102 protein-coding genes, 1 tRNA gene and 1 pseudogene (1 of these 104 running past the window's edge) are annotated in these 113,339 nt (G+C 62.6%); 32 read left to right on the top strand and 72 right to left on the bottom strand.

Going from position 1 to position 113,339, the window contains the following annotated elements:
* Window positions 1–185: 185 nt before the first annotated feature.
* From C8D77_RS15665 to C8D77_RS15625, 9 genes are all read right to left on the bottom strand, one after another.
* Window positions 186–1,304: a branched-chain amino acid ABC transporter substrate-binding protein gene (locus C8D77_RS15665; protein ID WP_109664608.1), complete on the bottom strand. Its 1,119-nt coding sequence runs from the start codon at window positions 1,302–1,304 to the stop codon at window positions 186–188.
* A gap of 137 nt (window positions 1,305–1,441) precedes the next feature.
* Entirely contained in the window at window positions 1,442–1,789 is a 348-nt protein-coding gene (locus tag C8D77_RS15660; RefSeq protein WP_109664604.1) for a DUF6867 family protein, read from the bottom strand.
* A gap of 112 nt (window positions 1,790–1,901) precedes the next feature.
* On the bottom strand, window positions 1,902–2,630 hold the full coding sequence (locus C8D77_RS15655) for an ABC transporter ATP-binding protein (protein ID WP_109664599.1): 729 nt from the start codon (window positions 2,628–2,630) through the stop codon (window positions 1,902–1,904).
* Window positions 2,630–4,198: an ATP-binding cassette domain-containing protein gene (locus C8D77_RS15650; protein WP_109664595.1), complete on the bottom strand. Its 1,569-nt coding sequence runs from the start codon at window positions 4,196–4,198 to the stop codon at window positions 2,630–2,632. The genes C8D77_RS15655 and C8D77_RS15650 overlap by 1 nt, the downstream gene beginning before the upstream one ends.
* Window positions 4,198–5,793, bottom strand: coding sequence for a high-affinity branched-chain amino acid ABC transporter permease LivM (livM, locus tag C8D77_RS15645; protein WP_109664591.1), 1,596 nt, complete (start codon window positions 5,791–5,793; stop codon window positions 4,198–4,200). The genes C8D77_RS15650 and livM overlap by 1 nt, the downstream gene beginning before the upstream one ends.
* Before the next feature lie 4 nt (window positions 5,794–5,797).
* On the bottom strand, window positions 5,798–6,700 hold the full coding sequence (locus tag C8D77_RS15640; protein ID WP_109664588.1) for a branched-chain amino acid ABC transporter permease: 903 nt from the start codon (window positions 6,698–6,700) through the stop codon (window positions 5,798–5,800).
* A gap of 334 nt (window positions 6,701–7,034) precedes the next feature.
* Window positions 7,035–8,036, bottom strand: coding sequence for a 4-hydroxyproline epimerase (locus C8D77_RS15635; protein WP_109664585.1), 1,002 nt, complete (start codon window positions 8,034–8,036; stop codon window positions 7,035–7,037).
* Window positions 8,037–8,066: 30 nt separating this feature from the next.
* A complete protein-coding gene (locus C8D77_RS15630) occupies window positions 8,067–9,317 on the bottom strand; it encodes an NAD(P)/FAD-dependent oxidoreductase (RefSeq protein ID WP_170136749.1) in 1,251 nt (416 codons plus the stop codon).
* A 169-nt stretch (window positions 9,318–9,486) separates the two neighbouring features.
* Entirely contained in the window at window positions 9,487–10,380 is an 894-nt protein-coding gene (locus C8D77_RS15625; protein ID WP_109665430.1) for a dihydrodipicolinate synthase family protein, read from the bottom strand.
* A 69-nt stretch (window positions 10,381–10,449) separates the two neighbouring features.
* On the opposite strand from C8D77_RS15625, the gene C8D77_RS15620 reads away from it, so the two are divergent.
* Window positions 10,450–11,142: a GntR family transcriptional regulator gene (locus tag C8D77_RS15620; protein WP_164548521.1), complete on the top strand. Its 693-nt coding sequence runs from the start codon at window positions 10,450–10,452 to the stop codon at window positions 11,140–11,142.
* A gap of 9 nt (window positions 11,143–11,151) precedes the next feature.
* Here the strand turns inward: C8D77_RS15620 and C8D77_RS15615 are convergent, their stop codons facing one another.
* Window positions 11,152–11,469 carry a hypothetical protein gene (locus C8D77_RS15615; protein ID WP_245462944.1) on the bottom strand — a complete coding sequence of 106 codons (318 nt, stop codon included), beginning with the start codon at window positions 11,467–11,469 and terminating at the stop codon, window positions 11,152–11,154.
* A gap of 218 nt (window positions 11,470–11,687) precedes the next feature.
* A complete protein-coding gene (locus C8D77_RS15610) occupies window positions 11,688–12,008 on the bottom strand; it encodes a winged helix-turn-helix transcriptional regulator (RefSeq protein ID WP_057145399.1) in 321 nt (106 codons plus the stop codon).
* A gap of 209 nt (window positions 12,009–12,217) precedes the next feature.
* Between C8D77_RS15610 and C8D77_RS15605 the strand changes: the two genes are divergently transcribed.
* Window positions 12,218–12,547, top strand: coding sequence for a nuclear transport factor 2 family protein (locus C8D77_RS15605; protein ID WP_109664577.1), 330 nt, complete (start codon window positions 12,218–12,220; stop codon window positions 12,545–12,547).
* A 125-nt stretch (window positions 12,548–12,672) separates the two neighbouring features.
* Here C8D77_RS15605 and C8D77_RS15600 read toward each other — a convergent pair whose 3' ends face one another.
* Window positions 12,673–14,169 carry a CoA-acylating methylmalonate-semialdehyde dehydrogenase gene (locus tag C8D77_RS15600; RefSeq protein WP_023811796.1) on the bottom strand — a complete coding sequence of 499 codons (1,497 nt, stop codon included), beginning with the start codon at window positions 14,167–14,169 and terminating at the stop codon, window positions 12,673–12,675.
* Window positions 14,170–14,386: 217 nt separating this feature from the next.
* Here C8D77_RS15600 and C8D77_RS15595 point away from each other — a divergent pair, with 217 nt between their 5' ends.
* The 3 genes from C8D77_RS15595 (at window position 14,387) to C8D77_RS15580 (ending at window position 18,083) form a co-directional block, all read left to right on the top strand.
* Entirely contained in the window at window positions 14,387–15,268 is an 882-nt protein-coding gene (locus tag C8D77_RS15595) for a LysR family transcriptional regulator (protein ID WP_109664573.1), read from the top strand.
* A 218-nt stretch (window positions 15,269–15,486) separates the two neighbouring features.
* Window positions 15,487–15,930, top strand: a complete 444-nt coding sequence (locus C8D77_RS15585; RefSeq protein WP_109664570.1) for a phospholipase A2 family protein — start codon at window positions 15,487–15,489, stop codon at window positions 15,928–15,930.
* Window positions 15,927–18,083: a phospholipase D-like domain-containing protein gene (locus tag C8D77_RS15580; RefSeq protein ID WP_109664565.1), complete on the top strand. Its 2,157-nt coding sequence runs from the start codon at window positions 15,927–15,929 to the stop codon at window positions 18,081–18,083. The genes C8D77_RS15585 and C8D77_RS15580 overlap by 4 nt, the downstream gene beginning before the upstream one ends.
* A 7-nt stretch (window positions 18,084–18,090) precedes the next feature.
* Here C8D77_RS15580 and C8D77_RS15575 read toward each other — a convergent pair whose 3' ends face one another.
* From C8D77_RS15575 to rsfS, 10 genes are all read right to left on the bottom strand, one after another.
* Window positions 18,091–19,347 (bottom strand): D-amino acid dehydrogenase, encoded by a 1,257-nt coding sequence (locus C8D77_RS15575; protein ID WP_109664561.1) that lies wholly within the window; start codon window positions 19,345–19,347, stop codon window positions 18,091–18,093.
* Between the two features lie 122 nt (window positions 19,348–19,469).
* Window positions 19,470–20,015, bottom strand: a complete 546-nt coding sequence (locus tag C8D77_RS15570; protein WP_170136748.1) for a GreA/GreB family elongation factor — start codon at window positions 20,013–20,015, stop codon at window positions 19,470–19,472.
* 14 nt (window positions 20,016–20,029) lie between these two features.
* Window positions 20,030–20,446, bottom strand: coding sequence for a nucleoside diphosphate kinase regulator (gene rnk / locus C8D77_RS15565; protein ID WP_109665418.1), 417 nt, complete (start codon window positions 20,444–20,446; stop codon window positions 20,030–20,032).
* Between the two features lie 275 nt (window positions 20,447–20,721).
* Window positions 20,722–21,861, bottom strand: coding sequence for an alanine racemase (alr, locus tag C8D77_RS15560; protein WP_109664554.1), 1,140 nt, complete (start codon window positions 21,859–21,861; stop codon window positions 20,722–20,724).
* Between the two features lie 169 nt (window positions 21,862–22,030).
* Window positions 22,031–22,552, bottom strand: a complete 522-nt coding sequence (locus tag C8D77_RS15550; RefSeq protein WP_109664551.1) for an RNA pyrophosphohydrolase — start codon at window positions 22,550–22,552, stop codon at window positions 22,031–22,033.
* 30 nt (window positions 22,553–22,582) lie between these two features.
* Window positions 22,583–23,764: a divergent polysaccharide deacetylase family protein gene (locus C8D77_RS15545; RefSeq protein WP_109664548.1), complete on the bottom strand. Its 1,182-nt coding sequence runs from the start codon at window positions 23,762–23,764 to the stop codon at window positions 22,583–22,585.
* 195 nt (window positions 23,765–23,959) lie between these two features.
* Window positions 23,960–25,291 carry a S41 family peptidase gene (locus tag C8D77_RS15540; protein WP_056586250.1) on the bottom strand — a complete coding sequence of 444 codons (1,332 nt, stop codon included), beginning with the start codon at window positions 25,289–25,291 and terminating at the stop codon, window positions 23,960–23,962.
* Window positions 25,292–26,647: a murein hydrolase activator EnvC family protein gene (locus C8D77_RS15535; protein WP_109664545.1), complete on the bottom strand. Its 1,356-nt coding sequence runs from the start codon at window positions 26,645–26,647 to the stop codon at window positions 25,292–25,294.
* 184 nt (window positions 26,648–26,831) lie between these two features.
* Window positions 26,832–27,314, bottom strand: coding sequence for a 23S rRNA (pseudouridine(1915)-N(3))-methyltransferase RlmH (gene rlmH, locus C8D77_RS15530; RefSeq protein WP_109664541.1), 483 nt, complete (start codon window positions 27,312–27,314; stop codon window positions 26,832–26,834).
* 83 nt (window positions 27,315–27,397) lie between these two features.
* The gene (gene rsfS, locus C8D77_RS15525; RefSeq protein WP_109664536.1) at window positions 27,398–27,775 is read right to left on the bottom strand and encodes a ribosome silencing factor; all 378 of its coding nucleotides are present in this window, start codon (window positions 27,773–27,775) and stop codon (window positions 27,398–27,400) included.
* A 242-nt stretch (window positions 27,776–28,017) separates the two neighbouring features.
* On the opposite strand from rsfS, the gene C8D77_RS15520 reads away from it, so the two are divergent.
* Window positions 28,018–28,869 carry a mechanosensitive ion channel family protein gene (locus C8D77_RS15520; protein ID WP_109664532.1) on the top strand — a complete coding sequence of 284 codons (852 nt, stop codon included), beginning with the start codon at window positions 28,018–28,020 and terminating at the stop codon, window positions 28,867–28,869.
* Here the strand turns inward: C8D77_RS15520 and C8D77_RS15515 are convergent, their stop codons facing one another.
* From C8D77_RS15515 to obgE, 5 genes are all read right to left on the bottom strand, one after another.
* Window positions 28,870–30,162, bottom strand: coding sequence for an MFS transporter (locus C8D77_RS15515; RefSeq protein WP_109664529.1), 1,293 nt, complete (start codon window positions 30,160–30,162; stop codon window positions 28,870–28,872).
* 68 nt (window positions 30,163–30,230) lie between these two features.
* On the bottom strand, window positions 30,231–30,818 hold the full coding sequence (locus C8D77_RS15510) for a nicotinate-nucleotide adenylyltransferase (protein WP_109665414.1): 588 nt from the start codon (window positions 30,816–30,818) through the stop codon (window positions 30,231–30,233).
* Window positions 30,819–30,890: 72 nt separating this feature from the next.
* A complete protein-coding gene (locus C8D77_RS15505) occupies window positions 30,891–32,177 on the bottom strand; it encodes a glutamate-5-semialdehyde dehydrogenase (protein WP_109664522.1) in 1,287 nt (428 codons plus the stop codon).
* 3 nt (window positions 32,178–32,180) lie between these two features.
* Window positions 32,181–33,353: a glutamate 5-kinase gene (proB, locus tag C8D77_RS15500; protein ID WP_109664519.1), complete on the bottom strand. Its 1,173-nt coding sequence runs from the start codon at window positions 33,351–33,353 to the stop codon at window positions 32,181–32,183.
* Between the two features lie 4 nt (window positions 33,354–33,357).
* Entirely contained in the window at window positions 33,358–34,389 is a 1,032-nt protein-coding gene (gene obgE, locus C8D77_RS15495; RefSeq protein WP_109664514.1) for a GTPase ObgE, read from the bottom strand.
* Between the two features lie 134 nt (window positions 34,390–34,523).
* Between obgE and C8D77_RS15490 the strand changes: the two genes are divergently transcribed.
* Window positions 34,524–35,393, top strand: coding sequence for an endonuclease/exonuclease/phosphatase family protein (locus C8D77_RS15490; RefSeq protein ID WP_109664510.1), 870 nt, complete (start codon window positions 34,524–34,526; stop codon window positions 35,391–35,393).
* A gap of 215 nt (window positions 35,394–35,608) precedes the next feature.
* On the opposite strand, the gene C8D77_RS15485 is transcribed toward C8D77_RS15490, so the two are convergent.
* From C8D77_RS15485 to C8D77_RS15475, 3 genes are all read right to left on the bottom strand, one after another.
* Entirely contained in the window at window positions 35,609–36,196 is a 588-nt protein-coding gene (locus C8D77_RS15485; protein WP_127264650.1) for a GNAT family N-acetyltransferase, read from the bottom strand.
* Between the two features lie 120 nt (window positions 36,197–36,316).
* Window positions 36,317–36,586: a 50S ribosomal protein L27 gene (rpmA, locus tag C8D77_RS15480; protein WP_027031700.1), complete on the bottom strand. Its 270-nt coding sequence runs from the start codon at window positions 36,584–36,586 to the stop codon at window positions 36,317–36,319.
* Between the two features lie 99 nt (window positions 36,587–36,685).
* A complete protein-coding gene (locus C8D77_RS15475) occupies window positions 36,686–37,354 on the bottom strand; it encodes a 50S ribosomal protein L21 (protein WP_109665411.1) in 669 nt (222 codons plus the stop codon).
* A gap of 402 nt (window positions 37,355–37,756) precedes the next feature.
* On the opposite strand from C8D77_RS15475, the gene C8D77_RS15470 reads away from it, so the two are divergent.
* A tRNA-Ser gene (locus tag C8D77_RS15470) sits at window positions 37,757–37,846 on the top strand.
* A gap of 89 nt (window positions 37,847–37,935) precedes the next feature.
* Here the strand turns inward: C8D77_RS15470 and C8D77_RS15465 are convergent.
* The 4 genes from C8D77_RS15465 to C8D77_RS15450 form a co-directional block, all read right to left on the bottom strand.
* The gene (locus C8D77_RS15465; protein WP_146211788.1) at window positions 37,936–38,892 is read right to left on the bottom strand and encodes a hypothetical protein; all 957 of its coding nucleotides are present in this window, start codon (window positions 38,890–38,892) and stop codon (window positions 37,936–37,938) included.
* Between the two features lie 2 nt (window positions 38,893–38,894).
* On the bottom strand, window positions 38,895–40,145 hold the full coding sequence (locus C8D77_RS15460; RefSeq protein ID WP_109664499.1) for a hypothetical protein: 1,251 nt from the start codon (window positions 40,143–40,145) through the stop codon (window positions 38,895–38,897).
* A 192-nt stretch (window positions 40,146–40,337) separates the two neighbouring features.
* Window positions 40,338–40,754, bottom strand: coding sequence for a hypothetical protein (locus C8D77_RS38335; protein WP_245951792.1), 417 nt, complete (start codon window positions 40,752–40,754; stop codon window positions 40,338–40,340).
* 343 nt (window positions 40,755–41,097) lie between these two features.
* Window positions 41,098–41,319, bottom strand: coding sequence for a hypothetical protein (locus C8D77_RS15450; protein WP_109664496.1), 222 nt, complete (start codon window positions 41,317–41,319; stop codon window positions 41,098–41,100).
* Window positions 41,320–42,333: 1,014 nt separating this feature from the next.
* On the opposite strand from C8D77_RS15450, the gene C8D77_RS15440 reads away from it, so the two are divergent.
* Entirely contained in the window at window positions 42,334–42,663 is a 330-nt protein-coding gene (locus tag C8D77_RS15440) for a hypothetical protein (RefSeq protein WP_146211787.1), read from the top strand.
* An 8-nt stretch (window positions 42,664–42,671) separates the two neighbouring features.
* Here the strand turns inward: C8D77_RS15440 and C8D77_RS15435 are convergent, their stop codons facing one another.
* Genes C8D77_RS15435 through C8D77_RS37620 form a run of 4 tightly spaced genes read right to left on the bottom strand, consistent with a single transcriptional unit; the run spans window position 42,672 to window position 43,660 of the window.
* Window positions 42,672–42,935: a hypothetical protein gene (locus C8D77_RS15435; RefSeq protein ID WP_109664489.1), complete on the bottom strand. Its 264-nt coding sequence runs from the start codon at window positions 42,933–42,935 to the stop codon at window positions 42,672–42,674.
* Entirely contained in the window at window positions 42,925–43,245 is a 321-nt protein-coding gene (locus C8D77_RS15430) for a hypothetical protein (protein WP_109665407.1), read from the bottom strand. The genes C8D77_RS15435 and C8D77_RS15430 overlap by 11 nt, the downstream gene beginning before the upstream one ends.
* Before the next feature lie 13 nt (window positions 43,246–43,258).
* Complete coding sequence (locus C8D77_RS15425) at window positions 43,259–43,468, bottom strand: hypothetical protein (protein ID WP_109664484.1); 210 nt, start codon at window positions 43,466–43,468, stop codon at window positions 43,259–43,261.
* A gap of 12 nt (window positions 43,469–43,480) precedes the next feature.
* The gene (locus tag C8D77_RS37620) at window positions 43,481–43,660 is read right to left on the bottom strand and encodes a hypothetical protein (RefSeq protein ID WP_164762616.1); all 180 of its coding nucleotides are present in this window, start codon (window positions 43,658–43,660) and stop codon (window positions 43,481–43,483) included.
* 453 nt (window positions 43,661–44,113) lie between these two features.
* Between C8D77_RS37620 and C8D77_RS15410 the strand changes: the two genes are divergently transcribed.
* Window positions 44,114–44,704, top strand: coding sequence for a hypothetical protein (locus tag C8D77_RS15410; RefSeq protein WP_109664476.1), 591 nt, complete (start codon window positions 44,114–44,116; stop codon window positions 44,702–44,704).
* On the opposite strand, the gene C8D77_RS15405 is transcribed toward C8D77_RS15410, so the two are convergent.
* From C8D77_RS15405 to C8D77_RS15395, 3 genes are all read right to left on the bottom strand, one after another.
* Window positions 44,701–45,405: an SOS response-associated peptidase gene (locus C8D77_RS15405; protein WP_109664472.1), complete on the bottom strand. Its 705-nt coding sequence runs from the start codon at window positions 45,403–45,405 to the stop codon at window positions 44,701–44,703. The two genes, C8D77_RS15410 and C8D77_RS15405, sit on opposite strands and share 4 nt — an antisense overlap.
* 5 nt (window positions 45,406–45,410) lie before the next feature.
* Window positions 45,411–46,133: a hypothetical protein gene (locus tag C8D77_RS15400; RefSeq protein ID WP_146211786.1), complete on the bottom strand. Its 723-nt coding sequence runs from the start codon at window positions 46,131–46,133 to the stop codon at window positions 45,411–45,413.
* Between the two features lie 97 nt (window positions 46,134–46,230).
* Window positions 46,231–46,809 carry a recombinase family protein gene (locus C8D77_RS15395; RefSeq protein WP_109664464.1) on the bottom strand — a complete coding sequence of 193 codons (579 nt, stop codon included), beginning with the start codon at window positions 46,807–46,809 and terminating at the stop codon, window positions 46,231–46,233.
* Window positions 46,810–46,984: 175 nt separating this feature from the next.
* Between C8D77_RS15395 and C8D77_RS15390 the strand changes: the two genes are divergently transcribed.
* The 3 genes from C8D77_RS15390 (at window position 46,985) to C8D77_RS15380 (ending at window position 49,368) form a co-directional block, all read left to right on the top strand.
* Window positions 46,985–47,635: a hypothetical protein gene (locus C8D77_RS15390; RefSeq protein WP_109664459.1), complete on the top strand. Its 651-nt coding sequence runs from the start codon at window positions 46,985–46,987 to the stop codon at window positions 47,633–47,635.
* Between the two features lie 120 nt (window positions 47,636–47,755).
* On the top strand, window positions 47,756–48,727 hold the full coding sequence (locus C8D77_RS15385; protein WP_109664455.1) for a S1 family peptidase: 972 nt from the start codon (window positions 47,756–47,758) through the stop codon (window positions 48,725–48,727).
* A 53-nt stretch (window positions 48,728–48,780) separates the two neighbouring features.
* Window positions 48,781–49,368, top strand: coding sequence for a hypothetical protein (locus C8D77_RS15380; protein WP_109664452.1), 588 nt, complete (start codon window positions 48,781–48,783; stop codon window positions 49,366–49,368).
* Window positions 49,369–49,375: 7 nt separating this feature from the next.
* On the opposite strand, the gene C8D77_RS15375 is transcribed toward C8D77_RS15380, so the two are convergent.
* From C8D77_RS15375 to C8D77_RS15360, 3 genes are all read right to left on the bottom strand, one after another.
* A complete protein-coding gene (locus C8D77_RS15375) occupies window positions 49,376–50,689 on the bottom strand; it encodes a DUF6538 domain-containing protein (protein WP_109664448.1) in 1,314 nt (437 codons plus the stop codon).
* Window positions 50,690–52,158: 1,469 nt separating this feature from the next.
* Window positions 52,159–54,006: a DNA helicase RecQ gene (recQ, locus tag C8D77_RS15365; RefSeq protein WP_109664443.1), complete on the bottom strand. Its 1,848-nt coding sequence runs from the start codon at window positions 54,004–54,006 to the stop codon at window positions 52,159–52,161.
* Entirely contained in the window at window positions 54,006–54,767 is a 762-nt protein-coding gene (locus tag C8D77_RS15360) for a sulfotransferase family protein (RefSeq protein WP_109664440.1), read from the bottom strand. Before C8D77_RS15360 ends, recQ begins: the two co-directional genes overlap by 1 nt.
* Before the next feature lie 298 nt (window positions 54,768–55,065).
* Between C8D77_RS15360 and C8D77_RS15355 the strand changes: the two genes are divergently transcribed.
* On the top strand, window positions 55,066–56,484 hold the full coding sequence (locus C8D77_RS15355) for a coniferyl aldehyde dehydrogenase (protein ID WP_109664437.1): 1,419 nt from the start codon (window positions 55,066–55,068) through the stop codon (window positions 56,482–56,484).
* A 181-nt stretch (window positions 56,485–56,665) separates the two neighbouring features.
* On the opposite strand, the pseudogene C8D77_RS15350 reads toward C8D77_RS15355, so the two are convergent.
* Window positions 56,666–56,830: pseudogene (locus tag C8D77_RS15350) on the bottom strand (cupin domain-containing protein); the annotation flags it as partial.
* The gene (locus C8D77_RS15345) at window positions 56,824–57,870 is read right to left on the bottom strand and encodes an AraC family transcriptional regulator (protein WP_109664434.1); all 1,047 of its coding nucleotides are present in this window, start codon (window positions 57,868–57,870) and stop codon (window positions 56,824–56,826) included. The gene C8D77_RS15345 and the pseudogene C8D77_RS15350, both read right to left, overlap by 7 nt.
* Before the next feature lie 144 nt (window positions 57,871–58,014).
* Here C8D77_RS15345 and C8D77_RS15340 point away from each other — a divergent pair, with 144 nt between their 5' ends.
* Complete coding sequence (locus tag C8D77_RS15340) at window positions 58,015–58,467, top strand: cupin domain-containing protein (protein ID WP_109664431.1); 453 nt, start codon at window positions 58,015–58,017, stop codon at window positions 58,465–58,467.
* 205 nt (window positions 58,468–58,672) lie between these two features.
* Here the strand turns inward: C8D77_RS15340 and C8D77_RS15335 are convergent, their stop codons facing one another.
* Window positions 58,673–59,008 carry a cupin domain-containing protein gene (locus tag C8D77_RS15335; RefSeq protein ID WP_109665404.1) on the bottom strand — a complete coding sequence of 112 codons (336 nt, stop codon included), beginning with the start codon at window positions 59,006–59,008 and terminating at the stop codon, window positions 58,673–58,675.
* 52 nt (window positions 59,009–59,060) lie between these two features.
* The gene (uxaC, locus tag C8D77_RS15330; protein WP_109665401.1) at window positions 59,061–60,470 is read right to left on the bottom strand and encodes a glucuronate isomerase; all 1,410 of its coding nucleotides are present in this window, start codon (window positions 60,468–60,470) and stop codon (window positions 59,061–59,063) included.
* 175 nt (window positions 60,471–60,645) lie between these two features.
* On the opposite strand from uxaC, the gene C8D77_RS15325 reads away from it, so the two are divergent.
* Window positions 60,646–62,154, top strand: coding sequence for a mannitol dehydrogenase family protein (locus C8D77_RS15325; protein ID WP_215732063.1), 1,509 nt, complete (start codon window positions 60,646–60,648; stop codon window positions 62,152–62,154).
* A 293-nt stretch (window positions 62,155–62,447) separates the two neighbouring features.
* On the opposite strand, the gene C8D77_RS15315 is transcribed toward C8D77_RS15325, so the two are convergent.
* From C8D77_RS15315 to C8D77_RS15280, 8 genes are all read right to left on the bottom strand, one after another.
* Window positions 62,448–62,855 (bottom strand): F0F1 ATP synthase subunit epsilon, encoded by a 408-nt coding sequence (locus tag C8D77_RS15315; RefSeq protein ID WP_010912151.1) that lies wholly within the window; start codon window positions 62,853–62,855, stop codon window positions 62,448–62,450.
* 61 nt (window positions 62,856–62,916) lie between these two features.
* Window positions 62,917–64,509, bottom strand: coding sequence for a F0F1 ATP synthase subunit beta (gene atpD / locus C8D77_RS15310; RefSeq protein WP_164548529.1), 1,593 nt, complete (start codon window positions 64,507–64,509; stop codon window positions 62,917–62,919).
* Between the two features lie 70 nt (window positions 64,510–64,579).
* Window positions 64,580–65,464, bottom strand: a complete 885-nt coding sequence (locus C8D77_RS15305) for a F0F1 ATP synthase subunit gamma (protein WP_109664425.1) — start codon at window positions 65,462–65,464, stop codon at window positions 64,580–64,582.
* Window positions 65,465–65,495: 31 nt separating this feature from the next.
* Window positions 65,496–67,025 (bottom strand): F0F1 ATP synthase subunit alpha, encoded by a 1,530-nt coding sequence (atpA, locus tag C8D77_RS15300; RefSeq protein ID WP_109664421.1) that lies wholly within the window; start codon window positions 67,023–67,025, stop codon window positions 65,496–65,498.
* Window positions 67,025–67,585 (bottom strand): F0F1 ATP synthase subunit delta, encoded by a 561-nt coding sequence (locus C8D77_RS15295; RefSeq protein ID WP_109664418.1) that lies wholly within the window; start codon window positions 67,583–67,585, stop codon window positions 67,025–67,027. The genes atpA and C8D77_RS15295 overlap by 1 nt, the downstream gene beginning before the upstream one ends.
* 246 nt (window positions 67,586–67,831) lie before the next feature.
* Window positions 67,832–68,227, bottom strand: a complete 396-nt coding sequence (locus C8D77_RS15290; RefSeq protein WP_109664413.1) for an AGROH133_08824 family phage infection protein — start codon at window positions 68,225–68,227, stop codon at window positions 67,832–67,834.
* A gap of 157 nt (window positions 68,228–68,384) precedes the next feature.
* Window positions 68,385–69,080 carry an aspartate/glutamate racemase family protein gene (locus C8D77_RS15285; protein ID WP_109665396.1) on the bottom strand — a complete coding sequence of 232 codons (696 nt, stop codon included), beginning with the start codon at window positions 69,078–69,080 and terminating at the stop codon, window positions 68,385–68,387.
* 54 nt (window positions 69,081–69,134) lie between these two features.
* The gene (locus C8D77_RS15280; RefSeq protein ID WP_109664408.1) at window positions 69,135–71,318 is read right to left on the bottom strand and encodes a primosomal protein N'; all 2,184 of its coding nucleotides are present in this window, start codon (window positions 71,316–71,318) and stop codon (window positions 69,135–69,137) included.
* A 90-nt stretch (window positions 71,319–71,408) separates the two neighbouring features.
* Here C8D77_RS15280 and fsa point away from each other — a divergent pair, with 90 nt between their 5' ends.
* Window positions 71,409–72,065: a fructose-6-phosphate aldolase gene (gene fsa, locus C8D77_RS15275; RefSeq protein WP_109664405.1), complete on the top strand. Its 657-nt coding sequence runs from the start codon at window positions 71,409–71,411 to the stop codon at window positions 72,063–72,065.
* Between the two features lie 85 nt (window positions 72,066–72,150).
* Here the strand turns inward: fsa and C8D77_RS15270 are convergent, their stop codons facing one another.
* The 3 genes from C8D77_RS15270 to leuS form a co-directional block, all read right to left on the bottom strand.
* Complete coding sequence (locus C8D77_RS15270) at window positions 72,151–74,859, bottom strand: DNA translocase FtsK (RefSeq protein ID WP_109664402.1); 2,709 nt, start codon at window positions 74,857–74,859, stop codon at window positions 72,151–72,153.
* Between the two features lie 296 nt (window positions 74,860–75,155).
* The gene (locus C8D77_RS15265; RefSeq protein ID WP_109664399.1) at window positions 75,156–75,737 is read right to left on the bottom strand and encodes an LPS assembly lipoprotein LptE; all 582 of its coding nucleotides are present in this window, start codon (window positions 75,735–75,737) and stop codon (window positions 75,156–75,158) included.
* A complete protein-coding gene (gene leuS / locus C8D77_RS15260; protein ID WP_109664395.1) occupies window positions 75,724–78,348 on the bottom strand; it encodes a leucine--tRNA ligase in 2,625 nt (874 codons plus the stop codon). Before leuS ends, C8D77_RS15265 begins: the two co-directional genes overlap by 14 nt.
* 155 nt (window positions 78,349–78,503) lie before the next feature.
* On the opposite strand from leuS, the gene C8D77_RS15255 reads away from it, so the two are divergent.
* Both C8D77_RS15255 and C8D77_RS15250 read left to right on the top strand, forming a co-directional pair.
* Window positions 78,504–79,166 (top strand): YggS family pyridoxal phosphate-dependent enzyme, encoded by a 663-nt coding sequence (locus C8D77_RS15255; RefSeq protein WP_109664393.1) that lies wholly within the window; start codon window positions 78,504–78,506, stop codon window positions 79,164–79,166.
* A gap of 110 nt (window positions 79,167–79,276) precedes the next feature.
* A complete protein-coding gene (locus tag C8D77_RS15250) occupies window positions 79,277–80,326 on the top strand; it encodes an aldo/keto reductase (protein ID WP_109664391.1) in 1,050 nt (349 codons plus the stop codon).
* A 43-nt stretch (window positions 80,327–80,369) separates the two neighbouring features.
* On the opposite strand, the gene C8D77_RS15245 is transcribed toward C8D77_RS15250, so the two are convergent.
* On the bottom strand, window positions 80,370–81,278 hold the full coding sequence (locus C8D77_RS15245) for a LysR family transcriptional regulator (RefSeq protein WP_109664387.1): 909 nt from the start codon (window positions 81,276–81,278) through the stop codon (window positions 80,370–80,372).
* 119 nt (window positions 81,279–81,397) lie between these two features.
* Between C8D77_RS15245 and C8D77_RS15240 the strand changes: the two genes are divergently transcribed.
* Together C8D77_RS15240 and C8D77_RS15235 are read left to right on the top strand one after the other, a co-directional pair.
* Complete coding sequence (locus tag C8D77_RS15240) at window positions 81,398–82,579, top strand: MFS transporter (protein WP_109664382.1); 1,182 nt, start codon at window positions 81,398–81,400, stop codon at window positions 82,577–82,579.
* A gap of 57 nt (window positions 82,580–82,636) precedes the next feature.
* Window positions 82,637–83,671, top strand: coding sequence for an aldo/keto reductase (locus tag C8D77_RS15235; protein WP_109664378.1), 1,035 nt, complete (start codon window positions 82,637–82,639; stop codon window positions 83,669–83,671).
* Between the two features lie 39 nt (window positions 83,672–83,710).
* Here C8D77_RS15235 and C8D77_RS15230 read toward each other — a convergent pair whose 3' ends face one another.
* Window positions 83,711–84,103, bottom strand: a complete 393-nt coding sequence (locus tag C8D77_RS15230; protein WP_109664374.1) for a DoxX family protein — start codon at window positions 84,101–84,103, stop codon at window positions 83,711–83,713.
* A 125-nt stretch (window positions 84,104–84,228) separates the two neighbouring features.
* Window positions 84,229–84,501, bottom strand: a complete 273-nt coding sequence (locus tag C8D77_RS15225; protein WP_109664371.1) for an usg protein — start codon at window positions 84,499–84,501, stop codon at window positions 84,229–84,231.
* Between the two features lie 314 nt (window positions 84,502–84,815).
* On the opposite strand from C8D77_RS15225, the gene acs reads away from it, so the two are divergent.
* Together acs and C8D77_RS15215 are read left to right on the top strand one after the other, a co-directional pair.
* The gene (gene acs / locus C8D77_RS15220) at window positions 84,816–86,771 is read left to right on the top strand and encodes an acetate--CoA ligase (protein WP_109664368.1); all 1,956 of its coding nucleotides are present in this window, start codon (window positions 84,816–84,818) and stop codon (window positions 86,769–86,771) included.
* Window positions 86,771–87,520, top strand: a complete 750-nt coding sequence (locus C8D77_RS15215) for an MOSC domain-containing protein (RefSeq protein ID WP_109664364.1) — start codon at window positions 86,771–86,773, stop codon at window positions 87,518–87,520. The genes acs and C8D77_RS15215 overlap by 1 nt, the downstream gene beginning before the upstream one ends.
* Here C8D77_RS15215 and C8D77_RS15210 read toward each other — a convergent pair whose 3' ends face one another.
* The 3 genes from C8D77_RS15210 to C8D77_RS15200 form a co-directional block, all read right to left on the bottom strand.
* Entirely contained in the window at window positions 87,521–88,789 is a 1,269-nt protein-coding gene (locus tag C8D77_RS15210; protein WP_109664359.1) for an SAM-dependent methyltransferase, read from the bottom strand.
* Between the two features lie 369 nt (window positions 88,790–89,158).
* The gene (locus C8D77_RS15205; protein ID WP_109664356.1) at window positions 89,159–90,634 is read right to left on the bottom strand and encodes a TadE/TadG family type IV pilus assembly protein; all 1,476 of its coding nucleotides are present in this window, start codon (window positions 90,632–90,634) and stop codon (window positions 89,159–89,161) included.
* Window positions 90,635–90,926: 292 nt separating this feature from the next.
* On the bottom strand, window positions 90,927–91,796 hold the full coding sequence (locus tag C8D77_RS15200) for a transglutaminase-like domain-containing protein (RefSeq protein WP_109664351.1): 870 nt from the start codon (window positions 91,794–91,796) through the stop codon (window positions 90,927–90,929).
* 166 nt (window positions 91,797–91,962) lie between these two features.
* Here C8D77_RS15200 and C8D77_RS15195 point away from each other — a divergent pair, with 166 nt between their 5' ends.
* Window positions 91,963–92,628, top strand: a complete 666-nt coding sequence (locus tag C8D77_RS15195; protein ID WP_109664347.1) for an HAD-IA family hydrolase — start codon at window positions 91,963–91,965, stop codon at window positions 92,626–92,628.
* A 172-nt stretch (window positions 92,629–92,800) separates the two neighbouring features.
* On the opposite strand, the gene C8D77_RS15190 is transcribed toward C8D77_RS15195, so the two are convergent.
* Window positions 92,801–93,022 carry a DUF1674 domain-containing protein gene (locus C8D77_RS15190; RefSeq protein WP_109664342.1) on the bottom strand — a complete coding sequence of 74 codons (222 nt, stop codon included), beginning with the start codon at window positions 93,020–93,022 and terminating at the stop codon, window positions 92,801–92,803.
* A gap of 105 nt (window positions 93,023–93,127) precedes the next feature.
* On the opposite strand from C8D77_RS15190, the gene htpX reads away from it, so the two are divergent.
* The 4 genes from htpX to purH all read left to right on the top strand — a co-directional run bounded on the left by htpX (window position 93,128) and on the right by purH (window position 99,306).
* Window positions 93,128–94,144, top strand: coding sequence for a zinc metalloprotease HtpX (gene htpX, locus C8D77_RS15185; protein ID WP_109664338.1), 1,017 nt, complete (start codon window positions 93,128–93,130; stop codon window positions 94,142–94,144).
* Window positions 94,141–95,529 (top strand): RsmB/NOP family class I SAM-dependent RNA methyltransferase, encoded by a 1,389-nt coding sequence (locus tag C8D77_RS15180; protein WP_170136747.1) that lies wholly within the window; start codon window positions 94,141–94,143, stop codon window positions 95,527–95,529. Before htpX ends, C8D77_RS15180 begins: the two co-directional genes overlap by 4 nt.
* Window positions 95,530–95,775: 246 nt before the next feature.
* On the top strand, window positions 95,776–97,500 hold the full coding sequence (locus C8D77_RS15175; RefSeq protein WP_109664328.1) for a heparinase II/III family protein: 1,725 nt from the start codon (window positions 95,776–95,778) through the stop codon (window positions 97,498–97,500).
* 189 nt (window positions 97,501–97,689) lie between these two features.
* Entirely contained in the window at window positions 97,690–99,306 is a 1,617-nt protein-coding gene (gene purH, locus C8D77_RS15165; protein ID WP_109664319.1) for a bifunctional phosphoribosylaminoimidazolecarboxamide formyltransferase/IMP cyclohydrolase, read from the top strand.
* A 134-nt stretch (window positions 99,307–99,440) separates the two neighbouring features.
* On the opposite strand, the gene C8D77_RS15160 is transcribed toward purH, so the two are convergent.
* Window positions 99,441–100,817 carry an MFS transporter gene (locus tag C8D77_RS15160; protein WP_109664316.1) on the bottom strand — a complete coding sequence of 459 codons (1,377 nt, stop codon included), beginning with the start codon at window positions 100,815–100,817 and terminating at the stop codon, window positions 99,441–99,443.
* A gap of 134 nt (window positions 100,818–100,951) precedes the next feature.
* On the bottom strand, window positions 100,952–105,766 hold the full coding sequence (locus tag C8D77_RS15155; protein WP_109664312.1) for an NAD-glutamate dehydrogenase: 4,815 nt from the start codon (window positions 105,764–105,766) through the stop codon (window positions 100,952–100,954).
* A 135-nt stretch (window positions 105,767–105,901) separates the two neighbouring features.
* Here C8D77_RS15155 and C8D77_RS15150 point away from each other — a divergent pair, with 135 nt between their 5' ends.
* Window positions 105,902–106,465 (top strand): peroxidase-related enzyme, encoded by a 564-nt coding sequence (locus C8D77_RS15150; protein ID WP_109664308.1) that lies wholly within the window; start codon window positions 105,902–105,904, stop codon window positions 106,463–106,465.
* A 136-nt stretch (window positions 106,466–106,601) separates the two neighbouring features.
* Window positions 106,602–106,928: a YciI family protein gene (locus C8D77_RS15145; RefSeq protein ID WP_109665394.1), complete on the top strand. Its 327-nt coding sequence runs from the start codon at window positions 106,602–106,604 to the stop codon at window positions 106,926–106,928.
* A gap of 9 nt (window positions 106,929–106,937) precedes the next feature.
* Here C8D77_RS15145 and C8D77_RS15140 read toward each other — a convergent pair whose 3' ends face one another.
* Window positions 106,938–107,552, bottom strand: a complete 615-nt coding sequence (locus tag C8D77_RS15140) for a LysE family translocator (protein ID WP_109664303.1) — start codon at window positions 107,550–107,552, stop codon at window positions 106,938–106,940.
* A 395-nt stretch (window positions 107,553–107,947) separates the two neighbouring features.
* Here C8D77_RS15140 and C8D77_RS15135 point away from each other — a divergent pair, with 395 nt between their 5' ends.
* Window positions 107,948–108,574, top strand: coding sequence for a DUF1062 domain-containing protein (locus C8D77_RS15135; RefSeq protein ID WP_109664300.1), 627 nt, complete (start codon window positions 107,948–107,950; stop codon window positions 108,572–108,574).
* A 61-nt stretch (window positions 108,575–108,635) separates the two neighbouring features.
* Here C8D77_RS15135 and typA read toward each other — a convergent pair whose 3' ends face one another.
* Window positions 108,636–110,465, bottom strand: a complete 1,830-nt coding sequence (gene typA, locus C8D77_RS15130; protein WP_109664297.1) for a translational GTPase TypA — start codon at window positions 110,463–110,465, stop codon at window positions 108,636–108,638.
* A gap of 197 nt (window positions 110,466–110,662) precedes the next feature.
* Here typA and C8D77_RS15125 point away from each other — a divergent pair, with 197 nt between their 5' ends.
* Window positions 110,663–110,944, top strand: coding sequence for a hypothetical protein (locus C8D77_RS15125; RefSeq protein ID WP_245468744.1), 282 nt, complete (start codon window positions 110,663–110,665; stop codon window positions 110,942–110,944).
* Window positions 110,945–110,992: 48 nt separating this feature from the next.
* Here the strand turns inward: C8D77_RS15125 and C8D77_RS15120 are convergent, their stop codons facing one another.
* The gene (locus C8D77_RS15120; RefSeq protein ID WP_425453736.1) at window positions 110,993–112,552 is read right to left on the bottom strand and encodes an alkaline phosphatase D family protein; all 1,560 of its coding nucleotides are present in this window, start codon (window positions 112,550–112,552) and stop codon (window positions 110,993–110,995) included.
* Between the two features lie 127 nt (window positions 112,553–112,679).
* Window positions 112,680–113,339: the 3' portion of an MFS transporter gene (locus C8D77_RS15115; RefSeq protein ID WP_109664290.1), read on the bottom strand. Its footprint extends 624 nt past the window's final position; the window shows 660 of its 1,284 coding nt (coding positions 625–1,284); its start codon lies beyond the right edge, outside the window; its stop codon occupies window positions 112,680–112,682.

Here is a 113,339-nt window from a genome sequence, read left to right as displayed (position 1 = left end):
CAAACCCCTTCGCATTCATCCCGACGCGCAAAGAGAAACGCTGGCATTGCGGTCAACGCACGATCATTCCCCGGCTAAAGGCCTGGCTGTATCGATCGCCCGCTCCTGCGGAAGCAAACGCGGCTCAAAAGAAAAATGCCCGGCGCGAGGCGCCGGGCATCTGTAAAATCTGGAGACTGACGAGCTTACATCTTCTGGATGTAGGTGTACTTGCCGTCGTCGCCCTTCTTCCATTCGTAGATGACGTAGCCGGGCAGCGTCGGGTCGCCCTTGGCGTCATAGGACAGGTCGCCGAGCACGGTCTTGAAGGGGCCGTTTTCATGCAGCGCCTTGGCAACTGCCTGCGGGTCGTTCGACTTGGCAGCGGTCGCTGCTTCCGAGATCGCCTGCACGGCGGCGTAAGCGTAGAGCGTATAGGCTTCCGGCTCGAAGCCCTGCGCGCGGAACTTCTCGACGAGTTCCTTGTTGGCGGGGATCAGGCGCGGATCCGGGCCGAACGTGTTGAGCGTGCCCGCAACCGCGTCGCCCGCGATCGAAGCCAGCTCGTTCGACACGATGCCGTCGCCGGAAACCAGCGTCGCCTTGAGGCCCTGGTCGGCCGCCTGACGAATGATCAGGCCGGCTTCGGTGTGCAGGCCGCCCCAATAGATGATGGTAACGCCGGCTTCCTTCATCTTGGCGATCAGTGCCGAGAAGTCCTTGTCGCCGACATTGATGCCTTCATACATGACTTCCGTCAGGCCCTTGGCGTTCATCGCCTTCTTGGTCTCGTCGGCAAGGCCCTGGCCGTAGGTGGTCTTGTCGTGAACGACGGCGATCTTGGCGTCCTTGAAGTTCGCGGCGAGATAAGCGCCGGCGATGCTGCCCTGCTGGTCATCGCGTCCGCAGGTGCGGAACACGTTCCACAGGCCACGTTCGGTGAACTGAGGGTTGGTCGCGGCCGGCGTCACTTCGACGATGCCGTTTTCCGCATAGACTTCCGATGCCGGGATCGAGACGCCCGAGTTGAAGTGGCCGACCACGAACTTGACGCCGTCGCCGACGAACTTGTTGGCGACCGAGATGCCCTGCTTCGGATCGGAGACGTCGTCGCCGACTTCGAGCTTGATCTGCTCGCCGTTGATGCCGCCCTTGGCATTGATGTCGGCGACAGCCGCTTCCGCACCCTTCTGAAGCTGTGCGCCGAAGGCGGCGTTCGGACCGGTGATCGGGCCGGCAACGCCGACCATGACGTCAGCCCACGCGGCGCCACCGAACGCGACAAGCGCGGTCAGGGCGACGGCGGACAAAAGTGACTTTTTCATTTAAACGCTCCCATTTACGGAGTGGGCGTGGATGAAGCTTTCATGCGATGCCCACCCTTATCGCAGAAAGCATAGTTTGCCGATTTTCAGGCACTTGTCACGCCGATTCAATTCCGAGGCGGCGTTAATGATGAACGTCAACCTTTCGGTTTCCAGCTCAAGATTGAAGCTCTTTCGTAGAGCCAATTATACTGTGTCACCATCTGGTTGGTGCGCGTGTATTGATAGCCGATGAAGCCGAGGATCATCAGCACGATGGTGTCGACGATGTAGTAGTGCAGCGAGAACATCGTGCCGCCGAACAGCGCGTGATGGATGAAGCGGATGCCGATGCCGAGACCCAGCATGTAGGCGAACAGGTGGATGAAGCTGCGCCATGTCTGGGCGCTGGCCTTGCCGGTCATCCAGGCCGCCCAGCCGCCGAGCAGACAGGTGACGAAGAAGAACTGCCAGATCGACGGCTCCTCGTAGAGAATGCCCTGCATGGTGAAGTCTCCTTAGCATGATCCCGAAAAGTTGCAGACTTTTCGGACAAAGATCATGCGACAAACAAACAACTTGGAACGGAATACCGCATGCACACATTCCGCTCCAAACTCAGTGATGTCCGCCTTCAAGATAGGCGGCGCGCACTTCCGGATTGGCGAGCAGCTCCTTGCCGGTGCCGCTCATCGTCACATTGCCGTTGACCATGACATAGCCGCGCGTGGCGAGCTTGAGCGCGCCGAAGGCGTTCTGCTCGACCAGGAACACGGTCAGCCCCTGCGTGCGGTTCAGTTCGCGGATGGCGTCGAAGATCTGCTTGACGATCAGCGGCGCCAGACCCAGCGACGGTTCGTCGAGCAAAAGCAGCTTCGGCCGCGCCATCAGCGCACGTCCGATCGACAGCATCTGCTGCTCGCCGCCCGACAGCGTGCCGCCGCGCTGGGCGATACGCTCCTTCAGCCGCGGAAACAGCGTGAACACCTTCTCGACGTCCTCGTCATAGTGCTTGAGATTGTCGAGGCTGGCGCCCATCTGCAGGTTTTCCATCACCGTCATGCGCGGAAAGATGCGCCGGCCCTCAGGCGACTGGGCAATGCGCATGCGGGCGATCTCGTGCGTCGGCATCTGGGTGATGTCGGTGCCGGCAAAGGTGATGGTGCCGGCTCGAGCGCGCGGCGCGCCGAAAATGGTCATCATCAGCGTCGACTTGCCGGCGCCATTGGCGCCGATCAGCGCCACGATCTCACCCTGCTTGACCGTGACATCGACACCGTTCAACGCCCGGATGTTGCCGTAGTAGGTCTGCACGCCCTTGATATCGAGCAGCGTTGTCGCGGCCATCACTTGCCCCCTCCACGCTTGCCCGCCACAGGCTTGGCGGCAGCAGTCTTTCCCGAAGCCGCATTTGCAGTCTTTCCGGAAGTATGGCTGGTCGCCACTTTGCCCGCATCGACCCGGCGCGAGAATTCCGTGTCCTTGCCCTGACCGAGCAGCTTGGCCTGCTTGACCCATTCCTCGCGCGCGATGCGTCCGTCAAAGGCGAGATAGGCTTCGGCGGCCTCGACGTCGGCCTTTTTCCAGGCGCCAATCTGGTCGAAGTGGAAGATGCCGTGATCGTTAAGCTTCTTCTCGTTGACCGTACCGATACCCTTGATGCGGGTCAGGTTGTCAGCCTTGCCGCCGCGAGGCGCCGCCAGACGGTTGGAGATTCCGCCAGCCGTCGCCGCAGGGGCCTTCGCCACAGGGGCCTTGGCTGCCGGCTTGGCCGGCGCAGTCGACTTCGCCGCCGTCCCGGTGGTGGCCTTTGACGCCGCTTTCGGAGCAGGCTTTGCCTTCGCCGCCGGAGCAGACTTCTCGGCCGCCAGCGAGGTAGCCTTGTTTGCTGCGGCGAGCGATCTCGCGTCGACCTGACCGGCCTTTGACGCACCCCTCGCCACCGTAACCCGCTCGCCTGAACTGTGACCGACCGTGTCGGTCACAGGCCCGGCGAGATACGAAGACGACGTCCCCGGACCATGCGCGGCATCTGGCCCCGTATCGAGCTGTTCGATGACGTCTTCGTCGCCGACTTCGGTAAGGACCGCCTCGACTTCCTCGTCGTCGACGCCAAGATAGGCGGCGATGACGCGCGGGTCGGTGCGTACCGATTGCGGACTGCCGTCGGAGATCTTGCGGCCATATTCCAGCACCACGACATGGTCGGAGATCTGCATGACCACCGACATGTCATGCTCGATCAACAGGATCGAGGTGCCTGATGTCTTCTTGATATCGATCAGCAGTTCGTTGAGCGCCGCCGATTCCTTCGGGTTGAGGCCGGCCGCCGGCTCGTCGAGGCACAGAAGCTCCGGCCCCGTGCACATGGCGCGGGCGATCTCGAGACGCCGCTGCGCGCCATAGGGCAGATCGCCGGCCGGATCGTCGGCTCGATCGACGAGGTCGGCCTTCTCCAGCCAGTGCTTGGCAAGCTCTACCGATTCGGCCGAGGCCTTGCGGTAACCGCTGAAGCCGAACAGGCCCAGGATCGTATAGCCCGATGCCTTCATCAACTTGTTGTGCTGGGCAACCAGCAGGTTCTCCAGCAGCGTCATGCCCGAGAACAGGCGAATGTTCTGGAAGGTGCGCGCTACCTTGGCGCGCGCCGGGATCTCATGGTTGGGCAGACGTTCGAGCAAATAGCTCGTACCGTCGTTCCGGTTGAGCGTGATCATGCCTTCCGACGGCTTGTAGAAGCCGGTGATGCAGTTGAACACGGTGGTCTTGCCGGCACCGTTGGGGCCGATCAGCGCGGTGATCTCGCCGCGCCTGGCGGCGAAGGACAGGTCGCCGATGGCCACCAGGCCGCCGAACTTCATCGACAGATGATCGACCTGCAGGATGGCCTCGCTCATGGGTGTGCTCGCATTCATCAGCCGTGGCCCTCCTTGGTGAAGGAACCTGAGACAGCCCTTCGTTCCTTGAGAAAGGCGGTCGGTTCACGACTGCCGACGAAGCCGCGCGGCTTCCACAGCATGACGATTACCATGGCCATGCCGAACAGAAGCATGCGGTAGAGTTCCGGCGTGAAGTCTGGCCCAAAGATCTGCTTGAGGAAGTCGAGTTCGCGCAGCGCCTCGGTGCCGCCGATCATCACCATCGCGGCAACGGCGATACCGACCAGCGAACCCATGCCGCCGAGCACGACGATCGCCAGGATGATGGCCGATTCCAGGAAGACGAAGGATTCCGGGCTGACGAAGCCTTGCCGCGCGGCAAAGAAAGAGCCGGCGAAGCCGCCGAACATGGCGCCTGTGGCAAAAGCCGTGAGCTTGGTCGTCGTCGTATTGATGCCCAGCGACCGGCAGGCGATCTCATCCTCACGCAACGCTTCCCAGGCACGGCCGACCGGCAGACGCCGCAGCCTGATGGTGACGAAGGCGGTGAGCAGGCACAGGCCTAGGATCAGATAATAGAGGAAAATCTTGTAGTAGGCGCCCGACTGGGCGATGTGCAGCACCTTGGCGATGTAGTTCGGGTCTGACACGTTGAACGACATCAGTCCGAAGAAGCTGACCTTGGGAATGCCGGAAATGCCGGCCGATCCGTTGGTGACCTCGCGCCAGTTGATGAGGACCAGGCGGATGATCTCGCCGAAAGCCAGCGTCACGATCGCCAGATAGTCGCCGCGCAGGCGCAGCACCGGGAAGCCAAGCAGCACCCCCCAGAGGGCGGCCATGGCGCCGGCGGCCGGCAACAGGATCCAGAACGACAGACCAAAGTGCGTGGCGAGAAGCGCATAGGCATAGGCGCCAAGTGCATAAAAGGCGACATAGCCGAGGTCGAGCAGGCCGGCGAGGCCGACGACGATGTTCAGGCCCCAGGCCAGCATCACATAGATCAGGATCTGGATGCCGAAATTGTCGACCCATTTCAGCGAACCCTGCAGCCCGCTGGCGATCGACCAGGCGTTCAGCGACAGCACCGCGACCACGAGGATCGGGTATAGCACCAGCGCTGTGACGCCCAATTTGGTGAAGTTGGCATGGATGAAGGCGCGGAAGTAGTAGATCACGCAAGCCAGCACATAGATGATCGCCAGGGCGCGCAGGAATTGCAGATAGCCGGCTGGCTCTGCTCCCACCCATCCGGCGAGAGAGTTGTTCAACACGAACAGCAGCACCGCCGCGACAACGGCCGCGATGAACCACGGCAGCTGGAAGAACCGTGACGCCACGCTGGCCGGCAATAGGCCGGTGGCAACGTTGGTTATCTTCTGGCTGGCCATGAAGGGCTGGCCGTAGGCGACATAGAGGAAGCGCCCGACAGCCGTGGCGATCACCACCGCGGCGAGCAGGCCCCAGCGCGTCGTCACGACCAATTCATTGGAGATGTTCTGGCCGGTCTTCAGGCCGATGAACAGCACGAACAGGCCAAGCGAAATGGCGCCGGCATAGAACGCTTCCTTGAGGGCCCGTTGGATAGGGGTGGCGACGATGTCGCTCTCGGGAGATACGGTGACGGCCATGGTCTCAGACCTTTTCGACTTCTGGCCGGCCCAGAATGCCGGAAGGCAGGAAGATCAGCACGATCGCCAGGATCGAGAACGCCGCGACATCCTTGTAGTCGATCGAGAAATAGGCCGACCACATGCTCTCGATGAAGCCGATCAGAAGCCCGCCGAGCACCGCACCCGGCAGTGAGCCGATGCCGCCAAGCACCGCCGCGGTAAAGGCCTTCACGCCAGGCGTGAAGCCGTCCGAGAAGGCAATGACGCCGTAATACATCAGGAACAGCGTACCGGCGACAGCAGCAAGGGCGGCCCCCATGATGAAGGTGATCGAGATGGTGCGGTCGACATCGATGCCGAGCAGAGCCGCCATCTTGCGGTCCTGCTCGCAGGCGCGTTGCGCCCGACCGAGCGAAGTCCTGTTGACCAGATACCAGAACAGCGCCAGCAGCAGCGCGGTGACAACGACGATGATGATCTGCTTCAGCGACACGCTGATGCCGTTGATGTTGTAAACCTGCGAAACCATTGGAGGGATCGGCTTGTTGCGTGGCCCTTGCGTCACTTGGACGAAGTTCGACAGCGCGATCGACATGCCGATGGCGGTGATCAACGGCGCCAGCCGGAACGAACCGCGCAGCGGCCGGTAGGCCACCTTCTCGATCGTCCAGTTGTAGAGGCTGGTGAGCAGCATCGCCACGATCATCATGACCAGCAGCGCGATGACCACGGGCACCGAATAGAACAGCGCGCCGAGGACGAGGAAGACGATCAGCGCCGTGAAGGCGCCCACCATGAAGATGTCGCCATGGGCGAAGTTGATCATGCCGATGATGCCGTAGACCATCGTGTAGCCGATCGCGATCAGCCCATAGATCGATCCCAGCGTCAGCCCGTTGATAAGCTGCTGGACAAAGTACTGCATGTGTACATGGCTCCCCTGGAATGTCGCCCATGCAGACGCATTCCTTTTCGTATTTCCCCTAGTCGTAAAGTTTCGAGCCCGGATTGCAACGTCATTTTTCAATCGTCATGCGTGTTTTCGAGGCACGCCTTTCCGATCGCCCGTTTTTCACACCCGACCCCTGGACTATCGCGGACCCTAGCATTGGCATAACGCAATGTCTTTGACGATTCGGCTGCATCATGCGCCCCGTTTCGAAGAAATCGCCGTCAAAATTAGGTGATGAGAGGAATCGTTGCGTTGCTGACACGATCCGTTTTTCGTTCAGTCTCTTTCCCCTGGGTCAGGTTTCCCTTCACTTGACCACAAAACCATGCGCGAACGGATCGCGGTCATCGATGAAGATGGTGTTCAATCCGGTCATCCGTGCCCAGCCGCCGATCGAGGGTATGATGGCCGGTTTGCCAGCGACGGTGACGTCCTTTTCGATCTTGCCCTTGAACAGCGAACCGATGATCGATTCATGGACGAAGCTGTCGCCGGCCTTGAGTTTGCCCTTGGCATGAAGCTGCGCCATGCGCGCCGAGGTGCCAGTGCCGCATGGCGAGCGGTCGATCGCCTTGTCGCCGTAGAACACGGCATTGCGGGCATCGGCCCCGGCCACGGTCGGCTTGCCAGTCCACAGCATGTGTGACAGCCGGTTGATGCCCGGGTTCTCGGGATGCACGAAGGAATATTTCTCATTGAGCCGCTGCCGCACCACCGGACTCCAGGCGATGAAGTCGCCCGCCGAATAGTCGGCCATGTCGCGGTAGTTTGCCTGCGGCTCGACGATGGCGTAGAAATTGCCGCCATAGGCGACGTCGACGGTGATTTCGCCGAGCTGCGGGCATTCGACCGTCAGCCCCTCGGCGTAGAGGAAGGAGGGCACGTTGGTGATGCGCACCTCCTCGACATAGTCGCCGACCTGCTTGTACTCGGCAATGACCAGACCGGCCGGAGTGTCGAGCCTGAGCACGCCCGGCGTCTTCGGTTTGATCAGCCCGTGTTCGATCGCCATCGTCACCGTGCCGATGGTGCCGTGGCCGCACATCGGCAGGCAGCCGGAGGTTTCGATGAACAGGATGGCGATGTCGCAATCCTCGCGCGTCGGCGGATAGAGGATGGAGCCGGACATCACGTCATGGCCGCGCGGCTCGAACATCAGCCCGGTGCGAATCCAGTCATACTCGGCCAGAAAATGCGCCCGCCGCTCCATCATCGTCGAGCCCTCAAGCAGCGGGCCGCCGCCGGCGACCAGCCGCACCGGATTGCCGCAGGTGTGGCCGTCTATGCAGAAGAAGGATTTCTTGGCCATGACGCTCCTCGAAAAACAAAACCCGAAAAATCAGAATCGTTGCGGACTGAAGGGGGCCAGATCGATCGGCGGAGTCTGCCCCAGGACAAGATCGCGGATCAACCGTCCGGTGGCCGCCGCCTGGGTCAGGCCGAGATGGCCGTGGCCGAAGGCATAAACCACCGACCGCTTTCCTGGCGCGCCGCCGATGACGGGCACTGAATCCGGCAGCGAGGGACGGAACCCCATCCATTCGCGTCCGCCCGAGGGATCGAGCCCCGGCAGGAATTTTTGCGCCTTCTGCAGCAGCGCCTTCGACCTGTTATAATTGGGCGGCCGTTCGATGCCGCCGAGTTCGACGGCGCCGCCGACGCGCAGGCCCGTTTCGAGCGGCGTGACGACGAAGCCATGGCCGGAGAAGATCAGCATCCGCTTCACGTCGAAGGCACTCGTCGGCAACGTCGTGTTGTAGCCGCGCTCGGTCTCCAGCGGAATGCGATCGCCGAGTTGCCTCGCCAGCAGATGCGACCATGCGCCGGCGGCGACGACAAGGTGTCGGGCCTGCCTTGTGGTGCCGTCTGCCAACGTCAGTGTCGCACCATCCTGATCCGCCGCGACTTGGCTGATCCGAGCCAGCTCAAAGCGGGCGCCCTTGGCCTGTGCATAGGCCCACACCGCCTTGCCCAGCAGTTTCGGGTCGGCGACCGTCTTCCATCCCGGCACGAACGTACCTTTGATGAAGCGCGGCGACAGCCCCGGCTGCAAGGCGGCCAGTTCCTCGCCCTCGACATGGCGGAAACCGATGCCGAAACGCTCACGCGCCGCCCAGCCGGGCAGCCCGGCCCGAAATTCGGCCTCGCTTTCGTAGAGCTCCAGTGAGCCATCCTCGCGCAGCATCGACCGCGTACCGGAGCGATCGAGCAGGCCCATCCATTCCGCTTCGGCGAGCTTCATCATGCCGGCTTGAGCGGCAAGGCTCGCCTCGTATTTTCCCGGAGCACCTGCACGCCAGAAGCGGATCAACCAGGGCAGAAGCTTCGGCAGATAGGCGGGGGGGATGCTGAGCGGGCCGAGCGGATCCGCCAGCCATTTCGGCAGCTGTCGCATCATGCCCTTGTGCGCCATCGGCAGCACATCGGAAAAGGCAAAAGCGGCGGCGTTGCCGGAGCTCGTCTCCTCGCAGATGCCAGAACGATCGAAGATCGTGACCTTGCGTCCCACGTCGGCCAGAGACGCAGCGGCACAGATACCGATAATGCCACCACCGACGATGGCGATGTCGATTGCAGCATCGCTATTCATGGCTGCGCGTGCCGTTCTGCATGTGCCAATCTCGCCTCATCCGACCCTTCGGGCCACCTTCTCCCCGACGGAGAGAAGAGGCTGACGCCGGTGTTGGCGACCTCTTCTCCCCTCGGGGAGAAGGTGGCCGCGTAGCGGTCGGATGAAGGGGACTGCGGCATTGCGACCCTTAGAACTGCGGCAGCTTCGGCCGAACCGCGAGCGCATCCTTGATGATCTTCTCGACGGCCTTGCGGCGCTCGCCCGACAGCGGCTGGCGCGGCATGCGCACGCGGTCATTTGTGTTGATCGCGAACACTTCGGCAAGCTTGATGTTTTGTACCAGATAGGTCGAGACATCGAGATCGAGCAGCGGCCGGAACCAGCGGTAGATGGCGAGCGCCTCCTCGCGGCGGCCCTGCTTCATCAGCTGGTAGATGGCGACGGTCTCGCGAGGGAACGCGGTGACCAGTCCGGCCACCCAGCCGATGGCGCCAACCGACAGCGCCTCGAAGGCGAGATTGTCGACACCGGTAAACAGGTCGTAGCGGCTGCCCAGGCGATTGATGATCTCGGTCGAGCGACGGATGTCGTCCGAGGATTCCTTGATCGCGACAAAGCGCTTGTCCGACGCCAGCTCCTCCATCTGGTCGACGGTGACGTCGACGCGGTAGGCGAGCCGGTTGGAGTAGATCATGACTGGCAGGTCGCCGGCCTGCGCGACCGCGCGCAGGGCCGCGACCGTCTCTTCCGCATTGGTGTGGTAGATCGGGCTCGGCACCACCATCAGGCCGTTGGCGCCTTCCTTGGCGGCGCGCTTCGCGATGCTGGCGGCCTCGCGAGTGCCGGCCTCGTTGACGGTCAACAGCACCGGCTTCTTGCCGGCAACCTTCTGCGCGGTCTTCAGCACTTCGATCTTCTCGTCGGGCGACAGCATTGGCCCTTCGCCGAGCGATCCGCAGACGATGATGCCGTCGCAGCCGGCCTCCATCTGCAGGTTAAAGCAGCGCTCCATCTCGGCATGATCGAGACGATCATCCGCGGTGAATTTGGTCGTGACGGCGGGGAAAACTCCGGTCCACATGATCATGTCTCCATCTGATATATCAGCCATATATCTGTTAAGAAACCGCCTGTCAATACAGATTCCGTTATGATATATTCAAGATATATCAGGAGAACGCCTTTGATATCCATGGAAGCAAGCACCGCGTCCGAACCGGCCGCCACCAAAGCCTATCATGTGCTCGAGCACATGATCGTCACGCTCGAACTGGCCCCGGCGAGCTTCGTAACCGAGGGCGCCCTGATCGAAAGGCTCGGGCTCGGCCGCACGCCGGTGCGCGAGGCGATCCAACGGCTGGCCTGGGAGGGGCTGCTCGACGTCCGGCCCCGCGCCGGCATCGCGATCGCTCCGCTCCATCCCGGCGACTGGCTGCGCGTGCTCGATGCGCGCCGCGGCGTCGAGGTGGTCCTGGCCCGCTCGGCCGCCCGCTTCGTCACCCGCGAGGCCGCCGACCTGTTTCACGAAGCAGCGCTCGCCATGCAGAAGGCGGTCATCTCGGGCAACGTGCTTGCCTTCATCCAGGCCGACAAGGCACTCGACGAAGCGCTGGCGCTGGCCGCCGACAATCCGTTCGCCGCCCGTTTGGCCGCCCCCTTGCAGACCCACAGCCGGCGCTTCTGGTTCCGCTACAAGGCCGACACCGGCCTTGCCGAATCCGCCGAGCACCATGTCGCGCTGATCCGCTCGATCCTCGACGGCGACGAGGAGGCCGCGGCCAAGGATGCCAAGCGCCTGATGGCCCTGCTGCGCGGCCATGCCGAGGTGGCCGCAACGCGCTGATCGAACGGCTCAGATCCCTTGCGCCGTCGCGGTGACGGCGACGGTATTCTCCCATCCGTCACCGGTCGCGAAGATGCAGCTTCGGCCCTGTACGTCGGTTACCAGCATGGTCCATGTCCCGCTTGCCGAAACATAGACCTCGACAATGGCGGCTTGCCCGACCACACCGTAGCCGATCTGCTTTTGTTGAAAGGCCTGCGCCAATCCCGCGACAAGATCACTGTGGCCGCCGCAGATGAGTTGCGCCTGTGCGGGTAGCGTCGACAGCGCCAGCGTGGCGCCGATCGCGGCTATCCTGATCCATCGAAACGAAAACATGTGCGCCATCTGGCACCTCCTTCGCCTTGACGTTCCGGCAAAGGGAGGCACATGGGCAGCCTCAATATGCCGGGACGTTCCAGGCCGGATTCGACGTCTTCATCACGTCACTCCTTCTGGTTTCCGGTCTGTCGTCAGGGAATTCTATCGCATTCCTGGATTCGATATGGTGAGGTCGCGATGTGAAAACAAGCATCCTTGCGGCGCGTTGCGGGGCGCAATCCGCGTCAGGCTTCCGGCTCGCGAAGTGCTGCCCATTTCAGCAAGGCATCGAGAGCCGGACATAGCGCCTGCCCCCAATCGGTCAGGCAATACTCGACCTTCGGCGGCACCTGATGATGAACGATGCGACGGACAATTCCGTCGGCCTCCATCTGCCGCAGCTGCTGGATCAGCATCTTCTGCGAGATCGCCGGGATCGCCCGTTCGAGATCGGAAAAGCGCAGCACCTTGCCGCCGAACAGGTGAAACAAGATCACCAGCTTCCAGCGCCCTTCGAGGATGCGCAGCACATTCTCGACACCGCTCGCCGCCGACAACGGCGTCAACGCTTCGCCCTTACTTTCAGGCCCGGCCTTACTTTCAGCCCGGCCTTACTTTCAGGCCCAACCTTACTTTCGGGTCTAACCTTACTTTCAAGTAAGTACCTTACCTTTTCGTCGGTTCTTGTCATTTTTTCAGTCTATCTCATTTTAGGAGCCGGACAAGGCCGCGGACCTTCGCGTCAACGGCCAGAACTGGGACCGGAGATGAAATCATGACCGAAGAACTTCCGCAGCCGCTGACCGACTATTTTGTCGCCAAGAACAGGCATGACATCGACGCCATGCTCGCCTCCTTCTCATCGGACGCCACGGTCAGGGACGAAGGCAAAACCCATCATGGTTCGGCTGCCATCCGCAGCTGGATGGAAGAGACGACCAAAAAATACCGGGTGACCGTTGAGGTCGCCGACGCGACGGTCAACGGCGATGCATGGCGGATCGCCGGCATCGTCTCAGGCAATTTTCCCGGCAGCCCGGCGACACTCCACTACGTCTTCACACTGGCCGATGACCAGATCACGCGGCTGGAGATCGGCGCGTGACCATCCCTGAGAGACCCACGGTCGACGATCGGCCATCCCACGACGGCACGCACGAAGCAGTGTGACGCCACGCAAAAAGGGCGCGACAAACGTCGCGCCCTTGTCGTCGAAAATTTCTCTCGAGATCAGTTCATCGTCGGGATGACGAATTCCGCACCGTCCTTGATGCCGGACGGCCAGCGCGAGGTCACCGTCTTGGTCTTGGTGTAGAACCGGAACGCGTCCGGGCCGTGCTGGTTGAGATCGCCGAACGAAGACGCCTTCCAGCCGCCGAAGGTGTAATAGGCGATCGGCACCGGGATCGGCACGTTGATACCGACCATGCCGACCTGGACCCGCGACGCGAAATCGCGCGCGGCATCGCCATCACGGGTGAAGATGGCGACGCCATTGCCCATCTCGTGGTCGTTGGCGAGCTTGATCGCGCTCTCATAAGTCGGCGCGCGTACCACCGAGAGCACCGGCCCGAAGATCTCTTCCTTATAGATGCGCATGTCAGCGGTGACGTTGTCGAACAGGCAGCCGCCCATATAGTAGCCGTCTTCATAACCCTGCATGGAGAAGCCGCGGCCGTCGACGACCAGCTTGGCGCCTTCCTTGACGCCGGTATCGACATAACCCTTGACCCGTTCAAGAGCCTGCGCCGTCACCAGCGGGCCGAAATCGGCGGAGGAATCCGTCGATGGGCCGACCTTCAGGCTTTCGACGCGCGGGATCAGCTTTTCCATCAGCCGGTTGGCGGTGTCGTTGCCAACCGGGACGGCGACCGAGATCGCCATGCAGCGTTCGCCGGCCGAGCCGTAGCCGGCGCCGATCAGCGCGTCGACGGTCTGGTCCATGTCGGCATCGGGCATGATGATCATGTGGTTCTTGGCGCCGCCGAAGCACTGCACGCGCTTGCCGGCGGCAGTGCCGCGCGAATAGATGTAGTGGGCGATCGGCGTCGAGCCGACAAAGCCGATGGCCTTGATGTCGGGATCATCGAGGATGGCGTCGACGACGTCCTTGTCGCCGTTGACCACGTTGAGGATGCCTGCCGGCAGGCCGGCCTCGAGGAACAATTCGGCAATGCGCATCGGCACGCCGGGATCGCGCTCCGACGGCTTGAGGATAAAGGCGTTGCCGCAGGCGATGGCCGGCGCAATCTTCCACAGCGGGATCATCGCCGGGAAGTTGAACGGCGTAATGCCGGCGACGACGCCGAGCGGCTGGCGCATCGAATAGACGTCGATGCCGGGACCGGCGCCGTCGGTGAACTCACCCTTCATCATGTGCGGCGCACCGATGCAGACCTCGACCACTTCAAGGCCGCGCTGGATGTCGCCCTTGGCGTCGGCAATCGTCTTGCCGTGCTCGCGCGCCAGGATGTCGGCCAGTTCGTCATAGTCGCGGGCGACCAGTTCGAGGAATTTCATCAGCACGCGCACGCGGCGCTGCGGGTTCGTTGCCGCCCACTTCGGCTGCGCTGCCTTGGCATTTTCGACAGCCGCGCGCAGTTCCGCCTGCGAAGCCAGCGCCACCGTGCCGCGCACGGAGCCGTCCATCGGCTGCATGACATCCTGCTTGCGGCCGCTGGTCCCGGCGACATGCTTGCCGCCGATGAAATGACCGTAGTCGATCATGATTTCTCTCCCTTTGTTTGTGATGCCGCATTGTCCGCCTTTGGCCGGCGGATGGCAACGCGATGGAGAACGCAACCGTTGTGCGAAAAGTAGATAACGATTGACGGACGAGCATCAATTCCCGCAAATGACGGGATGCAATTGCTGCTACGGATTGAGAGATTGAGTTCCTTCGCCACAGAACGCAGCATCGGCGATTGTCATCCGGACCATTCCCATGAACTGGGATGACGTCCGCATCTTCCTTGCCGTGGCGCGCGCCGGCCAGATCCTGGGCGCAGCCAAGCGGCTGGAGCTCAACCACGCCACCGTCTCGCGCCGCATCGCCGCGCTTGAGGATGCGCTGCGGACGAAGCTGTTTCGCCGGCTGACCACCGGCAGCGAGCTGACGCCGGCGGGCGAGCGCTTTCTCGATATTGCCGAGCGCATGGAGGGCGACATGATCGCCGCGCGCTCGACGGTTGCCGGCGAAGGTGACGATGTCTCCGGCACGGTGCGCATCGGCGCGCCCGACGGTTTTGGTGTCGCCTTCCTGGCCAAGCGCCTGGGCGCGCTGACCGCGCTGCACCGCGAATTGACGATCCAGCTGGTCCCGGTACCGCGCTCCTTCTCGCTGTCGCGTCGCGAGGCCGACATCGCCATCACCGTCGAACGGCCGACGGAGGGCCGGCTGGTGGCTGGCAAGCTGGTCGACTACTCGCTCGGCCTGTTTGCGTCGCGCGACTATGCTGAGGTGCATGGTTTGCCCCAAACCGCCGCCGAGCTTGGCCAGCACACACTCATCGGCTATGTGCCGGACCTCATCGTCAGCCCGTCGCTCGACTATGCGGCGGAATTCAGCGCCGACTGGCGTACCAGCTTCGCCATCTCCTCGGCGCTCGGCCAGGCCGAAGCGGTGCGCTCGGGCGCCGGCATCGGCATCCTGCACACATTCGTCGCCCGCTCGATGCCGGAACTTGTGTCCGTCGACATCGTGGCGCCGATCCGCCGCGCCTACTGGTTGGTCTATCATGAATCGGTCAGGCCGCTGCGCCGCGTCCAGATCGTCGCCAGCTTCATCACCAAGATGGTGGAACGGGAGAGGGGCCTGTTCGTCTGATGCATGTCGCCCAAAAGTGGCCTCGGTTTTGGGAGAACGACATGCATAAAACAAAGACGCTAAAGCGCATCGCATGAATCCGATCAAACGCGATGCGCTTTAGCCGTGCCGCCTTTTCCTTGCCACAAAACCGGCCAGTGTGGCATCAGGCGTGCGGTCGCCGGCCACGGAGCAGGTCGCCGGTTGGGAAATCTTTCAGAAAGCTGGCGCGGATAGATATGCGAGCCGTTCTTGCCATCCTGCCGCTGCTTTTCGTTTCCGCATGCGCCAATCCGTGGATGAAGGTCCCGGAGGCCGAACTGCCCAAACCGATCCGCGACGCCATGGCGCGGCCTTCGCCTTTCGTCTTCGGCAATTATTGCGGCCCCGGCACCCGCACCGGCGATCTGTCGGCCCGGCCGGTCAACCGCCTCGACGCGGCCTGCCAGACGCACGACGCCTGTTACATTGCCCGCCACAACCATTGTGACTGCGACGGCACCCTCGTCGCCTCGGCGAAAGCGATACGCGACGACAAGACAGCGCCGCGCAAGGTGCGCGGCGAGGCCGAACTGCTGATCGCCACCTTCGCCATTCCCGTCTGCAAGGTCTTCCCGCAGGGTTTCATGCCACCGCGCGACCCGGCGCAATTGAGCGTCCTGAAGGCCGGGGCGACCGGGTGAAGGCCCGTGCATCCATCGCCATCGTTCTATTCGGGCTGACTGTCCTTGCCGGCTGTGCCGACGCTGGCCGCAATGCCTGCGACGTCCTGCAAGGCCAGACGGCCTGCGCGCGACCCTCGCTATCGGCCAGGACGGCCGGGTCGCAAGTCGCCGCCGCGCAGTTCTTCGGCGACGCCGGCACGAGCGACTACGAAAAACGGTTCCTGGCACTGCTCGCCCACCACCAACTCGACGCCATGGACCGCGCGAACGGCACCGGCCCTTTCGGTCACGACCGTTATGAGATCCGCAACAGCGATTTCCAGGCGACCTACCGGACACTGCAACAACTGGCCGGACCGGTTGCCGAAATACATCTGCCGCCGGCCGGCGCCAGCGGCGGCGACGGCCATTTCGACGGACGCTGGCGGATGTCGCGGCAGACGCTCTACATCGATGCGGCAGTGCGGCCTTCGACGCCCAGGATCTTCGATTTCTCCGGCCTGCAGGCGCGCAGCGTCGAGATCATGCTGCGCCAGGCAGGCAAGCAACCGACCGACATCGAGGGCACATGCGACGGCACGCTGGCGATCAGTGCCGGCGGTGGGTCACGCACCATCGCCACGGGAACGGCATTCCATTTTCGCCTGTCCGGCGAGGACGACACGGTCAGCCTGTTCCCGAGTGACGGCCTGAACCGCTGCGTGCTAAGAATCCGCTCCAGCCTTGCCCCTGCCGGCGCACCGCTCACCATCGAGCGCGAAGAGACCGCCGACCCGGCACTTGCCGCTTTCGACAGTCGCTACGAGCGTTGCACGACGCCCGATCCCACAGGCCTCGATCCGCTCAGCCGCGCCTTCTACGCCAGCCGTTGGCTGTCGCAGACCTGCGCCTTGCCGATCGGAAAGCCGCGCCTGCTGCGCAAGTCGCGCGACGGCTTCAACGCCAAGGTCGAGGCGCTGATGGGAGCGCCGCTGTCCGACAGCGCCATCGACAAGGGCGACCCGGAGCTGCCGCTCGACTTTTCCAATGCCCCAAAACTCAAGCTGATCTATTTGTCGTCGCTGGAGTTCAAGGCTGACTTCTCCGGCCGCATCATCGAACGGCTGATCCGTCATCATGCAGCGCTTGGCACCAAGGTGCGCATTCTGGTCACCGACGTGCTGGAGCGCGACAAGGACGACGCCCTGCTGCATCGGCTGGCGGCCGAATTTCCCAATGTCGAATTGCAGGAATATCGCTGGCGGGCGGACCGGGGCGCGCCGATCGACGAGCAGATTTCACAATTGCACAAGGTTCATCATATCAAGATGCTGGCGACGCTTGCCGACGATCCTGGGCGGTCACGCGCCATCATCGGTGGCCGCAACATCCATGACGGCTTCCTGTTCCACCAGCCGATCGATCTGTCGCGTGATCCCGATCTTGAGCAATATGGCAAGACCGACGGGTTCTCGCTGAACTACTATTCGAACTGGAGCGACTTCGACATCGAGTTCGCCGATCCGGCCACGGTCCAGACACTCGCCGCGCATCTTTCGACAGTGTGGCTGCGCGACGCCGACACCAATCTGGCGCGTCCTTTCTCCATTCCAGTCCGGTCCGACGGCGCCCGCCCGTCAGGCACGGCGCGGCACTTCATTTCGGTGCCCTACGAGGATGGCCATGCGCTGGAGGATTATTTCGTCGAACTGGTCGACGCCGCCCAGCACCACATCCAGATCGTCAATCCTTACCTCAACCTGACGCCCAAGCTCGCCCAGGCTGTTGACCGGGCGCTCGCCCGCGGCGTCAGGATCGACATTGTCGGCCGCATTGATCTCAAGGGCGATATCGGCGGCAGGTTCCTCACCGCGCTCAACAAGCTGTTCGTCGAGAAATATGGCGACCGCATCAACATTCGCGAGTTCAAGGCGCCGGATGTCGTGCTGCATTCCAAGATCATGATGATCGACGAAAGGCTGGTGGCCATCTCGTCTGTCAACCTCAACAACCGCAGCTTCTTCCACGACTCGGAGAACGGCATGATGGTGCTCGACCCGGCCTTCTACACCAGCATGAAGCCGATCTATGACGACTATCTCGCCCACTCGAACCCGGTCGCCAGCAATGTGACGATCCCGTGGGCCTATCGGCTGCTGTTCGACGAAGACTGGGTCAGGCAAGCATTCTGACCAACGCCTACCGCAGATAGCGCTCCTGCGCGAGGTCGCGGACATCGATGTCCGGCACCCGGCTGGAGATGATGTCGGCCAGCACCTTGCCCGAGCCGCAAGCCATGGTCCAGCCGAGCGTGCCGTGCCCGGTGTTGAGATAGAGATTGGAAAGCTCGGTGCGGCCGATCAGCGGCGGACCATCCGGCGTCATCGGCCGCAGTCCGCACCAGAACGTCGCGTCCCGCATCGCGCCGGCGCCCGGAAAGAGGTCACCCACCGAGTGCTCCAGCGTGCGCCGCCGCGATTCATGCAACCTGAGGTCGAAGCCGGAAATCTCGGCCGTGCCGCCAACCCGGATGCGGTCGCCAAGCCGGGTGATCGCCACCTTGTAGGTCTCGTCCATCACCGTCGACACCGGTGCCGCAGCAGCGTCCTTGATCGGCACGGTGATCGAATAGCCCTTGACCGGATAGACCGGGATCGGCCGCTTCACCCGGCGCATGAACCCTGCCGAATAACTGCCCAGCGCCATCACATAGGCGTCGGCGGCTTTCCAGCCCTTGCTGGTGCTGAGATTGGCGATGCGGTTGCGGCTGCGGATGACACGCCAGATCGTAACGTCGTATTCGAACTTGACACCGCGCGCCACGCAGAGCTCGGCCAGCCTGTCGGTGAACATCTTGCAGTCGCCGGTCTCGTCGTGCGGCAGCCTGAGGCCGCCGACGAACTTTTCGCGCACTCCGGCCAGGCCCGGCTCCGCCGCGATGCAGCCGTCCTGATCGAGGATCTCGTAAGGCACGCCATACTTCTTCAGCACCTCGACATCGCCACCGGTGCCGTCGAGCTGCTTTTGCGTGCGAAACAGTTGCAGCGTGCCCTGTGTCCGCTCGTCATAGGCGATGCCGGTCGTTTCACGCAGCGCCTTCAGCGTGTCACGGCTGTATTCGGCGAGCGGCACCATGCGCGCCTTGTTGATCGCATAGCGTTCGGCCGTGCAGTTGCGCAGCATCTTGATCAGCCATGTCCACATATGCGGATCGAAGGCCGGCCGCACCACAAGCGGCCCATGCTTCATCAGCAGCCATTTGATCGCCTTCAGCGGAATGCCGGGGCCGGCCCATGGCGAGGCGTAGCCGGGCGATATCTCGCCGGCATTGGCGAAGCTGGTTTCCAGCGCCGGGCCTTTCTGGCGGTCGAGAACCGTCACCTCGTGGCCGGCCTCGGCAAGAAAGTACGCCGTGGTCACCCCGATAACGCCACCGCCCAGCACCATGATCTTCATCGTTCACTCCTTGCCGCGCCGCGCGTCCCTCAGGACGCCTTGGACGCGACCGCATTTCCGATTTGCGCATGATCCCCGGCGAAAATCGATGCCGATTTTCGAGATCATGCACTGTTGCCCGTTCACGCCGCCGTGGGACCGGGGTCGTCATCCCCCTCTGTCTGCCGCATTCCGGCTCTCTCGCCAAGAGGCCGCCAATCGGCTGCAGCGCTGTAGACGAGGGTGAGCCGATGCGGTCGTCGCACCTCGGCTTGGGATTTCTCCCTGACGGCCCGTCGCGCGGCCTCCGGCTGGTAGAGCACGGCCGCGATCAGGATCGACTCCCGCCTGCCGTCGGCCTGTTCGATCGATGCCGTCTGGCCCTCGGCCATGCCAAGCATGCAGAGCCCCCGCCTGGTCGTGATCGACAGGCTGGAGCCGACCGGCCCGCGCACCTCGTTTTGCACCAGGGTTCGGGTCTCGGCAGGGCCGGCATCGATACGAAACACCACCCTGCTGTTCAGCGTCACGATATCGGGTCCGACCGAATCGATCGGAACGACATCGGCTTTGGAGAGCTTGTCTGCAAGCATAGGAACGATCGGATCCGCGAAAGCCCGCCGACGCTCCAGCATGATCTCGAGGACGGCGAAGTCCTTCGTCGTCAGCCAGCATTTCGTACCTGTCATCACCGCCTCCATGATCAGGACCGCTGCTGGACGTAGGCCGGCGTCTCGACGGCTTCGACGATCAACGACAGTTCCCGGCCGCCACGACCGCTCCAGCACACTGTCTGCCCGATCGACGCGCCGATGAGCGCCGTCCCCATCGGCGTCAGCACTGAAATCCTGTTTTCTGTGATGTCGGCATCGCCGGGATAGACCAGGGTGATGCGCTCCCCGCCATCGCCGCGGATTGTCACTGTCGAGCCCATCCGCACCACGTTGGCCGGCATGGAAGCCGCCGCCGTGATGACGGCCCGATCCATCTCCGAAAGCAGCTCTTCGGCTGTCTCGGGCACGCGATCGAGCGACGCCCGCGCCAGGCCTGTCAGCCTGTTGTGGTCGGCATCGCTGACCAGAAGCCGGCTCGGTGGACGCAATCCTGCTGCATGTTGCATGGCAAACCTCATGAGTTGGCGCATCGAACAGATGCGCGCCTGCCGCCGTACTGACGGCGGCTTGATGAAAAGCCGTCAGCCGCGAGGGCTGTCTGGCTTGAGAATGATGATGTCAGGTAGAAATGCCCCGGTTCGGACGGACGCCAAAAGGCGACCGCGCCGGGGCTACGATCCCGCGATCGGGCAGACCCTGAACAAGGTTCTGATATGGGCGAGGTTGCTCATACCCGGAGCCTTGCCGACAGGCGTCCGCTTGTCAAGCGCGGCCAAACCGCTCAACCGTAGACATAGCGCCGATGAAAGCGCGGGCCGAGGCTGGTCAGGATCTCGTAGCCGATGGTGCCGGCATGGCCGGCAGCGTCATCGACGCTTTGTGAGGGACCGAGCAGTTCGACGAGATCACCCTCGCGGAGCTTGCCGGACGGCAAGGCGGAGATGTCGAGAATGATCGAATCCATCGACACCCGCCCGAGGAAGGGCAGGCGCGCGCCCTCGAACCAGGCCGCGGACGCCGCGCGTCGGTGCCAGCCATCGGCATAGCCCAGCGAGATCGTCGCAGCAGTGAGCGGGGCCACAGTGTGGAATGTGTGGCCATAGCCGACACCAACGCCGGCCTCCAGCATGCGTGTCTGGACGACCTTGGCCTCTAGCCGTACCACCGGCAGCATCGGGTTCGACCTGGCCGGCGTCGGATTGATGCCATAGAGCGCGGCACCGGGGCGTGCGAGATCGTAGTGAAAGCGTGCCCCAAGAAAGATGCCGGACGAATTGGCGAGCGAGGCCGGCGCCGCCGGCAACATCTTGCGCAGCCCCTCGAATGCCAGTCGCTGCCGCTCATTGGCCGGATGCTCCGGCTCGTCGGCACAGGCCAGATGGCTCATCACGAAACGGATGTCGATGCCGTCGAAGGCATGCGGATCGGTGGCAACGCGCTCCACATCCCGGGGCGCCATGCCGAGCCGCGACATGCCGCTGTCGACCTGGATCGCAGCCGGCAGTTTTCGGCCGGCGCGGCGGCCCGCCGCGCGCCAGGCCGCCAATTGCCCCACGCTGTTGATGACGGCGCAAAGGTCCGCCGCCACGGCGTCTTGCTCGGCGCCAGGCGGAATGCCGTTCAACACGAAAATGGCGGGGCCCGGCCCGATCGAGCGGCGCAAGGCGACCCCTTCGCCCAGCAGCGCGACGAAGAAGATATCGCAGCCTTCGCCCAGCAGCGCCGCCGCGACCTGGCTGGCGCCAACGCCGTAGCCATCAGCCTTGAGCACACCAGCGCAGCGAACATTGCCCAACCGCGCTTTCAGCCGCCGGTAGTTTTCACGGATCGCACCGAGATCGATGGTGAGGACGGCCCCGGCCGCCACTTCGCTTGTGGCAGTGACCTCCTCGGGCAGCGACCTTGTGGGGACGTCGTTCATGGCGACCCTTCCAATGCATGTCGCCCAAAAGTGACTTCGGTTTTGGGACAACGACATGCATGCAGACAAAGACTAAAAGCGCGTTTCAGCGCGACGCGCTTTTGGTGGCGGATAGACACATCAATAGGACCGCCGGGCCGGCGCGGCAACCGCGGTTGTTGTATCGCGGCTATTGCGCCAGATGCCGGAACGCCGCCACCACGTCCTCATAGACATGGCGCTTGAACGGCACGACCAGGTCGGGCAAATCCTGCATAGGCCGCCATGCCCATTTGTCGAACTCGGCGGTGTGGCCGCCCGGCGGCGGATTGATCTGGATCTCGCCGACATAGCCGTGGAAGCGAAAGGCGAACCATTTCTGCGTCTGGCCGCGATACCGTCCCTTGAAGGCGATGCCGACGAGGTGGTCCGGCAAATCATAGTTGATCCAGTCCGGCGCTTCGGCCAGCAGCGAAACGCCGCGCATGCCGGTCTCTTCATAGAGCTCGCGCTCGGCCGCCTGCAACGGCTCCTCGCCCTTGTCGATACCGCCTTGCGGCATCTGCCAAAGCTGCGTCGTGCCGGCAAATTCGCTGTCCGGTTCGGCAATGCGATGCCCGACCCAGACCAGGCCCTCCGCGTTGAGGATCATCAGCCCGACACAGGGCCGATAAGGCAGCGTTTCGCGATCGACTTTCTTTGTCTTCGCCATCTGTCAATCTTCCAATCTGTTTTCCGATGGCTAGCCTTTTTGCGGGTCAATGGCCACCGCCGAAATCGGCACGATCTCAATGCCGCGCTTCTTGGCCTCGGCCGCCCAGGACGCCACCGTGTCGACGGTCAGGTCGAAAGCAGAGCCGATGCCGACGGCCGTGCCTTTGGCCCGCGCGGTCGCTTCGAGACTGTCGAGTTTCTTCAGGATTTCGCCGCGATCCTGCACCGCATCGATCGCCATGTCGCCGGATACGAAGGGCACGCCGTCCTTCAGAGCCAGGTCCGGCGCCAGGCTGCGCGCCGACGAGCCGTCATCGATATAGGCGAGGCCGCGTTTGCCGAGCTCGGCCATGAACGGTTCCATCGCCGCCGCGTCGGCGGAAAAGCGAGCGCCCATGTAGTTCATGACGCCGGTATAGTTTGTCGTCCGCGACAGCGCCCAGTGCAGGTTCTTCAAATTCTCGTCCGCGCTCGCCGCCACCGTCAGCGTGTTGCGACCGGGGTTGACGTTCGGATAGTCGAACGGCTCGAGCGGCACCTGCATGACAACCTCATGCCCGCTTTGCCGAGCCGCCTGCATCCAGCGGCCAATGCTGTTGCCTTGCGGCGCGAAGGCCAGCGTCACTTCCGCCGGCAGCTTGGCGATGGCCGCCTGGGTGCCTGTCTGCGAAACCGAAAGCCCGCCGATGACGATCGCTACGCGCGCGCCGCGCCCGCCCGACCAGGGCCGCGCATAGACGTCGAACGGCCGTCGGCCATCGGCGGCGCGGACAGGCAAAGGCCCGGTATCGCTGGCTTCGATCAGCGCCTTGTCTGGAATATGCGCGATCTTCAGGTTCTGGCCGATGGTCGACGGGTCACGAATGACGATCGCTGCCCTGGGCGGGCCATCGCCCTCTTCCGTCTGCACATGGATGATCTGCGGCCCACCCGTCTTAGCCGGCACTTCCGGCTTCGGCGCCGCCACCGGGGCCAACGCGGACGGCGCGGCGGCAGGCGAGGCCGCCGCAGTCACTTTCGGCGTTGAAACGGCAATCTCTTGCGGCTTCCGAAACGGCTTTTCCCTGAGCGCGATCGCACCGGAAACGCCAATCACCGCCAGCACGGCCACGGTCGCGGTGATCGCACCGCCGTTGACCTTGCCGGCGGCGCGCGGCGACCGGACAGCCTGTCCGAGCGGGCGTTCGATGTCCTTGCCGATATCAGCCAAGCCTAATCCCCGAGCGCATGGCTTCGAAGACGAAACCGCTTCGAAAAGACATGCGCGAATTCATCCATCCTGGCGCACCCCTGGCGCCGTGTTTGAGGGCTTCGCCTTGCCCCGAATCAAACTGCCGGAACCTTTCGGTCCCGGCAGCATCGCATTGCTTCCATCAGGCGGCCAGACCTGTTGTTGGCCACGGGCCTACTGGTTGAGAACGGCCTTTTGCGGATTGGGCGGGAAGGACGGATCAGTCTTCTGGCCGCGCAGCAGCTGCTCGGCATAGATGAGCTGCAGGTCGTCCTTCGGATCCGGCGGCACATAGGCCGCCGACCCCGAACCGGTCGTGCTCTCGTCGGCGCCCTTGATATGGCCCTTGAGGTCGGATTCACCGCGCGTCAGGTCCCTGCCCTGCAGTTCCGGCGGCAGCGGCTGGTCGACCTTGATGTCGGGCGTGATGCCCTTGCCCTGGATCGACTTGCCGGACGGCGTGTAATAGAGCGCCGTCGTCAGCCGCAGCGCACCATTCTCGCCGAGCGGAATGATGGTCTGCACCGAACCCTTGCCGAAGGACTGCGTGCCGACCACCGTGACACGGCGCAGATCCTGCAGCGCGCCGGCGACGATTTCGGATGCACTGGCCGAACCGCCATTGACCAGAACGATCATCGGCTTGCCGTTGATGTCGTCAACCTGCTTGGGCTTGGCGTCGAAGCGGGTGACGTCCTTGGGATCACGGCCGCGCGTCGAGACGATCTCGCCGCGGTTGAGGAAGGCATCGGACACGCTCACCGCCTGGTCGAGCAGACCACCCGGATTGAGGCGGAGATCCAGAACGTAGCCCTTGAGCTTGTCGTCCGGCACCTGCTTCTTGATGGTGTCGATGGCGTTCTCGAGGTCGTCATAGGTCTTTTCGGTGAAGGAGGTGATCTTCATGTAGCCGATGTCGTTCTCGACCCGGAACTTGACCGCCTTGACCTTGATGATGTCGCGTACGACCGTCAGTTCGATCGGCTTGTCGGCGCCCTGGCGCAGGATGGTGAGCTTGATCGGTGTGTTGACCAGGCCACGCATCTTGTCGACCGCGTCGTTGAGGGTCAGGCCGCGAACCTCTTCGCCGTCGATCTTGGCGATGTAGTCGCCGGCCAGCACGCCTGCCTTGGCGGCCGGGGTGTCGTCGATCGGCGTGATCACCTTGACCAGGTCGTTCTCCATGGTGACCTCGATGCCGAGGCCGCCGAACTCGCCCTTGGTCTGGACGCGCATATCCTGCGCCTGCTCGGCGTTCATGTAGGAGGAGTGCGGGTCAAGCGAGGCAAGCATGCCGTTGATGGCGTTCTCGACAAGCGACTTGTCGTCGGGCGGTGTCACATACTGTGCCCGCACCCGCTCGAAGATATCGCCGAAGATCGCCAGTTGCTTGTAGGTCTCCGACCCTGCAGCGTTCGCCGCCGAGCCGGGTGTGCCATAGACAAGGCTCATGGCGGACGCGCCCATCAGCGCACCGGCAAACAGAAGCGACAGTTTCCGCATTATTCACGTCCTTCCAGAAAAACGGTCCGCCCACCATGGGGCCGGATCGACGGGTTTTCCATCCTTGCGGAACTCGACATAGAGTTCCGGCGTGGCATTTCCATTCTTCGAAACCGAGGTGCTCGCCACCCGGGCCTCTCCCATCGCGCCGATCGGCTCTCCTGCGAGCACTGACTGACCGGTCGCGACGCTGATTCTGCTCATCCCCGCCAAAACGACATGATAGCCGTCGCCTGCGTTAAGGATCAAGAGTTGACCATAGGAGCGAAACGGCCCCGCATAAAGCACATTCCCATCCGCCGGTGCGGTGACGATGGCTCCCGATTGTGTCGCAACCATGTCGCCAAGCATCACCGCGCCGTTACCGTCATCGGCGCCGAATCGCAGCTTGATACGGCCGGTCACCGGCAGCGCGATCTGTCCCTGCAGCGCCGAAAAGGGTGCCGCAGCGGCAAGTTGGTTGCTTTCCGGAACGGGCAGCGACGCCAGTTCCGCCGGCGCTGATGTCTCGTCGCCATCCGCCGTCTTCTGCTCGGCGGCCTTGGCGGCATCGGCAGCCTTGGCCGCATCGGCAGCCTTGCGGCTCTTGTCGGCTTGCGCTTCGAGCGAGGCGATCAACTCTTTCAGGCTGCCGGCCTTGGCCGCCAGCGCCTCGGATCGCTGCTTTTCAGCGGCCATTTGCGTTTGCGTGTCGGCTTCGAGCTTCTGCTTGGCCTCCAGCAGCATGCCGAGTCGCTTCTTTTCCGCCGCCTGGTCACCGACCGCCGCCGTCAGCCGCGCCCGTTCGGCCTCGATCGAGGCCGTGACCCGCGACTGCTCCTTGAGATCGGCGAGCAGGATATCTGTTTGCTGACGCAGTTCCGGCACCACGGCACCGAGCAGGATGGCACTGCGCACCGACGACAGCGCGTCCTCCGGCTTGACCAGGATCGCCGGCGGCGGGTTCAGCCCCATGCGCTGCAGCGCGCCCAGCACTTCGGCAAGCACATCACGCCGCGCCACCAGCGAGACACGTATCTTCTGCTCCTGGCCCTTCAGCCCTTCCAGCCTGGCGCCGATGTCCTCGATGTCCTGGCCGAGCTTCTGCTCGGTCATCGCCGACTGGATCAGTGCGGCAGTGATCGAGGCGTGATCCTTCTTGATGGTCGCGATGTCGGCGGAGAGCTTGGCCAACCGTTCCGACGACAGCGTGATCTCCTTCGAGACCCGTTCGTATTCAGCCCGGCTCTGGTCCGGATCGGGAGCCATGTCGAGCGTGTTTTCGGCCCGCCCCGCATGCAGCGACAGCACAAGCACCGCCGCCGCGATGCCGCAGCGCGCGCGCCATGAGCCCGTTCTCGATTTCCAGCCTTCAGACATCCGGTGTCGACTCTATCTGCGGCTTCGTTAACGAACCATCAACCATGTTTGAAAAGGCCCGTTCCCGAATGCATGTCGCCCAGAAGTGGTCCCGGTTTTGGGAAAACGACATGCATAAGACCAAAGGTCCAATCTGGCGCGGCATTGGGGCGGAAATCCGGGCAGGTCGCGCCAATTCACCGATTTACGAGCGATGGTAGGGATGTCCCGAAAGAATGGTGGCCACCCGATAAAGCTGCTCACCCAGCATCACGCGCACCAATTGGTGCGGCCAGGTCAGCAATCCGAACGACATCACCAGTTCGGCCTGGTCGCGCAGCGACTGATCGTGGCCGTCGGCGCCGCCGATGGCGATGACCAGCGCCTTGCGGCCACCGTCACGCAACAGGCCAAGGCGCCCGGCGAAGTCCTCCGAGGAAAAGCTTTTGCCGCGTTCGTCGAGAAGGATCAGCGCGGTGCCGGGCTGCAACTGCGTCTGCAGCTTCTGGCCTTCCTCGCGCCGGCGTTCGCTGGCGGTCTGGGCACGCCCCTCGGCTATCTCGGCAATGCCGGCAAATTCAAGCCCCACCGCCGGGCCGCTCTTGGCGAAGCGCTCGAAATAACGGTCGGCGAGCAGCTTCTCGGGGCCGGCTTTCATCCGGCCCACGGCATGAACTGATATCTTCATCCTCGCCCCTGTAAGCCGCTAATGCATGTCACCAAAGTAGGAATCGGTTTTGGAACAACGACATGCATCAAAACAAAGGCGGCTTAGTGGAGGGTCTCTTCCTCGAGATCCGGCGCCTGCCACATCTTTTCGAGATTGTAGAATTCGCGGACTTCAGGGCGGAAGACGTGGACGATGATGTCGCCCGAATCGATCAGGACCCAGTCGGCGCCTGCCAACCCCTCAACGCGCGCAGTGCCGAGACCGGCATCCTTGATCGCTTTGAGAAGATGATCGGCGACAGCCGCAACATGACGGTGCGATCGGCCCGAAGCGACGACCATATAGTCGCCGAGGCTCGATTTCCCCTGGATGTCGATTGAGACAATATTTTCGGCCTTGGAGTCTTCCAGACTGGCAAGGACTGTCTTGATGGCGCGGGACACGGCGTCGTCTACGCTGATCCTGGCCGGCGAAGGCATGATATCGGCCTTCTTCCGCAGTGCTGTTCTCAGTGTATTTCCTTTCGCAGCAAGAACAACCAAATCACCCCCAAAAGCAGGTGACACCACTTAGATAGGCAGAGTTCCCTGACAGTTTCAAGACGGGACCCCGCCTCGCACCAACGTATTCTCGGTCCTGTGGTTTCGCCGCACGCTGGAAAAGATCGGAACCCTCGCCGCCCGCATGGGTTATCGGCTCACCGACCAACCGGAATCTTGCCATGCCGATCGACCCGCAAAACGCCCTTCTCACCGTCCAGGCTGGCCTCGCGCAGCTGAGTACGCTGATCGTTTCCTACTCCTTCTCGGCCATCGGTGCCGTCATCCTCTTGGTTGTCGGCTACATCATCGCCGGCCTTGCCGAACGTTCGATCTTCGCCGGCCTCGGCCATATCCATGGTTTCGATGCAACGTTGCGGCATTTCTTCTCCAAGATCGTCCGCTACGCCATCCTGATCCTCGTCACCATCATGGTGCTCGGCCAATTCGGCGTGCAGACGGCGTCGATAATTGCCGCGATCGGTGCCATCGGCCTGGCCATCGGCCTGGCGTTGCAAGGCACGCTGCAGAACATTGCCGCCGGCATCATGCTTCTGGCGCTGCGGCCATTTCGCATCGGTGAGTCCGTCGAGGTCGGTTCGATTGCCGGCTCGATCGAGGAGATCGGCCTGTTCGCGACCAAGCTCAGGAGCGCCGACGGCGTCTACATCCTCGCGCCCAATTCGACGCTGTGGAACCAGCCGGTGCGCAACTTCTCGCGCAACGGCGTGCGCCGCAGCGACATCGCGCTCAGCATCGGTTCATGGAACGACATCGACCGCGCTCAGAAGACCTTGCTTGCCATTGCCGCCGCCGAGCGACGGGTGAAGCGTGAGCCGGCACCGATCGCATTCGTCGCGACATTGGGCGAAAGCACCGTTTCGATTGCCTTGCGTTACTGGACATCGTCGGCTGATTTCTTCGCCACCCAGACCGATCTCACCAAGCGCGCCAAGCAGGAATTCGACTCGGAAGGCATATCGATCCCGCAGCCGCCACCGGAAGCGCCGCAACCGGAAGCCCGCCGGCAATAATCAGCTGCCCCTGTGTCGGTCCTGCTCGTCCGGCGCGAACGCAAGCTCCACCGGTAAAGGCGCCTGCGCCGTCATCGGTGCGAAACTGCCGGTTTCACCGGCAGGAACAGCCTGCGTCGTGAATACGCGCATAAGCACGAACATGCAGAACGCAGCGGCGATGAGGATCGCCACATAGATGAAGGCCTGCGTTCCGAAGACAGCCGACAGCGCCGTCACGATGCCTGGCACGACGAAGCCCGACAGCGACCAGGCAAACAGCAGCGAACTGGACAGCGCCACCATGTCCTCCTTGCCGGCACGGTCGGAGGCATGCGCGCTGGAAAGCGAATAGATCGATTCCGAGGCGCCATCCCAAACGATATAAATCACCACCAGCGCCGCCAGCGCGCCGCCATCGAACCCGAGCGCGAACAGGCCGGCGACCATGGCGAGCGCGGATGCGGCGATCAGCACATAGCGGCGGTCTGTGCGGTCGGAAATCCAGCCAAGCGGGATCTGCAGGATCAGCGTGCCGACCGGCATCGCCGAAAGCAGCAGCGCCACATCGGCCTGGCTGTAGCCCTTGGCCGTGGCATGGATCGGAGCGAAGCCCGCGATCGACATCGACAGGCCGCCGACCGCCAGCATGCCGGCGACGCCGACCGGCGAAATCCGCCAGGCCCGGCGCAGCGCCACTGAAGCCGCCTGCGGCGCCGGCGGCTGGGCCAGCCGCGTCATCCCCACGGGAAGGATCGACAGCGCCGTGAAGACGATACCGATCAGCGGCGCATCCGCCGTCCTGATATCGACCAGCGCCAGCGTCGCATAGCCGACGCCGAGCCCGGCGACATAGGCAACGTAGAAGAACGCCATCACCCGGCCGCGAATGACATTGGCAACGGCATCGTTGAGCCAGCTCTGCGCGACGATGAACAGGCCGCATATGGCAAAGCCGTAGAGCGCGCGGGCGGCGATCCACAGCAGCGGATGGACCCCGGCGCCGACAGCGGCATTGGCCAGCGCGATCAGCGCCGACAGCACCATGAAGGCGCGGGCATGGCCAACCCTTCTGACCAGCGGTCCGGTCAGGATGCAGCCGGCGAGGCCGCCGGCCGAAAGTCCGGTGATGATCAGCCCGGCCCAGGTCGGATCGAAACCCTCGGCGCCGAGCCGGACCGGGATATAAGCAAACATCAGCCCATTGCCGACGGCGATCAGCGCCATCGACACGATGACGCTGGCAATCGCGATCAGCGGCGTGGGCTCGGCGCCCTGCTCGGCTTCGCTGCGGTTTTTCCTGGGAATCGACATGCCTGCTCAGGATTGCCCATGAAACGGGCAAAGGGAGCGATAAAAGCGACATGGCCGGGCGGGTGGGCTCACCCCTTCGCCAGCTTGCGGATCGCGCTCGACGACAGCGACGAGCGCGGGCCGTGGATGAAGGTCCAGGCCGGCGCCTTCATGCGGGCAAGCCGCGGCGCATCGCCCTCGTCGACGCGGGCATAGTCGAAGGTCTTGGCGACGACCGAAGACAGGAACGACAGCGTTGCTCCCGGGCGGTCGATGACGGCAATCGGGAAGGTCATGACGATCTCGCGCCAGCGCTGCCAGCGATGGAAATCGCGCAGACTATCCGCACCCATGATCCAGACGAAGTCGACGCCAGGATTGCGCGCCTTGACCAGCGCCAGCGTGTCGGCGGTGTAGCGGACATGATGGGCGGCCTCGAAGGCGGTGACCTTGATCTTCGGGTTCTTGGCGATCTGCTCGGACAGTTGCAGCCGTTCGCTGAGCGGCGCCAATTCCCTGGTGCTCTTCAGCGGATTGCCCGGCGTCACCATCCACCACAGCTGATCAAGCGCCAGGCGTCGCAGCGCAATCTCGGCGACCAGCGCGTGGCCGGCATGCGGCGGATTGAACGAGCCTCCGAACAAGCCAACGGCGAGGCCTTTTTCGGCGTGCGGCATCTTCAGGTAACGGGAGGGTACCGCCGGTTCGGAAGATGCCAGCATTGCCTCAGGCTCTGACGACGAAAAGCTTCAAGGCCTCACCTGTCCCGACCCGCGCACGCGGTATTTGAACGAGGTCAGCTGCTCCACGCCGACCGGTCCGCGCGCATGCATCTTGCCGGTGGCGATGCCGATCTCGGCGCCCATGCCGAATTCGCCGCCATCGGCGAACTGCGTCGAGGCATTGTGCAGCAGGATCGCCGAATCGATCTCGTTGAAGAATTTTTCGACCGCTTGCGCATCTTCGGCGACGATCGCCTCGGTGTGATGCGAGGAAAAGGTTTCGATGTGTTCGATCGCACCGCCGATACCGTCTACCAGCTTCACCGCGATGACAGCATCGAGATATTCGGTCACCCAGTCGGCATCGGTCGCCGGCTTGGCGTCGAAAAACACTTTCAGCACCTCGGCATCGGCATGGATTTCGCAGCCGGCCGCGCGCAAGGCGTCCAGGATCGGCACCAGATGCGTGGAGGCAACCGCCCGGTCGACCAGCAGCGTCTCGGCGGCACCACAGACGCCGGTGCGCCGCATCTTGGCGTTGACCGCAATCCGCACCGCCATGTCGAGATCGGCCGAGCGGTCGATGTAGAGATGGCAAATGCCTTCGAGATGCGCGAAGACCGGCACCCGCGCCTCGTTCTGCACACGTCCGACGAGGCTTTTGCCGCCGCGCGGGATGATGACGTCGAGCGAACCACCCAACCCCTTCAGCATCTCGCCAACGGCGGCGCGGTCGGTGGTCGGCACCAGCTGGATGGCGTCTTCAGGCAGGCCGGCTTCCTTCAACCCCTCGACCAGGCAGGCATGGATGGCGGCCGAAGAATTGAGCGAATCCGAGCCGCCGCGCAGGATCACCGGATTGCCGGCCTTGAGGCACAGCGCCCCAGCATCGGCCGTGACGTTCGGGCGGCTCTCATAGATGACGCCGACGACGCCAAGCGGCGTGCGCACACGCTCGATATGCAGGCCGTTCGGCCTGTCCCATTGCGCGATGACATCGCCGACCGGATCGCGCAGCGCGGCGATCTCCCTGATGCCTTCAGCCATGGCTCGGATGCGCGCCGGATCGAGCTTCAGCCGGTCCATGAAGGAGGCGGAAAGTCCGGATTCCTGGCCGTTCGAGATGTCGATGGCGTTGGCGTCGAGAATGTCCTGCTCACAAGCAACGATCGCCTCGGCCATGGCGAGAAGCCCGGCGTTCTTGGCGGCGGTCGTGGCGATGGCCAGCGGTCGGGCGGCAGCGCGGGCGCGGCGGCCGATATCGGCCATCGTTGCTACGGTGTCATCCCCGGATTTTTCATGCAGCTTCAGCATGGCTCATCCTCCGCTTACGTTGCCACCGGCCAATACTTGGTCGCTGGCCCGTACTTGGTCACCAGAATGGCTCACCACAAGGTCGTCGCGGTGGATCATCGCCGAGCGCGCCTCGTAGCCGAGCACGGTTTCGATCTCGGCCGTCTTCAGACCTGCGATCCTTACGGCATCGGCGGCATCATAGGCAACCAGCCCGCGCGCGATCTCGCGGCCCTCGGGCGACAGGATCGCCACCGTGTCGCCGCGCGAGAAATTGCCGCTGACCAGCTTGACGCCGGCCGGCAGCAGCGACTTGCCCGACAGCAGCGCGCCGATGGCGCCGGCATCGACTGTCAGCCGGCCGGCAGGTTCGAGCTGGCCGGCGATCCAGGTCTTGTAGCCCTTGACCGGGTTGGCGCTCGGCCGGAAGAAGGTGGCACGCTCGCCGCGTTCGATCGCCATCAACGGCGACAGCCGCGTGCCTGACGTGATGATCATCGCGGTGCCGGCGGCGGTGGCGATCTTGCCGGCATCGAGCTTCGTGCGCATGCCGCCGCGCGACAGCTCGGAAGCGGCCGCACCCGCCATCGCTTCGATGTCGGGTGTGATGCGATCGACCACCGGAATGAATTTGGCGTTGGGGTCGCGCGCCGGCGGCGCCGTATAGAGCCCGTCAATGTCGGAGAGCAGCACCAAAAGATCGGCGCCCATCATGGTGGCGACGCGCGCCGCCAGCCGGTCATTGTCGCCATAGCGGATTTCGGACGTCGCCACCGTGTCGTTCTCATTGATGACCGGCACCGCCTTCATCTTCAGAAGCGTCGAGATCGTCGCCCGCGCATTGAGATAACGGCGGCGCTCCTCGGTGTCGCCGAGCGTCAGCAGGATCTGGCCCGACTTCAGGCTGCCCTTGCCGAGCGCATCCGACCAGGCGCCGGCCAGGGCGATCTGCCCGACGGCTGCCGCGGCCTGGCTCTCCTCGAGCTTCAGGGCGCGCTTGCCGAGGCCAAGGATGGTGCGGCCAAGCGCTATGGCGCCGGAGGAGACGACGAGGATCTCGGCGCCGCCCTGGGCCAGCAAGGCAATGTCGTCGGCGAGCGAGGCCAGCCAGTCGCGCTTTAGGCCCGTCGCGCGGTCGACGAGCAGCGCCGAGCCGATCTTGACGGTGATGCGCCGATATTTTTTCAGCGACTGCATCGGTCTATCTGTCCCAGCGCGTCTCGACCGGGGCAGCGATCTGCGCACGCGCCTCGGCCACCACCGACATCAGCGCCCGCAACACTGCCTCGACACCTTCGCCGGTGACGGCGGACAACAGCATCGGCGCACGGCCGGCGGCGCGCTTCAGCGAGGCTACCTTCTTCTTGCGCGCATCGGCGTCGAGCGTGTCGACCTGGGAAAGCGCCACGATCTCGACCTTGTCGGTCAGGCCGTTGCCATAGGCCTCGAGTTCGGCGCGCACGGTCTTGTAGGCCTTGCCCGGATTTTCCTCCTGCGCCGAAACCAGATGCAGCAGCACGCGCGTGCGCTCGACATGGCCAAGGAAGCGGTCGCCGATGCCGACGCCCTCATGCGCGCCTTCGATGAGACCCGGGATGTCGGCGATGACGAATTCGCGCGCGTCGATGCGGGCAACGCCAAGGCCGGGATGCAGCGTCGTGAACGGATAGTCGGCGATCTTCGGCTTGGCCGCGGTGACGGCGGCGAGGAATGTCGACTTGCCGGCATTCGGCAGTCCGACCAGCCCGGCATCGGCAATCAGCTTCAGCCGCAGCCAGATGTTGAGTTCTTCGCCCGGCAGGCCGGGGTTGGCGCGGCGCGGCGCCTGGTTGGTCGAGGTCTTGAAATGCTGGTTGCCGAAGCCGCCATTGCCGCCCTTGGCCAGGAGAAACCGCTGGCCGACCACGGTCAGGTCGCAAATCAGCGTCTCGTTGTCTTCTTCGAACACCTGCGTTCCCGCCGGCACTTTCAGCGTGACGTCGGCGCCCTTGGCGCCGGTCATGTTGCGGCCCATGCCGTGGACGCCGGTCTTGGCCTTGAAATGCTGTTGGTAGCGGTAGTCGATCAGCGTGTTCAGCCCGTTGACCGCCTCCAGCCAGACATCGCCGCCACGGCCGCCATCGCCGCCGTCCGGCCCGCCGAACTCGATGAATTTTTCACGCCGGAACGACACCGAACCGGCACCGCCGTCACCGGAGCGTATGTAGACCTTGGCTTGATCGAGAAATTTCATGGGATTTTGCAGTTTCTACTAGTGGCCTTGCGGCATTGCTCTAAACCTTGGGCTTTGCTCTAAACCAAGGCGCGGCGAAGGGCGAGGCCGTTTTGTGACAATGGCCGCGTGAGATTGGCCGGAGAGATGTCGGAATGAAGCTTGTAACCTACAACATCCAGTACGGCATCGGTCTCGACGGGCAATACGATGTCGGGCGCATCGCTGATGCCGTGCGCGGCGCCGACGTCATCGCTCTGCAGGAGGTGACCCGCAACAATCCCAGGAACGGCGGCCGCGACATGGTCGCCGAGATCGGCGAGGCACTGCCCGATTACTTCGCCGTCTATGGCAGCAATTTCGAAGCCAACATCGGTTCGCACATCGAAAACGGCCGCGCCATCACGAAAACCTTCCAACTCGGCAACATGGTGTTGTCGAAGACGCCCATTCATCTGTCGCGCAACCTGCTTTTGCCGCGCAGCCGCAGCTTCGAGATGATGAACTTCCAGCGTGGCGCGCTGGAAGCGCTGATCGAGACACCGCTTGGTTTCATCCGCTTCTATTCCATCCATCTCGATCACCGCAGCCCTGTCGAACGCGCCAGCCAGATCCAGTTCCTGCGTCAACGCATGCTGAACTATGCACTCGAAGGTGGCGCGCTGTCTGGCGTCGCCGAGATCGGCCTGCCGGAATTGCCGCATCCCGAAGCCTTTGTCGGCATGGGCGATTTCAACATGCTGGCCGGATCGCCCGAATATGTCGAACTCGCCGGCCGGCCGGACCACGAATTCGGCATGCCGCTGACCGCCGACTTTGCCGTCGATGCCGCCTTGCGGCTGAACGTCACCGGCGACGATCTCGTCAGTTGGGTCGACCCCAAGCAACCCACTGACCCCAGCCGCCACAAGCGCATCGACTATATCTTCACCAGCGCTTCGCTTGCCAAATCCCTGCAGCGCCTGTGGGTCGACCGAAAGGCGACCGGTTCGGACCATCTTCCAGTGTGGGTCGAACTGGGTTGACCTTAAGCCGCCAACCCAATCGCGTATGAGAAAGGCCCCCTCATCCGGCCGCTGCGCGGCCACCTTCTCCCCGATGGGGAGAAGAGGCTGGCATCAACGCTGGCGACCTCCTCTCCCCCTCGGGGAGAGGTCGGATTGCCCCGAATTGCCCTTTGCAATTCGGTTGGCAATCCGGGTGAGGGGGCCTTCGTTCAGGCGCGCCCCCAGGGCACACATCAAAAATGCACCCAGTTCCGCAGGCTGGTCCAGGTCTTGCGATCGAGCCGGTAGCGCTCGACCGGCACCTGGCCGGCGACGATCGAATTCAGCATGCCCTGGCCGGCATACTGGAACCCGCACTTGTGGATGACGCGGCGCGAGGCCGGATTGATGACCCGCGTCGAGGCATGCAGCACCTGGATCGACGTCCTCTGGAAGGCGAGATCGACCAGCGCATGCGCTGCTTCGGTCGCATAGCCCTTCTTCCAGTAGGGCTCTCCGATCCAGTAGCCGAGCTCCAGCCCGCGATCGGTGGTGTTGAGACCGGCGCAGCCGACGAAGGTGTCGGTGCCGGCCAGCGTCAAGGCATAGGCGATGCCGGCCCGGCGCGACTTGGTCATGGCCAGGAAAGAGCGCGCCTCGGCCTCGCCATAGGGGTGCGGCATGCGGGCCAGCATTTCGGCGACATGGCGGTTGTCGGCAAGCTCGACCAGTTGCGCGATATCGCCCTCGTGTGGCGCCCGCATCACCAGCCGCTCGGTGACCAGCACCGGGCAGTCTATCGCGTAACTTTCGTCTTCTGAGTCTTCCGCTTCGGCAACCATTTGAAAGTCCTCCAGGCACAAGAAAAAGGGGAGATGGAAACCCATCTCCCCTGATCCTTTTCCTGGCTTTGCCAGACACCGGTTCCCGAGATGGGCGCCGGTGTTCTAGTGCGGAACCGGCTACTCCGCGGCTTTGGTAATCGGGTTGACCGATACGTAGGTTCGGCCGTTGGCTTTTTTATTGAAGGTCACGGCGCCAGATTCGAGCGCAAAAAGGGTATGATCCGTGCCGATGCCGACATTGACGCCGGGATGCCACGTGGTGCCGCGTTGACGAATGATGATGTTGCCCGGGATGACGGCTTCGCCGCCGAACTTCTTCACGCCCAGACGCTTGGAATGCGAGTCGCGACCGTTGCGCGACGAGCCGCCAGCTTTCTTGTGTGCCATCTAACTAACTCCGTTGCGCCGCAAGGCGCCTTAAAAGGCCTTATGAACGCGTTCGCGTTCCGTTTCAAGTCCGATCCGGCGAGCTAATCGCCAGAAAAGTTACTTCGCCGCCAATTCCTTGGCCTGCTCGCGCCAGTCCTTGATCTGGTCGGCGCTGAAGGGCATGTGCTCGTCGATCTTGGCGACATCCTTGTCGGTCAGCTTGGCGAGCTGAGCGAAGGTGATGATGCCCTGCTCGTTGAGATCCTTGGCTGCGACCGGGCCGATGCCCTTGATCACGGTCAAATCGTCCGGCTCACCCTTCGGCGCCTTGAACAGCGGAGTTGCCGCGGTCTCGGCTGCCTTGGCCTTGGGCTCCTTCTTCGGCGCGGCTTCCGCCTTCGCTTCCGTGGCGGCCTCTGCCTTGGCTTCCTTCTTCGGTGCCTTGACCGCTGCCGTCTTCGTCGGCTTGGCGCCACCCAGCAGGATCTCGGAGATCCGCACGGTGGTCAAAAGCTGGCGATGGCCGATCTTGCGGCGCGAATTCTGCCGGCGGCGCTTCTTGAAGGCGATGACGGTGCGGTTCTTGCCCTGCTCGACGACTTCGGCGGTGACCACCGCGCCGTCGACGAACGGCGCGCCGAACGTGACATTCTCGCCCTCGCCATGCGCGAGAACATGGCCGATCTCGACCATATCGCCGACATTGGCTTCGACTTTTTCGATCTTCAGGAGATCGTTGGCGGCAACGCGATACTGCTTGCCACCCGTTTTAATGACTGCGAACATTTTTTGCCTTTCGCTGTTCGGTCGGCCTTGATGAACCGCCTCTGGCGGTTCAGCCGTCTTTTTGTCAGTCTGCGGGTTCAAAAAACAAGCGGCGCGGAAGAACCCTCCACGCCGATTGCGCGCTGTCCCTAACCGAAGGTTGAGTGCGAGTCAAGGCAAACAGCCACGCCGAGACTGTTATTGGCCGGCAAGCAGCGGCCGTGTCGACAGCACCGCACCGCGCTGTCGTCGTGGAGGCAAGGATGCGTGGCAGGTCGGCAATCCGCCTCGGTCTCCCCGCACCAGACTCGCTATGAATCCGCCGCTTGCCGGGCAAGCCAAATAACTCACGGATTGGCCTTGTAACCTGCCCGTTCAGCCGTTATCTAGTGCGCCGCGCCGGCAACGGCCGACCATGACCGCGGAGAGGTGGCAGAGTGGTCGAATGCACCGCACTCGAAATGCGGCATGGGTGCAAGCCCATCGGGGGTTCGAATCCCTCCCTCTCCGCCATATTTCCATATCTCCTTTAAGTTATTGATTTTCCACCGATTATAAGAATGATGTCGAAGGCTGGTGCACCATGGTGGTGCCCCAAAACACTACGATTTTGTTTGGTCGAGACTGACGAGCCAGCGGAGGAATGCGGCCCCTTGGCTGACAATTAGAACGGTGAGTGCCGGTGGTGGTTCGCTCAGTTGCTCCTCCGGTTGGCCATGGCGGTAGAAATGTGCTGCATCCACCCAGTCAGCGAGTGACGCAAGCATCTTGGCCGTGGCGTTGCGGGCAGCCGCGTCGCTGCCTAATCGCGTTTGAACAAAGCTCCCGAAGGCTTGGAGTTCTTTTCCGCCAAGTCGGGCCGGGGTCTGGGGGGATACCAGCTTGAAGAGCGTCTCAGCGGCTAGGAAGACATTGCGTATGGATGCCTTTGCACCTTGTCCAGCGGGGCCGAGGTCCTCGATTGCGGTTTCAAAGTGGTGCAAAGTGGCGGCGTAGCGCGGTGCGCTCAGGGCTTGAATAGCCGCAGCGGTCACTTGACTGAACTCGCCATCAACTAATGGGTGAACACCACCCTTATCGTCAATTTCATATGCCAAGTGCTCCTCAGCAAAGATGCGTTGAGCATTCGAACAAAACACTGCCTGGGAACCGGGGTTGTTGAACCCACCGTAGATAATAGAGATAGCATCGAGAAAGTCGCTCAGATCGCAGTCAGTTAGCAACCTTTCCAGAGTCGGAACCGGCAGCCCTAGTTCTAGCTTTAGATTGTCTTTGACCTCTTCGTAAGTTTCTCTACCCTTTGATGCTCCTACGATCTCCACTATCAACGAAAATATGCGGCGTCGGGCCTTTGGACTGTCGCGAAGCCTTTCTCCGCGTTCGACATACTGATGACTGAACCTGAGCCCTGGAACTCTATCGCGACTTGTCGCCTTGTCTTCCAATGTTGAGTCCTTTGTGGAGCGCGACACCTTCAGGCCGAGAATCGGCACAAGATCAGCCTGCGAGCTTGCAGCAAGATATCGGGAACACGCAACAGTGGCCGCCAGCAAACCCACAGCTAGGCTACCTTTGTGGCAACTGGGATGGTTATCCCGCAAAGGGCAAGCGAAGTGGTTTCCATAATGCACCTCGCTTGTGCCCCTGAGTTCAACGGAACCATAACCCCATCGTGCATCGGTAGGGCCGCGATGCCCATCCTCGCCAGCCTAAGCAAGACGGCAACCAAGACACAGCTTTCGGTGAACATCAGGTCTAGCGCGATGTCCTTGCCAAAGAGGGGCACCAGGGCTGGGTGCTTCTCCTCAATCGCCCTCGCCAACCTCCTTCCCGTCCAGCCCTCCGGCAAGGCATCCTTTACGCCACTCGGCAAGCGGGTCATCTCATTCGCAGACGACAGCATCGCCGCGAAGCCTGCCTTCACGCCCGCACGATGCTCCTCCAAGCCGGGGATGGCATAAAGGTCACCCTCAGGCGGCTTAGCCCCCACTCTGGCATAGGCGAGCCGTGGGAACATGCTGGCAAAGTCGAGGTCTGCAATAGGCTCCCCATTGATGCGCAGGTCTGCCCGCAGTCTCTTCGGCAATGACTCCCAGAAGCCCCCATAGAGCCGGCCATGCAGGTGGAAGGTGTGCGGGTCCTCGATGTCGCGCAGTAGGAAGCGACGGGTGAGCTTGAAGCCGGCTTGGGGCTGACCTTGAAGTTCTATGCACTGGGTGGCGAGGAAGGCGTTGATCTCCTCCATCTCCCTCCGCAGTGAGCATGCCTCAGGGGTGTCCACATAGTCCACCAGTTGGTAGGGGAGCTTGTGGCCAATGGCATTGCGGCCCATCCTTGCGGTTAGCCATATGGTCTCCTCACCCTCTGCTCTCCCAACCTCCGCCACTGTCCCTGAAAGCAAGGCTTCAAGCAGGCCCCCCGTTGCCTCTATGCCTGTCCTACGCTTCTTGATGTGGGCTGGGTGCTTGAGCACTAGGCCTTGGGCAGCCATCGCGTCGATGACATGGGGCAGGTGCCCGAAGCCCTTACGGTCGTAGCGGGACTGTGAGGTGTGGCGCAGGGGGATGGCGAGACGCCTATGCTCTGGGTGACCTTGATGCATGGCTGCTAGGTTGGCCACTAGGCAGGACACAATGTTGGTCACCCTCTCCACCTGCTCCGGCCGGGGTTGCCTGATGCGTGCTTGAGGTCCCTTGGCGGTGGCCTGGAGTACCTGCGTGGTGATGGAGGCTGAGAGGGATATGAGGTTAGGACCCTGAGAGGTTGCCCAGGGGTCGAACCAACAGTCTGAGGAGGCGGAGGTATCGTCCATTCAAAGCCACCATTCCCTTCGGCGAGTCTTCATGCCGGGCTTTGAGTTGCGGTGATGGAGATGGGGCTGAGAAAGCTTGCCGCTCAAAGGCAACCACCAAGGGCCGCCATAAGGGGAATGGGGGGAGCTAAGCCTTAAGATGTGCGTCCCCACTATGCACACCAAGTCACACGATGAAGTGGCTGCAAGTTTTCATTCTGCCGCCGCATGGTGGGATGGATGCGGGCCAAACCTTTCCACCTTCAGCCGAATGATTTCCGGCACAGCCGCCCCAACAAGAGGGTCGACGACTTTCCCCATGGCCTCACCGATCTTCCGCAGCACGAGCCCTGAGGAGCGAGGATAGGCATGAATCTCAATCGGAACGTCTTCCCCCTTTGGATTCCACATCGCCCACCGTCTGTGGGTCCCACTTGCCAGCCGATGCGCTGCCTTCGCCGCTTGAACAATCTGAAAATCCCTAGTCCTATGGCTTCCGAAGTCGTCCTCAATTAGGGCCGCCACGGCGAGATAGATGGCCACCAGACGCTTCGCAGGAATCTCGGCATCACTCAGTCGGGCGAATGCGATACGCGCCCTAGTGGCGGCATTCAGGCCGCGAAGGTTCATTGCCGGTTCTGCTCTGCCAGCCGTGGCAAGGCGGCGGTCCATTTCAGCAATCGTAGCCAACACGTCGCTGGCCCTTCGGCAGGCATCTAACCAGCCCTTCGCAGCCGTGAGGTATGGCTTCAACTCGTTTGCTGGGTAGGTGTCGTGCCAATGCGAGCCATGGCGAGATTTCCGCTGGACGTGATAGCGGCAATAGTACGCTGAGCGACCGGTCCCGATAGCGAGAGACGATTTGCGACTGCATCCTGGGACTGTACAGTTTTGCAGCCCTGCGAGTGAACCGGTCGCAAAGCGGGTTTCGATCTTGGTCGACACCGTAGGTAGCGGCACAGCGTTGCCGACTTCAGTTGCGACCACCAAGGCGCCTCAATTGTACATTGGCCTGAGCAAGTGCTTTCTTCTTCAGGTCCCTTTGGCGGGGACCGACCGGAGCGTATTCTACCGAGAGCCTAACGCGCTTTTCAGCGACGAGCTTAATGACTTCGGCGATGGTTTGTCCGTCCTTGACGTATTTGCCATCCACACCTAGTCCTTCGGATTGGAAGGCGGTGGCTAGATCGGCCATTGAAATCTCCACCGTCACCTCGTCTCCAGACAGACAGTCTTCAATGACACCACAGACTGCCTTTATGAGCGCATACCATTGATATCGGTTTGCAGCGCGACTTGGAATTGTTCGAGGGCCGCCGATCTTTTCACCCGTAGCAGCGTCAAATATCTGCCAAGCTGACGCACTCACTCCCGGAGACCCCGACTGAGGCGACGCGACAGTGGCCACAGCTATAGCAAGAAGCTTTCTTCCGGCCGCTCCGTGAGCAACGGCCCCTCGTCCGATCATTGACATTCAAAGTCTCTTCAGATTGCAACGCGCACTATCTACCCAATGCGGGTGCATTTGTCAATAAAATCAATTATTTACGTGTTTATGAGGGTGTAACGCAAAGGTGTAACAAAGCAAGCTCGTGTGGCTTATCTTTTTCCGACTTTTCAACGAGTTGCGCTCGCTATTCGGGTGTAACATCTTGGTGTAACAAACAGCGATCCGTTGGCTTGCTTTGGCGCCGAGCGAGAAGCCGGCACGTACACACATTTCTGTCCGCGCGAGCGCTTAACGAGCGACAGCCTTGCATTGCGTTGGCCGTCGGCTAGACTCGTCTGCGAGTGCTCACGCGGCGCTCCGGGGTGTGGAAACCCTGAGTTCAAACTTGGTGCCGAACATGTCGGTGCCGATCCTCGACTTTTCGGTCGGGGAGCCTGTGGCGTATGTCCAGGTTCTCCGGAACTAAAGGCCGCAGGAACCGGAACTCGGTTTTCCAACTCCCCGATCAGGGGTCATGAGGAGGCTGTCTGCGGGGGCGTACCGCAGGCGTTTGCCTCTTAGGGGAAACCAATGTCGTCAAAAGCGCCCCAGGCACTAAGCAGCGCCACAGCAACCGACCTTTATCAAACATTCCGAGGGCGGGAGCCGGCAAGGTGGCTAGCCGAATTCCGAGAAGCGGGTTGGCCGGATACAGCAGCAGCAGCCGTAACGAGTTTTCTAATGGGAGCACGACCGCTTCCTCCAGGTTGGAAGGAGGAGATGGTGCCGGCAGAGTCGCTACACACCAAAGCTATCGCCTCTGGTGCCACTGCGACCATTGTGGCGCAAATTGCAGGTCTAGAGCCACGGCCAACGGACGGCTACCTTGCCGAACGCCGACAGTCCAAGAACAACATTCCGGTCCTGATGGTGCTTGCCCTGGTGGCGCTGACGATCCTTATGATGCTGTTCCGTCATATCGGCACCATGGAGTATCGCCGGTCAGTCAACCACTACTGCATGTCCGGCCCAGCGTCGCGCTGCCCCGACTATCCCCGCACTCCCGGCAAGTTCTCCTACGAGATCGACCCTGACGCTCCGGCCTCTTAGCGTTCCGACTACTCCATGTCGGGCACGTCGCCACCTACAAAGAGCGTCGTGGGCTCCCCGTATTCGCCGAGCGAGGGGTTGGCATCACGCGACCACGCAATGACGCCGGCATGCTTCGTCGCGAGGCCCTTTGCTGTCCTTATCGCCCGCTCCTCTGTCTGCTGCTCGGTAGGCCCAAAGACAGGCTGAAGGTCGCCGGCCTCATCGCGGTCGAAGGCGGTGACAACGATTAGCTTGGGTGCCTTCTGCTGAGGCATCAAGTTATCTGACATGGAGGCTCTCTTTCCGCTGGACTAAAAGGCCGTTGAAGTTGAGCGGTGGAGGGGGAAGAACCTCAGTCATCTCGAATAGAGGCACCGTGGAGGCCTCCGGCTCTGGCGCTTTCTGCCTAGCCTTGAGGTCTGTGATTTCCTCGTCGCGCCGCGAAATTCGGCTTTCTAGATTGGCTATGCGCTCCGTCAGGAAATAGCGCCCAACAGCAAATCCACCGCCTCCGAACAGCACGGCAAACGTGGCGAATGCCGCTGGGTTGGCGATGACCAACGCCGCGTTACTGCCAATGAAAGCAATGAGGTCGTGCATCGAGCGGCCACTCTCAACCAAGCACGGGCGGCGTAGGATCAAAGCTGATTGCCACCAGTCCCGGATGCCGATGGGCGAGGGCGAGGATTTGGGTTTCCAGCTCACAGTTGTAGGCCATAAGCGCCTTCACGGTCTCAAGGGGGCTCTCGTAGCGTGCCATCAGTTTCTCCGCTTCGGCATGCAGCTCCGCCTTGGACTGAGCGTCAAGATACATCGTGGCCATTTGTTGTTGCTCCTAGCGGGCTGCGCGGCGCGGAGTGGTGAGCGCGTCAATACGATCCTGAAGATGACCATTGAGCACGATCATTTCCTTGAGCGCCTTCACTGGGTCGCCCTTGTGCTGGGCAATGAACTTGTCAGCGATTGTCTGGAGGGCGGTTTCTTGGCGGCTGTCCAGCGTCACAATGTGGTCCATCGGGGTTGCTCCAAAGCTTCGTGCTGACAGTGAACAAAAACAGAACAAAAGAGTCAAGGGCGAATTGACTCAGTGAGGAATGCGTTCCTATTTTTGCCTCATGCCAGAGCAGCCCCGAAATACCCGCCGCCTCGTGCAAACCCTATGCAAAGCGCATGAGGTTGGTCAGCTAATCCGCGTCCGGTGCAACAACTGCAACATCACGCGCCACTATCTGCCGGGGGACCTTCTCAAGCTCGTGGGGGACATTCCGTTCTGGGATGTGGAGCGGCATATGCGGTGCGAGCGCTGCAAGCGGCGGGAGTTCGACGTAGATATCCTACTGCCCAGCGCATCGGAGGGCCTGAAGATACGCGTGAGGCGGCTTGTGGAAATAAAGATGGTAAGGCGGGTGATTTGGCGGGATCAATAATTATAGGGTTAGCTACCGGGGCCGATGCAAGGGCGCGACACATGGACCACGAAATCCTGTTTCAGGGACAGGGGTATACAATTGCGCGAAGTTTCAGCGCGAATACTCTTGTTCCGTATGGCCCTGCGGAGCGCCCGAACGGCAATATGAACTATGGATGGATCGATCTGCGAGGCCACCCCGAGCGCGTCGGCGAGATACCGGAAGCGACAAAAAGCGCCGGCTTGGCAAAGCTGTTGCGTGTGATCGCTGCCCCCGTGTCCAAGGTGATGTCGGGCGGCTGTGAATGTGCTGCGTTCGATAGAGGGCTGAACTTCGGTGGACCGCGATGGCTAGTCGGTGGCTTTGTTGATGTCATGTTTATGGATGCAGAACGCAACGTCGATCCTCAGAACCCTGTTGACTTGGCGGGCTACATTCTCAACGGGATTGGAGCATCGGATACCCACATCATTGGCTATGAAATGATCATAGAGCCGCTGAAGACATTTTTCGGTCGCGGTGACTGTCATGCCCTGATGCTCAAGCCCCAAGGATATGGCCCAGATAAAGCAACCGCATGGGCAGCCTTTGACTACGCCGCCGCCGCTGCTGCTGACTCCCTGGGACGGGACAGACCCGCCCAAACTTAGAACAGCGACCCTTGAGCCGGAGCCTGCTGCGGAAACTTGATCTGAGTGGCCGGCTTCTCGACAATCACAAGGGCATCATCCGGGGCCGTGCGCTGTAGCCGCTTCGCTTCCGACCATGGCGCAGTCAGCCAAGTTTCGGTTTCCTCTTGCGTCCTCAAGATCACCGGCATGGCCTTCTCGTGAATTGGCTTGATCAGGGCGTTTGGCGCGGTAGTCATGAAGCCGTAAAGCTCGAAGTTGCCGGGGCCGTCCTTGACCTTGCGGACCCCATGCCATGGCGTCCAGAGGCCAGCGAAGAAGAAAAGCGGGCGGTCCTCATTCAGCGCGAACCAATAGTTTCGCTGTATGCCTGTCTCAGGGTCCTTGTCGCCGGGCGTTGGGCTGGGCTCCGCGAAGCTCGTCACGGGCACCACGCAACGGTTCTCGACGCCAACATATTGCTGCCAATGGCTGTACTGGGGATTGCGTATATTCGTGGTGCCGTAGTCCGCCTTTCCCTTCATCCGCTCAACGGGTGTCGGCATTCCCCAAAGCAGGTTGGCAAGCTCCCGCTCCCCGTCCAACGCATTGCGGACCACGGGGCCGGGGCGGTTGGGATAGATGTCTATCGACGGCTCAAGGTTGCCCAAGATGTCTCGCAAAGTCCGGGTCCACTGGCGGACGGCTTCTTGCGACGTGGTGATGTTGTAGAGGTTGCACATGGCAGCTAGATTTGGCTTTTGCCTCTGATTTCACGTATTCGCGATGCGGGCACAACTATCACTGCCCCATCACTAGCACAAAAAACAGCGTAGTCTGAGGTAAACAAAACCACCACGGCGTCGTACAAGATTCGGTCATCCAGATAGACGGTTTCCTTGAATCGTGCGTCGTTCTTCACGTATTGCCCAAAATAACCCCCGCACAGTGTCATGAACAGGAGCATAAAAACCAAGTCACCCACTATCCTTCTAGGATTCGCCTGAAAGAAATCCGTACTAAACCTCGAAAACCTGACGATCAGATAGACCGCGAAAAAAACCAAGCATATAAATATAATACGCTCCGCAATTCGATTTTTCCCACCTGTGTGGTCGAGATAAAACTGCAGTGCCATATACGCCGCGAAAGCACCCAACAAAATCAGGCCGGTTGTTATTCTTCTCCTCCTAGACACACCATCGTTAAATAGGTCCAGTATCATATAAGCGTAGCTGTCGGAGAGCCACGTAAATCCCAGAAGGAATACGGTTACAACGAGACCGATTTTCACTAGATCAGAATATTGCACCAACCAAATAAGCCCACTCCCAAAGACGCTGAGATATCCTGAAGTGAATAACGCTGCGGTCATTACCCCCACAACAAACGCCGTGGCGGACACGACGGCAAAATTCATCGTCGCAAAATTCACCGCCTTCTTAAATCTGGAGTTCGACAAATCGGCCACAAAGTTGCTCCAACGACAAGCATGGGTCTGAGACCGCTATTGATATATATATCTAATCCTAAATCCAGTCAGACATACTAAGACTAAGCCAAGAACCCTATGACTCAGCACTGGGTCGGTCGGCGAGAATGCGAAAGACGGACGCCCTGCTAATAGCCAGGGCCGCCACTATATCCGCCACTGACTTTCCCTCACCCCGCAGCCGCATCACATCGTCGGCCTTAGCGCGGGCGGTGGGCTGCCTCCCAGCATACTTGCCCTCTGCCCGTGCCTTGGCGATCCCCTCGCGTTGCCGCTCAAGCATCAGCTCTCGTTCGAATTCGGCGATTGAGCCCAGCAAGTTCAACATCAGCTTTCCCGTGGGAGTGGCGGTGTCGAGGTTCATCGCCAGGATGCGAAGGCCTGCCCCCTTTGTCTTTAAGGCCGCTGTGATCGACACGAGATCGACCACGGAGCGTGCTAGCCGGTCGAGCTTGGTCACAACCAACGTGTCGCCTTCACGCACCCATTCAAGCATGGCGGCGAGCTGGGGCCGATTGGTCGCCACAGAGGAAATCTCTTCGCGGAACACCTTGGTGCATCCCGCTTGCTCAAGGTCGCGAAGTTGAGCCTCAAGGCCTGCCTTTTGATCGGCGGTGGAGGTGCGGGCGTAGCCGACTAGTGCGGTTGTGGTCATGACATTGGGTCTCCATGGGGATCATGTGAGACCATTATGTGAGACTGACAGTCAGAATGTCAAGATACCATTCATGTGAGACCACCTAGGCGACAATGTGCGAGACTCACATGGGCTTGCCCTAGTGAGACACCCTGGAGATTTGTGCTAGTAATGGGTGAGGGGGGCTCGGGTGATGACCACAACAATCGGAACTGGCGATTTGGCGACGTGGGCTGCGGTTGGCGTGGCAATCATCGCGATGCTAATCGCAGCAGCGCAAAGCCGTGGGGCGAACCTCGCCAACCTTGAAAACCGCGACCTCGCCCGACAGAACGCAGAGTTGCTAAAGCAGCAGCACGTCTTAGAGCAGCGAACTTGGACGGAAAGTCATTTCGATGCGGTACGCGAGTGGGCACAAGATGTCTGTTTCGCGATCTCCGAGGCGGCGCACGTTCGGGAAGGACTGCGGGCTCCGGTGCTGAGCAAACTAAGCGCCTTGATCGACATAGGGCGTTGGTATTTTCCAAACCAATGGTCCGACAAGTACGGCATCGACAAGGAACCTGCCTATCGGGGAATCAGACAGCCCGTTCTTGACTGTTTGGTCGCTGCCTATGACCATCTAAGTGACGGGACACCAACTGCCGAACTCAAAGATGAGCTGGAAGACTGTCGGCGACACTTCGTGAGCCAAATCCAATTGGTGATCGACCCGCGCCGCCGCGAGAAGCAAATCGCTCGCATTCTTGAAGATTGGGCACAGGCGGAGCGCCTCCGCGCGTTGCCAGTCCGCGACGGACAAGGAGGAGTGGGAGAAAGTAAACAGAAGGCAAACAGACCCTAGGGCAGCAGCGGGAGGGAGCAAAACGGAGCGCCGGAGGGGCACGGGGGGAAAAGATCGCCGACGCCCTCACGAGATGGTGTCTCACGTTTTTGACCCACAATTTGAAGAGGGCCTTTTGAAATGGACGAGGGAAGCGCCCGTCTGACAAGGCAGGCTAAGGAGCAAGGTAAACAGGCTACAGGCAGAGTCACCGAGGACCCCACTAAGAGTTCCGAAATCGGGGATACGATCCACTTCAAGCCGGTTGCCTTCCCAGTTGACCCTGGTTTTGCTGAGGGTTTCAATACCATCAACAACTGGGGTTATTTCGGAGGTGTGATCCTGATGCTAACAATGCGCATCGGTGATACTTTGACGGTGGAGGGCACCGCTGTAATGATAGCACCCGGTATCGCTCTAACCGCAGCCCATACGGTTCAACCGCACTTGCAGTCCTTAGCAGAAGGCAAGTCCGCGCTGACACTATCGGCGATACGTGAAAACGACATGATGTTTTGGACAGTTGCGAGCATCACCACGGCGGACAGCGATATAGCCATATTGTGTCTAAAAGCCGCATCGGCGCTGCCAAATGACCGAACGTATCAGCAAGCCACTCTTACAACCCGCACACCGCGAACCGGTGAGAGCGTCACGATAGTGGGCTTTCGGTTCGATAGAAGTGCGCTTTTTGACGGAGGAAAGTACTTCGAGTTCGAGGGCCACGGTTACGTTGCACGGGGAAAAGTAAGCGACATATATGAACAGGGGCGGGATAGAGTTATGATCCGCTGGCCAAGCTTTCAAATCGATGCGAAGACTGTAGGATCGATGAGTGGTGCACCTGTTTTCGATGTCACCGGGGCGGTCATCGGCCTTCTTTCCTCCAGCATCGAATCTGACGAGGGCAACGGTCCGTCATATGCCTCACTTCTCTGGCCCTGCCTCGGTTTTCGGATTGCGCCAGTTTGGCCGGAGGGGCTCATCAAGTCCCCTCAGAGTTTGGCAACCCTTGACCCTCGGATTTGCGTTATCATTGGGAGAGATGCTCTTATTCCGGACGCCGCCAGCAAATCATCTTCTTGGGCCTATCGGCCCTGGGACCGAGATTGACGATAGACTGAGTTGTTGATGATTCACCCTGTAGGGTGTTCCGGGGTGGCAACATGGACGGTTATACTTTCAGCGCGAAATTGGTGGAGATTATTGCTGGCTTGATCGGCTCGCTAGCATGGCCAACTGCGGTAGTGATACTCGCCATTCTATTCCGTGGGCGGCTAGCAGACCTTCTGCACCGAATCCGTGAAGTGACTGGGCCGGCTGGAACTAGCGCGAAGTTTTCGGAGCAATTAGAGGCAACTCGTGAAGCAACCGAAGCAACCGTAGAACACGATCCGCTGCCCCAAATAGGCGCAGACGGCCCCTACTTGGATTTGGCACAGCAATTTCCGTCGGCCGCAGTTATGAGCGCTTATCAAGATATTGAAGAGTTCATACGGGAGCATTTGCGGGATCGGCCACCCTCGGAATCCAACACACCAAACAACCACATGAACTTTATGAAAAAGCTGGCAAGGGAAGGGGCGATCCCGGATTCCTTGTTACAGATTTATATGCGCCTGAGAGAGACACGAAATGCAGCAGTTCACTCTAAGGGAACAATAACTCCTGCGGAGGCCATCGAGTACCGCGACCTAAGCAAACGTTTCTTGCAAAGCCTACAAGGCTCCATCGGAAATATCCTGGACCCGTGACGGCTGTTTAGGGCAGCTTCACTGCCTCCACAAGCGCCCTCTTAGCCTTCTCTGGGTCCTGCCCCGCGTAACCGTGCTGGCTTAGATCAAGGCTCTTGGCGCGTTCGCTATCCGTATGGCCAACCACCCACGTGATAGTCCACTCGTCAAAGCCCTCAGCGCCCGCAAGCTTGGCATCGCGTGCCTTGCGGATGAACCAGCGGCGGAATGAGTGGAAGTCCACATTGCTCTTCGCCTTGTCGTTCGGACGCTCATCCACCCCCACCTTGCGGCGATACCGTGTGAACTGCTTGGCGGCCGGATCGGAGCGCGTCTCGCGTGACTTGGGGATGGGCGGCAAGTCGTCAAACAGATAGTCGCTGTCCTTCTTGCCCACCGTGCGTCGCTTTACTATCTCCTTGAGGCCACTGTGGATCGGGACGGTGCGGCGGGCGTTGTCAGTCTTCCCTGCCCACACGCTGAACATCTCATCTCGGCAATCCGAAACGTGGAGCTGGCAAATCTCTTCGATCCGCATTCCGCTCAGCGCCCCGACCGGCATCAGGTCATTGAGCAGCGGGCCGGCATCACCCGCCAGTAGGGTTGCTACCTCGCTATCCGCAAAGGGCCGCTTGCCCTTGTCAGGTTCCGCCTCACGCCGCTGTCTGGGCGCTGATGGAAGCGATTGGCCTGCCCACGGATTCTCCCCTACCAAATGCCCCTTACCAAGCAGCCAAACCCAATACTGCTTTATGAAGCCGAGATAGGCGGTGGCCTTCTGCCGACCTCTCCCCACCACTAGTGATTCCGAGATAAAGCTACCGGCCTCAACACGTCCAACAGCTTCGAGTGCGACAGGGAGCCGGCTATCCCGCAACCAGTCACCAACCCACCCTAACACTCTTCGGAAGTCCCCTTCGGACTTGAGGCGGTAACCTTGGTGCTTAAGGAACTCGGTTGCATGGTGGTCAAGCGGCGTAACCTGTCCGCTGGCAAGGGCGAAGAAGGCTTTAGCCGTGTCCAGGCCTTTGGTCTTCTCAAGTTCATGAGCCCGCAAATTGATAGCGTACTGGGTGCCCTCATCGTCCATGGAAAGCCTGTGCCGCAAGGCCTCCGCCTCCACCGGATCGTTCGTGCTCAAGACCTTTTCGGCAGCTGCGATGGCGCCCTTGAGTTTGGACACAATGGCCCATTTACGGGCATCTGCTTCCTTGAGGTCGGCGGTGTGGAGGGGGTGAGTAAGCTTGCCTCGCCCGATCAAATCCCGGAGGCGCGCCGGCACCTTGACGCGGACCCTCCATTGTTGCCCGTGCCATTCGAGATATTGCCGTTGGTTCGCCATTTTGCACCCCGGTGCCCCACATTGGTGCCCCACAGGTGAGTCTTTGAAGCCCAGAAGTCAAGGGATGCAAGGGGTTCAGAGCCCTGGAGGAGAGTGTCCCTCCCTCTCCGCCATATTTCCTGTCTGATAGATTGATTTTGTAAGATTTTTTAACGCCCACCTCTTCCTTCCCAATGCGTTTCCCAGGAAGCCGCAACCGAAGGAGATTTGGATTATGCACCGCTTTTCTGACCAGACTGTTGGCACACTCGCGTCCGTTCCCGGCATAGGCGCTACCCTGCCGGCTTGGGGCGTATTGCTTGCCGGCGACCGCGGCCGCCGCGGCAAGCACGCTGCCCAGTTTGGCGCGTATATTAGCAATCAACGATATATTAACGGCTATAATGCAACCTTTCAGTGTCGGGACGGGAACCGAACCCCGATCGACGTTCCAGCGCCCTTCTGTGCCGGGACGTTCGACCGATGCGGAGCAAAACGCATGAGAGTCGAAACAGCACTGGCACAGCTGCTGCGGATGATTCACCGTCGCGCCCTGAAATTAGCGACGTTGCCAGACGATGAAAGAGATCCGCACTACGATCTCATCCGCCTGTCATGTTGCGGAGCCGCTGAGCTGATTGGGCAAAGTCCGGACAGGGCAGCTGTCACGGCAAACAGCATGGTTGAATTTACTCGCGCAATGGTCGGGATCATTGAGACAAGCCGCGTATTAAATGCAGGACGAAGCGACCAATGGGCGCGGAGTGACAGTTCTACAGTTTGGCAGCCTGGGCGATCGCAGTAGGCGTGGTCGCTGATCGCTTTATCGCACGTACCTCCCAATGGCTGGCTGATAGCTGAATAAAAACCTCGCCGCTCCATTTGCGAAGCGGCGAGGGCCCCATCGCCCCATGCCGGATCCCATGGTCCCAACACCCGGCATTGCTGACATTGCAATTGTGATGCCAGCGGCAAATGGCCCATTGTGGGACAGGTTAACCGGCGCCTTGGCTAACATCCCGCACCAGAGCCTCACCAACGCGCGTTGTGGCGGACTGCGAGCGCCGATGACGACATCATAGGCGCCGCGAGTAAAACATACCACGGGCATGCATCCTCTGCCCCCTCGCTTGCAACAGGCGATGCAAACCGCGCCAATAGCCTGGTGCAGACGGTCGATTCTTTCAATCCGAACAGTAACAACACGCACATCGAAAGCGACGGACCGCGAATAACCGACGTCGTTCAACGCTATCGGGAAATAACCGTGGCGCCGGTCACCCCACAGGCCGGCATTATCGTGAATGTCGGTACCAACGACCAACATCCCTGCGACCTTCGAACCCAAACCGATAGCTCGGGTAGGCCTTGTGGCGAGCGAGCTGCTGAGGCGAAGCCGGGTGGTCGTACCGGCCACAAGACGGACTATCCATGAACTCAAAGGTAAGGCTTGGCCCAGGCCGCTAAGTCTGTCGCAAATTCCCGCGTGTTCAGACTGCTCCACCCGACTGGTGCGCTGCGATTGCATCCAGAAAAACCTGGCCGAACTCCTTGAGCTTGGCCGCACCGACGCCGTTCACTTCGGCAAAGGCGTCGAGATCGTGCGGGCGGCGTTCGGCCATGTCGATCAGCGTGCGATCGGAGAACACCACATAGGCCGGCACCTGGCGCTCCTTGGCGAGGCGCAGACGCAAGGATTTGAGCGCGGCCAGCAGTGACGCGTCGATTCCCTCGGCGTTCATGCCCGCCCCGTCGGCCCCTCGCATCTTGCGCAAGGCGCGGCTGCGCACCTCGACGCGGTAGTGGAACGGCATCTCGCCACGGCCAAGCGCATGGCCTTTTTCGGCGATGGCGAGGCCGCCATGGCCGGCCGGATCCGGCATCAGAAACCCGCCGGCGACGAGCTGCCGGATCAGCGACAGCCAGAAATCCTTCTTGTGCGCCAGTCCGCTGCCGAAGCTGGCGAGCCTCTGGTGGTTCCTGGCCAGCACCTTCTCGGTTTCATGGCCGAGCAGAATGTCGATGACATGGCCGGCGCCGAAGCGTTCGCCGCTTTGCGCGATGGCCGCCAGGATGATCCGCGCCTCCGCCCCGCCATCGGCGCGCGGCGCCTGGTCGAGGCAAGTATCGCAATTGCCGCAAGGCTGCGCTTCCTCGCCGAAATAGCCAAGCAGCACCTGGCGGCGGCACTGCGCCGTCTCGCAATAGCCGATCAGCGTGTCGAGCCGGCCATGCGAGCGCCTCTTGTGCTCGGCCGGTGCGTCTTCGTCGTCGATGAACATCCTGCGCATGCGGATATCGCCAAGGCCGAACAGCATATGCGCCTCGGCGTCCCGCCCATCGCGGCCGGCGCGGCCGATCTCCTGGTAGTAGGCCTCCAGGCTGCCCGGCATATCGGTGTGGAAGACATAGGCGACATCGGGCTTGTCGATGCCCATGCCGAAGGCGATGGTCGCCACCATGACGACACCCGACAGGGTCATGAAGCTGTTCTGGTTGGCGTCACGCGCCTCCTTGCTCATGCCGGCATGATAGGCGAGCGCGGTGACGCCGTTCTTCTCGAGGAAGGCCGCCGTCTCCTCCGTCTTCTTGCGTGACAGGCAATAGACGATGCCGCTGCGGCCGGGATGGCGCTCGACGAAGCGCAGCAATTGCCGCTTGCTGTCCTGCTTGGCCTCGATGGCAAGCTTGATGTTCGGCCGGTCGAATCCCAGCACCAGGGTCTCGACGCGTTCGGCGAACAGCCGGGCTTCTATGTCGGTGCGCGTGCCCTCATCCGCCGTCGCCGTCAGCGCAATGATCGGCACATTGGGGAAGATACCGCGCAGCCGCGACAGATCCTCATACTCGCGCCGAAACGCCGGTCCCCATTGCGAGATGCAATGCGCTTCGTCGACAGCGATCAGGCTGATATCGAGCCTGGCCAGCGCCTCGAGCATCCGCTCGGTCATCAGCCGCTCCGGCGCGAGATAGAGCAGGCGCGTCTGGCCCGAAGCAACGCGCCGCCATGCGGCGATATTGGCCTCGCGGTCGATCGAGGAATTGATCGTGTCGGCTGCGACACCCGCAAGGCGCAAGGCGGCGACCTGATCCTGCATCAGCGCCACCAGCGGCGAAACGACAATGGTGAGCCCGCCCAGGACCAGCGCCGGAACCTGGTAGCACAGCGATTTGCCCGCACCCGTCGGCATGACGGCCAGCACATGGCGCCCGGCCAGCAGCGCATCCATGACATCGGCCTGGCCGGGGCGAAAATCATCGAAGCCGAACACGTCCTTCAGGACACGCCGCTTGGGGTCTTGCCCTTCTGTCGTGAGGGCCGCTGCCGGTGCCTGCATCACGGAGCGTCCACGGTCTGCGATGTTATCGGCATGTCATACCCGAACTCGGCGCAGAAGCGCTGGACGCGGACGAGGAATGCCGGCGACAGGCCGCCGAGATAGGTCCGGAATTCTTCACTCCTCTCCCATTTTCTCAACGAAGCCACCCGGATCGGATTGTCCGGATCCTCGCTGAAGCGAATCCGCGGCGTCAGTCCGAACAACTGCGCGATTCGCTGCTGAATGGCATCGGGCGCGCCGATCATGTCTTCGTAGCGAACGAAAAGGATCTGCCTGTGCGGTTGTGCCTTCTTCAGCTTTATCAGCGCATCGTATTCGGCCAGCCAGCGATGCGGCGTGACGTGGAACCGACGCTCGTTGCGTGTTTGCGGATGCGAACTTGTCAGCGTGTCGAATGGATGGCGTACGCAGTAGATCAAGCCGATGGAAGCAGGCAGCTTCGCCAGATGCGCAAAGCTGCGCGCATCGCGCTTGACGACGAGGTTGGATTCCGGCCGGTCCAGCATGTCCAGCATTGTGTATCGCGCTTCGGGCGGATGGACGAAAATGTCCTCGAAACACCTCATCAACCGCTGTGTCAGCGTCGTCCCGCTGCGCGCACAGCCCGAGATGAAAATTCTGTTGGCCGGCGTCGCGCGTGGGTATGCGCGTTTTTGCATGCGCCTTTTCAGAGACAGCGGCACGAACCGATGAAACTCCCGCATGACCCTTCGCGCGGCCGCACTGAACGCGGCCTCAAGTCTGTGAGCGTCCTTCATCCGCAATTCCGCTGGGCCACCCGGCGCGAAACGCGCCGCTTGGGGTCCATGGCCACGATGCTCGTCGCAGATGCCTGCATCAGGCAGACACCCGGTTGGAATTTCGTGGACTGGAGAGGATGTGGAAACCGGTCAAAACGACTCTCTGCATGGGCACCTTGCCTTAGCGCAGCTGTCATCACGCCACAACAGGAACAGATCGTTCGCAGCCTGCGCCTTCCCCCAGGACACCCGCACCCCGCTGGATTCCTTCACGCACCACGATGTAAGCTCGGCCCAACAAGCCAGGGAGGGCGCGATGCTGCAGACCAGACAGGATGTTCTCGGCGAGCGGTTCCAATTGCAGCGTGCGGCCTTCGGGACACAGCCCTTTCCTGACCTGGGCGTCCGCAAAGACCGCCTGATGCGCCTGCTGGCGCTGACCGAGCGGCACGAAGCAGAGATCTGTGCGGCGATCGACGCCGACTTTGGAGGCCGTTCGGCACACGAGACGCGGCTTGCGGAACTGTTCGTCGTGCGCGCCGGCATCCGCCACGCGCTGGCCCATCTCAAGGGTTGGATGCGGGAGCGTCGCGTAGCCACCACCATGCCGTTCCTGCCGGGTAGAAATCGCCTCGTCCCGCAGCCGCTCGGGGTCGTCGGCATCGTGTCGCCCTGGAATTATCCTTTCCAGCTCGCTGTGGCGCCGGTGACTGCCGCCCTCGCCGCCGGCAATCGGGTGCTCATCAAACCTTCCGAACTGACGCCGGCATTTTCCGAGCTGCTGGCCAAGCTCGTTGCCGAGCATTTCGCGACCGATGAGCTCAGCATCATCACCGGCGACGCCGAGATGGGAAAGGCTTTCGTGTCGATGCCTTTCGATCATCTGCTGTTCACCGGCTCGACATCGGTCGGCCGCCACGTCGCCATCGCGGCGGCCGCCAATCTGACCCCGGTCACGCTCGAGCTCGGCGGCAAGTCGCCGGCAATCTTCGATCCATCATGCGACCTCGACGCGGCGGCAGCCAGCATTGCCTATGGCAAGCTGTTGAATGCCGGGCAGACCTGCATCGCGCCGGATTATCTGCTGGTGCCGAAGGGGCAAGGAGACGCGGTCTCCGCGAAGCTGGCAACGGCGATAGCACGGCTCTACCCGACCTTGCGCGACAACCCCGATTATACCGCCATCATCAGTGACCGGCACCACCAGCGCCTGCGCGACATGATCGCCGAGGCGCGTGATGCCGGCGCCGATGTCACCGAAATCAACCCGGCCGGCGAGGAACTTGGCGCGAGCCGGAAAATGCTGCCGACCCTGGTGCGCAATGCCAGCGCAAACCTGCGGCTGATGCGCGAAGAGATCTTTGGCCCGGTGCTGCCGATCGTCGAATATGCCGGCATCGACGACGCGATCGACCATGTAAACGGGGCGGACCGGCCGCTGGCGCTCTACTGGTTCGGACGCGACAGCGGCAACCGTCAACGCATGCTGCACGAGACCGTCGCCGGCGGCGTCACCATCAACGACTGCATGCTGCATCTGGTGCAGGAGAACCAGCCCTTCGGCGGTGTCGGCGCCAGCGGCATGGGCGCCTATCACGGCGAATGGGGCTTTCGCACCTTCAGCAAGGAGAAGCCGGTTTTCCTGCAGTCGCGGCTGAGCGCCGGCGCCATGTTGCGTCCGCCCTACGGCAAGACGTTCGAGCGGTTCTTCAGCCTGCTCCGGCACATCACCTGACCGGACGTAGCCACCCAGCCATCACGGCGCGTTAAACCTATGTTCACCATCATGCGGCAGGTTTCGCATCCTGCGGTCATGTCTTGAGTACCGCGGCGCCACAAGCGCCCAGGCAACAACCCGCGTCTCTTTTGGGGCGCGGGTTTTCTCTGCTCGATCTCCTACTCTTGGCTAGAGCAATTCAAAGAGAAAGAAAATCGGCCCGGTGCGGCGTAAAGCTGTCGATCAGCCGCCCCGCTTCGAGCGCCTTGACGCCGTGCACCAGACCGGACGGCACGATGAAACTGCCGCCGGCCGCGAGGGTTTCGGTCCGGCCGGCGATGGTCACTTCGAAGCGGCCTAGGGCGAAGCAGATCCTAGGGCGAGACCCGCAAGAGAGCCGGTCCGTTCTCGCCATTTTCCCGGCGTGATCCCGGTGACCCGTTTGAAGGCGCGACTGAATGCAGCCTCGGATTGATATCCCACGCCGGCAGCGATACTTGCGAGACTTTCGTGGCCGAAACGCAGACGCTCCCCAGCCAGCTGGATCCTCCAACTCGTCACGTATTCGATCGGCGGGCGGCCGAGCAGCGCGTTGAACCGCCCTGCAACGATCGTGCGCGATGAGCCAACCTTGTCGGCAATCTGGCCGACGGTCCAGTGGCGCGCCGGATCGGCGTGGAGAAGCTGCAGCGTCCTTGCGACAATCGGATCGTTTAGCGCCGCGAACCAACCCTTTGAGCCGGGTGGAAGCCGGGCGACATGGCGCCTCAGCAGTTCAACGAACAAAAGCTCCATGAGCCTTCCGAGCATCGCCTGTGAACCCGGTGCCGCCGCCTCGACGTGCAAATCGATTTCCTGCACGGTTGAGGCGATCAGGGCGCCAACCTTGTCCTCTGACATCTTCTCGACGATGAGCGCCGGAAGCGTGCGGAACACCGGCGCGAACAGGAATTCTGAAGACTCAAGGAAGCCGCAGACCATGCGCAGTTCGTCACCACCGCCGCCATAATTGACAGTCCACATCCCTTCGATCCGACCAGGCTGAACGATTTCTCCGGCTGCGGCCATCACCAGCGGCTCACCCTTCCAAAACCTGTGGTGGCCGGCGAATGGCAGGAACAACAGATCGCCAGCAGTGACTTCCCGCCGCTCGCCATTTCCGGCCTCAAAAGTACAGTTGCCCGCTACGATGAAATGGAAAATGCTGATGTGGCGCAGATACGCCATGGGGCTGACCGGGTCGTAGTATTTCGGGGCCACAACGCCGAACGGCGCACTAAAGCAGGCGTTCAGAAAGACGGAGCCGGTCAGCCTTACGGCTTTCAGCATTTCCGACAGCAGATCCGGCCCGACGGGAGGCCCGTGGTCCGGCGTACCTGCATGTAAATCCGATGTTTCAATCATTGCTGAACCTGAAGTCTGGCGTCTACACCTCCAGAACGCTGCAGCTCGACAGATTAATCCCGCATCACCCGATGCCCGATCTTATCAACCCTCGAGCTTTGGCAAAAAACACGACCTTTCTGCGACCCAAATGGAGACACCAGGATGTTGAAACTTGCCTGCGCACTTGCACTTCTGCTTGTTGGAACAGCGCCCCTATTTGCTCACGACGCGCCCATAAACGCCGACGAAATCAAGTGGGGGCCCGCTCCTGCTGTCCTTCCAGCTGGCGCCCAGATCGCGGTTGTTGCAGGCGATCCGTCAAAGGACGGCATCTATGTGCTGCGGCTGAAGATGCCCGCGGGCTACAAAATTCCCGCGCACAACCACCCCACTTCGGAATATGTGACAGTGATTTCCGGCAACTTTCATATCGGAATGGGCGACAAGCTCGACGAGGCGAAGGGTATCGAACTGACGGCTGGCGGCTTCGGCGTTGCCCCGACTGGAATGAATCACTTCGCGTGGACGACAAGCGATACGATTGTCCAGGTTCACGGCGAGGGACCTTTCGCGATTACCTACGTCAACCCGGCAGACGACCCAACCAAAAAGTAGCAATTCACTGATCGCAAGATGTCCCAAGGACGTCGATGTAAGCGACGAATCACTGCGCATCCTGCGGTGATGGTCAGAGTACTGCGGCGCCAAAGGGCTTAGGCAACAGGCCCGCGCCTCTTCGGAGACAAGGGGTTTTTCGTTTGCGAGGTGTGCTGGAACAAGGCAGCGCGGGCTTCTTCTGGCGTGCATTGATCCCGCTCGCTCAGCCGAGGAAATCGGCCCGGTGCGGCGTGAAGCTGTCGACCAGCCGCCCTGCTTCGAGCGCCTTGACGCCGTGCACCAGACCGGACGGCACGATGAAACTGCCGCCGGCCGCGAGGATTTCGGTCTGGCCGTCGATGGTCACCTCGAAGCGGCCCTCGGCGACATAGCTTGCCTGGACATGCGGGTGCGAATGCAGGGCGCCGACGCCACCCCTGTCGAAGCCGAATTCGACCAGCATCAATTCATCGGTGTGCAGAAGGACGCGCCGCCTGTTGCCGTCCGGCGTTGTCGTCCACGCGCCCTTGCCGGCCGGCGCGAAAATCCTTGCGGTCATCGTCATCTCCTCATCGCGGATAAGTGACCAGCGTCTATTGCGCGAGCACGCGTCAGAGCCGGTAGGCCTTCTTGGCCAGCGTGTAGGCCAGTTCCCCAGCCAGCTCATGCGCCTCGTCCTCGCGCAGCCGGTGCTCGGCAACGAGACGCGCCAGGAAGGCACAGTCGACGCGACGCGCCACATCGTGGCGCGCCGGTATCGAGGGGAAGGCTCTCGTGTCGTCGTTGAAGCCGACCGTGTTGTAGAAGCCGGCCGTTTCCGTCGTCATTTCGCGGAACCGGCGCATGCCTTCCGGGCTGTCGTGGAACCACCAGGCCGGCCCGAGTTTGAGCGCCGGGTAGACGCCGGCGAGCGGCGCCAGTTCGCGCGCATAACTGGTCTCGTCGAGCGTGAACAGGATGACGGTAAGGTCGCGCTCCAGCCCGACGCAGTCGAGCAGCGGCTTCAGCGCCATTACATAGTCGGTCCGGGTCGGGATATCGAAGCCCTTGTCGCGGCCGAATTTCTCGAAGACAGCGCGTGAGTGATTGCGCTGGGAACCGGGATGGATTTGCAGGACCAGCCCGTCGTCGAGGCTCATCTTGGCCATCTCGGTCAGCATCTGGGCGCGGAACAATTTTCGCTCACGCTCGTCGTCGGAACCACGGCGAACCCGATTGAACAGCTCTTGCGCCGCGGCATCTGAAAGATTGGCGGTCTCGGCCGTCGGATGGCCGTGGTCGGACGAGGTTGCGCCAAAACTCTTGAAGAAGGCGCGCCGCTGGCGATGCGCATCGAGATAGCCACCCCAACTGCCGGTATCGCAGCCGGTGATCTCTCCGAGCTGGTCGAGATTGGTCGAGAACCCTTCGAAGTCGGGATCGACGACCGCGTCCGGGCGGTAGGCGGTGACGACGCGGCCCTGCCAGCCGCTGTCGCGGATCATCTGGTGCCATTGGAGATCGTCGAGCGCGCCTTCCGTTGTCGCGATGGCCTCGATGTTGAAGCGCTCGAACAACGCGCGCGGACGGAAATTCTCCCACTGCAGCAGCGTCGCAATGGTGTCGTAGTGGCGGTCGGCAGTTGCGGCGGTCAGCGGTTCGTCGATGCCGAACAGATGGGCGAGCACATGATCGAACCACAGCCGGGTCGGCGTGCCGCGAAACAGATAATAGTACTCGGCAAAACGCCGCCAGATCGTCCGGCCGTCGGTCTCGACCGGCCCACCGCCCAGCGTCGCCACGCCGAGATCCTCAAGCCGAACGCCTTGGCTGAACAGCATGCGGAAGATGTAGTGGTCCGGGACGATAAGCAATTGCGCCGGATCCGGGAACGGCTCGTTCAGCGCATACCAGCGCGGATCGGTGTGACCGTGCGGGCTGACGATCGGCAGGTTTTTGACGCCGGCGTAGAGGTCGCGGGCAAGCGAGCGCGACTGCGCTTCGGGCGGAAACAGCAGGTCCGGATCGGTCAGCGCGACCATGGGAAAGGCGGCTCCTTCCAGGTTGAACATCGGTACGTTCGGGCAAAAGCGATGTCAACGTGGGCTCACAAACAGGCATCCTTGCGGCAAGCGGAAACAGGTGTTACGCCGCTTGTCATCAACGCTCGGGACACCGTCATGCAGCCCCGTCCAAAACCATCCGCCCTGTGATATGATGACCAGCAGCCATTTGTCCGACGCCTCGCTACACTCACTGCCCGAGCGGGTGACAATCCCCGGATATGACCGCAGCAAGGTCGTCCCGGGCATCGTGCATCTCGGCGTCGGCGCCTTCCATCGCGCTCACCAGGCAGCCTACGTCGACGACTGCCTGGCGGCAGGCGAGACAGGCTGGGGCATAACAGGCGTTTCGCTGCGCAGCGCCGACACGCGCGACGCGCTCACGCCGCAAGATGGGCTCTACACACTGGCGATCAGAAGCAGTGGAATCGAAAAACTTCAGGTCATCGGCTCGATCGGCGCGATGCTGGTGGCGCCGGAGGATCCGGACGCGGTGCTGGCCGTGCTGACCGATCCGCGCACCCGCATCGTCACGCTGACCATCACCGAAAAGGCCTATCTGAGAGCAGCGGGCGGCGGATTGGACACTGCTCATCCCGACATCGTCCACGATCTGGCAAACCGGGAAATGCCGAGGACGGCGCATGGTTTCCTGGCCGAGGCGCTTGCCCGGCGACGCGCCGCCGGCACGCCACCCTTCACTGTCCTGTGTTGCGACAACCTGCCCGCCAATGGCGCCACGCTGCACCGGCTACTGACCGAATTCGCCGAATTGCGCGACGCCAGGCTTGGCGTGAAGGGCGACGCTGGAATCGCCGACCACATCGCCCATCAGGTCGCCTTTCCCTCAAGCATGGTCGACCGCATCGTGCCGGCAACCACCGATGCCGACCGGGCGCGGATCGCAGAAGAACTCGGCGTCGAGGACGCCTGGCCCGTGATGACCGAACCGTTCTGCCAATGGGTGGTCGAAGACAATTTCCCCGGCGGCCGTCCGGCCTGGGAAGACTTCGGCGTCACCATGGTCGGGGATGTCGGCCCTTTCGAGGACATGAAGCTCAGGCTGCTCAACGGCTCGCATTCGGCCATCGCCTATCTCGGCCTGCTCAGCGGTCACGCCACCGTCGACCGCGCCTTCGCCGATCCGGCGATACGGGCCTTTGTCGATGCGCTCTGGGCCGAGGCAATCCCGACGCTGCCGAAAAATGCCGGGCTCGACACCGCGAGTTATACAGCCGAGCTGGCAGAACGCTTCTCAAACACAGCGCTTGCCCACCGCACAGCACAGATCGCCAATGACGGCAGCCAGAAACTGCCGCAGCGCATCGTCGCTTCCGCCTTGGAGTGTATCGAAGCCGGGGCTGTGCCCGAACACCTGACGCTGGTGATCGCTGCCTGGATCGCGGCTTGCGAGGCACGCGGCAAGACCTTGCCGGAACGCCATTTCACCGATCCGCTCGATGTACCATTGGCAGCGCTTTTTGAACGAAGCCTGCCTACGGAAGAGATGGTGACGGCTGTGTTCGACCTCGCCGGCTTCACCAAGGACCACACCGGGCGTCAGACGCTGGTCGAGTTCGTGGCCACCCATCTCGTCCATCTCAAGCAGGGCGGGCCGGCCCTTGCCCTCGCCGCACTCGGCATACGAAGCGAGCAATCCTGAGCTATGACTTGACGGTTGTGATGGGGCGCAGACCGTTGACGGTGGCGGGACAGCGCCCCCCTCTGTCCTGCCGGACATCTCCCCCACGAGGGGGGAGATTGGCAGCTCAGATGCCGGCGCCAACCCTGCAACGCTGGAGATTTGCGAAAGCCGCGGTGACGGCCAATCTCCCCCCCTCGTGGGGGAGATGTCCGGCAGGACAGAGGGGGGCGCGAAGGATCGCTACAGAACGCCCCTTTGCGCTACTGCGCTCCGCTTTCGCTCTACCCGGATGATGAGGAGACAGCCGCCCCTTACGCCGGCAGGATAGCGCCTTCGAGCGTGGTGAGCTGGCTAAGGAACTGTTCCGCCTTGCTACGGGCCTGGTCGTCCTTGGCGTCGGCGGCATCTTCCTTGGCTTCCTGGATGCGGCGCGCGAGATCGGCGCGGTCAACATCTTTCACCGCCACAGCCGATTCCGCCAGCAGCGTGCAGCCGGCCGGAACGATGTCGGCGAAGCCGCCGAACACCACATAGCGCTCTTCGCCACCCGACGCGGTCTTCACCGTAACGACGCCCGGCTTGATCGTGGTCATGACCGGAGCGTGATGCGCCATCACCGTCATCTCGCCTTCGGCGCCCGGAATGACGACGGATTCGACCTGCTCGGAAACAAGCAGACGCTCCGGCGAGACCAGTTCGAACTTGAAAGCTTCAGCCATGGTGTCTCACAAACGCTTGGATCGAAGACAGCGCGGCTGACCCGCGCTGCCGAATGAGAAATTAAGCCGCTTCGGCCGCCAGGCGCTGGGCCTTCTCGACTGCTTCCTCGATGCCGCCGACCATGTAGAAGGCAGCTTCCGGAAGGTGGTCGTAGTCGCCGTTGCAGAGGCCCTTGAAGCCCTTGATGGTGTCGGCGAGGTCGACCAGCTTGCCCGGCGCGCCGGTGAACACTTCGGCGACGAAGAACGGCTGCGACAGGAAGCGCTCGATCTTGCGGGCGCGGGCGACGGTCTGCTTGTCCTCTTCCGACAGCTCGTCCATGCCCAGGATGGCGATGATGTCCTGCAGCGACTTGTAGCGCTGGAGGATCGACTGCACCTGGCGGGCGACGCCGTAGTGCTCGTCGCCGACAACCAGCGGGTCGAGCATGCGCGAGGTCGAGTCCAGCGGATCGACGGCCGGATAGATGCCCTTTTCGGCGATGGCGCGGTTGAGCGTCGTCGTCGCGTCAAGGTGGGCGAACGAGGTCGCCGGCGCCGGATCGGTCAAGTCGTCGGCGGGCACATAGATGGCCTGCACGGACGTGATCGAGCCCTTGGTGGTGGTGGTGATGCGTTCCTGCAGCGCGCCCATGTCGGTGGCGAGCGTCGGCTGATAGCCCACGGCCGACGGGATACGGCCGAGCAGAGCCGACACTTCCGAACCCGCCTGCGTGAAGCGGAAGATGTTGTCGACGAAGAACAGCACGTCCTGGCCCTGGTCGCGGAAATATTCCGCAACCGTCAGGCCGGTCAGGCCGACGCGGGCGCGCGCGCCCGGCGGCTCGTTCATCTGGCCATAGACGAGTGCGGCCTTGGAGCCTTCGCCGCCGCCCTTCTTGTTGACGCCGGATTCGATGAACTCGTGATAGAGATCGTTGCCTTCGCGGGTACGCTCGCCAACGCCGGCGAACACCGAATAGCCGCCATGCGCCTTGGCGATGTTGTTGATCAGTTCCTGGATCAGCACGGTCTTGCCGACGCCGGCGCCGCCGAACAGGCCGATCTTGCCGCCCTTGGCGTAGGGAGCCAGCAGGTCGAGCACCTTGATGCCGGTGATCAGGATCTGTGCTTCCGTCGACTGCTCGACATAGGTCGGAGCCGGCTGGTGGATGGAGCGCATTTCGGTCGCGTCGACCGGGCCTTCTTCGTCGACCGGCTCGCCGATGACGTTGATGATGCGGCCGAGCATGCCCGGGCCGACCGGCACGGTGATCGGCGCGCCGGTGTCACGCACTTCCTGGCCGCGAACCAGACCTTCGGTCGAGTCCATGGCGATGCAGCGCACGGTGTTTTCACCCAGATGCTGGGCGACTTCGAGCACGAGACGGTTGCCGACATTGGTCGTCTCGAGCGCGTTCAGGATCGCCGGCAGGTGATCGCCGAACTGCACGTCGACGACGGCGCCGATGACCTGGCGGACCTTGCCGACAACGCCGGTTGCCTTGCTGGCCACTGCCGATGTCTTGGCAGCTGCGACCTTCGCAGGTGCTGCCGCCTTGGCCGGGGCCGCCTTCGCGGCTGCTACTGGAGCCTTTGCCGCCTTCGCGGGGGCTGCGGTCTTCGCGGCTGCGGCCTTGGGGGCTGCCGTCTTGGGGGTCGCTGCTTTCGCCATCGTCTTTACCCTTTTTCGTCCTTTGTTTCTCACGCGGTCCGGTCGCGGGTCGATAACCCGCGAACCGCGCCTAGAGCGCCTCGGCGCCCGAAATGATTTCGATCAGTTCCTTGGTGATCTGCGCCTGCCGCTGGCGGTTATAAGTGATCGACAACTTGTTGATCATCTCGCCGGCGTTGCGCGTCGCATTGTCCATGGCGCTCATCTTGGCGCCCATTTCGCCGGCCGCGTTTTCGAGCAGCGCCCGGAAAACCTGCACCGAGATGTTGCGCGGAATGAGGTCGGAGAGGATTTCGCCCGGTTCCGGCTCGTATTCGTAGACGGCATTGCCGCCATCGATCGCCTCGGCCGGGGCCGAAGCAACGCCTGCCGGGATGATCTGCTGCGCGGTCGGGATCTGGCTGATCACCGACTTGAACTGCGAATAGAACAGCGTGCAGATGTCGAAGCCGCCCTCGTTGAAGAGGTGGATGACCTTCTTGGCGATCGCATCGGCATTGACGAAACGCAGCGTCTTGACCTCGCGCAGGTCGACACGGTCGATGATCATCGAAGCATAGTCGCGGCGCAGGATATCGAAACCCTTCTTGCCGACGCAGATGATCTTGACCTGCTTGCCGTCGGCCAAAAGCCTGCGGATATGGTCGCGGGCAAGGCGGGCGATCTGCGAATTGAAGCCGCCGCACAGGCCGCGCTCGGCGGTGCAGACGACGAGCAGGTGCACGTCATCCTTGCCGGTGCCGGTCATCAGCGCCGGGGCATCGCCGCCGCCGCCGATTGCCTGGGTGATGTTGGCCAGCACGGAACCCATGCGCTCCGAATAGGGGCGCGCCGCTTCCGCGGCCTCTTGCGCACGGCGCAGCTTCGCCGCGGCGACCATCTGCATCGCCTTGGTGATCTTCTGCGTCGCCTTGACCGAGGCGATACGGTTACGAAGGTCTTTTAATGAAGGCATGCTTCAAACCTGATCCCGTCTTGCAATTCGCTCAGGCGAAGGTCTTGGCGAAAGCGTCGATCTCGGCCTTCAGCTTGGCGCGCAGATCGTCCGACAGCGCCTTTTCCTTGCGGATGGCGTCGAGAACGTCCTTGCCGGCCGAGCGCATGTGGCTGAGCAGGCCATGCTCGAACTTGCCGACCTGGTTGACCGGCAGCTTGTCGAGATAGCCGTTGACGCCGGCAAAGATCACCGCGACCTGCTCTTCCGTCTTCAGCGGCGAGAACTGCGGCTGCTTCAGGAGTTCGGTCAGGCGCGATCCGCGGTTGAGCAGGCGCTGCGTGGCGGCGTCGAGATCCGAGCCGAACTGCGCGAAGGCCGCCATTTCGCGGTACTGCGCGAGCTCGCCCTTGATCGAGCCGGCAACCTGCTTCATCGCCTTGATCTGCGCGGCCGAGCCGACGCGGCTGACCGACAGGCCGACGTTCACCGCAGGACGGATGCCCTGGAAGAACAGGTTGGTTTCGAGGAAGATCTGGCCGTCGGTGATCGAGATCACGTTGGTCGGGATGTAGGCCGACACGTCGTTGGCCTGCGTCTCGATGATCGGCAGGGCGGTCAGCGAACCACCGCCCAGATCGTCGTTGAGCTTGGCGGCGCGCTCGAGCAGGCGCGAGTGCAGATAGAAGACGTCGCCCGGATAGGCTTCGCGGCCCGGCGGACGGCGCAGCAGCAGCGACATCTGGCGATAGGCGACGGCCTGCTTCGACAGATCGTCGTAGCTGATCAGCGCGTGCATGCCATTGTCGCGGAAATATTCGCCCATGGTGGCGCCGGCGAACGGCGCCAGGAACTGCATCGGCGCCGGGTCGGAAGCGGTGGCGGCGACGATGATCGAGTATTCGAGCGCGCCGCGCTCTTCCAGCACCTTGACGAACTGCGCGACGGTCGAGCGCTTCTGGCCGACGGCGACGTAGACGCAGTAGAGCTTTTCCTTCTCGGGGCCGTTGTCGTGCACCGACTTCTGGTTGAGCATCGTGTCGAGGATGATGGCGGTCTTGCCGGTCTGGCGATCGCCGATGACCAGCTCGCGCTGGCCGCGGCCGACCGGGATCAGCGCATCGATGGCCTTGAGGCCGGTCGACATCGGCTCATTCACCGACTTGCGCGGGATGATGCCGGGCGCCTTGACGTCGACGCGCTTGCGTTCGATCGCCTTGATCGGACCCTTGCCGTCGATCGGATTGCCGAGCGCGTCGACGACGCGGCCGAGCAGGCCGGGGCCGACGGGGACATCGACGATGGCGCCGGTGCGCTTGACGATGTCGCCTTCCTTGATGTCGCGGTCGGCGCCGAAGATGACGACGCCGACATTGTCGGCTTCGAGGTTGAGCGCCATGCCGCGGATGCCGCCGGGGAATTCGACCATCTCGCCGGCCTGGACATTGTCGAGGCCATAGACACGGGCGATACCGTCACCGACAGACAGCACCTGTCCGACTTCGGAGACCTCGGCCTCCTTGCCGAAATTCTTGATCTGGTCTTTCAGAATTGCGGAAATTTCCGCGGCGCGGATGTCCATCAGCCGACCTCTTTCAGTGCAAGCTTGAGCGAATTGAGTTTGGTTTTGAGCGACGTATCGATCTGGCGCGAGCCCATCTTGACCACCAGCCCGCCGAGCAGCGACGGATCGACGGTGACGGAGATGGCCACGTCCTTGCCGGCAACGCTCTTCAGCGCCGCCTTGAGTTCGGTCTGCTGGGCAGCGGTCAGCTCGTGCGCCGACGTCACTTCAGCAGCGGTCTCGCCACGATGTTCGGCGGCGATCTGGCGGAATGCCCTGATCATGCCGGGAATGGCGAACAGGCGGCGGTTGCGGGCGACGACGCGCAGGAAATTGCCGGTGAGGCCGGTAATCCCGGCCTTGTCGGCGATCGCCGCGATGGCCTTGGCCTGGTCCTCGCTGGAGAAAACCGGGCTGTTGATCAGCCGGGTGAGATCGGCGCTGCCCGCGAGCATCGCTTCGAAACTGTTGAGGTCGGCTTCGACCTTGGCCACGGAATTTGCCTGCAGGGCGAGTTCGAACAGCGAACCCGCATAGCGTTCTGCGACACCTGAGATTGGCGATGACGATTGAGCCACGGACCGTCTTTTCTCTTGTCTGACAGGCCGCAGATTGTTGGCGCGAGCAAAAACTCTGGCTAAATCTTTGACCTTACTGCATTTTTTCGAGCACGGAGGCGCGGCTTCCGCTATCCCCGGCCGAAAGTCGATTGCCGTCTAGCACAGGCATTTTAAGACCGCAATGCGTCGTTCCGCATGGTTTTCAGGCACTATTGTCGCATCCGTCGAAAGTCACCCGTCTTCCATCGCGGAATACCCAACGATTCAAGGCAGAAAGCCGAAGGCAAAGGCGAGCGGCAATGCCGCCAGCACCAATTCCACCACAATGGAAACCCAATTGAAAGGCGTGTTGGCGCCATCCGACATCATCGACAGCAGCCGGCCGAAGGCGGTGAACAGCCAGGAGAAGCCGAGCGCCATGTAGATCAGCGGCTGTGCCAAGAGGATGCAGCACAGACCGACGCCGAGATAGAAGCCCGACATCCTGCCGCGTCCCTCGGCGATCGCCGCAGCCTTCTCGGGCTTGACCTGCAAGCGCAAGGCACGGAAAGCCAGGCTCGGGGCCAGAAAGAACAAAAGCCCGAGCAGCACGGTGACGACGGCGCTCGACCACGCCAGCCATTCGCCCTGGCTCGTCGGCCACGGAAGCGCAAAATCCATACTGTCCCCTCGAAATGCCTGTTTTTGAAATTCCCGGCATTCTAGCGGAGGAAAAACGTCACGCCAGATGGCTCCCGGCACTTTCAAAGCAATGCCAGGAAAAGTGTGAAGCGGTTTTCCGTCCGGAATTGCGTCAGAACAAAGGGCTGGAAGCGCATCAGCTAAGCGCGAACTCCACTGCCGCCTCGGCATGAATGCGCGTCGTGTCGAAGACCGGAATGTCGAAATCCTGCTGGCCGACAAGCATGGTGATCTCGGTGCAGCCCATGATGACGCTGTCGGCCGCCTCTTCGCGGCGCAGGCGTTCGGTCTCGGCGATATAGGCCGCCTTCGAGATTTCCGTGACGATGCCCTGGCACAATTCCTCGTAGATGACGCGATGGACCATGTCGCGTCCGGCGGCATCAGGTACGACCGGCTGCAGGCCAAATTTGTCGGCGAGCCGGCCCTTGTAGAAATCCTGCTCCATGGTGAAGCGCGTCGCCAGCAGCGCCGGGCGCTGCATGCCGGCGCGCTTGACCGCCATCGCGGTGGCATCGGCGATGTGGATCAGCGGGATCGACACCGATGCCTGCACCTGGTCGGCCAGTTTGTGCATGGTGTTGGTGCACAACAACAGGCCTTCCGCGCCGCCCGCCTCGAGCTTGCGTGCGGCCTCGACCAGAAGCACGCCGGCGCCGTCCCAGTCGCCATGATGCTGCCGCTCGGCGATCTCGGCGAAGTCGAAGGACCACAGCAGAAGCCTGGCCGAATGCAGCCCGCCCAGCCGCTCGCGCACGATCTCGTTGAGCAGCCGATAGTAGATGGCTGTCGATTCCCAGCTCATGCCGCCCAGAAGGCCAAGAGTTTTCATCTGATCTTCCATTCCTCGCTGGCTTGCGGGCAACCTATCGCTGAAAGCGCAACCTTACAAAAAGCTCTGCGGGTCGATGTCGACCTGCACCCTGACTGAGCCGCGCTGCTTCGGCCCGTTGGCCAGCATGGCGCGGATGAAGCCTTGCATGTCGGCGCGCCGTTCGCCCTGGATCAGCAGGCGGAAGCGGTGGCGGCCGCCGAGCAGTGACAGCGGCGCCTCCGCCGGCCCCAGCACGAACAGATCTGACGCCTCGGGCGCGGCGCGGCGCAGGCCGCGTGCATGGCCCTCGGCTTCCGCCCGCGTCACCGCACTGACGATGACACCGGCGAGCCGGCCGAAAGGCGGCAGGGCGGCCCGTTCGCGCTCGGCAATCTCGCGCTCGTAAAAAGCCTCGGCGTCGCCTGAGACGATCGCCCGCATCACCGGATGGTCGGGCTGGAAGGTCTGCAGCAGGCCAAGGCTCTTCTTGCCTGTGCGGCCGGCGCGGCCGGTGACCTGGCTGAGCAACTGGAACGTACGCTCGGCGGCGCGCGGATCGCCATTGGCAAGGCCGAGATCGGCATCGACGACGCCGACCAGCGTCATGTTGGGAAAGTTGTGGCCCTTGGCGACGAGCTGCGTACCGATGACGATGTCGGCCTCGCCGTCGGCGATCGCCTCCAGCTCCAGCCGCAGCCGCCGCACGCCGCCCATCAGGTCGGATGACAAGACGATGGTGCGCGCGTCCGGGAAATGCGTGACGACCTCTTCGGCGATGCGCTCGACGCCTGGCCCACAGGCGACCAGATGATCCAGCGTGCCGCATTCCGGGCAGGCTTCGGGCCGGCGCTCATTGTGCCCGCAATGATGGCAGACGAGCTGACCGCGAAAACGGTGTTCGACCAGCCAGGCCGAGCAGACCGGGCAGCCGAAGCGGTGGCCACAAACCCGGCACAGCGTGAGCGGCGCATAGCCGCGCCGGTTGAGGAACAATAGCGACTGCTCCTTCCTCTCCAGCGTCTGGCGCATCTGGTCGAGCAGCACCGGCGACAGGAAACCGCCGCGCGCCGGCGGTGCGCGCCGCATATCGACCGCCTTCAGATGCGGAAGCGCCGCCTCGGCGAAGCGGGCAGAGAGAACGGCTCTGTCGTATTTACCTTGGCTCACATTGACCCGGCTTTCGACCGATGGCGTCGCCGATGCCAGCACCACCGGAAAACTGCCGATATGGCCGCGCACCACGGCCATGTCGCGCGCATTGTAGAAGACGCGGTCCTCCTGCTTGTAGGCAGGGTCGTGTTCCTCGTCGACCACGATCAGGCCAAGCTCCTTGAACGGCAGGAACAGTGCCGAGCGCGCGCCGGCGACGACGCGCACGCCGCCCTCCGCCACTTGCCGCCACACTTTTTCGCGCATCCGCGGCGGCAGGTCGGAATGCCATTCGCCCGGCTTGGCGCCGAAGCGCTGCTGGAAGCGCTCGAGAAAAGCATGCGTCAGCGCGATTTCCGGCAGCAGGATCAGCACCTGCTTGCCCTGATCGAGCGCGGCCGCCACTGCCTCGAAATAGACCTCCGTCTTGCCCGAGCCGGTGACGCCGTCGAGCAGCGCGACGTTGAACACGCCGGCTGCGACATTGGCGCGCAGCATCAGCGCCGCATCGCTCTGGTCCGGCATCAGTTCCGGTATGGCGTAGCTGGAATCGGGCGCGGCCACCACCGGGCGCGGCGGGATCATCACCGTCTCGAACACGCCTTGCGCCCGCAGGCCGTCGATCACCGTCGACGACACGCCTGCGGCGTGGGCAAGGCCGGATCGCGTCCAGGCGAGGCCGCCTTCGGCCGTCTCCAGCACGCGCTGCCTGGCGCCCGTCATCCGGTCGGGGGCTAGAAGCGTGCGCTGCAGCCCCTCGATCCACGGTTCGGGGTCGAAAGCCTCCGGCGCCCGAAGCAGCATGCGCGCCACCATGCCTGGCGGCGACAGCGTATACTGCGCCACCCAGTCGACGAAGCGGCGCATGGCGCGGTCGATCGGCGGGCAATCGAAGACCTGTTCGATGGGGCGCAGCTTCTTCGCGTCGACCTTCTCGACCGCGCCGTCCCAGACGATGCCGGCGACCTGGCGCGGACCAAGCGGCACGCGCACGATCGAGCCCGGCACCACGCGCATGCCGGCGGGCACGGCATAGGTGTAGGGGCGTTCGGCGGGCATCGGCACCAGGACCGGTGCGGCTGCGACAAAGGGCGAATCTTCGATCATGAGGCGTGACCTTGCCCTGACTTTGGTCTAGATCAAAGGCCGACCCCGAATGTGCATGGCATGCACATAAGAATCTTCAGGAGACTCGCCATGAAATTTTTTGTCGACACCGCCGACATCAAGGATATCCGTGAGCTCAACGATCTGGGGCTGCTCGACGGCGTCACCACCAATCCGTCGCTGATCCTCAAATCGGGCGGCAAGATCGCCGACGTCACCAAAGAGATCTGCGACATCGTCAAGGGCCCGGTCTCGGCCGAAGTCGTGGCCACCGAATTCAAGGACATGATGGCGGAGGCCGAGGTGCTGGCCAAGATCGCGCCCAATGTCTGCATCAAAGTGCCGCTGACGCTCGATGGACTGAAGGCCTGCAAGACGATCCGCACGCAGATGAACCGTATGGTCAACGTCACGCTGTGTTTCTCGGCCAACCAGGCGTTGCTTGCGGCGAAGGCCGGCGCTTCCTTCATTTCGCCCTTCGTCGGCCGTATCGACGACACCGGCGCGGACGGCATGGAGCTGATCCAGGAGATCCGGCAGATCTACGACAATTACGATTTCCAGACCGAGATCCTCGTGGCCTCGGTCCGGACGGTGAACCACATCAAGCAGGCTGCCCTGATCGGCGCCGATGTCGTTACCGCGCCGCCGGCGACCCTGAAGGCACTGGTCAAACACCCGCTGACCGACAAAGGCCTGGAACAGTTCCTCGCCGACTGGGCCAAGACCGGCCAGAAGATCGGCTGAAGCCGCACCGCTTTTCAATAAAAAGGGCCGGGCAACCGGCCTTTTTTAATGCGCTTCAGACAAAAATCCGCCCCCAAGGGCCCGGTCAATCCGCACTGTCATCGTCATGCGCAGTCGCCTGCTGGCGCCGGCCCATGATGATTTCGCGTTTGCCGACATGGTTGGGTGTGCCGACCAATCCTTCCTTTTCCATGCGCTCGACGAGGGATGCGGCGCGGTTGTAGCCGATGCCAAGGCGGCGCTGGATGTAGGACGTCGAACACTTCTTGTCGCGCACCACCACCTTGACCGCCTCGTCGTAGATGGCATCGCTGTCTTCGGCTGCAACCGATCCCTTGTCGAAGACCGCGCCCTGGTCGTCTTCGGCCTCTTCCTCATCCTCGTCGGCGATCACGGTTTCCAGATACTCAGGACGACCCTGCGCCTTCAGATGCGCCACCACATGCTCGACTTCGGCGTCGGAAACAAAGGGCCCATGCACGCGCGAAATGCGCCCGCCACCCATCATGTGCAACATGTCGCCCTGGCCAAGCAGTTGTTCGGCGCCCTGCTCGCCCAGGATGGTGCGGCTGTCGATCTTGGATGTGACCTGGAAGGAAATCCGGGTCGGGAAATTGGCCTTGATCGTGCCCGTGATGACATCGACCGAGGGGCGCTGCGTTGCCATGATCAGGTGAATGCCGGCAGCGCGCGCCATCTGCGCCAGACGCTGGATGGCGCCTTCGATCTCCTTGCCGGCGACCATCATCAGGTCGGCCATCTCGTCGACGATGACGACGATGTAGGGCATCGGCGCAAGGTCGATTTCCTGCTGTTCGAAAAGCGGCTCGCCGGTGCCCTTTTCGAAGCCGGTCTGCACCGTCATGACAACCGTCTCGCCCTTGTCGCGGGCAGTAGCGGCGCGCTCGTTGTAGCCGTCGATGTTGCGCACACCGAGCCGCGCCATCTTGCGATACCGGTCCTCCATTTCGCGCACCGCCCATTTGAGCGCGGTGACGGCTTTCTTGGGATCCGTGACGACGGGCGTCAGAAGATGCGGGATGCCGTCATAGACGGAGAGTTCAAGCATCTTGGGATCGACCATGATCAGCCGGCATTCTTCCGGCTTCAGCCGGTAGAGCAACGACAGGATCATGGTGTTGATGGCAACCGACTTGCCGGAGCCGGTGGTGCCGGCCACGAGCAAATGCGGCATCTTCGCCAGCTCGGCGATGACCGGCTCACCCCCGATCGTCTTGCCCAAGCAAAGCGCCAGCTTACAGCTGGTCTTGCGAAAACCCTCCGATTCGATCAGCTCGCGGAAATAGACGGTTTCTCGCGTCTCGTTGGGAAGCTCTATGCCGATGACATTGCGGCCAGGCACGACGGCGACGCGCGCCGAAACAGCAGACATGGAGCGGGCGATATCATCGGCAAGCCCGATGACACGGGAAGATTTGACGCCCGGCGCCGGCTCGAACTCATAGAGCGTGACGACCGGGCCGGGACGAACATGAATGATCTCGCCGCGCACGCCGAAATCTTCGAGCACGCTCTCCAACAGATCGGCGTTCTGCTCAAGCCGCTCCTGCGACATGTAGAAGCCTTGTCCCTCCGGGGGCTGCTGCAACAGATCTTCCGGGGGAAGCTCATAGGGATCGCCCGACGTTGATGGCACAATTTTGCCGGTCCGAGGCAGGCGCGAGGAAGGGCGCGCGGCCGTAATCCTGACAGTGGCGTCTACACTTGCGAGGGCCGGCACGGGAACGGCATCGCGCGCCGCAGCGGGGATTGCAGCGGGCTGGGCCTGCAGTGACGCGTTGCTCGCTGGCACTTCGGGCTGAGCGAGAGCCTCGTTCGAGTTAGCCGGCAAAACGTCCGGCAACGGTTTCGAGGCCTGGCTCGGAAGACATTCGATCACACGAAACAGCGAGGTGGCATCGGTCGCTGTCGGCGGACGGATGTCGGCCCGCGCAGCGGCGACAGGCACTGCGGTGACCGATGCAGGCGGGTTGGCCTGGCGGGCCTGGGACGAAACATCGACCAGATAGGGCGCCATAGCCTCGAAGAAGGCGTGATCCGAAAGATAGAGCCAGCGCAGCTTTTCGGGAGCAGCCGGTCTGATCTGGGCGCCCGCAGCGGCAACCGTGCGCGCGGTTGCTCGTCCCGTTGTGGCCGTCCTCGGCGGCGCCGGCGTAACGACTGGCACCTTCTCTCTGGCACCCCCCGAGGGAACGAAAGCCGCAGCCGGCGGTGACAGCCTTTGCGTGGCGGCTCCGCGGCCGGCCAGAGGCTGGGAGGCGGGGCTTTTCACCGATGCCGGCAATGCCAAGAGCGAGGGCGCGGCGGACGCCTCGTCGACCATGGGTTGCGCGACGGCTTGCTGCGTCGGGAGCGCGTCCGCATCACCTTGCTCGACAACACGCTCGTCCTGCGGACGATGCTTCTTGGCCTCATAGTCGGGCGTGCGGGTGAAACGCACGTTGGGTGCGAGGAAGAAGTATTCTTGCCAGGCAGGGCTTTCGATATCGCCGACTTTCGAGGGCGCGTTGCTCGCCTCCGAGCTACCCCTGGGCTCCATATAGAGCCGCTTGTTGCCGCCGAGATCGACAACCGGCGCGGAATAACCAGCCTCGTGTGTACCGGGCTGCCGGCCGTCCAGTCCCTTGTGCGCCGGACGATCAAGAGCGCCTGTCGCTGCTGAAGAAATTCGCTGACCGCCCTTGTCGTTGATGCCGTCGAAACGCTTCCCCTCGGGATCATCGGGCGATGCTGCCTTCAACAAATTGACCCGTGAAAAACGCCTGGCTTCCATTCTCAAGACTCACTCTGAAATGTCTGCCGAGCAATAGGGAGCGAGTGGTTAACAGTTGCTTCCCGGACGGATCGCCAACCATCCTTGGGCAGCAAAATCGTCGTGACACCCTCTGCGAGCGACGCGGCACGATCGTCGTCTCACTGCGCACACGCCGGTGGCGCGATCTGCTCGCTGTGCCATGGAGGAGTCTGATGGCGTATCTTTGCGGCGATGCCGGACGATCTCAATTCGGAACCTGATCGTGATCTCACGATCATCCCGTCATGCTTGGGGCGCTAGACCGATGAGCAGCGCTAGCCAGCCGTCTTGCTGTGCCTGACCAGATCCTGGGCAATGGACAGTTGCAGCGCTTCCGCAAGCTCGCGCGCGGCGCGATTCTCGGCGTCGATCTGCGCCCGGTATGCCGCGAACTCCTGTCGCGGCCTGTCGAAGGACGAGGTGATCGAACGCTTGCCGGACGCGATCACCGCACCGGTCTTCACGTCGGCCAGCGTATAGGTGCCGGTCAGCGTCACGGAACCGGCGGTTGGCTCGTCCTGGTCGGTTCCGACCTGCACGAGTGCCGCGGACTCGACGGCTTCGCTCACGCCGAGAGTGAGCGAATAGGCCGGCGAGGCCGGCTCGCCGGCGCCCCGTCCAAACCCGAAAATCAAATTGTTGCGCACCTGTTGGCCGGAACGCGAGCCGACCGGCTTGATGGCGATCGACGCCAGTTCGGCACTGGCGCTGGCCTGCGACCCCGACAGCGGCGCACTCGAATAGAGCGGCCGCACCGTGCAGGCCGAGACAAGCGCAAGCGAGCCGACCAGGCCGGCAAGCGCGATGCGGCGCAGCAAACGGCTCAGCTCTGTCTTTTCCGGCTCAGGCAACGACATTGACGATCCTCTGCGGCACGATGATCACCTTGCGCGGAGCCTTACCTTCGAGTGCTTTCTGCACGAAGTCGAGAGCCAATACCGCTTTTTCGACCGCACCTTGGTCCGCGTCGCGGGCAATTGTCAAATCCCCCCGCTTCTTGCCGTTGACCTGTACCGGATAGGTGACTTCGTTGTCGACGACCAGCGCCGGATCGAAGACCGGCCACGGCCGTTCGGCGACCAGATCGGCGCCGCCGAGCGTTTCCCAGCACTCCTCGGCCAGATGCGGCATGACCGGCGCGATCAGATGCACGAGAATCTCCACCGCCTGCCGGCAGGCACCTTTCAGCGCTGCATCGGCCTTGCCTTCGGCCACTTCATTAAGCGGCGTGGTCAGCGCGTTGGCCAGTTCGTACATGCGGGCGATGGCGCGGTTGAAAGCGAGCTTCTCGATATCCTCACCGACCGCCTTCAGGATCTTGTGCGCGGCCTTGGAAACCACCGCGGCCTCGCCGCTGCCGGCCACCGCGGGCTTGACGCCGGCCAACGTCTCGGCCGCCGTCGACACCAGGCGCCAGATGCGCTGGATGAAGCGATGCGCGCCGGCGGCGCCATCGTCGGTCCATTCGACATCGCGCTCGGGCGGCGAATCCGACAGCATGAACCAGCGCGCCGTGTCCGCGCCGTAGCCGTCGGTGATGTCTTCCGGGCTCACCGTGTTCTTCTTCGACTTCGACATCTTTTCCAGCGGGCCGATGGTGACGGCCTCGCCGGTGGCGATGTCGATGGCGCTGCGCTTGCCGTCGACATCCTCCAGCCGCACCTCGGCGGGCGCCAGCCAGCGGCCATTCGACGCCGAGCCGACGCGATAGGTTTCGTGCACCACCATGCCTTGCGTAAACAGGCCCTTGAACGGCTCGGCCAGATCGACATGGCCGGTCTCACGCATGGCGCGGGTGAAGAAGCGCGAATAGAGCAGGTGCAGGATCGCATGCTCGATGCCGCCAATATACTGGTCGACCGGCAGCCATTCATTCGCCGCCTTGGGATCGGTCGGTTCATGCGCCCACGGTGCCGTGAAACGGGCAAAGTACCAGGACGAATCGACGAACGTGTCCATCGTGTCGGTTTCGCGCCGTGCATCCCTGCCGCATTGCGGGCACTTCACATGCCGCCATGTCGGATGCCGGTCGAGCGGATTGCCCGGCCGGTCGAAATCGACATCGTCGGGCAGCTTGACCGGCAGGTCGGCCTTCGGCACCGACACCACGCCGCAATCCTCGCAATGGATCATCGGGATCGGGCAGCCCCAGTAGCGCTGGCGCGAAATGCCCCAGTCGCGCAGGCGGAAATTCACCTTGCGCTCGGCCATCGGCCGGTTGCCGATGGTCTTCTGCTCCAGCAGTTTCGCCACCTCGTCGAAAGCCTGATCCGGCTTCATGCCGTCGAGAAAGCGCGAATTGATCATCACGCCGTCGTCGACATAGGCTTCATCGATGATCTGGAAGCTCGCCGGATTCTCGCCCTCCGGCATCACCACTGGAATCACCGGCAGGCCGTATTTGTTGGCGAAGTCGAGGTCGCGCTGGTCGCCCGACGGGCAGCCGAAGATGGCGCCGGTGCCGTATTCCATCAGCACGAAGTTGGCGACATAGACAGGCAGCGTCCAGCTGTCGTCAAACGGATGGACGACGCGGATACCGGTGTCAAAGCCCTTCTTCTCAGCCGTCTCCAGCGCCGCCACCGAGGTGCCCATATGGCGGACTTCCTCAATGAACTTAGCCAGCGCCGGATTGCTCTCGGCGGCTTTTTTGGCCAACGGGTGATCGGCGGCGACAGCCATGAAGGAAGCGCCGAAAATGGTGTCAGGCCTTGTCGTATAGACTTCCAGCTCATGCTCGCCGCCGGAGGCGGTGGCCAGAGGCCAACGGATCAGCAGGCCTTCCGAGCGACCGATCCAGTTCTGCTGCATCAGCTTCACTTTTTCCGGCCATTCGTCGAGGCCGTCGAGCGAATCCAGCAGATCCTGCGCAAAGTCGGTGATCTTGAAGAACCATTGCGTCAGTTCGCGCTGTTCGACCAGCGCGCCCGAGCGCCAGCCGCGCCCATCGATGACCTGCTCGTTGGCGAGCACGGTCATGTCCTCCGGGTCCCAGTTGACCTTGGAGGATTTGCGCGTCACCAGCCCCTTCTCGACGAAATCGAGGAACAGCATCTGCTGGCGGTGATAATAATCGACGTCGCAGGTGGCGAATTCGCGCGCCCAGTCCAGCGACAGGCCCATGACCTTGAGCTGCTCGCGCATGGTGGCGATATTCTGGTAGGTCCATTCCTTGGGGTGGACCTTGTTCTGCATCGCCGCGTTTTCGGCCGGCATGCCGAATGCGTCCCAGCCCATCGGGTGCAGCACGTTGAAACCCTTGGCCCGCTTGTAGCGCGCCACCACGTCGCCCATCGTGTAGTTGCGGGTGTGGCCGATATGGATGCGCCCCGACGGATAGGGGAACATCTCCAGCACGTAGTATTTCGGGCGCGGATCGTCATTGTGCGCTTCGAACAGCTTCTTGGCGTCCCAGGCCTTCTGCCATTTGGGCTCTGACGCGCGCGGATTGTATCGTTCGGTTGCCATGGGGCGTTTTTCACTTAAAAGCATGCGCGAACTGCGGGCGACGGCTCGGCAGTTCAGGGAATGTGGTCCGGGTGTTCACCATGGTTTGGCAAACCCGTCAACCATATGGGTATCGCGTCTGATAAAAACGCCGGTCAAAACAGCAGGATTTGCATATGGGCGACGTCGTTCAGCAGTTTTTCGCGGTCAAGGCGAAGATCGCCGCAGCGGAGCAGGAGGCCGGGCGGGATGCCGGCGCGGTGACGCTGGTTGCGGTTTCCAAGACCTTTGACGCCGCCGATATCAGCCTGGTCATCGAGGCAGGCCAGCGCGTCTTCGGCGAGAATCGCGTGCAGGAAGCGCAAGGCAAATGGCCTGATCTGAAGGACGCATTTCCCGACATCGAACTGCATCTGATCGGCCCGCTGCAATCCAACAAGGCGAAAGAGGCGGTGGCGCTGTTCGACGTCATCGAAACGGTCGATCGCGAGAAGATCGCGGCCGAACTCGCCAAGGAGATCGCCAGGCAGGGGCGGGCACCAAGACTCTACGTCCAGGTCAACACCGGCTCCGAACCGCAGAAAGCCGGCATCGAGCCACGCGAGGCGGTGGCTTTCGTCGCCCGCTGCCGCGATGTGCATGGCCTCGCCATCGAAGGCCTGATGTGCATCCCGCCGGCCGACGAGAACCCCGGGCCCCATTTCGCCTTGCTGGAAAAGCTTGGGCATGAGGCCGGCGTCGCCAGACTGTCGATGGGCATGTCCGGCGACTACGAGACGGCGATCGCCTTCGGCGCCACCAGCGTCCGGGTTGGGTCGGCGATCTTCGGCAGCCGCTGAGAGGCAACGGCCTTTAGGCCAACTCGGCGGGTTCGTTGCTCCAAGACTGGAAACGAAACGTACCGTTCCTATTTGCTTTGTGCCATCACAAACTCTCTGGAGCCTCCACCATGCGTTACAACCAGCTTGGAAATACGGGGATGTTCGTCTCCGAACTATGCCTCGGCACCATGACCTTCGGCGCCGCCGGCCAGAATGCCCAATGGGGCCTGATCGCCAGCCTCGACCAGAAGGGCGTCAACGAGATCGTCGCCCATTCGCTCGCCGCGGGCGTCAATTTCTTCGATACGGCCGACGTCTACTCCTTCGGCGAATCCGAACGGCTGCTCGGCCAGTCGCTCAGGGATCTCAAGGTCAACAGGCAGAATGTGGTCATCGCCACCAAGGCGCATGGCGCCATGGGCGAGGGCCCCAACCAGCGCGGCTCGTCACGCGGCCACATCATGGACTCGGTCGATGCCAGCCTTGAACGGCTGCAGCTCGACCATATCGATCTCTACCAGTTGCACGGCACCGACACCGTAACGCCGATCGACGAAACGCTGCGCGCACTGGACGATCTGGTTGCCGGCGGCAAGGTCCGCTATGTCGGTGTTTCCAACTGGGCGGCATGGCGCATCGCCAAGGCGCTCGGCATTGCCGAGCGCAAGGGCTTTGCCCGTTTCGAGACTGTCCAGTCCTATTATTCCATCGCCGGCCGCGACCTCGAGCGCGAGATTGTGCCTCTGCTCAACGAGGAGAAGCTCGGCCTGATGGTGTGGTCGCCGATGGCCGGCGGCCTGCTGTCCGGCAAATACGGCCCTGGCGCACCGGGCAATGGCGAAGGTCGCCGCGGCAGCTTCAACTTCCCGCCGGTCAATGAGGATCGCGCCTGGGCGGCTGTTGCCGTCATGCGCGAAATCGCCAAAAAGCATGATGTGAGCGTCGCCACGGTGGCGCTCGGCTATGTCCTGGCCAAGCCCTTCGTGATGAGCGTCATCATCGGCGCCAGCCGCATGGAGCAGCTGGAGCAGAACCTTGCCGCGACCCAACTGAAGCTCGACACCGACGATCTGGTTCGCCTCGACGAGGTCAGCGCCCTGCCGTCCGAATATCCCGGCTGGATGCTGGAGCGTCAGGCAGCGGGCCGGCGCCCGGCGCCGTTCACGCCGAAAGCATAGCGCAGCCCACCTGACATCTCGGGAGCCCGTGGCTCCCGAGATGTCAGGTCAGCCGGACGCTCTCCCCCAGAAAATCGAGAAAGGCGCGCACTCGCGCCGGCAGATGCCGGCCCTGGCCGACATAGACGGCGTGGGTGGGCTCCTCGTCGCCGGGATTGAATGCCTCCAGCAGCGACACCAGCCGGCCGGCGGCGATATCGGACGCAACATGCCAACGGGCCAGCCGGGCGATGCCCGCGCCCGCCAGCGCCATCAGCCGCATCGCCTCGCCATCGCTGACCAGAGTGTTGCCGGTGATCGGAACCATGATGGCGCGGCCCTCCGCGTCAAGGAACGGCCAGCCATCGACATGCCGCACAAAACCGAAGCCCATCCGGTTGTGTCTGTCGAGATCGGCTGGCGTCAGCGGCATGCCATGCGTCTCGAGGTAAGAAGGTGCCGCAACGACCACCACCGGGCTTTGCCCGAGCTTGCGCGCCACCAGCCGCGATTCGCTGAGCGGCCCTGCACGGATGGCGACGTCGGCGCGTTCCGCCATCAGGTCGATGACGCTGTCGGTCAGCACCAGATCAACTGAAATCTCGGGGTAGCGTTCGAGGAAGCGCGGCAGAAGCGGGATCAGCCGGTGCACCCCGAAGGGCACGTAGGTGTTGACGCGCAGCCGTCCGCGTGGCGCCGCACCCGCCGCTGCCTCCTGCTCGGCCGCCGCCATGTCGGCGAGGATGCGCAGGCCGCTGTCGTAGAACGCCGTGCCTTCCGGCGTCAGTTGTAGTTTTCGCGTCGAACGGCTGACCAGCCGCGCGCCAAGCCTGGCCTCCAGCCGCGCGATCAGCTTGCTCACCGCCGACGGCGTCATGCGCAACGCGCGTGCCGCGGAGGAAAAACTGCCTTCCTCGACGACCCGCACGAACACTTCGATCTCGCCGGAGCGATTGATGTCGGACCTGGCCATTTGTGAATCTATTTCACAGAAAATGTGCCCAAGGCAAGTCTGGTTCACAATGCAGGGCAACACGATCTTTCGGGTCGGGGCGCGGGACGGCGCTCTTCGTCATCGAAGTGGAAACAGCCATGCCTCTTGCTCTCTACGCCCTCGCCGCCGGTGCCTTCGGCATTGGCGTCACCGAATTCGTCATCATGGGTCTGCTGCTCGATGTCAGCAAGGATCTCGGCGTTTCGATCTCGGCCGCCGGCCAACTCATTTCTGGTTATGCGCTTGGCGTCGTCATCGGCGCGCCCCTGCTGACCATCGCCACCGGCAACTGGCCACGAAAGACCGTGCTCCTGGCGCTGATGGCGATCTTCACGCTTGGCAATCTCGCCTGTGCGCTGGCACCCGACTACTGGACGCTGATGGGCGCGCGCATCATCACTGCCTTTGCCCACGGCACCTTCTTCGGCGTCGGCTCTGTCGTCGCCACAGGGCTGGTGGCGCCCAACAAGAAGGCCTCGGCGATCGCACTGATGTTCACCGGGCTGACCATCGCCAACATCCTCGGCGTGCCCTTCGGCACCTGGCTCGGCCAGGCTTTTGGCTGGCGGGCGACCTTTTGGGCGGTGACATTGGTCGGCCTCGCGGCCTTCGCCGTCATCCTGGCTCTGGTGCCACGCAGCCAGACGGCGCCCGAAAAGAGCGACCTGCGCGCCGATCTCGCCGTTTTGCGCCGCACGCCCGTCCTGCTCGGTCTTGCCACCACCGTGCTCGGCTATGCTGGAGTCTTCGCCGTCTTCACTTATATCGCGCCGTTGCTGACCGAGATCAGCGGCTTCAAGGAAGCGGCCGTATCGCCGATTCTGCTCGTCTTCGGCGGCGGTCTCATCGCCGGCAATTTGCTTGGCGGCAAGGTCGCCGACCGCTGGCTGGTGCCGGCCGTGCTGGGCAGTCTCGTGGTGCTGGCCCTGGTGCTCGCAACCATGACCTTCGCCATCCACAGCCAGGTGATGGCCGTCATCTATGTCGGACTGCTCGGCGCTGCTGCCTTCGCCACCGTGGCGCCGCTGCAGATGTGGGTATTGGACAAGGCGCAAGGTGCCGGTCAGAGCCTCGCCTCATCCTTCAACATCGCCGCCTTCAATCTCGGCAATGCGGCAGGCGCCTGGCTTGGTGGCGCGGTGATTGCCCATGGGCTTGGTCTGGGGTCCCTCACCTGGGTCGCCGCCCTGCTGCCGCTCGCCGCACTCGCCGTGGCGGGACTGGCGCTGCGTCTCGATCGCACCGACACGCTCGGCGAGCCTGCCTCCATCCGGTCGTGACCGTCCTCGGCAAACCCACTTTCGACACCTTCATTCCACACCATCAGGAGTAAAAAGATGGACTATCGACGTCTCGGTGCATCGGGCCTGAAAGTGCCCGCACTCTCATTCGGCGCGGGAACTTTTGGCGGTTCCGGCCCGCTGTTCGGCGCCTGGGGCAACAGCGACGCCAGCGAGGCGCGGCGGCTGATCGACATCTGCCTGGAGGCCGGCGTCAACCTGTTCGACACCGCCGACGTCTATTCGAACGGCGCCTCGGAAGAGGTGCTTGGCGAAGCGATAAAGGGTCGCCGCGATGCCGTGTTGATCTCGACCAAGACCTCGCTGCCGATGGGCGATGGGCCGGCCGATTACGGCTCGTCGCGTGCGCGGCTGATCAGATCCGTGGATGATGCGCTGAGGCGCCTCGGCACCGACTACATCGACCTTCTGCAGCTGCACGCCTTCGATGCCGGCACGCCGATCGAGGAGGTGCTGTCGACGCTGGACCAGCTCGTGCGCTCGGGCAAGCTGCGCTATGCCGGCGTCTCCAATTTCTCCGGCTGGCAAGTGATGAAGTCGCTGGCCGAGGCTGACAAGCACGGCTACCCCCGCTACGTAGCGCATCAGGTCTACTATTCGCTGGTCGGCCGCGACTATGAATGGGAGCTGATGCCGCTCGGCCTCGACCAGGGCGTCGGCGCGCTGGTGTGGAGCCCGCTCGGCTGGGGCCGCCTGACCGGCAAGATCCGCCGTGGCCAGCCTTTGCCGAAAAAGAGCCGGCTGCACGACACAGCAAGCTTCGGGCCGCCGGTCGAGGACGAGCATCTCTACCAGGTCATGGATGCCCTCGACGCGGTGGCGCAGGAAACCGGCAAGACCGTGCCGCAGATCGCCATCAACTGGCTGCTCCAGCGCCCGACCGTGTCGTCGGTCATCATCGGCGCCCGCAACGAGGAACAGCTGCGCCAGAATCTCGGCGCCGTCGGCTGGACGTTGACGCCGGAGCAGATCAGGACACTCGACGCGGCAAGCGAAGTCACGGCCCCCTACCCGTATTTCCCCTATCGCCGCCAGGAAGGTTTCGCCCGGCTCAACCCGCCGGCGGTCTGATATTTTTTGCTCAGGCCGCGCGTTGCGCGGCCTGATAGCCTACCCCCAGATTGGCCAAAGCGCTGCCTGGCCGCTGCCGATCAGGGCAATGATGATCAGGCAGACGACCCACAGCGCCGGATACTCCCAGCCACCGCCCGCATTGGTGAACCAGAAACCATTTTTGCCGTGGACGAGCACGATCGTGCCCAGCATCAGGGGAATGAGCAGAATGGCCGCCAGCCGCGTGGCGACGCCGAAGATCAGACCAAGACCGCCGGCCGTTTCGGCTGCGATGGCGATCAAGCCGAAATAGCCGGGTACGCCGAGCGACTGGAAATAATCGGTTGTGCCCTTGGGCGTGAAGACGAAGTACTTCAGATAGGCATGGGCAAGAAACAGGCCGCCGACGCTGACACGAAGCAGTAGCGCGGCATAGTCGAACGCGGTCATGTCCGTTCTCCCGATCGCGGACGCGCCTTGGGCACTCGGCCTTGCCGCGCCACCTGCGTAGGATAGCCGACAGCGGCGCTGCTGTCGCGGGACCAGAATGGAAACAGACCGTCTGCGGCCGCCGTTCAGTGAAGCACGAACTCGCCGTCCACCTTGCGCCATTCATTCGGCGCGATCAGCTTCTGGTGCGTGTAGCTGATCGAATGCAGCGGCCCGTCCAGCTTGGCCTTCCAGAATTCGATGAACTTGATCAGCACCGGAAATTGCGGCGCCAGATCATAGTCCTGCCAGATGAAGCTCTGCAGCAGATGCGGATGGTCGGGGAAATGATAGAGAATCTTGGCCGTGGTCAGGCCATAGCCTTTGAGCATCAGGTCCATTTCGGAATGGTCGCGCATGGCAGTCCCCTTGGGCGGTCCCTGGTTGAGTCTCCTTTCCTCCCAACGTCAGAGTGTGCGCGCCGTTGCTTAACTGTCTATTGATTTTTCCTGATCGAGAACGAGTTTTCCGCGCGAAAACATGCGGTTAGCAGCGAGCCCGCCCGAGTGCTGACAGCGGCAGGCAAAATGCCTGCGGCATCCCGCCGCGCGAATCCAACGTCTAATATTGCGATGACGGGCGAACTGGTAATAATGCCGCGAATTCGCGGCAGCTTTGTCGCGATCCCGCCGGCGTTTCAAGCCGGCGGATTGGTTTGGGAGGAAGTCAAGAAATGTCCGAGGTTCATGTCCATCGCGTCCAGCCGGCGTGGAAGAAAAACGCGCTGATCGATAATGACACCTACCTGAAATGGTATGCCGACAGCGTCAAGTCACCGGACAAGTTCTGGGGCAAGCACGGCAAGCGCATCGACTGGTTCAAGCCCTACAGCAAGGTCAAGAACACCTCCTTCGACGGCAAGGTCTCGATCAAATGGTTCGAGGACGGGCTGACCAACGTCTCTTATAACTGCATCGACCGGCACCTGAAGAAGCGCGGCAACCAGACCGCCATCATCTGGGAAGGCGACAATCCCTACGACGACAAGAAGATCACCTACAACGAGCTCTACGAGCATGTCTGCCGGCTCGCCAACGTGATGAAGAAGCACGGCGTCAAGAAGGGTGACCGCGTCACCATCTACATGCCGATGATCCCGGAAGCGGCCTATGCGATGCTGGCCTGCACGCGCATCGGCGCCATCCACTCGATCGTCTTCGGCGGCTTTTCGCCGGATGCGCTGGCCGGCCGCATCGTCGATTGCGAATCGACCTTCGTCATCACTGCCGACGAAGGCCTGCGCGGCGGCAAGGCCATTCCGCTTAAGGAGAACACCGACAAGGCGATCGACATCGCCGCCAAGAATTTCGTCATGGTCAAGAACGTTGTCGTCGTGCGCCGCACCGGCGGCAAGGTCGGCTGGGCGCCGGGGCGCGACGTCTGGTATCACGACGAGATCGCGACGGTGAAGGCCGAATGCAAGCCGGAGAAGATGAAGGCCGAGGATCCGCTGTTCATCCTCTACACCTCCGGCTCGACCGGCAAGCCGAAGGGTGTGCTGCACACCACCGCCGGCTACCTCGTCTACGTCTCGATGACGCACCAATATGTCTTCGACTACCATGACGGCGACATCTATTGGTGCACCGCCGATGTCGGCTGGGTCACCGGCCACAGCTACATCGTCTACGGCCCGCTCGCCAACGGCGCCACCACGCTGATGTTCGAAGGCGTGCCGAACTATCCGTCGCACTCGCGCTTCTGGGACGTCATCGACAAGCACAAGGTCAACATCTTCTACACCGCCCCGACGGCGCTTCGGGCGCTGATGGGCGCCGGCGATGCGCATGTCACCAAGACGTCGCGCAAGTCGCTGCGCGTGCTGGGTTCGGTTGGCGAGCCGATCAATCCGGAAGCCTGGGAGTGGTATTTCAACATCGTCGGCAACGGCAAGGTGCCGATCGTCGACACCTGGTGGCAGACCGAGACCGGCGGCATCCTGATCACGCCACTGCCCGGCGCCACCGACCTCAAGGCAGGCTCGGCGACGCGGCCGTTCTTCGGCGTCAAGCCGCAGCTGGTCGACGGCGAGGGCAACGTGCTGGAAGGTGCTGCCGACGGCAATCTGTGCATCACCGATTCCTGGCCCGGCCAGATGCGCACCGTCTATGGCGATCATGATCGCTTCATCCAGACCTATTTCTCGACCTACAAGGGCAAGTACTTCACCGGCGATGGCTGCCGCCGCGACGCCGACGGCTACTACTGGATCACCGGCCGCGTCGACGACGTCATCAACGTCTCCGGCCATCGCATGGGCACGGCCGAAGTCGAATCCGCACTGGTCAGCCACGACAAGGTTTCGGAAGCCGCCGTCGTCGGCTATCCACACGACATCAAGGGCCAGGGCATCTACTGCTACGTCACGCTGATGGGCGGCGAGCAGCCGAGCGAGGAGTTGCGCAAGGAACTCGTCGCTCATGTCCGCAAGGAGATCGGCGCCATCGCTTCGCCCGACAAGATCCAGTTCGCGCCCGGCCTGCCGAAGACGCGCTCGGGCAAGATCATGCGTCGCATCCTGCGCAAGATCGCCGAGGACGATTTCTCAGCCCTTGGCGACACCTCGACGCTGGCCGATCCGGCCGTCGTCGACGACCTGATCGCCAACCGGCAGAACAAGAAGGCTTGATGCAGGACGAGGCCGCACTGGGCACTGTCAGTGAGCTCTGGCGCTATCCAGCGAGTTCGCTTGCCGGTGAGCGCCTGGAAACAATCTCGGTCGACGTCGAGAGCATCGACGGCGACCGCCTGTTCGGCCTTGTCGATGCCACCGACAATGAAATCGCCCGGCCGGATCGCGAGGCGAAATGGCACAAGGTGCCGCGCATCCGGACCCGGCTGTCGCCTGCCCGCGAACTCGAGATCGCCATCCCGGACGGCGACTGGCTGGCTGCGCCGGGTATCGAGAGCGACCGCGCGGTGTCGGCCTATCTTGGCTTCGAAGCCTCGATCCGGCCGTTTCGCCGCGAGAACACCGCCTCAGGCTATTCCGGCCCGCTGACGGCGGAGCGCTACCGCAAGGCGCCGATCCATCTGTTGACCACGGCTTCGCTGGCGCGCCTGAAGGCATTGCATCCGGAAGGCATCCCCGATGCGCGCCGTTTTCGTCCCAACATCGTCGTCGACATGGCGGCAATCGAAGGGTCGTTTCCAGAGACGGAATGGATCGGCCGCAAGCTGGCGATCGGCGACCTGTTGCTGACCATCTCGGAACCCTGCCGCCGCTGCGGTTTCACCATCATCGCCCAGGATGGCTTCGGCAATGATCCCGGTATCCTGCGCAATCTGGTCCGCCACAACGCGCACAATCTCGGCGTCTATTGTACGGTCGATCGGCCGGCCAGCATCGAGGTCGGCGACACGATGCGCTTCATCTGATCATTGGTACAGATCCGCCCTTGTCGGCGGCAGTCCGCTCGGGCCACGCGCGCGCTTGGTGACGACAGTCTGGAAAATCTGTGCCGAGGCACGTTCGAAGGTGATCGAACAGCCGGTCAGGTAAAGCAGCCACAGCCGCGCCTTGGCTTCTCCCACTTCGGCGATTGCCTCGTCGAACCTTGCATGCAGGCGCTCGGCCCACAGCCTGCAGGTGCGGGCATAGTGTTCGCGCAGGTTCTCGACATCGTAGACGAGGAAGCCGTGGGCTTCGAGATTGCCGAGCGTCATGCCGATCGTGTCGAGTTCGCCGCCGGGGAAGATGTATTTGATCAGCGCCTTGAACTCCGGACCCTTGCGCAGGGTTTTCTTGATGTCGCCCTTGCTGCGCCTGGTAATGGCGTGATGCAGATAGACGCCGCCCGGCTTCAGCAGGCGCTGGACGGTGGAGAAATAGGCGGCGTGGTTGGCGAGCCCCAGATGCTCGAACATGCCGATCGACGATATCTTGTCGAAGCTACCGGTAAGTTCGGCGTAGGATTTTATCTCGATCGTGATCTTGTCCTCCAGCCCCTCGGCGCGAATGCGCTCACGGGCGAGTTGCGTCTGGGCTTCCGACAACGAGACACCGTGGCCGACGACGCCGTAGTTCTTCGCGGCATGGATCAGCATCGCTCCCCAGCCGCAGCCTATGTCGAGCAGCCTCTCGCCGGGCTTCAGCCGCAGCTTGCGGCAGATATGGTCGAGCTTGTCGATTTGCGCCTCATCGATGCTGTTGGCGAAATCCTTGAAGTAACCGCAGCTGTAGACCATACGTTCGTCGAGAAAGAGCCGATAGAAGGCATTCGAGATGTCGTAATGATGCTGGATCGCTTCCTGGCTCGAACCGCTGACGAAGGGATTGCGCCCCGAAAGATCGGTCCGCGCCGTCATCTGTTTCCTTGAAAACAGCACGGCTGGCAGATCACGCAGGATCGCCAGCTTCGGCAATGTCTTGAGTTTCGACCTAAGCTTGCCTTGCGAAGGCAGGGCGTAGAAGTCAAACAGCGATCCGTCTTCGATGTCGACCGCCTTGGAAATCCACATCTCGATCAGCGTCGAGAAGGCGGGACGGCGGACCACCTGCCAGACAATGTCCGGGTCGTTGACGGTGAGCACAGGGCCGGTGGCGGGGCCAATGCGCTCGCCGGTCCAGAGCTTGACAGCAAAGCCCGGCTTCAGCGTTTCAACAACCGTTCGAACAATCCGCGCGGCCTTGTCGGTGGCGTCCATGCTTCCTCCCCGAAGCCAGAGCGCCAATGTTGTCTGTTTGCCACTGGACTGCAAGTCCGCCCGTCTTGTCAGCCTGTCTGGAAAGACACACACCCGGCTTTTTGAGGGTGGCACCTTGCCATTTCCCAAATGAGACCCCATCATCTCCGTGTGTTCAACAAATCGAAAGGAGGTGATCCGATGTCGAGTGATTTCGTTTTCCAGAACGTGGCCTCAGCGGATTGCACTTTCGGGAAGCAGTCTTCCCGTTAAGGCGCGAGATGCGCGGCGGGTGACCTCTTGAGGTCGCCGCCATAGGGCCGCGCCAGGGACGGAAACACGGAAGGCCGCCGGCTTCGCAAGAAGCGGCGGCCTTTTCCTTTTTGCGGATTACTGGGTCAGGACGACCTTTTCGGTGTTGCGGATGATTTCCTGAAAGGCGTCGTTCAATTCTACTCCGGTGGATACCTCGAAGTAATGCCTGTTGGTGGACACGTCCTTCGACGAACAGTCCTTCAGCACCGCCTTTGCCTGGTCCCGCTCGGTCGCCGACATGTCCTTGTCGTTCAGATCGAAGCCGATGGTGAAAATCTCGATGCCGTCATTTTTCATGTTGCCGCACAGCGTTTCGGCGTTGCCGCGCGCAAGGTTGCCCTGGCTGTTGTAGCTGCCCCCCGCACCGGCGAAGGCAGTATTGAACTGGCCATCGGTCATCAGGATCGCAACCTTGGCGATCTTCTTCGCATTGGCATCCGAGGCGCCTTTGCCGAGACCGGCATTCTCGATCGCGGCGCGCCATTGCGGCGACAGCATATAATAGGTCCACTGAATGGCGATCGCGCCGGCCGTATAACCATCGGCCTGGAAGTCGTCGATCGAATCAAGCAATGCATCGGAATCCGCGGTCAGCGGGATCACTTCCGCATCAGGGCACCTGTTCATTCCCCCACCACTGAGATGATCATCCCGGTTGACCAGGGCATAATATTTCTTGCCGGTCCTGTCCGTGCGAACCGTCTCTGGGCCGTCGGCGCTCAAATCCGCATCGCCGTTTTTGTCCTTGCGCTCCGTCGTGCAATTATCGGGGTGTGGCATCGCCGCGCCAACAATGGAGATGTAGTCGCTGAAGGACGGCAGCAAGTCTTTGCCCGTCTTGGCGACGAGAAGCGAACTGCCGGCAACCGGTGGCAGCTCAGAGCTCCCTTGGTTCTCGGCATAGACGTTTTCCGCCAGCTTGCCGGCGTTCACGCCAGATGCGTAGGGCACAATTGCGACGCGGATGCGGGGGTTCTTCGGATCCTGGTTCTGGAGCATCGTCTGAACGGCGTTTCTTGCAGCTGCTTTCAGATCGCCGATCTTGTCGACCTTACCCCGCTTCGCCATCGATCCTGTAATGTCTAGCATCATCGCCACTTCGACGGCCTTGTCCGAATAGAGCGCCGTTGTGGAAGCGGTGACGCGTTTCATGTCACCCGTGCCAAAAATCGGGAAATACAGCGCGACATCGACATGGGCGTCGGCTTGGACCGTCTTGGCGGTACTGTTGACCGTCAGTCTGTCGAGCACGATCTGGTCGACCTGCAGGATGCCCGCCGTGCTGTTGGCATCGAGAAAGGCCTGAACCGATTTGTTGGCATCGGCCTCCTTGATGGCGCCGGTCGTCAGGTCGCGTGCGGTCGATGTCACGGCGGCATCGACCACGCCCTGCAGGCTCGATCTGGCATTGTACAGCTGAGAGACGTTGACGGAAAAGCCAACGCCCAGCGCCAAGACCGAGGCAGCAAGGCCGAACAGGACTGCGAAATTTCCACCGCGATCCCTGGCGAACCCACCGACCGCGTGAACAAGACCCCCGTAATTCCGCATCCTACAGCCTCCGCTCGCCTCGGCCTCGTCGCCGTGGAAAGGCCAATGCAGGAATCCGGCCGGATTGCGCGGTCGCTTCCGCGCAGCCCGGGATCAGGCAATCAAACTGTTGTTTTTGCTTGGGTTACGAAGGATGTAAGGTAAACAATAGGTAAACGGAAATTCAAGGAAGCGACTTCGTTTACGAAGCGCTTACCATGATCGACGGCATGTCGATCCGGGTCCCGATCCGGCACAGAGGCTCGAAGGATGCAGTGTCTCGAAGCGGATCAGAATCCGGCTGCGAAAAGCTCTAGGCCAGCATCCGTGCGCTGGCCGTCCTGTCGATGCCGTGATAGGGCGGGTTGAACAGATTGCCTTCCTGTTCGTAGGTCCACACCTTGAACAGGCCGAGCCGATGCGGGCCGAAGCTGTGCAGCAGCGGCACGTCGGTGGCGTCACGGCCGCGCGCGATGACGACGCGGCCGGTCCTCGGCGTGTTGTGGCGGGCATCGAACGTGTACCATTTGCCGTCGAGGAACACTTCCAGCCAAGCCGAGAAATCCATCGGCGCCGGATCGACCGGCACGCCGATATCACCGAGATAGCCGTTCACATAGCGCGCGGGAATGTTCATGCAGCGGCACAGCGTGATCGCCAGATGGGCAAAGTCGCGACAGACGCCGACCCGCTCCTCATGCGCCTGCGCTGCGGTGCGGGTCGACCGTGCATAGCCATAGCCGAACGACAGCCGGTTGTGGACATAGTCGACGATCGCCTGCACGCGCGCCCAGCCGGGCGGAAGATGGCCGAAGAGCTGCCAGGCCAGGCCGCTCAGATGATCCGTCTCGCAATAGCGGCTGCCCAGGAGATAGAAAAGCACCTCGTCGGGCAGGTCCGCCACCGGCACTTCACTGGCCAGTGTGTTGACCTCGTCCGTTTCGCCGCTGTCCTCGACGACCGCGTCATACAGGATACGAAAACCACCGGCGGGCGCCGTGAAGCGGCGGCAGGCATTGCCATGCAGATCGTGGTAGAGCTTGGTTGGCACCGAAGGCGAGGTCAGCACGCGCGTCTGCCGCTTGATGTCGGCCTGGCGGTCCTTGTGGACTTCGAGCAACGAAATCACGGGGGTGGCCTCGGTGCATTCAATGGCGATTTCGTAGCCGAGCCGGATCAGCATCGCAGTCCCCCTTCGGTCGTCGTGGAAAACAGTTTTGCTCAAACGCGAAAAGACTGGCCATGGTTCCCTGGGCCGATCGAAAAGCCCGGCCCGTGTCTTCCCCTGCCGTGGCCGAGACGTTAGGTTCGGGAACGCCACAAGCGCTCCCCCGGACTCAAGGAAAACCATGTATTCAGGCAGAAAATTCGCGGCCTTCCTCTTCGATATGGACGGCACGCTCATCAATTCCATCGCCTCGGCGGAACGGGTGTGGAGCGATTGGGCACACCGCCAGGGCCTCGACGTCTCCGCCTTCCTGCCGACGATCCACGGCGTGCGGGCGATCGAGACCATCACCGGCCTGGCACTTCCAGGCGTCGACCCGGCGCACGAGGCCGACCTGCTGCTGAAGGCCGAGGCGGCCGATCTGGATGGCATTCTCCAGATCGCCGGCGCAGCCGCGTTTCTCAATTCGCTGCCCCCCGAGCGCTGGGCGATCGTCACCTCCGCGCCGCGCGAACTGGCGCTGTTGCGCATGCAGGCTGCGGGCATCCCTGTCCCGGCCGTCATCGTCGCGGCGGAAGATGTCTCCCGCGGCAAGCCGGCGCCCGATTGCTTCCGGCTTGGCGCGGAACGGCTCGGCTTCGATGCGCGCGACTGCCTCGTGTTCGAGGATGCTCCAGCCGGCATCACGGCAGCCGAGGCGGCGGGCGCGGCGGTCATGATCATCAACGCCACGCACAAGCATGCGCTGCAAAGCCAGCACGCCGCGATAGGAGGTTACGAGGGGATCGGCATCACACTCGACGAAAACGGCTGGATCGCGCTTGAGCCGCAGCGCAGCGCCGCCTAGCCAAGGGTGTATTGAGATTCAGGTCAGGCCGAGTCGGAGTCGAAGACGGGCGCGTAGCGACCAAACAAGACGGTTTCCGAGAACCGGAGCGGAGCGCACTTGAAAGACGTGAGCACCGGAGGCGCAGGAAACCAACGCTTGCAGGCCAGCATCACGTGAATATCACCATACCTTAGAAGTCGCTGGTCAGGCCCTTCACCTCCCAGTCGCCATAGCGGCCGGGCTCCTTGCCGCCACGGCCGCCGATCTCCTTCGGCGCGGCTGCTTCCTTCTCCAGATATTTCACGCGTCTTGCCTCGGCTTCCGCGAGCGCCCGTCTGGCTTGCGGCGTCAGCGCCTTTGGCTCGACATCATGGCCAAGGTCGGCATCGATTTTACTGGTTTCGTCGTTCATGCGATATTTCCGGCGGATTGAAACAGGACCAGGCGTTTCCCATCATATAGCGATGAACTCACACGGATCGACCCCCTTTCACCACCAGTTGGACAGGAGCAGACGATGAACACGCTTCGCACCGCCATGCTTCTTGCCGCGATGACGGCGCTGTTCATGGGCGTCGGCTTTTTGATCGGCGGAACCGGCGGCATGATGATCGCGCTGCTGATCGCTGCCGGCACCAACCTGTTCAGCTACTGGAACGCCGACAAGATGGTGCTGTCGATGAACCGTGCCGTCGAGGTCGACGAAGGGAACGCGCCCGAATATTACGCCATAGTCAAGGCAATGGCCAAACAGGCCGGCCTGCCGATGCCGAAGACCTATCTGATCGACAACCCGCAGCCGAACGCCTTCGCCACCGGCCGCAACCCGCAGAACGCGGCAGTGGCTGCCTCTACCGGCCTGTTGCAGGCACTGACGCCTGAAGAGGTCGCCGCTGTTATGGCGCACGAACTCGCCCATGTGCAGCATCGCGACACGCTGACCATGACGATCGTCGCCACCTTTGCCGGCGCTATCTCGATGCTCGGCAATTTCGCCTTCTTCTTCGGCGGCAATCGTGACAACAATCCGTTCGGCATTGTCGGCGTGCTGGTCGCGATGATTGTGGCGCCCTTTGCCGCCATGGTCGTGCAGATGGCGGTCAGCCGCACCCGCGAATATGAGGCCGACCGGCGCGGCGCCGAAATCTGTGGACACCCGCTCTGGCTGGCTTCCGCCCTTGACAAGATCGCCCGCGGCGCCGAACGCATCCGCAACCCCGATGCCGAGCGCAATCCGGCAACCGCGCATCTCTTCATCATCAATCCTCTTTCCGGCGAGCGCATGGACAGTCTGTTTTCCACCCACCCGAGCACCGACAACCGCATCGCTGCCCTGCAGGCGATGGCACAGCAGATGGGAGGGAGCGAAACTCAAGCTCCGCGCCAGACCCCGGCACCACGGCAGGCGGAGGAACAGCGCCCGTCAGGCCCGTGGGATCAGGCAGCACGGCCCAAGCAGCCGGCGGAGCCCGCCAAGCCGAAATCCAACCCGTGGGGCCGCAACCCGACCGGACCCAAGGGCCGGTGGTCGTGAGCGTGGCGGACAGAGGAGCTCGACGCACAATTTCAGGCGATCAGGAACACAGGGACGGCGGCGACTTCGTTGCCGGCCTTGCCGCCCGCAAGGCGGCGGCACGCCTGCTTGCCGCCGTCATCGACGCCAGGACACCGCTCGACGGCCTGACCGATCACGAAAACGGCCACCCGCAATACAAGGCGCTCGACCTACGCGATCGCGGCCTTGTCCGCGCCATTCTGGTTACAGCGCTGCGCTATCGCATGACCATATCAGGGCTGCTGGCGCGGCGCCTGGAGAAGCCGCTGCCGCCCAACGCCACCGCTTTGTCGCACATATTGCATGTGGCGGCGGCACAGATCCTGTTCCTCGACATTCCCGACAGCGCCGCAGTCGACCTGGCCGTGACCCACGCCAAGTCCGATCCGCGCACAGTGCGTTTCTCCGGCCTGGTCAATGGCGTACTGCGCACCTTGGCGCGCGCCAAGGAAACGGAACTGCCTGCCGCCCTTGCCGCCACCGACGAAGCGCCAAAATGGTTTTCCGACCGGCTGAAGGCCACCTATGGCACCGAGAAGGCAAGACAGATCCTGGAAGCCCACCGCGTCGAGGCGCCGGTAGACTTTTCGGTCAAGGCCGATCCCGAGCTTTGGGCCGAAAAGCTCGGCGGCATCGTCCTGCCGACTGGCACGGTCCGGGTGGAGAATCTCGTTGGGCCGGTCACCGAACTGCCAGGCTTTGCCGACGGCGCCTGGTGGGTCCAGGACGCCGCGGCCAGTCTGCCTGCACGGCTGTTCGGCGATGTCAGGGGCTTGCACGTTGCCGATCTCTGCGCCGCCCCCGGCGGCAAGACCGCGCAGCTCATTCTCGCCGGCGCCAAGGTCACCGCTGTCGACACCTCGAAGAACCGGCTGGTGCGGCTGACGCAGAATCTCGACCGCCTCGGCCTGTCCGCCGAGATCGTCCAGGCCGACCTGCTCAAATACGAGCCGAAGGAATTGTTCGACGCCGTTCTCCTCGATGCGCCCTGCTCGTCGACCGGCACGGTGCGCCGGCATCCCGACGTGCCATGGACCAAGACGGCGGCCGATGTCGAAAAACTCGCCGACCTGCAACGCAGGCTGCTCGCCCGCGCTGTCACGCTGGTGAAACCCGGCGGCAGGATCGTCTTCTCCAACTGTTCGCTCGATCCGCTCGAAGGCGAGGATCTCTATCGCGCCTTCTTGGCCGCCGCCGCTGAAATAGCCAACGATCCGGTACAGCAAGGCGAGATCGCCGGCATCGATCCGTTCCTGACGCCGCAAGGCACGCTGCGCACCACACCCGCCGACCTTGACCTCGGCGCGCCGGAGCGCTCGGGCCTCGATGGCTTCTTCGCCGCTCGCATGCGTCGAGCCGGCTAAATGCATGTCGCCCAAAAGTGCGCAGCGGCTTCGGGACGACGACATGCATAACAGAAGACCAAAGCGCGCTGCGTCAGACCGATCGGGCGCGACGCGCTTTCATTTAACTGCCCGGATTTACTGACTTTTTCAAGGAGAGTCGGGGGCGAAACCGGGTGAACCGGCGCCGTCCATGGAATTCGCCTTCGCACGAGTCGTGCAATCATGTAAACTCGGCGCCGGGGTAGTGGACGATCAGGAGGGGTTTTGGCACTTGCTGCCAGCAGCACGACGCGTCTGTGGACGCTTGTCGCGAAGGAGTTCTGGCGCAAAACGCGCCGGCGCCTGCGTGCCGGGCCGGTCTATCGCTGGCGCTATTCCGGCCGCACGCCGGAACGTGTGCTGATCGCACCGCCGGACCTGCGCCTCGCCGACCCGCAGATCGCGCTCGAGATCTACTACGGCCGCTATCCCCTGTCGGGGCATCTGGTCGAGACCGGCGGCAAGTCGCCGTTCCAGATCAACGTGCCCAATCACGGCTGGCAGAAGACGCTGCACGGCTTTCGCTGGCTACGCCATATGCGCGCCGCCGGCACCGAGCTTGCCGCCGCCAATGCCCGCGCCCTGGTCTCCGACTGGATCGCCATGCATGGCAGCCATATTTCCGGCGTCGCCTGGGAGCCCGGCACCACGGCCAAGCGCATCATCGCCTGGCTGCAGCACTCCTCCGTCGTGCTGCAGGGCGCGGAATTCCCCTTCTACCGCGCCTTCCTGAAATCGGTTGCCGTTCAGATCCGCTACCTCCGGTCGATGGCGCGTGAAATGCCCGACGGCAAGGACAAGCTTCGTGCCCGCATCGCGCTTGCCTTTGCCGCTCTGTCCCTGCCGGCGCCGGCATCGGCGCTGCGCGGCGCAACCCGCAACCTGGCCGAGGAACTCGACCGCCAGATCCTCGCCGACGGCGGCCACATTTCGCGCAATCCGATGGTCGTCCTGGAAATCCTCGCCGACCTTCTGCCGCTGCGCCAGACCTATGCCAACCAGGCGGAAACGCCGCCGCAGGCGCTGATCGGCGCCATCGACCGCATGCTGCCGGCGCTGCGCTTCTTCCGCCATCAGGACGGCAGCCTCGCCCGCTTCAACGGCATGGGCGCCACCATCCACGACCGCATCGCCACCATCCTGCGCCATGACGATACCGCCGGCGCGCCCCTGCTGCATGCGCCGCATTCCGGCTATGAGCGCCTGTCGATGGGCGGCACCACGGTCATTGCCGACACTGGCCTGCCGCCGCCGGTCGACGTGTCCAACGCAGCACACGCCAGCTGCCTCGCCTTCGAACTGTCGTCCGGCCGACAGCACTACATCGTCAATGCCGGCATCGACACCTATGGCGCGGCTGAATTCCGACCGCTGGCGCGCGCCACCGCGGCGCACTCGACCGCCACCATCAACGACACCTCGTCGGCACGCTTCAGCCATTCGCTGCGCGTCAACGACCTGCTCGGTTCGCCGCTGATCGGCGGCCCGCAGCATGTGCAGTGCAAGCGCACCGACCAGAAGGGCGTTCAGGGGTTCATCGCCCGCCATGACGGCTATGTCCCGCGCTTCGGCTTCCTGCATGAGCGCGAGCTGAAACTGTCGTCGAACGGCAATGTGCTGGCCGGCAGGGACCGTTTCCAGCGGCCCGGCAATGCGGCGATCCGCAACAATGGCCGCGACTTCGTCACCATCCGTTTCCACGTCCACCCCGACATCAACCTTTTACAGGACGAGCATGATCGCCTGGTGCTGGCCGCCGATCAGGCCGACACCTGGGTGTTCACAGCAGCCGAAGTGGTGCCGGAGGTCGAGGAATCGATTTATTTCGCCGGCCTTGGCGGCCCGCGCCGCAGCCGCCAGATCGTGCTTGCCTTCAAGGCCTCGGAAGTCGCCGAAGTCCACTGGCAGCTGACGCGCACCAGCATCGCCGGTTACCCGGAAAACAACTGAGCTTACCTGACCGCCGGTTTGATTTCCGGGCGGCATGTGCTACGGGCGCGGGCATCCACCACACCAGAGCGGAATGCGTTCAAGTCGAAACGCGAATTCCTCTCCGGCTTTTTGTTTTGTCGTATGATGTTTATCCGAAAAGTCCGCAACTTTTCGGCATCATGCTTAGCCGTGAAAGGCCGCCAGCCCATGGCCGTCGCCGCCAAGAACATTCCCGCACCTGATCTCGTCCCCGTGCGTCGCGCCCTGCTGTCCGTCTTCGACAAGACCGGCCTCATTGATTTCGCCAAAGCGCTGGCAGCAGCCGGTGTCGAGCTGGTCTCGACCGGCGGCACGGCAAAGGCGATCACCGAGGCGGGCCTGGCGGTGCGCGATGTCTCCGAGCTCACCGGTTTCCCCGAGATCATGGATGGTCGCGTCAAGACCTTGCATCCCAGCGTGCATGGCGCGCTGCTTGGCGTGCGCGACGATCCGGAGCATTCCGCGGCAATGCGCAAATACGGCATCGAGCCGATCGATCTCGTCGTCTCCAATCTCTATCCGTTCGAGGAGGTTCGCCGCTCCGGCGCCGACTACGCATCGATCGTCGAGAACATCGACATTGGCGGGCCAGCGATGATCCGCGCTTCGGCCAAGAACCACGCCTATGTCGCCATCGTCACCGATCCCGGCGACTACGCCTCGGTGCTGAATGCGCTGGCGATGAACATCGGCTCGCTGTCGCTGGATTTCCGCAAGAAGCTGGCGGCCAAGGCCTTTGCCCGCACCGCTACCTATGACGCGGCGATCTCCGGCTGGTTCGCCGAGGCGCTCGAGATCGAACATCCGACATGGCGCGCCTTTGGCGGCAGGCTGGTCGAAGTGATGCGCTACGGCGAGAACCCGCATCAGAGCGCCGGCTTCTACGTCAATGGCGACAAGCGGCCGGGCGTCGCCACGGCGCGCCAGCTGCAGGGCAAGCAGCTGTCCTACAACAACATCAACGACACCGACGCTGCCTTCGAACTGGTCGGTGAATTCGATCCGGCGCGCTCCGCCGCCGTCGCCATCATCAAGCACGCCAACCCTTGCGGCGTTGCTGAAGACACCTCGCTGAAGGCAGCCTACGCCAAGGCGCTCGCCTGCGATCCGGTCTCGGCCTTCGGCGGTATCATCGCTGTGAATCGCGTCCTCGACGCCGAGGCGGCGGAAGAGATCGTCAAGACCTTCACCGAGGTGATCATCGCGCCCGGCGCGACCGACGAGGCAGCGGCAGTCGTCGCGGCAAAGAAGAACCTGCGCCTGCTGGTCACCGGCGGCCTGCCAGATCCGCGCACGCCTGGCACGACGGTCAAATCCGTCGCCGGCGGTCTGCTCGTCCAGGGCCGGGACAATGCCGTGGTCGATGACCTCGAGCTGAAGGTGGTGACGAAGCGCGCGCCAACGCCGGCCGAAATGGCCGACCTGAGATTCGCCTTCCGCATCGCCAAGCACGTCAAGTCCAACGCCATCGTCTACGTTAAGGACGGCGCAACCGTCGGCATCGGCGCCGGCCAGATGAGCAGGGTCGATTCCTCACGCATCGCCGCCCGCAAGGCGCTCGACGCGGCCGAGGCCGCGGGCCTTGCCGAACCGCTGACCAAGGGTTCAGTCGTCGCCTCCGACGCCTTCTTCCCCTTCGCCGACGGGTTGCTGTCGGCGATCGCCGCCGGCGCCACCGCTGTCATCCAGCCCGGCGGTTCGATGAACGACAAGGACGTCATCGCCGCCGCCGACGAGCACGGCATCGCCATGGTGTTTACCGGCGTAAGGCATTTCCGGCATTGAGGCCCCTTACCCTCCTCCCGCGGGGAGGGTCGTTGAACGATTTTTGCGAAGCAAAATTCAAGAGACAGGGTAGGGGCAGCGCCGCCCCCTACCCCGCTCCGCGGATCGACCCTCCCTACAAGGGGGAGGGTAAGCTATTCCGCCGGCCGATCCGCCGGATACGGCGTCTTGATCAGGATCGCCATGCCGACACCGAGAAACAGGATGATCACCGCCATGCCGAGCCGCGTCGAGCCCGTGGCAAAGGAGATCGTTGAAAACAGGAACGGCGCCAGGAAACTGGTTGCCCTGCCGGCCAGCGCATAGATGCCGAAATAGCGGCCGGATTCTGCCGCCGTGACGCTCCGCGCCATATAGGATCGCGACGACGCCTGAACCGGCCCGAAGGCCAGCCCGATCAACAGGCCGTAGAGGATGTATGCCTTCTCGGCCGCCGTGCCGAACAGGCCGCCCGAATCGGCAATGGAAAGCGGCAATGCGCCGAACAGCGTATAGCCGAGCCCGGTCGAGATGATGCCGATGGTCGCGATCGTCAACATTCCCAGCGAGATCAGCACCACCGCCTTGGAGCCTAGGCGGGTATCAAGGTAAGCGGCGATCCAGCAGCCGAAGATGGCTACCACGTTGAGGATGATGCCGAACAAGCCGACCTCGGTGATCGACCAGCCGAACATCGCCGCGGCAAATACGGCGCCTTGCGTAAGCAGCGCGTTGACGCCGTCCTGATAGATCATGCGGGCGACGAGGAAGCGGAAGATACCGCTGCGCTTGCGCACCTCACCCAGTGTTACTTTCAGCTCCGCCAACCCCTCTCGCACCGCCGGGCCGATCGGCAGGCCCTTGAGGGCATCGGGGGTAAAAAAGAACATCGGCAGGATGAACAGGAAATACCAGCCGGCTGACAGCGGCCCGGTGGCCCTGGCGTCCTCGCCGAGCTTCGGGTCGAGCCCGAAGAGCGGGTCGATGCCGATGATCGTCTTGCCGGTTTCGGGGATGCCGGCCATGCATGTAATGACGAAGATCAGCGCAATCATGCCGCCGAGATAGCCGAGACCCCAGGCAACATTGGAAATCCTGCCGATTTCGCTCTTCGGCACCAGGCGCGGCATCATCGAATCGTTGAACACGGTCGAGAATTCCGCCGCGACCGATGCCAGCGAAAACAACGCCACGACCAGAAACAGGTTCGAACCGGGGGTGGCGAACCACAGCAGGCAAAGGCTGGTGATCTTGATGGCGGCAAAGAATGCGATCCACGGCTTGCGCGGCCCGGTCTGATCGGCAATCGAGCCGAGGATCGGCGACAGCACGGCGATGGCCAACCCGGCCGCCGCGATACCATAACCCCAGACGATTTGGCCCGTGACTGGATCGCTTGCCATGCGCGAAACGAAATACGGCCCGAAGATGAAGGTGGTAACGACCGTGAAGAACGGCTGCGCTGCCCAGTCGAAGAACATCCATCCCCAGATGCCGCGTCCAGACGCACGCTGCACTGCTACCTCGGTCATATCCCCTCCGATCGCCTTCGTAACGCTGGCGGTTGGCATCATGTCTGCATGTTTTCCCGTGCGCATGCAAACGACCGCGGTTGATGCTTCTCACCCAACCGAACGGGCAGAGCCAACCTCGTCAAACGAATCACTCACATCCCCGTCAGATCGCTCATCAGCCCCGATGCGACAGACAGCCGCGACACGGTGATGTCGCCGCCCTCGGTCAGCGCCTGCAGCCGCTCGCGGATGCGCGCCACGCGCTCGCCGCCGGCTTCCAGCCAGGCGGCCACCGGATCGGCCGTCTTGGCGTGGCCGGTGAGTGCCGCCACCGCGATGCCACGCCGTGCGGCGCCGATCGTGTCGGTCGCGCGCGAAAGCGCCAGCTGGTCGTAATAATCCGATGGCGTGATCGAGCGTGCCGCGTCCTCGACACGCGGGATGCGGAAGGCATCACTGACCGCGAAGAACGCCTTGGCCGCGGCGACGATGTCGGCGCCGGCGGTGCGCGCCGTCAGCGCGATGTCGGGGATGAGTTCCGCCACCTCGCTCAGCGCCAGCTGTTCGGCCAGCTTTTCCGGCGCGCCGGCCTTGAACAGCCCGTGCCGCTTCTCCTCGATCCGCTCACGCGAGAAGGCCGGCAGCAGCGAAACGAGCCTGGGATCCAGCGCCTTGCGGGCTTCCAGCAGCTCAGTGATGCGCTGGCCAAGGGGTGCCGTGCCGGCATCGTTCTTCAGATACCAGCCGCTGGTCACATAGATCAGCCGGCTGACCATCTGATAGAGATCGAGCTGCACCTGACCGTCGATCTGGTTGTCGAGCGCGTCGATCTCGCGATAGAGCGCTGGCAAGGCAAACCCGTCGCGCACCACCGCGAAGGTACGCACGACGTCGGCGGCGGTGCGCCCCGTGGCTTCCTGCAACCGGTTGACGAAGGATGGGCCGCCGCGATTGACGAGATCGTTGGCGACGACCCGCGTGATGATCTCGCGGCGCAGCCTGTGGCCATGGATCTCGGCGGCGTATTTCTTCGCCATCCGGTCGGGAAAATAGCCCATCAGGTCGCGGTCGAAATGCGCGTCGTCCGGTACGTCGCTGGCGACGATGTCGGAAAACAGCACGATCTTGGCATAGGCGAGCAACACGCCGAGCTCGGCTCTGGTCAGCGGCTCGCCGCGCGCTTCGCGCTCGGCAAGTGCTGCCGGCGACGGCAGCGTCTCCACCGCACGGTCGAGCAGGCCGCGCGCCTCCAGCGCCGTCATGAACCGGCTTTGATGCGCGATGTCGGCGAGGCCGCGCTTGCGGGCGATCGAAAGCGCCAGCGTCTGCTGGTAGTTGTTGGAGAGCACCAGCGAACCGACCTCCTCGGTCATCTCGGCCAGAAGCTTGTTGCGTGCCGGGCGCGTCAACGACCCCTTGAGCATGGCGGACGCCAGCGCGATCTTGATGTTGACCTCGACGTCGGAGCAGTTGACGCCGCCCGAATTGTCGATGGCGTCGGAGTTGCAGCGGCCGCCATTCATGCCGAACTCGATGCGTGCCCGCTGCGTGACGCCGAGATTGGCGCCCTCGCCGATGACCTTGGCGCGCACGTCGAGCGCGGTGATGCGGATGGCATCGTTGGCGCGGTCGCCGACTTCGGCGTTGGTCTCGGTGGATGCCCGCAAATACGTGCCGATACCGCCGAACCAGAGAAGATCGACCGGCGCCTTGAGGATCGCGGTCATGATCTCGACCGGCGTGGCGGTGGTCTTGGCCAAGCCGATCGCCGCCGCAGCTGCCGCCGGCAAGGTGATCGACTTCTGGTTGCGCGAGACGATGATGCCGCCTTCCGACAGTTTCGTCTTGTCATAGTCCTGCCAGCTCGAGCGCGGCAGCGCGAACATGCGCTCGCGCTCGGCCATCGACGCCGCCATGTCGGGATCGGGATCGATGAAGATGTCGCGATGGTCGAAGGCGGCGATCAGCCTGGTCTTCGGCGACAAAAGCATGCCGTTGCCGAACACGTCGCCCGACATGTCGCCGACACCGACGACGGTGAAGGACGAGGTCTGGATGTCGCGGTTGATCTCGCGGAAATGCCGCTTGACCGCTTCCCAGGCGCCCTTGGCGGTGATGCCCATCTTCTTGTGATCGTAACCGGCCGAGCCGCCGCTGGCGAAGGCGTCGTCGAGCCAGAAGCCATGCTTCTCGCTGATCGCGTTGGCGGTGTCGGAGAAGGTCGCCGTGCCCTTGTCGGCGGCAACGACGAAATATGGATCGTCCGGGTCGCGGCGCACGACACCGGCCGGCGGGATGACGCCGTCGAGGCCGATATTGTCGGTGATAGACAGCAGGCTGGAGACGAAGTTCTTGTAGGCCGACGTGCCGGCCTCGAAGATCGCATCGCGGGTGCCGCCTGCCGGCAGGCGCTTGGGGAAGAAGCCGCCCTTGGCGCCGACCGGCACGATGACGGCATTCTTGACCTGCTGCGCCTTGACCAGGCCGAGCACCTCGGTGCGGTAGTCCTGGGCGCGGTCCGACCAGCGCAGGCCGCCGCGCGCCACCGGGCCAAAGCGCAGATGCAGGCCTTCGACCTCGGAGCCGTAGACGAAGATTTCCCGCCACGGCCGCGGCGCCGGCAATCCCTCGACCGCGTGCGAATCGAGCTTGATCGCCAGCGACTGGCCTTTCTCTTTCGTATCGGCAACGAAATGATTGGTGCGCAGCGAGGCTTCGATCAGGTTGAGGTAGCGGCGAATGATGGTGTCGTCGTCGATATTCGGCACATCCTCCAGCGCGTCCTTGATCTTGGCCTTGAGGTGTTTTGCCGCCACCACACCTTCGGTCTCGGCTGTCGGGCCAAGCCGGGAGATGAACAGCGCATGCAGGCCGCGCGCGATGTCGGGATAGCGGTTGAGCACGGCGGCGATGAAGTCCTGGCTCTGCGGGATACCGACCTGCTGCAGATAGCGGCCATAGGCGCGCAGGATGGTGATCTCGCCCGACCACAGCCCGGCGGTCTGGGCAAGGCCGTTATAGCCGTCATTGTCGACGTCGCCGCGCCAGACGGACAGGAATGCGTCCTCGAACAGCGCGCCGCCATCGGCAAGGTCGATCGGCTTGCCGTAGCTGTTTTCCAGCTCCATGTCGTGGATGAAGACCATGCCGGGCTGATCCCTATTGATCATGCCGGACTGGTCGTCGCCGACCGCGAAAGTGCGTTCGCTGATGACGCGGAAGCCGATGTTTTCCAGCACCGGCACCCGACGCGACAGCGCCACCGGACTGCCGTGGTGATAGATCTTCAGTGCCGCCTGGTGCGGCTTCTGCTCGGCATGGCGGTAATAGTCGATGGCGATCGGATTGCCGGCGCTGATCTTGGCGATGCGCCCGGCATCGGCCAGCGCCACCGCCGCGCTGAACGAATCGCGGTAGCTTTCCGGCAGCCGCGCGGCAATGCTCTTCAACGCCTGGTCGGCGCCACTGGCCTCCGCCGCATCGGAAAGGGCGTCCTCCCAGGTGCGTACGATGTCGCGGATCGCCGCCTCGATCGTCGCTTGCTCGACCTTCGGCGTCTTGCCGCCGGAACGGCCGATGATGAAATGCACGCGCGCCAGCCCACCTTCGGGGAAGGCCGGGTAGTAGGCCGACAGCCGGCCTTGGAATACGGTCTTCAGATAGAAGCCGATCTTCTCGCGCACGACGCTGTCGTAACGGTCGCGCGGCACGAAGACGAGGATCGAGACGAAGCGGTCGAACTGGTCGGCGCGCACCAGCGCCCGCACCCGCGGCCGCTCGACCAGGCCGAGAATGGCGGCGGCATGCTTCCTCAGGATCGGCACCGGCACCTGGAACAATTCGTCGCGCGGATAGCTTTCCAGCACATTGATCAGCGCCTTGCCGGAGTGATCGTGCCGGTCGAAGCCGGACTTGGCGATGATGGTTTCGGCCTTGGACCTGAGATACGGGATCTTCATCACCGAGCGCGTGTAGGCGGTCGAGGTGAACAGGCCGACGATACGCAATTCGCCCGCGAGCGTGCCCTTGGCGGTGTAGGTCTTGATACCGATGTAATCGAGATAGATGCGGCGGTGCACGGACGACTTGGCATTGGCCTTGGTGACGATCAACGGCTCCGGCCCATGCAGGAAGGCGCGGATTTCGGGCGTCGTCGTCACCGCTTCGGTGCCGCGCCTCAGCACCAGCACGTCGGGATCGGACAGGATGCCGAGACCGGGCTTGTCGGCGCGCTCCAGCGTGCCGCTTTCCTCGCCGCCGGTGTATTTGAACTCACGCATGCCAAGGAAGGTGAAATTGTCGTCGCGCAGCCACTCGAGGAAGGCGATCGCCTCGGCAACGCTCTTCTTGTCGAGCGGTACCGCCGAATAGCGGAACTCCGAGATCGCCTGATCGAGGCGGGCCAGCATCGGCTTCCAGTCGTTGACGGCGGCGTGAACCTGGCCGAGCATCTTGCGCAGCCGCTCGGTCAATCCGTTCGCCTGCTCGGCGGTCAGCCGCGGGATGTGGACATGGATGACGCTCAACCGGTCGTGGCTGCCGTCGTCCTTGGCGAAATTGCCGTCGCCGAGGATTTCGTCCACACCGGCTTTGCCGTGGCGCACCACGATGACCGGATGGGTGACCAGGGTCGGTTCGCCTGATGTCTCGGTGATCTCACCGAGGATGGAATCGAACAGGAACGGCATGTTGTCGTTGACGACCGTGATAATTGTCACCGGGCGGCCGTCTCGCACAACGCCGGAATCGGCATCCACGGCGACGACGCACTCGCCTTTTTTGTGAACGGCAATCGCCTTGCCAGCGAGATCGGCGGCGCGTTCGAGGTCGGCCGCTTCATAGGTGGCGATGTCTTCAGCCGGCGCGCGGGCGAGCAGATAGTCGGCAAGCCTGGCTGGCCTTTCCTCCGCTTTTGTCGCTGCCGTGGCTTTTTTCTTCGGCTTAGCTGCGGATTTCACGCTGGCCATGACGCACTTCCCTCCCGTCAATGCTTTTACGACTATGGTAGCAGATGACCGCTGTTTGGCGACAAAGGTTTGACGGCTTGCAAAGAAATATCGGAATTCGGCGACAAGATGCCGCGCAACGAGGAGAAATGACCCATGACCGGCAAAATCACCGCGCTTGACCTTGGCCAGGCGGAGCTCAGCGAGGCGACAAAAGCCTATTTCGCCAAATGCGAGGAGAAGCTCGGCCTGGTTCCCAACGTGCTGCGCGCCTACGCCTTCGACGACAAGAAGCTGCGTGCCTTCACCGACATGTACAACGATTTGATGCTGGGTGATTCCGGCCTGTCGAAGCTGGAACGCGAGATGATCGCGGTCGCCGTCTCCTCGATCAACCATTGCTATTATTGCCTGACCGCGCATGGCGCGGCGGTGCGTCAGCTGTCCGGCGACCCGGCGCTTGGCGAGATGATGGTGATGAATTTCCGCGCCGCCGATCTTTCGCCGAAGCAGGCGGCGATGCTCGAATTTGCCGCCAAGCTGACGGAGGAGCCGGCGAAGGTCGTCGAGGCTGACCGGGCCACGCTGCGTAAGGCTGGCTTCACCGACCGCGATATCTGGGACATAGCCTCGACCGCGGCCTTCTTCAACATGTCGAACCGGGTGGCCGCGGCGATCGACATGCGGCCGAACGACGAATACCACGCCATGGCGCGGTGAAGTTCGGCGGCTGGGGCCAGGCCGCTGTTATATTAGCAATTTCGCATTCTCGTTGCTTGTTTGCCGGTTTGGTCCGATGATCGGCAGGCGGCGTGACCGCATGCCGGTTCGATGCCGCTCATCAAGGGAGGAGAACATGGCACAGTTTCTCTACGTCTATCACGGCTCGGGCAAGATGCCGACGACCGAGGTGGAACGCAAGGCGATGACGGACGCCTGGACAGGCTGGTTCGCAAAGCTTGGTTCGGCCGTGGTCGACCGCGGCAATCCGGTTGGCATGTCGAAGAGCGTCTTGCCCGGTGGCAAGATCGAGAACAATGGCGGCAGCAACCCGACCGGCGGCTACTCGATCATCGAGGCCAGGGACATCGACGACGCTGCCAGCAAGGCCAGGGACTGTCCGATCCTGGCGGAGCCGAACTGCAACGTCGAGATCGCGCCGATCATCAATATGATGGGTTGACGCTTCGGCTCAGGACCGCGCCGCGATGGCCGCCGCCGCGCCGGCCATCGTCGTGGCGCTGATGCGGTTGGCGATCTTCATGGCGCGCTTGCTCTTCAGGAGCTTGCGCGCCTGTGATGCAGCGAGCACCCAGGTGAGATCGATGGCGACCAGCACCACAGCCATGGTCGCCGTCAGCTCGACCCAGCCGACGATGCTGACCGAAGCGAGGTCGATGATGGTCGGCAGCAGCGCCAGGTAGAACATCATGATCTTGGGGTTGCCGAGCGTCACCGCCATGCCGGCGAAGAACAGCTTTGCCGGAGAATCCTCGCGCGGCATCTCGCCTTCTTTCGCATCGACAGGGGCGGTCCACATCTTCCAGGCGAGGTAGGCGAGGTAGGCAACGCCGACCCATTTCACGATGACGAAGGCGAAATGGAAGGTCTGTGCCACGACGGCCAGCCCGAACACCGCCAGCGACAGCCAGATCCCCTCGCCGATCCACATGGCAAGCAGGAACGGGAACACGTCGCGAAAGCCTTTCGAGATGACGCGCGCGACGAGCGCCGCGATCGACGGACCGGGTGAACCGGCGGCAACGAAAAGAGCGGCGGCGAAGATGAGGAGCGAGGTGAGGTGCATGGCCGGGGTCTCTGTTGAAAACCTTCGATATCAGACATTAGCGCAAGTGGCTCGGCTGCGGTAGCACCGACAAAAAGGCGCTTGTCGGTCCGGTATCTCGCGGCTAGAAAGGCCGCCGCGAAACAATTTTGAGCTTCACTTTGCCTACGTAGCCACCGGTCTCGTCAACTCCCCCGACACAAGGCATGACACCGCATTCGTGGTGTCTGTTTTCATGTTCATGTGTTCTTCTGGGCGGCGGTTCGAGACCGGTTTGGCACTGCTGAACCGTTGTCGCGCGCTGCCGCCCGTGACATCTGATTTCCGATCATAGCAAGCGACCGCCACGCCGCGCCCGCATGGGCATCTCGACATCGCCGACCTGATGAACTTCCCGACGGGAAGGGCTTATCGGCATGTCTGGACTTCTACGCATCCACTGGGCGATCGTACCCAAAACCCCACCTCGACCGCTCATCAACTGCAATCGCTGCGGCACTGTAAAAGCCTATTGCAGCAGCGGAAAATTCCGCGTCAACGCCAATGGCAAGCGCATCGACGTGTGGCTGATCTATCGCTGCGTCGACTGCGACAATTCCTGGAATCTCGGCATTTTCGAGCGCTGCAACCGCCGCGACATCGACCCGACGCTGCTGCAAGCACTGGAAAGCAACGATCCGGCGCTCGCCCGGCGTTATGCTTTCAACGTCATCGCGCTGCGAAACCAAGTGGGGCGCGTCGAGGAATTCCCCGATGTCGCCGTTCACAAGCGCCGGCTCGGCGACACCAGGGAAACCGCAACTATGTTGGAACTCCAGCTTGGGCTCGAAATGCCGACATCGCTGCGGCTCGACCGGCTGCTCGCCGGCGAACTCGGCATCTCGCGATCACGGCTTCAGGCGCTGGAAGAGAAGCGAGTGCTGATCCTTGGCCGGGATGGGGCGAAGGCCCTGCGCAAGCCGGCCCGCGAGGCTATGACGATCCGCATCGATCTGACCGGCGAGGCCGATCGGCAGACCATCATCTCGGCTGCCGGTGGATGAACAAAAAGGGGCGGAGCACTGGTTTGCTCCGCCCCTCTCGGTTGTTGGAAAAATAGCGAACTTACGCCGCGCCGACCGCCTTGGCCGACTTCTCGAAGCGCTTGCGCTCGTTCGGATCGAGATAGAGCTTGCGCAGACGGATCGTCTTCGGCGTCACCTCGACCAGTTCGTCGTCCTGGATCCAGGCCAAGGCCTTCTCCAGCGTCATGCGGATCGGCGGCGTCAGCTTGACCGCTTCATCCTTGCCGGCGGCGCGGATGTTGGTCAGCTTCTTGCCCTTGAGCACGTTCACTTCGAGATCGTTGTCTCTGGAATGGATACCGATGATCATGCCCTGATAGACCTTGACGCCGGGATCGATGACCATCGGGCCGCGGTCTTCCAGGTTCCACATGGCGTAAGCCACCGCCTCGCCCTGCTCGTTGGAGATCAGCACGCCGTTGGTGCGGCCCGGCAATTCGCCCTTGTAGGGCTCATACGCATGGAACAGCCGGTTCATCACGGCGGTGCCGCGCGTGTCGGTCAACAGTTCCGACTGGTAGCCGATCAGGCCGCGCGTCGGCGCGTGGAAGACGATGCGCTGGCGGTTGCCGCCGGACGGACGCAGCTCGACCATCTCGGCTTTGCGCTCCGACATCTTCTGCACGACGATGCCGGCATGTTCCTCATCGACGTCGATGACGACTTCCTCGACCGGCTCGAGCAGGTCGCCATTTTCGCCCTTCTGCATGACGACGCGCGGACGCGACACGGCGATTTCAAAGCCTTCGCGGCGCATCGTTTCGATCAGCACGGCCAGCTGCAATTCGCCCCGGCCGGAGACGAAGAACGAATCCTTGTCCGGTGACTCCTCGATCTTCAGCGCGACATTGCCTTCGGCCTCGCGCAGCAGACGGTCGCGGATAACGCGGCTGGTCACCTTGTCGCCTTCGGTGCCGGCCAGCGGCGAATCGTTGACCAGGAACGACATGGTCACGGTCGGCGGATCGATCGGCTGCGCATGCAGCGGCTCGCTCACCGCCGGATCGCAGAACGTGTCGGCGACGGTGCCTTTCGAGAGGCCGGCAATGGCGACGATGTCGCCCGCCTGGGCTTCTTCGATCGGCTGGCGTTCGAGACCGCGGAAAGCGAGGATCTTGGAGATACGGCCGGTTTCGACCAGCGTGCCGTCATGGTGCAGCACCTTGACCGGCTGGTTGGACTTCAGCGTGCCTGACTCGATGCGGCCGGTGATGATGCGGCCTAGGAACGGATTGGCTTCCAGGATGGTGCCGATCATGCGGAACGGGCCGGGATGCACGGTCGGCGCCGGCACATGCTTGATGACCAGGTCGAACAGCGGCGCCAGGCCCTGATCCTTGGGGCCTTCCGGATTTTCCGAAACCCAGCCGTCACGGCCTGAACCGTACAGAATCGGGAAGTCGAGCTGCTCGTCGGTGGCGTCGAGCGCTGCAAACAGGTCGAACACTTCGTTGACCACCTCGACATGGCGGGCGTCCGGGCGGTCGATCTTGTTGATGACGACGATCGGCTTCAGGCCGACCTTGAGTGCCTTGCCGACGACGAATTTGGTCTGCGGCATCGGCCCTTCTGCGGCGTCAACCAGCACGATAGCTGAATCGACCATCGACAGGATGCGCTCGACCTCGCCGCCAAAATCGGCGTGGCCGGGGGTGTCGACGATATTGATGCGGGTATCCTTCCAATCGACCGAGGTCGCCTTGGCAAGGATGGTGATGCCGCGTTCCTTTTCGAGATCGTTGGAATCCATGGCGCGCTCGGCGACGCGCTGATTGTCGCGAAAGGAGCCGGATTGCCGGAGCAATTGGTCGACAAGGGTGGTTTTTCCATGGTCGACGTGCGCGATGATCGCGATATTACGGATTTTCATGTTCTGGTCTCGGAAGCGTTGCAGGCAGCAGGCCAAAAGGCGCTGCCTCTTTCGGTTGCGCGGCTCATACAGGGTTTTTCGCAGTTGCGAAAGAGGAAGCGCGACACCAAATACTCATCAAATCTTAAGCATCTGCGTGTGAGATGATTTTGTTAACCAAGGCGGGAACCTTTCGGGGCCCGGGCAGTTCGAACGTCATGACCGATAAACTCAACCGATTTTGGCCGCTCATCGCGTCTGCGGCCTTCGCCGTCCTGCTGGCGGCCAACGCCGCCCAGTCGGCCGCGTCGCTGCGCGAGGTGCGCCCCGTTGCGCAGTCCGACACGCAGACGGCCGAACAGACCTTTGCCGATGCACCCGATGGCGTCGACCCGATGGTGACCGGCCCGGTCAGCGCCGCCTTCAAGCAGCGGCAGGTCAGCGCCAACTGCGACAGTGCCGTGTGGCCGAACATTCCGATGGTCTGCTATCCGGACTAAGATGCCGCGCGCTTGGCGCGCGCGACACGCTTTTCCAACCGACCGCGCTTACGCCGACCGCACCGGGTCGAGCGTCACCTTGTAGAGCTCGTTGTCGTCGCGATCCATCAGCCGCACGGTCATCTGCTCGCTGGCGCCGTTGATATCGACCAGCCCGAAGAATTGCAGGCCAGCCGATGGCGGCAGGTTCTGGCCTTGCTCGGCGCTCGGCGCCTTGATGAACTTCAGCTCCGGGCCGAACGTCATGTCGAAATCGTTGGGACCGAACGTGCCGGCGTGGATCGGGCCTGAGACGAATTCCCAGAACGGGTTGAACTCCTGGAACTGCGCCTTGTCCGGGTTGTAGTAGTGCGCGGCCGTGTAATGCACGTCGGCGGTCAGCCAGACGGTGTTGCTGATGCCGGCATTCTTGATGAAGCGCAGCAGGTCGGCGATCTCGAGCTCGCGCCCTTTTGGCAGGCCATTGTCGCCATTGCTGACCGCTTCGGCGCCGACCTTCTTGGTACCATCGTCCCAGACGACGAGGCCGAGCGGCATGTCGGCGGCGATGATTTTCCAGGTCGCCTTCGAATTCGCCAGTTCGCGCTTCAGCCATTTCGTCTGCTGTTCGCCCAGCATGCGCGATTGCGGCGTCATCTCATCTTGCATGTCCGGACCGTTGGGCCCGCGATAGGAGCGCATGTCGAGGAAGAACACGTCGAGCAGCGGCCCGTAGGCGATCTTGCGATAGACCCGGCCGGGCTCCGAGGGTTCGTAGCGGATCGTCGTCATTTCATGGAAGGCGCGCGCCGCACGGGCCGCCAGCACGTGGATGGATTTCTCCGTGTAGCGATTGTCGGCGCTGAGGTCCTTCGAATCCGACCAGTTGTTGAGCACCTCGTGGTCGTCCCACTGGTAGAAGGTCGGGCAGATGGCGCTCAGGCCGAGCACGTTCCTGTCCATCATGTTGTATTTCCACTGGTCCCGGTACTCATCCAGCGTCTCGGCGACTTTGCGCTTGCCGTCGATCAGCACGACGTTCTTCCACTTGCCGCCGCCGGGCAGGTCGACCTCGTCCTTCATCGCGCCGTCGGCATAGATGGTGTCGCCCGAATGCAGGAAGAAGTCGGGCGTGTGCTTGCCGATCGTGGCGTAGGTCTTCATGCCGGTCTCGTCGATGCCCCAGCCCTGGCCGGCTGTGTCGCCCGACCAGGCAAAGCGGATGTCGCGCTTCGAAGCCGGCGCCGTCCTGAAGCGGCCGGTGATCGGCTCGGAAACGGCGTTGATGTCGGCAAGATCGGCAGCTGTCATGCGGTAGAAGATATCCTGATCGGAAGCGAGGTCGGTGAGCAGCCGCTTGACCGTGTAGTCGCTGGCCGGCGAGGTATCGAGCGGTGCCAGGCGTGTCGCATTGGCGAAATTCTCAGTCGACGACACCTCGAACATGACGCGCGACGGGCGGTCGGTGCGCGTCCACACCATGCCGCTGGTTGCGTCGACATCGCCTGACTGGACGCCATGGGTGAAGGCCGGCCGCTGACTGGCGCGCGAATAATAAGGCAGCGCCAGGCTCGAGACGCCAACCAGGCCGGCGGCGCTGGCGGAGGTGACGAAGGCGCGGCGGGTCATCGAGAGCTTGTTCACGGCTGTCTCCTGGATGGCTTGAACGGTGCCACCAAGGTCCAGCGTCAATGTTTCAGGCGCATCTCGGGATGATGAAGTTTTTCTGACAACGCACCGGCAAGGCCGGCCCCGGCTAGGCGGCCTGGGGCTCGGGATCGAAGGCGGGACGGCTGGTATTGATCAGCAGCGAGATACACGCCGCGGCAATCGCCGTCATGCCGGCAATCAGGAAGGCCAGTTCGTAATTGCCCTGCAACTCGCGCATGGTGCCACCAAAGGCGGCGGCGGTGGCCGCACCGATCTGGTGGCCGGCGACGATCCAGCCGAACACGATCGGCCCGCTGCGATCGCCGAACGCCTCATTGGCAAGCCTCAGCGTCGGCGGCACGGTGGCGATCCAGTCGAGGCCGTAGAGCACGGCGAAGATGATCAGGCTGGTCGCCGAGAAGCCGGAATAGGGCAGATAGATCAGCGACAGGCCACGGATGCCGTAATAGACGCCGAGCAGCTTGCGCGGGTCGTAGCGGTCGGTAAGCCAGCCCGACAATGTCGTGCCGATCAGGTCGAAGATGCCCATCATCGACAGCAGGCCGGCAGCCTGAACCTCGCCAATGCCCATGTCGCCGCAAAATGCGATCAGATGGGTGCCGACCAGGCCGTTGGTGGTGAAGCCGCAGACGAAGAAGGTGGCGAACAGATACCAGAACACCCTTGTGCCGGCGGCGCGGCGCAGCGTGTTGAGCGTGTGCGCGAGGAAATTGCCTTGCGACGCTGGCGATGTCGGCGGCACGTC

The organism is Mesorhizobium loti, from assembly GCF_003148495.1.
GTDB classification, from domain to species: domain Bacteria; phylum Pseudomonadota; class Alphaproteobacteria; order Rhizobiales; family Rhizobiaceae; genus Mesorhizobium; species Mesorhizobium loti.
This window is presented reverse-complemented; position numbering and strand designations above follow the sequence as displayed.

What these genes read in the sequence shown, in the direction of transcription:
- C8D77_RS15160 (WP_109664316.1), bottom strand. Translation starts at nt 100,817, where the DNA reads ATGACCGAGGTAGCAGTGCAGCGTGCGTCTGGACGCGGCATCTGGGGA.
- C8D77_RS15145 (WP_109665394.1), top strand. Translation starts at nt 106,602, where the DNA reads ATGGCACAGTTTCTCTACGTCTATCACGGCTCGGGCAAGATGCCGACG.
- C8D77_RS15485 (WP_127264650.1), bottom strand. Translation starts at nt 36,196, where the DNA reads ATGGTTGCCGAAGCGGAAGACTCAGAAGACGAAAGTTACGCGATAGAC.
- C8D77_RS38335 (WP_245951792.1), bottom strand. Translation starts at nt 40,754, where the DNA reads ATGAACCTTCGCGGCCTGAATGCCGCCACTAGGGCGCGTATCGCATTC.
- C8D77_RS15290 (WP_109664413.1), bottom strand. Translation starts at nt 68,227, where the DNA reads ATGGATTTTGCGCTTCCGTGGCCGACGAGCCAGGGCGAATGGCTGGCG.
- C8D77_RS15390 (WP_109664459.1), top strand. Translation starts at nt 46,985, where the DNA reads ATGACCACAACAATCGGAACTGGCGATTTGGCGACGTGGGCTGCGGTT.
- atpD (WP_164548529.1), bottom strand. Translation starts at nt 64,509, where the DNA reads ATGGCGAAAGCAGCGACCCCCAAGACGGCAGCCCCCAAGGCCGCAGCC.
- C8D77_RS15520 (WP_109664532.1), top strand. Translation starts at nt 28,018, where the DNA reads ATGCCGATCGACCCGCAAAACGCCCTTCTCACCGTCCAGGCTGGCCTC.
- C8D77_RS15135 (WP_109664300.1), top strand. Translation starts at nt 107,948, where the DNA reads ATGTCTGGACTTCTACGCATCCACTGGGCGATCGTACCCAAAACCCCA.
- htpX (WP_109664338.1), top strand. Translation starts at nt 93,128, where the DNA reads ATGAACACGCTTCGCACCGCCATGCTTCTTGCCGCGATGACGGCGCTG.
- C8D77_RS15635 (WP_109664585.1), bottom strand. Translation starts at nt 8,036, where the DNA reads ATGGCCAAGAAATCCTTCTTCTGCATAGACGGCCACACCTGCGGCAAT.
- typA (WP_109664297.1), bottom strand. Translation starts at nt 110,465, where the DNA reads ATGAAAATCCGTAATATCGCGATCATCGCGCACGTCGACCATGGAAAA.
- rsfS (WP_109664536.1), bottom strand. Translation starts at nt 27,775, where the DNA reads ATGCCTTCGCCGGCCAGGATCAGCGTAGACGACGCCGTGTCCCGCGCC.
- atpA (WP_109664421.1), bottom strand. Translation starts at nt 67,025, where the DNA reads ATGGACATCCGCGCCGCGGAAATTTCCGCAATTCTGAAAGACCAGATC.
- C8D77_RS15375 (WP_109664448.1), bottom strand. Translation starts at nt 50,689, where the DNA reads ATGGCGAACCAACGGCAATATCTCGAATGGCACGGGCAACAATGGAGG.
- C8D77_RS15155 (WP_109664312.1), bottom strand. Translation starts at nt 105,766, where the DNA reads ATGGCCAGCGTGAAATCCGCAGCTAAGCCGAAGAAAAAAGCCACGGCA.
- C8D77_RS15230 (WP_109664374.1), bottom strand. Translation starts at nt 84,103, where the DNA reads ATGACCGCGTTCGACTATGCCGCGCTACTGCTTCGTGTCAGCGTCGGC.
- C8D77_RS15140 (WP_109664303.1), bottom strand. Translation starts at nt 107,552, where the DNA reads ATGCACCTCACCTCGCTCCTCATCTTCGCCGCCGCTCTTTTCGTTGCC.
- C8D77_RS15210 (WP_109664359.1), bottom strand. Translation starts at nt 88,789, where the DNA reads ATGGACGCCACCGACAAGGCCGCGCGGATTGTTCGAACGGTTGTTGAA.
- C8D77_RS15435 (WP_109664489.1), bottom strand. Translation starts at nt 42,935, where the DNA reads ATGTCAGATAACTTGATGCCTCAGCAGAAGGCACCCAAGCTAATCGTT.
- rpmA (WP_027031700.1), bottom strand. Translation starts at nt 36,586, where the DNA reads ATGGCACACAAGAAAGCTGGCGGCTCGTCGCGCAACGGTCGCGACTCG.
- C8D77_RS15410 (WP_109664476.1), top strand. Translation starts at nt 44,114, where the DNA reads ATGGACCACGAAATCCTGTTTCAGGGACAGGGGTATACAATTGCGCGA.
- C8D77_RS15505 (WP_109664522.1), bottom strand. Translation starts at nt 32,177, where the DNA reads ATGCTGAAGCTGCATGAAAAATCCGGGGATGACACCGTAGCAACGATG.
- C8D77_RS15650 (WP_109664595.1), bottom strand. Translation starts at nt 4,198, where the DNA reads ATGAATGCGAGCACACCCATGAGCGAGGCCATCCTGCAGGTCGATCAT.
- C8D77_RS15265 (WP_109664399.1), bottom strand. Translation starts at nt 75,737, where the DNA reads ATGTCGTTGCCTGAGCCGGAAAAGACAGAGCTGAGCCGTTTGCTGCGC.
- C8D77_RS15620 (WP_164548521.1), top strand. Translation starts at nt 10,450, where the DNA reads ATGATATATTCAAGATATATCAGGAGAACGCCTTTGATATCCATGGAA.
- rlmH (WP_109664541.1), bottom strand. Translation starts at nt 27,314, where the DNA reads ATGAAGATATCAGTTCATGCCGTGGGCCGGATGAAAGCCGGCCCCGAG.
- C8D77_RS15605 (WP_109664577.1), top strand. Translation starts at nt 12,218, where the DNA reads ATGACCGAAGAACTTCCGCAGCCGCTGACCGACTATTTTGTCGCCAAG.
- C8D77_RS15325 (WP_215732063.1), top strand. Translation starts at nt 60,646, where the DNA reads ATGACCAGCAGCCATTTGTCCGACGCCTCGCTACACTCACTGCCCGAG.
- rnk (WP_109665418.1), bottom strand. Translation starts at nt 20,446, where the DNA reads ATGCAACATGCAGCAGGATTGCGTCCACCGAGCCGGCTTCTGGTCAGC.
- C8D77_RS15515 (WP_109664529.1), bottom strand. Translation starts at nt 30,162, where the DNA reads ATGTCGATTCCCAGGAAAAACCGCAGCGAAGCCGAGCAGGGCGCCGAG.
- proB (WP_109664519.1), bottom strand. Translation starts at nt 33,353, where the DNA reads ATGCAGTCGCTGAAAAAATATCGGCGCATCACCGTCAAGATCGGCTCG.
- C8D77_RS15575 (WP_109664561.1), bottom strand. Translation starts at nt 19,347, where the DNA reads ATGAAGATCATGGTGCTGGGCGGTGGCGTTATCGGGGTGACCACGGCG.
- C8D77_RS15315 (WP_010912151.1), bottom strand. Translation starts at nt 62,855, where the DNA reads ATGGCTGAAGCTTTCAAGTTCGAACTGGTCTCGCCGGAGCGTCTGCTT.
- uxaC (WP_109665401.1), bottom strand. Translation starts at nt 60,470, where the DNA reads ATGGTCGCGCTGACCGATCCGGACCTGCTGTTTCCGCCCGAAGCGCAG.
- C8D77_RS15335 (WP_109665404.1), bottom strand. Translation starts at nt 59,008, where the DNA reads ATGACCGCAAGGATTTTCGCGCCGGCCGGCAAGGGCGCGTGGACGACA.
- C8D77_RS15585 (WP_109664570.1), top strand. Translation starts at nt 15,487, where the DNA reads ATGCGAGCCGTTCTTGCCATCCTGCCGCTGCTTTTCGTTTCCGCATGC.
- C8D77_RS15460 (WP_109664499.1), bottom strand. Translation starts at nt 40,145, where the DNA reads ATGGACGATACCTCCGCCTCCTCAGACTGTTGGTTCGACCCCTGGGCA.
- C8D77_RS15665 (WP_109664608.1), bottom strand. Translation starts at nt 1,304, where the DNA reads ATGAAAAAGTCACTTTTGTCCGCCGTCGCCCTGACCGCGCTTGTCGCG.
- C8D77_RS15625 (WP_109665430.1), bottom strand. Translation starts at nt 10,380, where the DNA reads ATGTGGACCGGAGTTTTCCCCGCCGTCACGACCAAATTCACCGCGGAT.
- purH (WP_109664319.1), top strand. Translation starts at nt 97,690, where the DNA reads ATGGCCGTCGCCGCCAAGAACATTCCCGCACCTGATCTCGTCCCCGTG.
- C8D77_RS15380 (WP_109664452.1), top strand. Translation starts at nt 48,781, where the DNA reads ATGGACGGTTATACTTTCAGCGCGAAATTGGTGGAGATTATTGCTGGC.
- recQ (WP_109664443.1), bottom strand. Translation starts at nt 54,006, where the DNA reads ATGCAGGCACCGGCAGCGGCCCTCACGACAGAAGGGCAAGACCCCAAG.
- fsa (WP_109664405.1), top strand. Translation starts at nt 71,409, where the DNA reads ATGAAATTTTTTGTCGACACCGCCGACATCAAGGATATCCGTGAGCTC.
- C8D77_RS15405 (WP_109664472.1), bottom strand. Translation starts at nt 45,405, where the DNA reads ATGTGCAACCTCTACAACATCACCACGTCGCAAGAAGCCGTCCGCCAG.
- C8D77_RS15490 (WP_109664510.1), top strand. Translation starts at nt 34,524, where the DNA reads ATGAAGCTTGTAACCTACAACATCCAGTACGGCATCGGTCTCGACGGG.
- C8D77_RS15660 (WP_109664604.1), bottom strand. Translation starts at nt 1,789, where the DNA reads ATGCAGGGCATTCTCTACGAGGAGCCGTCGATCTGGCAGTTCTTCTTC.
- C8D77_RS15440 (WP_146211787.1), top strand. Translation starts at nt 42,334, where the DNA reads ATGGTGCCGGCAGAGTCGCTACACACCAAAGCTATCGCCTCTGGTGCC.
- leuS (WP_109664395.1), bottom strand. Translation starts at nt 78,348, where the DNA reads ATGGCAACCGAACGATACAATCCGCGCGCGTCAGAGCCCAAATGGCAG.
- C8D77_RS15475 (WP_109665411.1), bottom strand. Translation starts at nt 37,354, where the DNA reads ATGTTCGCAGTCATTAAAACGGGTGGCAAGCAGTATCGCGTTGCCGCC.
- C8D77_RS15120 (WP_425453736.1), bottom strand. Translation starts at nt 112,552, where the DNA reads ATGACCCGCCGCGCCTTCGTCACCTCCGCCAGCGCCGCCGGCCTGGTT.
- C8D77_RS15200 (WP_109664351.1), bottom strand. Translation starts at nt 91,796, where the DNA reads ATGCTGATCCGGCTCGGCTACGAAATCGCCATTGAATGCACCGAGGCC.
- C8D77_RS15430 (WP_109665407.1), bottom strand. Translation starts at nt 43,245, where the DNA reads ATGCACGACCTCATTGCTTTCATTGGCAGTAACGCGGCGTTGGTCATC.
- C8D77_RS15510 (WP_109665414.1), bottom strand. Translation starts at nt 30,818, where the DNA reads ATGCCGCACGCCGAAAAAGGCCTCGCCGTTGGCTTGTTCGGAGGCTCG.
- C8D77_RS15425 (WP_109664484.1), bottom strand. Translation starts at nt 43,468, where the DNA reads ATGGCCACGATGTATCTTGACGCTCAGTCCAAGGCGGAGCTGCATGCC.
- C8D77_RS15630 (WP_170136749.1), bottom strand. Translation starts at nt 9,317, where the DNA reads ATGAATAGCGATGCTGCAATCGACATCGCCATCGTCGGTGGTGGCATT.
- C8D77_RS15235 (WP_109664378.1), top strand. Translation starts at nt 82,637, where the DNA reads ATGGACTATCGACGTCTCGGTGCATCGGGCCTGAAAGTGCCCGCACTC.
- C8D77_RS15245 (WP_109664387.1), bottom strand. Translation starts at nt 81,278, where the DNA reads ATGGCCAGGTCCGACATCAATCGCTCCGGCGAGATCGAAGTGTTCGTG.
- obgE (WP_109664514.1), bottom strand. Translation starts at nt 34,389, where the DNA reads ATGAAATTTCTCGATCAAGCCAAGGTCTACATACGCTCCGGTGACGGC.
- C8D77_RS15345 (WP_109664434.1), bottom strand. Translation starts at nt 57,870, where the DNA reads ATGATTGAAACATCGGATTTACATGCAGGTACGCCGGACCACGGGCCT.
- C8D77_RS15240 (WP_109664382.1), top strand. Translation starts at nt 81,398, where the DNA reads ATGCCTCTTGCTCTCTACGCCCTCGCCGCCGGTGCCTTCGGCATTGGC.
- C8D77_RS15270 (WP_109664402.1), bottom strand. Translation starts at nt 74,859, where the DNA reads ATGGAAGCCAGGCGTTTTTCACGGGTCAATTTGTTGAAGGCAGCATCG.
- C8D77_RS15450 (WP_109664496.1), bottom strand. Translation starts at nt 41,319, where the DNA reads ATGGCCGATCTAGCCACCGCCTTCCAATCCGAAGGACTAGGTGTGGAT.
- alr (WP_109664554.1), bottom strand. Translation starts at nt 21,861, where the DNA reads ATGAACGACGTCCCCACAAGGTCGCTGCCCGAGGAGGTCACTGCCACA.
- C8D77_RS15595 (WP_109664573.1), top strand. Translation starts at nt 14,387, where the DNA reads ATGAACTGGGATGACGTCCGCATCTTCCTTGCCGTGGCGCGCGCCGGC.
- C8D77_RS15360 (WP_109664440.1), bottom strand. Translation starts at nt 54,767, where the DNA reads ATGAAGGACGCTCACAGACTTGAGGCCGCGTTCAGTGCGGCCGCGCGA.
- C8D77_RS15280 (WP_109664408.1), bottom strand. Translation starts at nt 71,318, where the DNA reads ATGATCGAAGATTCGCCCTTTGTCGCAGCCGCACCGGTCCTGGTGCCG.
- C8D77_RS15340 (WP_109664431.1), top strand. Translation starts at nt 58,015, where the DNA reads ATGTTGAAACTTGCCTGCGCACTTGCACTTCTGCTTGTTGGAACAGCG.
- C8D77_RS15535 (WP_109664545.1), bottom strand. Translation starts at nt 26,647, where the DNA reads ATGTCTGAAGGCTGGAAATCGAGAACGGGCTCATGGCGCGCGCGCTGC.
- C8D77_RS15385 (WP_109664455.1), top strand. Translation starts at nt 47,756, where the DNA reads ATGGACGAGGGAAGCGCCCGTCTGACAAGGCAGGCTAAGGAGCAAGGT.
- C8D77_RS15355 (WP_109664437.1), top strand. Translation starts at nt 55,066, where the DNA reads ATGCTGCAGACCAGACAGGATGTTCTCGGCGAGCGGTTCCAATTGCAG.
- C8D77_RS15215 (WP_109664364.1), top strand. Translation starts at nt 86,771, where the DNA reads ATGCAGGACGAGGCCGCACTGGGCACTGTCAGTGAGCTCTGGCGCTAT.
- livM (WP_109664591.1), bottom strand. Translation starts at nt 5,793, where the DNA reads ATGGCCGTCACCGTATCTCCCGAGAGCGACATCGTCGCCACCCCTATC.
- acs (WP_109664368.1), top strand. Translation starts at nt 84,816, where the DNA reads ATGTCCGAGGTTCATGTCCATCGCGTCCAGCCGGCGTGGAAGAAAAAC.
- C8D77_RS15600 (WP_023811796.1), bottom strand. Translation starts at nt 14,169, where the DNA reads ATGATCGACTACGGTCATTTCATCGGCGGCAAGCATGTCGCCGGGACC.
- C8D77_RS15655 (WP_109664599.1), bottom strand. Translation starts at nt 2,630, where the DNA reads ATGGCCGCGACAACGCTGCTCGATATCAAGGGCGTGCAGACCTACTAC.
- C8D77_RS15570 (WP_170136748.1), bottom strand. Translation starts at nt 20,015, where the DNA reads ATGACAGGTACGAAATGCTGGCTGACGACGAAGGACTTCGCCGTCCTC.
- C8D77_RS15225 (WP_109664371.1), bottom strand. Translation starts at nt 84,501, where the DNA reads ATGCGCGACCATTCCGAAATGGACCTGATGCTCAAAGGCTATGGCCTG.
- C8D77_RS15205 (WP_109664356.1), bottom strand. Translation starts at nt 90,634, where the DNA reads ATGCGGAATTACGGGGGTCTTGTTCACGCGGTCGGTGGGTTCGCCAGG.
- C8D77_RS15250 (WP_109664391.1), top strand. Translation starts at nt 79,277, where the DNA reads ATGCGTTACAACCAGCTTGGAAATACGGGGATGTTCGTCTCCGAACTA.
- C8D77_RS15285 (WP_109665396.1), bottom strand. Translation starts at nt 69,080, where the DNA reads ATGAAAACTCTTGGCCTTCTGGGCGGCATGAGCTGGGAATCGACAGCC.
- C8D77_RS15305 (WP_109664425.1), bottom strand. Translation starts at nt 65,464, where the DNA reads ATGCCTTCATTAAAAGACCTTCGTAACCGTATCGCCTCGGTCAAGGCG.
- C8D77_RS15195 (WP_109664347.1), top strand. Translation starts at nt 91,963, where the DNA reads ATGTATTCAGGCAGAAAATTCGCGGCCTTCCTCTTCGATATGGACGGC.
- C8D77_RS37620 (WP_164762616.1), bottom strand. Translation starts at nt 43,660, where the DNA reads ATGGACCACATTGTGACGCTGGACAGCCGCCAAGAAACCGCCCTCCAG.
- C8D77_RS15615 (WP_245462944.1), bottom strand. Translation starts at nt 11,469, where the DNA reads ATGGCGCACATGTTTTCGTTTCGATGGATCAGGATAGCCGCGATCGGC.
- C8D77_RS15395 (WP_109664464.1), bottom strand. Translation starts at nt 46,809, where the DNA reads ATGACCACAACCGCACTAGTCGGCTACGCCCGCACCTCCACCGCCGAT.
- C8D77_RS15150 (WP_109664308.1), top strand. Translation starts at nt 105,902, where the DNA reads ATGACCGGCAAAATCACCGCGCTTGACCTTGGCCAGGCGGAGCTCAGC.
- C8D77_RS15550 (WP_109664551.1), bottom strand. Translation starts at nt 22,552, where the DNA reads ATGGCGAAGACAAAGAAAGTCGATCGCGAAACGCTGCCTTATCGGCCC.
- C8D77_RS15255 (WP_109664393.1), top strand. Translation starts at nt 78,504, where the DNA reads ATGGGCGACGTCGTTCAGCAGTTTTTCGCGGTCAAGGCGAAGATCGCC.
- C8D77_RS15125 (WP_245468744.1), top strand. Translation starts at nt 110,663, where the DNA reads ATGACCGATAAACTCAACCGATTTTGGCCGCTCATCGCGTCTGCGGCC.
- C8D77_RS15190 (WP_109664342.1), bottom strand. Translation starts at nt 93,022, where the DNA reads ATGAACGACGAAACCAGTAAAATCGATGCCGACCTTGGCCATGATGTC.
- C8D77_RS15640 (WP_109664588.1), bottom strand. Translation starts at nt 6,700, where the DNA reads ATGCAGTACTTTGTCCAGCAGCTTATCAACGGGCTGACGCTGGGATCG.